Below are 114,079 nucleotides of genomic sequence, written 5' to 3'. Positions count from 1 at the left end.
CCGCGCAGCGTCAACGCGCGGTGCGCGGCCCGTGCCAGCTCGGGGGTGTCGTCCGGGTCGATCTCGTCCAGCGGCCACACGGGGTAGAGGTGGCTGACGTGCCGGTGCTCGTCGTCGCCGTGGTAGCCGGGCCAGGCCCACTCGGCCAGCGCCCCACGCCCGTCGACCCGGTAGGCGGGCAGCCGCGCGAGCAGCCCCGCCCACCGGTCGACGCCGGTCACCTCGGCGGCGGTCCGCAGGGCGTGCCGGGCGGCGGCGATGTCCATGGTGGCGTTCACGGCCACGTGCACCGCCCGCCCCCGCTCGTCGTACGGGCCGGTCTCCGCCGAGTACGACGGCACGACCACCACCTGGCCCGTGTCGTCGGTGACGGTGAGGACGTCCGCGAAGAAGTCCGCCACCTCCGCCAGCCAGCCGACCACCTCGCCCAGCGGTTCCCCGGTGACCAGGTGCTGCTCGTACAGCGGGTGCAGCAGCCAGTGCGCGCCGGGCAGCCACGCCGCGAACGGCCAGTCCTCGTGCAGGTGGAACAGGTGCCCGTGTTCGCCGTCGGTGCGGCTGGGCGCCAGCAGGCCCCGGGCCCCGTAGATCGCCCGCGCGTTGCGCCGCCAGTCGTCGACCTGGCCGCGTACCAGGTTGGCGTGGGCGGCGACGACCTCCGGCAGGGCGCCGACGTTCGCGCCGGCCAGTTGCAGGTTCAGGTTGGCGTCGGTGGTGAAGTCGCCCGCCCAGGCCGCGTCCCACGAGCCGAGCCACAGCCCGGTCAGCCGGGGCGGCAGCACCCCGCTGGAGCTGAGCAGCAGGTACCGCCCGGCGTGGAACAGCCGCTCCAGCAGCGCCGGTTGCAGCGTGCCCGGGTCGGCGTCCTGCGCGGCGATCAGCTCACCCACGGGCAGGTCCCGCTGCGCGTCCGGCACCCGCAGGTCCAGGCTCACCCGCCCGTAGGCGCGCCCGTGCGGCGCGACGTGCCGGGCCAGCAGGGTCTCGTAGTCGACCCCGGCGTGGGCGGCCAGCCGATCCTCCAGCTCGCCGGTGCGCCACGGCGGGGCATCGGGCCGGTCCAGCACCGTGGCCAGCAGCGCCGGGCCGCGTACCACCACCCGGTCGCCGACGACCGCCACGTCGCCGTGCAGCAGGGTGAGCCCCTCGAAGCCGTACGCGCCACCCGCGTCGGGGTAGCGGCCCCGCACCCGCAGGAACACCAGATCACCCCGGCGGTACGCGGCGACGGTGTAGCGCACCGACTCCGGCCGGCCCGGCAGGTCCCCGGTGACGCCCACCGCGCAGGTGCCCGCGTCGACGTGGGTGAGCACCAGCGCGTCGGCGCGGGACACGAACGAGCGTCGGCGTCCGCCCGTCCACTCGACGACGACCTCTCCGGTGCCGAACTCGGTACGCCGCCGGTAGCCGTCGACCGGGCCGGGGTCGACGGCGTCGATGGTGAGGGCGAAGCCGGGGTGGAACGACTGTGTCCAGCGCAGCACCCCGTCGCCGGCGAGCAGCCGGCTGGCCTCCGCCCGTCGGCCGGCGAGGATCAGCTCGCGGATGCGCGGCAGCAGGGCGGCCAGCTCGGGCGGGCGGGCGTCGCGGGTGCCGTTGGGCAGGACGAAGCGGTGGTGGTTGACGACGATGCGTTCGGCGTGCGGCCGGCCGTACACCATGATCCCGGCCTCGCCGTTGCCGGCCAGGAACGCGTCCTCCCAGCGCGCGGCGGGGGCGGTGTCGACGATGCGGTGCGCGGCGGACGTCACCGGCCGGCCCTCGCCGTCGGGGCGGGGGCGGCGGTGCTGTCGCGTACCGTCAACCGGGGCGGCAGCAGGGTGACCTCCGGCGTCGCCTCGCCGTCGAGCCTGCCCATCAGCAGCGACACGGCCCGCGTGCCGATCTCCTCGGCGGGCACCGGCACGGCGGTCAGCATCGGGTGGGCCTGCTCGGCGAAGCGGTCCGGGCAGACGGCGACCACCGACACGTCCCGCGGCACCCGCCGGCCCAGGGCGGGCAGCGTGGCCAGCACCGGATCGACGGCGGCCTCGTTCTGCACGATCAGCCCCGACACGTCGGGGTGGTGTCCCAGCAGGTCGGTGAGGGCCCGGCGGACGGCCACCGCGCCCTCCTCGCAGGGCAGCGTCACCGCGTCGACGCCGTGCGCGGCGGCGGCCTCGCGTACGCCGGCGCGGGTGCGGTGCGCGAAGCCGGTGCCCCGGTCGTAGACGGCGGCGGGCGCGCCGAGCAACGCCACCCGCCGGTGCCCCAGCCCGGCCAGGTGCGCGACGCAGGCCCACCCGGCCCGGTGGAAGTCCAGGTCCACGCAGGTCAGGCCGGTGGTGTCGGCGGGCAGCCCGATGAGCACGCTGGGCCGGGCCAGCCCTCGCAGCAGCGGCACCCGGGGATCGTCCAGCTCCACGTCCATGACCAGCACACCGTCGACCAGGGCGGTGGCGGCGACACGCCGCAGCCCCGCGGGCCCCTCGTCGGAGGTGACCAGCAGGACGTCGTGGTCGAAGCGGCGGGCGGTGGTGACCACGGCCATGGCGAACTGCATCACCACGGGCACCTGCATGCCGGCGCGCAGCGGCAGGACCAGCGCGATCACGTTGGCCCGCCGGCTGGCCAGGGCCCGCGCGCCGGCGTGCGGGTGGTAGCCGAGCAGCCGGACGCTGGCCAGCACCCGGTTGCGGGTGACCTCGGTGATGGCGCGCTTGCCGCTGAGGACGTACGACACGGTGCTCACCGCGACCCCGGCGTGCCGGGCGACGTCGGCGATGGTGGGCTGCACCGGTCGTCCCCGTGCCCCGCTCACCGCGCCCGCCCCGACGCCGGTACGGCCGCCCGCCCGCCGGACGTCTCGTCGCCGCGTACGGCGAGGGCGCCGACCAGCCGCACGTCGCGGGCGGAGCGGCCGACCAGGACGGTGTGGGTGGCGTCCTCCACCACCCGGCGGCCCCGGGTCTCGTCCCACCAGCTCAACTCGGCGGTACGCAGCCGCAGCCGCACCACCTGCCGCTGCCCGGGCGCGAGGCTGATCCGGGCGAAGTCCCGTAGCTGGCGTAGTGGCTGCTTGACGCGGGAGCGGCGCTGGCGCGTGTAGAGCTGCACGACCTCCTCGCCGGGGCGCTCGCCGACGTTGGTGACCTCGACGCTCACCTCGACCTCCTCGCCCACGGTGGCCTCGGCGGCGCTCAACCGCAGGCCGGCGTAGTCGAAGCGGGTGTAGCTGAGCCCGTGGCCGAACGGGTACAGCGGGTCGCCCCGGTGGTACAGGTAGGTGGCGTCGGAGCCGATCACGTCGTAGTCGAGCAGGTCGGGCAGCTCGGCGGCGTCGGCGTACCAGGTCTGGGTGAGCCGGCCGCCGGGCTCGGCGTCGCCCACCAGCACGTCGCCCAGCGCGGTGCCGTGCTCCTGACCGCCGTGCGCGCACCAGAGCACCGCCGGCGGTGGCGTCCCGGCCTGACCGATCGCGTACGGGTAGCTGCTGGTCACCACCAGCACGGTGCGCGGGTTTGCGGCGTGCACGGCCCGCAGCAGCGCCTCCTGCCCGGCGGGCAGGGCCAGGTCGACGCGGTCCTCGGTCTCCCGGCCGTTGACCATCGGGTGGTTGCCCAGCGCCACCACCGCCACGTCGGCGTCGGCGGCCAGGGCGGCGGCCTCGGCGGCCCCGTCGGCCAGCAGGTCCACCGTGAACCGGGTCGCCTCGGCCGGGGTGGGGGCGTCGGCGTGCAGCCGCCCGTGCGCGTCGGCGGCGACGTAGCGGCCGGAGGCGAGGTGGTGCAGCAGGACCGTGCCGCCGGGACCCTCGTGGCAGCGGAAGGTCTCCCGGACCACCCAGCCGCCGGGTCCGGGGCGGTCGTTGGCGAGCGCGCCGGCCTCGTCGGCCCCGACGTGGCGGCCGTTGCCGACGGCGCGCAGCGCCACCACGTCGCGCCCCCAGTCGAAGACGTCGAACGCCGTGGCGGCGTCGCCGAGGGTCAGCGGCCCGCCGTCGGGGGTGTCGGGGCAGCCGACGTGGCGGGCGCCGACGCGCAGCGCGATCCGGTCGGCCCCGGGATGGGTGGCGACGGCGGCGAGCCGCCCGACGAGCCCCTGGTACGCGGTGACCGCGTACGGCGGGGTGCCGCTGTACCAGTCGGTGTGCACGGCGTCGGCCAGCGGGCCGAGCACGGCCACCCGCAGCCCCGGGTCGGCGAGGGGGAGCAGCCCGTCGTTGCGCAGCAGCACGATCGACTGGCGGGCGGCCTCGCGGGCCAGTTCCCGGTGCGCGGGGCGGTCGACGGCGTCCGGCGCGACGCCGGCGAAGGGGTCCACGCCCGGCGGGTCCAGGTCGCCGAGGCGGACGCGGACGGTGAGGATCCGCCGCACCGCCCGGTCCACGTCGGACGCCGTGATCAGCCCCCGGTCGAGCGCCTCGGTCAGCCGCCCGACGGTGGGGGCGCTGTCGGCGTCGTCCTCGGTGAAGCTGTCGATGCCGGCGCGCAGGGCGGCGGCGTAGCCGTCGACGTGGTCGGGCAGGTGGCCCTGCACCCCGGCGATGTTGCTCACCGCGCCGGCGTCGCCGACGACCATCAGCTCCTCGGGCGTCCACCGGCGCAGCTCGTCGGCGATGAGCGGGCTCAGGTGCGCCGGCACCCCGTTGACCAGGTTGTAGGAGGCCATCACGGCGACGGCCGCGCCGGCGGCCAGCGGGGCGCGGAAGGCGGGCAGCTCGTACTCGTGCAGCACCCGTGGGGGCAGGTCGCTGGACGTGGTGGCCCGGTCGGTCTCGTTGTTGTAGCCGAGGAAGTGCTTGACCGTCGGGGCGGTACGCAGCCGCTGCGGGTGGTCGCCGCGCAGCCCCTCGGCGTACGCGGTGGCGAGCCGGCCGGTGAGCCACGGGTCCTCGGACCAGCCCTCCTCGTTGCGTCCCCAGCGAGGGTCGCGCAGGGGGTTGACCACCGGCGCCCAGACGTTGAGGCCGACCCGCTCGGGGTCGGCGTGGTGCTTGGCGCGGACCTCGTCGCCGACGGCCGCGCCGACGGCCCGCAGCAGCTCGGGGTTCCAGCTGGCGGCGAGCCCGACGGCCTGCGGGAAGACGGTGGCCCGGCCGAGCCACGCCACCCCGTGCAGCGCCTCGGTGCCGGTGCGGAACGCGGGCAGGCCGAGGCGGGGCACGGGCGCCTGCCACTGGTGCAGCAGGCCGAGCTTCTCCGGCAGGGTGAGCCGGCCCAGCAGGTCGTCGACGATTGCGTGCGGGGAGGGGGCGGGGTGGTGGGTCATGGGTCGGTCGCCTTCCGTGGGCCTGCACGCGGCCGTGTCGAAGCGCTTCGACGAACGGTGACGCGAGCGGCATCGCGGTGTGAGGGTGGCGGTCGCCGGCCCGGAAGCGGTGAAGCGCTTCGACGACTGCGCGAGACGTGCCGCCCGGGTGCCCAGCCACGAGGCGGCGGTTCGAGGTTGGCACCTGCCGCCGGTCCGGTCAAGGCCCGGCGGCGCGCGGGCTCACGCGGCCGGAAGCCGACCCGACTCGACGGCGGCGAGCGCGGCGGTGGCCCCGCCGAGCGCGGTGGCCGCCGGGTCGAGGGTGGAGGCGTCGAGCTGGCAGCCGCCGGCGGCCGGGGCGTGGGTGCGCGCGGCGAACTCCGTGCGCGCCGCCGGCAGCAGCCAGGGAGCCAGGGCGGCGAAGTGCCCGCCGACGACGACGGCCTGCGGGTTGAGCAGGTTGGCCAGGACGGACGCGGCGTGCCCGAGGTGGCAGCCGACGTCGGCGAGTCCCGCCAGGACGGTGGGGTCGCCCTGGCGGGCGAGTGCCTGGATCCGTTCGATCTCCGGCAGGAAGTCGGTGACCGGCCCGTCCTGCGCGGTGTCGGGCAGGAGGCGACCCACCACCGCCGGCAGTCCGGCGTACGCGACCAGGCAGCCGCGGCGGCCACACGCGCAGCCGGGGCCGGCCGGGTCGAGCATGAGGTGCCCGACCTCGCCGGCGAATCCCCGGTTGCCGCGCAGCAGCCGGCCGCCGGCGACGATGCCCGCGCCGACCGAGGCCCCGCCGGTGAGGTGCACCAGGTGGGCCGCGCCGGCGTACGCGCCGTGGCGGTGCTCGGCCAGGACGGCGAGGTTGGCGTCGGTGTCGACGTCGACGGTGAGGTCGGGCTCGCGCAGCGCCGCGCGCAGGTCGGCGGCGAGGGCGACGTCCCGCCAGCCGAGCGCGGTGGCCCGGGGGACGGCGCCGTCGGGGTCGACGAGGCCGGGCACGCCCACGCTCAGGCCGAGCACGCGGCGGTCCTGCCCCCGTAGCCGGGTGATCGCGCGGCGGGCCAGGGCCGCCAGCGCGCGTACGGTCTCGGCGGGGGTGCACGACGGTGCGGAGAAGGCTCGCCGCCAGGTGAGCAGTCGGGTGCCGGCCAGGTCGGTGGCGAGCACCACCAGCTCGTCGGCGCCGATCTGCATGCCCAGGGCCGCGTACGGGGTGCCGTCGAGGACGAGCATGGTCGCGGGGCGGCCGACCCGGTTCTCGGTCAGCCCGGTCTCGCGCAGCAGCCGCCGCTCGATCAGTTCGCCGACCAGGCTGGACACGGTGGCCTTGTTCAGCCCGGTGTGCGCCGCGATGTCGGCCCGGGAGCAGGGGGCGTGCCGGCGGACGTGGCGCAGCACCAGGGCCCGGTTGGCGGTGCGGACGTCGCCGAGGTCGCTCGGCCGCGCTTCGTTGTGGCTGCTGATCACGATCTGTCCGCTCCCTGGGCGACGGTGCAGGATCCCGGTGGTGCCGCGCGCCCCATCATCGCGTACGCCGCCGGGGTCGTTGTCTTGTGGGACGGATCACCGTCGATTAGTTTGTTCGGCTAGAACCCCAACTAATTCTAGCCGGAACGCGTACGTTCCGCGAAGCCGCCACCGAAGAAGGGAGTGCGCCGTGAAGCCGTCCCCGCCGGGCGCATCCACCGACCGCCGGTCCCTGCTGCGCCTGCTCGGCCTCGGCGCCGCCGCGACGATGGGTGGCGCCACCCTGGCCGGTTGCAGCAAGGAGGCCGGGAGCAGAGGCAGCGCCACCAGGGCCGACGCCATCCGCTCGGTGCTGCCCACCCACAAGCCGGCCGAACTGCTCCCGCCCGACATCGCCGGTGAGGGGCCGATCCCCGACGGCTACCTCAGCTACCCCCGCACCCTCGTCGACGCCGTCACCGAGCAACCCGGCCGGGGCGGCCCACCAATCGGCACCATGAGCCCGTGGTGGGGACCCGCCCCACCGACGGCGGGCCGCAACTCCTACCTCGCGGCGGTCAACGCCAGGCTGGGCGTCGAGGTGCACCCGAGCCTGCAGGACGGCATGACCTACGCCGACAAGCTCAACGCGATGCTCGGCGCCCGCGACGTGCCAGAACTGCTCAGCGTGCCCAACTGGGAGGTCGACAAGGTCGCCCGGTTCTCCGACGCCGTCAAGGCACTGTTCGAGGACCTCACCGACCACCTCAAGGGCGACGCCGCCGCGAAGTACCCCTACCTGGCCGCGCTGCCCACCGGCGCCTGGGAGTACTCGGTCTGGGGCGGGCGGCTGCACGCCGTGCCGTTCCCCACCGACGGACCGTTCGGGTACGCCCTGTTCCACCGCGCCGACCTGCTCGCCCCGGCCGGCCTGGCGGCGCCGACGTCCCCGGAGGAACTGCACGAGTTCGGCCGCAAGGTCACCGACCCCGCCAAGGGGGTGTGGGCCTTCGGCAGCGTCTTCGACATGGTGCAGCAGTTCTTCGGCTGCCAGCAGTACTGGCGCAAGAAGCCCGACGGCGGCCTGGAGCACAAGTTCGAGAACCCCGCCTTCGCCGCCGCCCTGGAGTTCACCGCCAAGCTGTTCGCCGACGGGCTCGTGCACCCCGACACCGTGGCCAGCAAGGGCGCCGACGAGAAGCAGCTGTTCAAGGCCGGCAAGATCCTCATGTACCAGGACGGCCTCGGCGCCTGGCAGGGCATGCAGAGCGAGCGGGTCAAGCAGCTGCCGAGCTTCGACATGCAGCCGCTGCCGGTCTTCGGCGTGGCCGGGGCACAGCCGGTCATCTGGGGCAGCGAGAAGCCCATCTTCTACACCTTCGTCAAGAAGGGCCTGGGCGCCGCGCGCGTCGACGAGCTGCTACGGGTACTGAACTGGTGTGCCGCGCCCTTCGGCAGCCGCGAGTTCGAGCTGCGCGAGTACGGCGTCGAGGGCAAACACTTCACCCGCGCGGCCGACGGCAGCCCCGTCCCGACCGAGCTGGGCCGCAAGGAACTGGGGGCGCAGTACACCCACATCGGTGGCCGGGTCCCGGTCAAGGTACGCAGCGCCGACACCCCCAACTACGTACGCGACTACCTGGCCTACTACCAGAAGAACATCGCCCAGATGGAGAAGGACCTCTTCGCCGGCATCAAGCTGGAACTCCCGGCCAACTGGTCGAAGGTCCTCCAGCCGACCGAGGACAAGATCCGCGACATCCTGCGCGGCCGCCGACCCGTCAGCGACCTGGCGCAGGTCCGCAAGGAGTTCCTCGCCTCCGGCGGTGAGGAGGGGCGCGCGTTCCACGAGAAGGCGCTCGCCGACAACGGCCGATGAGCGCCCCGGCCACCACCGACGCGCCGGCGGCCACCGGCCAGGGCCCACCCGCCGGTCGTACGCGGCGGTCGCGTCCCCGGCACCGTCTACGCGACCGGCTGCGCCGGGACTGGCCGCTGCTGGCCATGACGGCGCCGGCCGCGGCGCTGCTGCTGGTCTTCCACTACCTGCCGACGCTCGGCAACGTCATCGCCTTCCAGGACTACAACCCGTTCGTCGGCGACGACCCCGTCGAGGCGTTCTGGCACAGCGAGTGGATCGGCTTCGGCAACTTCGAGGCACTCTTCGGCGACCCGCTGTTCTGGGACGCGGTCCGCAACACCCTGACCATCACCGCGTTCCAGCTCGTCTTCTTCTTCCCGCTGCCGATCCTGCTGGCCGTCCTGCTCAACAGCCTGGTCTCCGCGCGGCTGCGCGGCTTCGTGCAGAGCGTGGTCTACCTGCCGCACTTCTTCAGCTGGGTGCTCGTGGTGACGTTCTTCGTGCAGATGCTCGGCGGGGCCGGGCTGCTGGCCCAGGAGATGCGCGCGGCCGGCATGCAGCCGTTCGACGTCATGACCGACCCGGACACCTTCATCGTGCTGGTCACCGCCGAGGCGGTGTGGAAGGACCTCGGCTGGGGCGCCATCGTCTTCCTGGCCGCGCTGGCCGCCATCGACCCCAACCTGTACGAGGCGGCGGCGGCCGACGGGGCCGGGCGGTGGCGGCGGCTGTGGCACATCACCCTGCCGGGCCTGCGCCCGGTGATCGTGCTGCTGCTCATCATGCGCCTCGGCGACGCGCTGTCGGTCGGCTTCGAACAGTTCATCCTGCAACGCGAGGCGGTCGGCCGGGAGGCCGCCGAGGTGCTGGACACGTTCGTCTACTACCAGGCCATCAGCACCCAGCAGTGGGGCCTCGGCGCCGCCGCCGGGCTGTTCAAGGCCGTGGTCGGGCTGGTGCTCATCCTCACCGCCAACAAGGTGGCGCACCGCCTCGGCGAGCAGGGGGTGTACGCGAAGTCATGACCACGCAGCTCAGTGGCACCGGCCCGCACCTCGACGCACGGCGGCGACGCTCGCGGCGACCCACCTGGGAGGAGCCGCCCACGGCGGCGGGCACCGTGGCCAAGGCCGCCGTGCTCACGCTGCTCGTCGCGGCCGTGCTCGTACCGTTGTGGGCGGTGCTGGTGACCAGCCTCGCCTCGCGGGACACGATCGACTCCACCGGCGGGATGGTGCTGGTGCCCCGCGAGATCGACCCCTCGGCGTACGTCACCATCTTCAGCGGCGGGCAGATCACCCAGGCGGTGTGGATCAGCACCCTCGTCACGGTGCTCGGCACCACCGTCAGCCTCGTGCTCACCGTGCTGGCCGCGTACGGGCTGTCGCGGCCCGGCTCGGTGGCGCACCGGGGACTGCTCTTCTTCTTCCTGCTGACCTTCCTGATCTTCCCCGGTCTGGTGCCCAGCTACCTCGTGGTCACCGGCCTCGGGCTCAAGGACAGCATCTGGTCGCTGATCCTGCCCAGCGCGATCAGCGTGTTCAACCTGGTGGTGATCCGGGCGTTCTTCATGAACGTCCCCGGTGAACTGCTCGACAGCGCCCGCATCGACGGCGCCGGGGAACTGCACATCCTGGTACGCATCGTGCTGCCGCTGTCCAAGGCGGTGATCGCCGTGGTCGGCCTCTTCTACGCCGTCGGCTACTGGAACGCCTACTTCAACGCGGTGCTCTACATCGACGACAACGACAAGTTCCCGATCCAGCGGGTGTTGCAGAGCTACATCCTCGCCGGGCAGTCGCCGAACGTGTCCGGGGCGGCGGTCAGCCTGCCCGGCGTCACCGCGTACCCGCCGACGCTGGCGGTGAAGATGGCGGTGGTGGTGGTGACCGTGATCCCCGCGGTGATCGTCTACCCGTTCGTGCAGCGGCACTTCACCAAGGGCGTCATCACCGGCGCGGTGAAGGGCTGAGCGGACCCGTGCGGCGCCCGACCCGCGACGGGTCGGGCGCCGCCGCACCTCAGGCGGGGTCGGGCAGCCAGGCGTCGAACGGCGCCGGGGCCACCGCCTCGCCGTTGAGCAGCAGCCGGGCCGGGGCGTGCGCGCCGGCGACGCTGACGTACGCCACCCGCAGCGGCCCGTCGGTGTCCACCCGCAGGGTGTCGCCGTCGCGTACGGCCGTCACGACCGTGTCGCCGTCGACGTCGTGCAGCACCGTACGCGCGTCGACGGCACCCCAGCTGACCAGGGTGACGTCGTGGAACGGCCCGTCGCCCACCGTGTCGCCCGGCGCGACCGTCGGCACGAGCGCGCCGTGGCGGACGTAGAGCGGCAGCCGGTGCGGCCGCACGGCCACCCGCACGTGCCGCCCGCCCGGGTGCCGCTCGCCGGTGGCCGCGTCGATCCAGTCGTCGCCCACCGGCAGGTAGACGTCGCGCCGCCCGGACGGGTCCGTCACGGGCGCGACCAGCAGGTCGGTGCCGAGGCGGTACTGCAGGTCCGTGGTCCAGGCCGTCGGGTCGTCGGGGGTGTCCACCAGCAGCGCGCGCATCATCGGCGTCCCGTCGGCGGCCGAGCGCACCGCCGCCGACCACAGGTACGGCATCAGCCGGTAGCGCAGCCGCAGGGCCGCCACCGCGTCGCGTTCGGTCTCGGCGGGGAAGTCCCACGGCAGGCGGCTGGTGGTGCCGTGCAGGCGCACCAGCGGCGACAGCGCCCCGAACTGGGTCCAGCGCACATAGAGCTGCGGTGTGGGGGTGCCGTGGAAGCCGCCGGTGTCGTGGCTCCAGAACGGCACGCCCGACAGCCCGTGCGACAGCCCGCCGCGCAGGGTGCTGGCCAGCCCCGGCCAGGTGGCGTTGACGTCGCCGCTCCACTGCGCGCTGTGCCGCTGCCCGCCCAGGTACGACGAGCGGGCCCACACGGTACGGTGCCCGGCCACCTCCTCGGTCACCCGGGCGACGACGTCGTTGAACAGCAGCGCGTACACGTTGTGCAGCTCCACGCCGGTCATCCCGTTGTGGGCGACGGCGTCGACGGGCACCCCCTCGGCGAAGTCGGTCTTGAACACCGCCACCCCCTGCTCCAGCAGGGGCCGCAGCAGCCCGGTGAACCACTCGACGGCGGCCGGGTTGGTGAAGTCCACGATGGCGCTGGCCGGGTGGCTGCCGTGCCAGACGTCGGCGACGTACGGGCTGCCGTCGGCGCGGCGCAGGAAGTGGCCGGCCTCGGCCGCGGCGGCGTAGAGCGGGCTGTCGGTCATCAGGTACGGGTTCATCCAGAGGCAGACCCGGAAGCCCTGCCCCGCGAGGGTCCGCAGCATCGCCGTGGGGTCGGGGAACGCCTCGTCGTCCCACCGCAGGTCCGACCAGCGGCCGGCGACCTGCCAGTAGCAGTCCAGGTGCAGCACGTCGCACGGGATGCCCCGCTCGCGCAGCAGGCGGGCGCGCTCGAGCACCCGCTCCTGCGAGTCGGGGAAGAAACCGGAGGAGACCCAGGCGCCGAACGCCCACTTCGGCGGCAGGTACGGCCGGCCGGTGAGCCGGTCCAGCCGGTCGAGCACCTCCGGTGGCGTCGGGCCGGCCAGCACGTAGTAGTCGAGCAGGTCGTCGGGGACCAGGATCTGCACGCTGCTGTGGGTGGACTGGCAGACGTCGAACTGCACCGGCAGCCCGCTGTCGACCAGCACCCCGTAGCCCCGGTCCGACAGGTAGAACGGCACGTTCTTGTGGGAACGGTCGGACTCGCCGCCGAAGGCGTCGAAGTTCCACATCAGCGGCCGCTGCCCCCGCTTGTCGAGCGGGGTGAACTTCTCGCCGAAGCCGACGAAGCGCTCGTCGCCGGGGGCGACGAAGCTCTCGTGCCAGGCGACGCGCGCGCCGTCGACGGTGGAGCGGCCGAACGGCAGGGTGCGCCGCCGGCCGCTGATGTCCCGGGTGCCCGGGTCCTGCGCGAGCAGCAGCCGCCCGTCGGGGCCGAGGAACCGCAGGTGCCACGGGTCGAGCCGGATCTCGGCGACCACGGCGCCGGCGCCGACGCGGACGTGGGTGTCGTCGACGGTGACGGTGGCGGGGTGGGTGCCGGGACGCACCAGCGGCAGCGCCCGGGCGGAGCGGCTGCGGGCCTGCGGGTCGTCGGCCAGGCGTACGCGGATCACCCCCTCGCCGGCGGCGTCGACGCGCAGCGCCATGCTCGCGCCGTCGGAGAGGGTGGCCTTGAACGTCACCCCCTGCTGGTCGGTCGCGACGACCTCGGCCCGGCCGACGACGGCGGCCCCGTCCTCGCCGGGGCCCCGCACCGGCAGGTCGGGTGGGTCGGCCACGAAGCTCTCGTACGGGACCAACGGCGGTCGGTAGGGCATCGGCGTCTCCTCCGGGATGGTTCCGACGGTCCCGCCAGTTTCTTTGGCTTCCCAACTAACTGTCAACGACAACCTTCGTTTCCTCGGTGGAGACTGCCGTTGACATGCTCCTGTGCGCTTCATATTTTGGACGCCTTCCCAACGAACTGGCGGTGGTCGAGATGGCCGACGGTGTACTGCGCTACGGCGGCGACTACAACCCCGAGCAGTGGCCGGCCGAGGTGTGGCGCGAGGACGTCGCCCTCATGCGCCGCGCCCGGGTCAACCTCGTCACCGTCGGCGTCTTCGCCTGGTCGCGACTCGAACCGGAGCCCGGGCGCCACACCTTCGACTGGCTGGACCAGGTGCTGGACCTGCTGCACGACAACGGCATCGACGTCGCCCTGGCCACCCCGACGGCGTCGCCCCCGCCCTGGTTCTCGCTGGCACACCCGGACGCGCTGCCCGTGACCGCCGACGGCGTACGGCTGCACCACGGCAGCCGGGACACCTACTGCGCCGCCGCGCCCGCCTACCGGGCCGCCGCCCGGGGGATCGCCGCCGCCCTCGCCGAGCGCTACGCCCACCACCCGGCCCTCGCGCTGTGGCACGTGCACAACGAGTACGGCACCACCTGCCACTGCGCGCACACCGCACGGGCGTTCCGGCGCTGGCTGGCCGACCGGCACGGCGACCTCGACGCGCTCAACGCCGCGTGGGCCACCAGCTTCTGGAGCCAGCACTACACCGACTGGGCGCAGGTCGACCCGCCCCGCGCCACGCAGTACCTGGCCAACCCGGGGCACCTGCTGGACTTCCGCCGCTTCTGGTCGGACACCCTGCTCGCCGCGTACACCGAGCAGCGCGACGTGCTGCGCGCCGCCAACCCGGCGATCCCCGTCACCACCAACTACGTCCTCGGCGACTGGGTGCCCGTCGACCACGCCCGCTGGGCCGCCGAGGTGGACCTGGTGGCCATCGACCACTACCCGGACGCGGTCGACGGCGGCGCGGAGGAACAGACCGCCCTCGCCGCCGACCTGGCCCGGGGCTGGGCCCGCCACGGCGCCGGCGGCGACCGGACGGCGCCATGGCTGCTGATGGAGAGCGCCCCCAACCAGATCCACGCCGGTGGGCGGATGCACGCCAAGGAACCCGGCCGGATGGCCCGGCACAGCCTCTCCCACGTCGCGCGCGGCTCGCGGGGGGTCATGTTCTTCCAGTGGCGGGCCCCGGCGGGCGGGGCGGAACGCTTCCACTCCGCCCTGGTGCCGCACGCCGGCCCCGACAGCCGCGTGTTCCGGGAGGCCGTCGACCTCGGCGCGACACTTCAGCGGCTCCGCGAGGTCGACGCCGGCACGGTCGACGCCGACGTCGCGATCGCCTGGGACGCCGCCAGCGGCTGGGCCCTGGGCCACCCGGGGATGCCGTCGCCGCACCCGCGCCACCGCGACGAGGTGGCCGCGGCGCACCGGGCGCTGTGGCGGGCCGGGTACGGCTGCGACATGGTGCTGCCCGGCGACCGGATCGACACGTACACGCTGCTGGTGCTGCCCGCCCTCTACCTCGCCTCCGACGACACCGCCGACTGGGTCGGCACGTACGTGCACGGCGGCGGGCACCTGCTGGTGACCTGGCTCAGCGGCGTCGCCGACGAACACGCCCGCGTCCGCCTCGGCGGGCACCCCGGGGCGCTGCGCGACCTGCTGGGCGTACGCGTCGAGGAGTTCCACCCGCTCGCCGCCGGCCAGACGGTGCCCCTGTCGGGCGGCGGCACGGGCCGCCTGTGGACCGAGACGGTACGCCTCGCCGGCGCCCAGCCGACGGCCTCGTACGCCGACGGCGTGCTCGCCGGGCTGCCGGCCGTGACCCGCCACCGCTACGGCGCCGGCACGGCCTGGTACCTGTCCACCCGGCCCGACGAGACCACCTACCAGCGGCTGATGACGCACGCGGCGCGGGCGGCCGGCGCGTCACCCGTCTGCCCGGACGCACCGGCCGGGATCGAGGCGGTCCGCCGGCGCGGCGCCGGGGCGAGCTGGCTGTTCCTGCTCAACCACACCGACCGGCCGCAACGGGTCCCGGCCGCCGGGATCGACCTGCTCACCGGCGCGACGGTCGACACCCAGGTGCACCTGCCCGCCGGGGGCGTCGCCGTGCTGCGCGAGACCGGCACCGCCGGTGTCCGCCCGCCCCCCACCGCCGGCGCGGCCACGGGCACACTGTGCCGATGCTGCGCGCCCCGGCCACCGCGACCCTGCCGGAACTCCTGCTGCGCCCCTGGCGCGACGACGACGCCGAGGCCCTGATCGCCGCGTACCGCGACCCGGTGCTGCGCCGCTGGACCCGGGCGCCGGTGACCACGACCGCCGAGGCACGCCGGTTCCTCGCGTCGGCACACCGGGACTGGGCTGACGGCCGCCGGTTCAGCTTCGCCGTGCTGGAGCCGGATCCGGCCGGCGACATCCTGGTGGCGCAGGTCATCCTCAAGAACGTCACCGCGCGGGGCGAGGACGCCGAGGTCGGCTACTGGACCGCCGCGCCCGCCCGGGGCAGGGGCGTGGCCCCGCACGCCCTGACGGCCGTCACCGACTGGGCGTTCGACCGGTTCGCCGGCCTGCGGCGGCTGGACCTGCTGCACCAGATCGACAACCCGGCATCCTGCCGCGTGGCGGAGAAGGCCGGCTACCGCTTCCAGGAGGTGCTGTCCGCCCGGCCGCCGTTCCCCCGCGACGGCCACCGGCACGCCCGGGAATGCCCGCCCCGGCGGGGGCGCTGACCGCATGCGTCGGCCCCGACACGGTGGCCGCGTTACCGTGGGGTCGGGGGAGGTGCCGGCAGGTGGACAGCTGGGAGGCGACCGTCGAGGCGCGCATCCGCGCCGCGCAGGAGCAGGGCGAGTTCGACAACCTGCCCGGCGCGGGCAAGCCGATCCCCGGCCGAGGGGAGCCCTACGACGAGTCGTGGTGGATCAAGAGCTTCCTGGAGCGGGAGAAACTCCCCACCGACCTGCTGCTGCCGACGCCACTGCAACTGCGCCGCCGCGTCGAGCAGGTGCCCGACGAGGTCCGGGACCTGCCGACCGAGGCGGCCGTGCGCGCGTTCGTGGCCGACCTCAACGCCCAGATCCTCTCCTGGCTGCGTACGCCCACCGGCCCCCGGGTCGCGGTGCGCCCGGTCAACACCGACGACGTGATCCGCCGCTGGCGGGCCGAGCGGGCGGTGACCACGGCAGCCGCGACCCCACCCCCCGCACCGCCGACCCCACCACGCAGGCGGCGCTGGCGAGCGCCCTGGCGCCGTCGGGCGGCGTAGACCCGGTCAGTCCACCGCCGCCCGCCACGACCAGGACGTGCGCCGGGCGCGACCGGGCAGCTTCCCGCGACCGGTCAGCCACCGCAGCACCTGCGGCGCGGGCCCGGCGGGCGCGTCCGGGAAGAGCCGGCGCACCACGGCCGCGCTGAGCTGCTGCGGCGGCTGCCAGGGCACCCCGAGACCACGGGCGATGTCGTCGGTGTGCAGCAGGACCTCCGCCACCCCCATCGCCGCGAAGCCCGCCGGGTCGCAGGGACCGTAGTGCCACGCCCGCGTCTGCGGCGCGGCCGCGTCGACGGCAGCCCGCAGCAGGCCACCGCAGGCGACCACGACGCGCAGCACCTCGGCCGGCCCGGCGGCGGGGGAGACGACCAGGTCGAACGGCAGGTAACCGTCGTCGGGCCGCCCGCTGACCTGGCCGGCGTACGCCAACAGGTCGTGCGCGACGTGCGCGGCGGTGGCCCAGCAGCTCCACTCCAACCCGCCGGCGGGCACACTCCAGTCCCGCACCGTGTGCGGGCCGAGAACGGCGGTCATCTCGCGTACCGCGTGGTGCACGTCGACTCCGGTCAGCGCGGACATCTGCCGACCGTGTCACCGAGGCACGGCTGCCGCAACCGGATTGCGCTTGCCCCGCCACCGTCGTCGCCCCTAGGGTCGGACGCGTGACTGCCGGGTCGGCCATGGGCCACGAGCGGACAGGGCACCCGGCCGTCAGGTGAGCCGGGGGCGGGCGCGCGGCCCGCCGATCCCCGCCACCCACCGGTGCCGCCGCCACGTCCACCGTCGCGCGCGCCGCGCCGCACACTCTTCCGCCGCCCACGCCGCGTCGTACGTCGGCGTATCCGCATCCTCGCCGCCACCGGTCGCCGGGCGGGCGATCCACTGTGGCCGCACCCTCCTGCCCGAGCAGAGAGCAGAGCATTGCCCAACGACTTCAACCAGCAGATCATCGACGAGTTCCGCGCCAACTCCGGCCGGGTCGGCGGCCCCTTCGCGGGAGCCCGCCTGATCCTGCTGACCACCACCGGGGCCCGCTCCGGCAGCCCGCACACCACCCCCGTCGGCTACCTGCCCGACGAGGGACGCATCCTCGTCATCGCCTCGGCCGGCGGCAGCCCGAAGCACCCCGACTGGTACCACAATCTCCTCGCCGACCCGCACGTCACCGTCGAGGACGGGGTCTTCACCTACCAGGCCCGCGCGGTCGTGCTGACCGGCGCCGAACGCGACGAGATCTTCGCCCGTGCCGTGGAGGCCGACCCGGGCTGGGCCGCGTACCAGGCGAAGACCTCGCGGGTGATCCCCGTGGTGGCGTTGCACCAGGGGGCCGGCGGCCCACCGGAGGCGGCCTCCTGGGGCGCGGCGCTCAAGCTGGTCCACGACGCGTTCCGTCGGGAGCTGGCGCTGATCCGCGACGAGGTCGCCCGCTGCGGCCCGGGCCTGGGCACGCAGCTGCGGGTCAACTGCCTGACCTTCTGTCACGGCCTGCACCACCATCACCGCAACGAGGACGACGGCATGTTCGCCGGCCTGGAGAGCCAGCGGCCCGACCTCGGCCCGGCGCTGGCGCGGCTGCGCGAGGAACACCGCCGCATCGCGGCACTCGTCGAACGCCTGCGGCAGGTCGTCGGCGACCCCGACGCCGACCCCGCCGAGGCCCGCCGGGAGGTCGAGCAGCTCACCACCGAGCTGGAGGCCCACCTGACGTACGAGGAGGAGCAGCTGATCCCCGTCCTCGACGGCACCGCCTGACGGCAGGCGGCTCCGCCCGTGACCCTGTTCGGGCTGCGGGCGGAGCCGTGCCCGGCGCCGTGGCGTGCCGGTGCGGGCTGAATCCGTGCCGGCACCCGGCGTCGGACGACGTGCCGGGCGCAGGACCGCGGACGGCTGCACCCCGACTTGAGGGTTCACCGGGCAAGAAAGCGACAAAATGGTCACAAGTCTCAGGAAGCACTTCAATGAAAAACTTGAGGCATGGACATCGAGGACATGAAGCACTACATCCGCGACACCTTCGACGGGGTGGAGACCCTCGAAGCGAACGGAGACCTGTTCTACATCTACGACCCGGACCGGGACCTGCCGGCCGAACGGCAGCTGCCGTTCGCGACGATCGTCACCGGCGACCACTACGACGACGCCTCCGCGCTGGACAGGCCGGATGTGTGGCGGCTCAACATCGGGTTGACCCGTGCGGCGTACGCGGCGCTGTTTGCGCAGGGGTCCGACGGCGACGTCGACCACACGGTGACGGACAGCGTGCTGCCGCACCCGGTCTACGCGCCGCAGCACTGGGTGTGCGTGGTGAACCCCGGCGAGGCGACCCGGGACACGGTGCGGCACCTGCTGGCCGAGGCGTACGCCTTCGCGGCCCGCAAGCACGCCAACCACCGGTCGCGGCAGGCCGCGTCCTGAGCCTCGCGCGCCCGGCCGGCCGTGCGGTGCTGAACAACCCGGCACTAGACCGGATCGTGACCCGCTGGCCGGACATCCTGCGGGTGGCCGGCTCCCTGAGTCCGCGCCTACGACCTGCTGCGGATGCCCGCCCGCGACGGGCATCCCACCCCGCTCGGCCAAGCCCTGGCCGCGTATGGCCGGATCGCCGAGACCCTGCACCTGCTGACCATGGTCGACCCGGTCGAAGACCAGCTCGGCGCGCTCGGCCTCGTCCTCAACTCGGGTCATACGAGGGTGACCGCGGTGTCGCCCGTTACCGTGAGTCGGGGCGCGGTGACCCGGTCAGTGCGGTCGCCGGTCTCGATCGAGGCGTGCAGGTGGTAGTGCCCGCGCGGCACGCCGGTCATCGCCCGTGACGAACGTCACCCTCGCCTTAGTCGCAGGTGGTCGGCTACGGTCCAATTATTGTAGCGACCACTACAAAATTGGAGTTGTCATGAGTCCGCTCGCGGGGAAGGTCGCGCTGGTCACCGGTGGTAGCCGCGGAATCGGGGCGGCGGTCGCGCGTCGGCTGGCGGCGGAAGGTGCCGACGTCGCCGTCACCTATCTGCGCGCGGCGGACCGCGCGCAGCAGACGGTCCGGCACATCACGGGCCTCGGGCGCCGCGGCCTCGCGCTCGCGGTCGACAGTGCCGACGCCGCCGCGGTCCGTGCGGCGGTGGATCACGTGGCGGCGACGCTCGGCGGCCTCGACATCCTGGTGAACAACGCCGGTGTCTTCCCGAGCGGACCGATCGACGCCGTGTCCGGCACCGACCTCGACCACGCGCTCGCGGTGAACGTCCGCGCGCCGTTCGTGGCCGCCCAGTCCGCCGCGCGGCACATGCGACACGGTGGACGCATCATCAACATCGGAAGCTGTTTCGCCGACCGGGTTCCGTACGAGGGCGTGACCCTGTACAGCATGACCAAGACCGCGCTTGTGGGCCTCACCAAAGGCCTGGCGCGGGATCTGGGGCCGCGCGGGATCGCCGTCACAACCGTCCATCCCGGGTCCACCGACACCGAGATGAACCCGGCGGACGCCGACGGCGCCGACGCCGAGCGGACCTTCATCGCGCTCGGCCGGTACGCCGACGCCGACGAGATCGCCCGCACCGTCACCCACCTGGCCGGACCCGGGGGCAGCTACATCACCGGGGCCGCGCTCGCCGTCGACGGCGGGTTCGCGGCATGAGCGAGCGTCAGCGAGTGAATCATCAGCTCAGTGCCCGCGAACGCATCGCGCCGCGAAGCGGGGCGATCGCATGAGCTGGGTGGTGCTCGTCATCGCGGGGTTACTCGAGATCGTGTGGGCGACAGCGCTCAAGCACACCAATGGTTTCACCCGGCTCTGGCCGACGCTGCTCGCCTGCTCGACCGCGCTGGTGAGCTTCGTGCTGCTGTCGATCGCGTTGCGGGACCTGCCGGTCGGCACCGCGTACGCCGTCTGGGTGGGGATCGGCGCGGTCGGGGTGGCGAGCGTCGGTATCGTCGGCTTCGGTGAGAGTCTCACGGCGCCGCGGCTGGTGTTCATCGCGCTGATCGCCGTCGGGATCGCGGGGCTCAAAGCCGTCGAAGGCTGAAGCGATCGGACGGTGAGGATGGCGGCCAATCCACGCGGCAGACCCCGCGCGTTCGACCGGGCCACCGCCCTGCGACGGGCGATGGAGGTCTTCTGGCGGCACGGGTACGAAGGCGCCAGCATGGCCGACCTCACCGCCGCGATGGGCATCCGCCCGCCGAGCCTCTACGCCACGTTCGGCAGCAAGGCGGCGCTGTTCCGGGAAGCCGTGGCGCTGTACAACGAGATCGAGGGCGCCGGCCCGCAGGCCGCGTTGTGGGACGCGCCCACCGCCCGCGCCGGGGTGGCGGCGCTGCTGCGGCACCATGCCCGCGCCTACGTCGATGCCGACCGGCCGACCGGATGCCTGGTGGCGCTCGGTGGTACCACCCTCGGCGCCGGGCACGACGACATCGGCGCGTTCCTGGCCGAGACCCGGCGCTCCGATGTGGACGACATCGCCCGGCGGCTCGACCGCGGCATCCGTGACGGCGACGTGCCGCCCGGTACCGACACCGCCGCGGTCGCCGAGTACGTCTACGCGGTGTCGCTCGGCATGGCCGTGCGGGCCCGCGACGGCGCGACCGGTGAAACGCTGACCGCCATCGCCGAGGCCGCGATCGCCGCCTGGGATGCGGTCGTGCCGCCGCTAGGTCGCGAGTAGGTGCTGCAGCTCACGGATGGCCTTGTAGAGGGTCAGGCCGGCGCAGCCGCTTGTGGGTCGTGTCGCAGCAGGGTGATGAACAGGTGTGCGGCGGTGACCCTCGATCGTCTTCACTGAGGCGGCGTTGTCAACGGCGCAGACTGCCAGCACCCGATTCATGCCTGTTCCACGCGCCTCGTAGGACCGGCCAACGGCCCGGATAGCTCGCCATCGACGGCAGGATCGTTGCCCGCCGACGGATTCTCAACCCCCGGATCCCACGGATGTCACGTCCGCAGCAGGCGTACCGCAGTCGACGACACCGAGGCCAGTTCGGGCTGCGCAGGCAGAAGTACCGTGGGGACACCCAGCGACTGGTTCATCGCGGCGAGCTGGTTCTCGGCCTCAAGGTCGGTGGCGTTACGCACGCCGCGGACGATCACTCCGACTTCGTGGCGGCGGCAGTAGGTGGAGGTCAACTCGCTCCAGGCCGCAACGGTGACGGAGGTCCACTCGACCGGCAGGACGGCCCGGACAGCGGCCGCCCGCTCCTCTGCGTCGGCGCCCGGATGCTTGACGCTGTTGACCGCGACGAGCACGATCACCTCGTCGAAGAGGTCGCGTGCCCGGCTCACCACATTCAGGTGCCCGGCAGTGAAGGGATCGAAGCTGCCGGGGTAGAGGGCGCGTACGCGTACGCGACCGGAGGTGCGTGCTGTCGGCCGTGGCTCTGCCACTGGTTCTGGTGTCACGGCCGCAGGACCCGCAGCGCACCGGGGATGAGAGTCCGTGATGCAGCGGTCTGCCCGGCTCCATGCCTGCGGAGCCAGACCCGCACGCCGTTGTCGTTACCCATGACCCGACTGTAGGTATCGGCTACCGGATTCCGCTGACCCCGAGCATGGGCGACACGTCACAGCGGAGCGCCCAAGCGTCCAAGCCGCCTCTCGCCGATTATCGGATTACCGGTAATGGCAATCCATCAACTAGCCTGGACGAAAGGTGCGAATCGTGCGGACACCATAATGACTGTTATGGGCTTCGTGCAGCGATCGCGACAGCGGGGTGGCTCGTCCGTCCGTTCTCAACGCTTCTCGGTGATCCGGCGCCGAGGGTGATCGAGGTTGACCTGACGACGGTCTGGCCGTGGGGCAGGGATGGGCGTCGGAGTGTGTCTGCCGCGATAGCGTCCGCACGTAAAGGCGTTCATCTATCGTGAGGAACCTCGGTGACCGACACCCATTCGACGACCGTCCCCGTCCGCGTCTTCGGCGGCCCCACCGCCCTCATCGAGTACGGCGGCCTCCGGTTCCTGACCGACCCGACCTTCGACGCCCCGGGCGACTACCCCCTCGGTCCCGGCATGGTCCTCACCAAGACGGCGCCCGCCGCCGCCAGCCCAGCCGACCTCGGTGCCGTCGACGCGGTGCTGCTGTCACACGACCAGCACCCCGACAATCTCGACCACGCCGGCCGAGCCCTGCTCGCCGAGGTCGCCCTCACCATCACGACTCCCAGCGGCGCGGGCCGCCTCGGCGGCAGCGCCCGGGGCCTGGCGCCCTGGGAGTCCGTCGAGCTGGAGCGTCCCGGCGGCGGCACCGTCACGGTGACGGCTGTGCCCGCGCGGCACGGCCCGCAGGGCTGCGAGCCGTTCACCGGCGAGGTCGTCGGGTTCGTCCTGTCCGCCGGGGACCTGCCGACGGTCTACGTCAGCGGCGACAACGCCTCGCTGGAACTGGTCGGGCAGATCGCCGAGCGCTTCGGACCGGTCGACACCGCCGTGCTGTTCGCCGGGGCCGTGCGTACCCCCATGTTCGACGGCGCGTTGCTCACCCTCGACAGCGCCCAGGCCGTCGAGGCGGCCCGCATCCTGGGCGCGCGGCGGGTCGTGCCGGTGCACGTGGACAGTTGGTCCCACTTCACCGAGGGACGCGACGAGGTGGTCGACGCCTTCACCCGAGCCGGCCTGGCCGACCGGCTCCAGCTGGGCTGAGCGTCCCCAGACGGGCGCGGGGGCGGAGCGGGTCAGCTCCGCGCGCCGCCGAGACCGAGCAGGACGGCGAGGCCCAGGGCGCTGCGCGGGGCGTACGGCACCCGCCACAGTCCGCCGTGCGCGGCGCCGTACGCCTCGTCTTGCCACGGGTGCGCCAGCGTCGGGCCGCCCGTACGCAGGTGGTGCACCAGCAGCGCGGCCATCAGCGTGTTGCTGGTCGCCGGGTCGAACACCTCGATGCCGAAGCGGTGCGCACCGGCGTACGCGGCGGCCAGTGCCCGGTTGCGCAGCACCGAGCGGGTCCGGGTGGGCGGGGCGACGGTGAACGACACGGTCGCCCCCGCGTCGCGGGCCACGGTCGCCCGCCACCGTTGCAGCCGTTTCGCCAGCGCGTAGTTGGGGCCCTGCTGGGGCACGAGGCTGTCGTTGACGCCCGGGTCGACGCCCGGCGGGTAGTTGCGGTGCAGGAGCCTGCCGCCGGAGGCGACCCGCAGCGACCGGCGGACGACGCCACGCGCCGCGTAGCCCCGCTCGGCGTGGCGCACCGCGTCGCCGGGTACGGCGAACACGTCGGTGGGGGTGGCCAGGAACGCGAGTGCCACGTCGTCGCGGCGCTGCTGCAACCGGAGGGTGAGCGCGTCGACCGCCGTGGCGACCCGGACGTTGGTCGCGCCGTCGGCGTAGACGTAGTTGCCGAGCACGAGCCGGCCGTCGAGGCCGAGCAGCCAGTCGGCGACCTGCGGAAGGTTGTGCAGCAGGTCGGCGCCGGCGCGGGCGACCAACGCGTCGTCGTCGGGGCGGGTACCGGCGGGGACGGGCAGGTGCAGCCGGCCGCCGTGGCGGCGCGTGGTGTGCAGCAGGCGCCGCCAGATCTCCGGGCGGGGCAGGTCGACGGCGACGACGTCGCCGCCCCAGCGCAGCACCGACGGCAGCGGGCCCATCTCCGCGCCCGCGCCGAGCACCACGATGCGCTGGTCGCGCAGGTCGAGCCAGTCCGGGTTGGCCATGACGGTGCCTACCGCCTCGGCGCAGGACGGCTCGATGACGCCGGCGGACACCCAGGCGTCGAGCCGGCGGCGCAGGTCGTCGCCGCGCAGTCGCTGCCCCCGGTACGGCAGGGAGAACTCGCGGTCGACCTCGCCGGTGCCGTCGATGGTCGCCGTGTGCAGCGGCTCGGTCCCGGTGGGCGTGTCGAACACGTCGCCGAGCGCGATCTCGGTGCCGTCCGCGCCGAGCACGGTCATCCGGCGGTGCAGCGAGGCGAGCCCGTCGCGGGCGATCGTCACCGCGGCGTCGTGGGAGAGCAGCCCGGCCTCGACGAGGCGGCGGAAGTGTCCGAGGTATCCGTGCCGCCAGTTCGTCTCGTGTTCCGCCGAGCGCGCCCCGACCGGATCGACGGCGCGCAGGGCGTCGGCGACGACCGCCCGCCCGAGCGCGGACGTACTGCGCCCCGCGCCGGTCGTGGGGAACACCACCCCGGTCGGACCCTCCACGCGCACCGCCCTCCCTCGGCCTGCCCTCGACGGTGTCACTCTGCCGTACCGGGTGGCGTCGTGCGCAGGCCGGGTCCGTGCACGCAGTCGGGAGGGGCGGTCAGCCCCGGTGGCGTACCTCGGTGTCCCAGATCTGGGACCACGGACGTCGCAGGCCGCGGCAGAGCCAGATCGGGCCACCGTTCTCGTCGTTGTCGACGGTGACGCGTTGGTCCACCCGTCCGGCGAGGGTGACCTCGGTGAACCAGCCCCGTAGCCGGTCCGGCCGCGCGAACCCGACCGCGATCACCACGTCGGCGTCCTGCGGGGGCCGGCCGAAGTCGGCCATGCTGTTGTGGCCGGAGTACGCGCGCGGCAGTCCACGTGCGGGCCCGTACCGTGCCACGGCGCCGGCCTCGCCGTAGTTGCCGGTGAGGATCACGGCGCGTTGCCGCTGGTCGGGGGGCAGCGCGCGGTGGACGGCGGCGAGCGAGTCGGCGAAGGCGGGCCAGCCGATGGTCTCGCCGGCGTCGTAGTTGGCGGCGACGACGAAGCCGGGGAGCCGGTCGGGCGGCACCACGGGCAGGAGCAGCACCGTGTTGCTGGCGGCGGTGAGCACGGCGCCGACCAGCAGCAGTCCCCGGCGGGCGTCCGCGCGACCGCGCGACGCCCAGCCTGCGGCGATGACGGCTCCGGCGGCGGTGAGCACCAGCAGCAGCGGGGCGTCGTAGTAGCCCTTGCCGCCGGTGAGCAGCACGATGCCGAGCACCACCAGCCAGGCCCATCCGAGGGGCCGCCAGGCGCGCCATGCCGGCCGCCGCAGCAGCGCCACCAGCCCCGCGACCCAGATCGGGACGGTGAAGGGGCTGATGATGACGAACTGGAGGACGAGCGCGTCGAGCCGACCGCTGTAGGAGCTGTCGCCGTCGGCGATCGCGGCGGCCACCGACAGTTGCGGGAAGTCGTGTGTCGCCTGCCAGATCAGGCTCGGCGCGGCGAGCAGCAGGAAGACCGCGGCGGCCACGAGCACCCACCGGTCGCGCAGCAGTCGTCGCGGTCCGGCGATGGTGATGCCGGCCAGCAGGCCCACGGCGAGCAGTGCCGGCAGCAGCTTGTTGAGCATCCCGACGCCGAGCGCGAGCCCGACGCCGAGGGCCCACCTGCTGTCGGCGGTGCGCAGCAGCCGCACCGCGCAGAACGCGGCCGTCAGCCAGACCAGCAGGTCGACGGTGGTGGTGCTGAGCAGGTGCCCGCCGGCGAGCACGATGCCGGCGGTGGCGGCGAGGACGGCGGCCCAGGTCTGCGTGCCGCGCCTGGCGCCGAACTCGCGGGCGATCGCGGCGACCAGCAGGACCGCCGCGCCGCCGAGCACCGCCGACGGGGTACGCAGCGCCACCAGGCTGCCCGGGGCGATCGTGTCGGCCAGCCGGGCCAGCGCCGGCACCAGGGGGCCCTGGTCGACGTAGCCCCAGTCGAGGTGCCGGCCGCAGAGCAGGAAGTACAGCTCGTCGCGGTGGTGGCCGTAGCGGCCGGCGAACAGGAGCAGCACGGCCGTCGTCGTGGCGGCCACCATCCACGGGCCGGTGGCTCGGGGACCGGGAGCGGCGGGGGCCGTGGGCGTCGCAGGCCGCTGCTCCGGCGCGGCGCGTTCGGCGACGGGTTCTGCCACCTGCCCATCATCGCCCGCGCCGACGGGCCACACTGTCCCGTCGTGCGGTGGTTGTCCGGCACCGGACACGCGTCCGGCGGGCGCGCGGGCGTGTCCGGTGCCGGGGCGGGGAAATGGCGTGCGGCCCGCGTACCCACGCTGGCAGGGTGGGCCGCATGACGGCACAGGCTCTGGCGGGTGCGCTCGCCGACGACGTACGGCGGAAGGTCTTCGCGGCGATCGTGCTGGGCGGCACCGACGCCCCGGCGGTGGCCGCTCGGGCGGGCCTGCCGACGCGGCAGGTGGTCACCGCGCTGCGTCGGCTCGTCGACGCGGGCCTGGTGACCGGTGGCGATGGTGACCTGCGGGTGGACACCGACCACCTGCGCGAGGCGGCCCGTACGCCGTCCGCGCCCCACCCGGCCGGGGACGCCACGGACCGCGTGCTGCGTACCTTCGTGCGTGCCGACAGGCTGGTCGGCCTGCCGGCGCAGCGCGGCCGGCGGCGGGTGGTGCTGGCGCACGTGGCGCGGTCTTTCGAGCCGGGGGTGCGCTATCCGGAGCGGGCGGTCGACGAGGTGTTGCGGCGGTGGTGCGAGGACGGCGGCACCGATCACGTGGCGCTGCGCCGGTATCTGGTCGACGAGCAGTTGATGGCCCGGGAGCAGGGCGTCTACTGGCGCATCGGCGGCTGAGGGTCCATACCGGATCCGGCGTACGACGCCGGGCGCCGGCCCGAGTTGACGACGCGGCCGGAACGCGCTAAATACTGAAGAGGAAGTTGAGTCGCCTCGACTCAACTAGAGGGACCTTCGGCCAGGAGAACCGAGGAGGCAGAGCCATGCTGATGCGTACCGACCCGTTCCGTGAGATCGACCGGATCACCGAGCAGTTCTTCGGCACCGCCGCGCGCCCCGCGGTGATGCCCCTGGACGCCTACCGCGACGGCGACTGGTTCTACGCGGCGTTCGACCTGCCCGGCGTCGACCCGGACAGCATCGACTGCACGGTCGAGCGCAACGTGCTGACCGTACGCGCCGAGCGGCGCCGGCCGGTCGGTGACAACGTCGAGATCGTCGCCGCCGAACGCCCGATGGGCACCTTCACCCGGCGACTGTTCCTCGGCGACACCCTCGACACCGACAAGCTCGAGGCCGGCTACGACAACGGGGTGCTGACCCTGCGGATCCCCGTCGCGGAGCGGGCCAAGCCCCGCCGGGTCACCATCACGGCCACCGGCAACGGCCGCAAGGAGATCAACGCCTGATCCGTCGTGGGCGGGGGGGGGGCGGGCGGGGGGGGCCCCCCCCCCCCCCCCCCCCGGGGCGGGGGGGGCCCCCCCCCCCCGGGCCCCCCGGGGGGGGGGGGGGCCCCCCCCCCCGGCCCCCCCCCCCCGCCCCCCCCCCCCCCCCCCCCCCCCCCCCCCCCCCCCCGGGGGGGGGGGGGGGGGGGGCGGGCGGGGGCGCCCCCCCCCCCCCCCCCACGTCTGGACGGTGGCGGCACCCCGGCAGCGGCCACGATCGCGTAGGGCGCGCCTCCGCCCGTTCCCGAGCCCAAGCTGAGAACCTTTTTCACATGTTCTCCCCGAACGCTCCGGCGCGGCCAAGCCGACCCACCCCGCTGGCCCTGCCCGGGGGGCCCGTCGACTTCACCGAGGCGTGGCTGCGCAACCGGCGACTGTCCGAGCACACCCGCGACGCGTACCGGCGTGACGTCGCCGGCTGGCTCGCCTGGTGCGCCGCGCGCGAACTGGACCCGTTGCAGGCGAACTTCCTGCACGTCAACGAGTACGCCCGCGAACTGGAGGCCACGCTCGCCGCGCGTACCGGCAAGCCACTCACCCCGGCCACCGTCGCCCGCCGGCTCTCCGCCCTGTCCAGCTGGTACGACTTCCTCGTCAAGCTGCGGGCGGTCGACGCCAACCCGGTGGCCGGCGCCGACCGCCCCCGCATCGACCGGGACCACTCGGCGACGGTGGGGCTCACCCCCGAGGAGGTCGACGCCCTGCTCGCCGCCGCCGAGGCCGACACCGGGCCGACCGCCGCCCGCAACCGGGCCGCGATCGCCCTGCTGGCCGACCTCGGGCTGCGCGTGGGGGAGCTGGTCTCACTCGACATGGCCGACCTCGGCGCCGAGCGGGGCCACCGCAGTGTGCGGTTCGTCGGCAAGGGTGGCAAGCACCGCCGCCGCGCCATGACCCCCGGCACCGCGTACGCGGTCGACGCCTACCTCGCCCAGCGGGCCGCCGCGCAGGGCGTGGCGGTGCACGAGCTGACCGGCCCGCTGCTGGTCACCGCCAGCGGGGCCCGGCTCGACCGGCACGCGATGTTCCGGCTGGTGCGCCGGCTGGCCCGGACGGCCGGCATCCCCGCCTGGGCGAGGTTGTCGCCGCACTCGCTGCGGCACGCGTTCGCCACCACCGCCCGCGCCGAGGGCGTGCCCCTGGAGGACGTGCAGGACGCGATGGGCCACGCCGACCCGCGCACCACCCGCCGCTACGACCGCGACCGGCACAACCTCGACCGCGACCCCGCGTACGTCATCTGGGCGGCCCGGGCCCGCCGCCGCGGCTGACGCCGCGCGCGGTGGGTGCCGGGGCGTGGCCTACGGGTCGGTGTGGACCAGGGCGTTGCTCAGCTCGCCGATGCCCGGCTGGTCCCCGGCGACGATCAGGACGTCGCCGTGGGCGAGGACGTGGTCGAGCCCCGGTGCGCTGAGCGTCCGCCCGTCCCGGACGACGGCGATGACACTGACCCCCCGGGCACGCGCGACGGCCTCGGCCAGGGGCCGACCGTCGTACGGCGACGCGGCCGGGACCGGCAGTTCGGCGACGCTGATCGCCTCCCGGTGCCGCTCGAGGTGCGTGACGTGGTCGATGGTCGCGATGGGGTGCAGCAGCTCGGCCATCTCCTGCGCCTCGGCCGGGCTGAGGGTCACCGACCGCTCCACGGTGTCCGGGTCCCCGGGCGCGTAGACGACGATGTCGCGTCGGCCGCCACGGTGGCAGACGACCCCGATCACCTGTCCCTCGCCGGTGTGCAGGGTGTAGCCGACGCCGATGCCGGGCAGCGGCACTCGTTCTATCTGCATCATTGCCTCCTGTCGTGTGGTGATGCGGCCCGGCCGGCCAGGCCGGGCCAGGTGCTCGGGGCGGCGGTCCACGGGCGCCGCCGCGGCGGACCGGGGCGGGCGACCACGCGCCGCCCACCCGGGCGGCGACCCCGTCGTGCCCCGCGGGCGGCTAGGCGAAGTAGCGCAGCCACACGTACACCCAGGCGATCAGCGTGGTCATGACCGTGGTGACGATGCCGTAGCGGGTGAACTGCCAGAAGCTGATGGGCTCCTTGGCGCGGGCGGCGATACCGAGCACGACGATGTTGGCGCTGGCCGCCACGGCCGTGCCGTTTCCACTCAGGTCGGCGCCCAGCGCGAACGACCACCACAACGCCTGGCCGGTGGTCGGGTCCGGGGCCCCCGCCACCAGGCCCTCCACGATCGGCGCCATGGTCGCCGCGTAGGGGATGTTGTCGAAGAACGCGCCGAGCACCGCCGAGCCGAAGACCAGGCCCGTCGCCGCCGCGAAGTAGTCGTCGCCGACCGCGTCGCTGGCCCACTCGCCGATCCGGTTGATCACCCCGGTCTCGGTCAGGCCGGCCACCATCACGAACAGACCGGTGAAGAACACCAGCGTCGGCCACTCCACCTCGCCCAGATAGGCCGACCTGTCCGCCCGGGTCACCAGGACCATCAGCCCGGCGCCGAGCAGCGCGACGACGGCCACGTCGATGTGGATCACCGTGTGGAGCGTGAAGGCGACGATCACCAGGCCGAGCACGACCAGGCAGCGAATCAGCATCGCCGGGTCGGTGACGGCGGCACGGGCGTCCATGTCGCGTACGGCCTCGAACCGCTCCGGACTGTGCACGAACGCGCGGCGGAACATGACCCGCGCCAGCACCAGGAACGCCAGGAACATCAGCACCGTGATCGGGGCCATGTGCCACAGGAAGTCGTTGAAACTCAGGCCGGCCCGGCTACCGATGATGATGTTGGGCGGGTCGCCGATGAGGGTGGCCGCGCCGCCGATGTTGGCGGCGAGCACCTCGGCGATCAGGTACGGCGCGGCGGGGATGCCCAGCCGGCGGCACACCGAGATGGTGATCGGCGCGACCAGCATGACCGTGGTGACGTTGTCCAGGACCGGCGAGGCGATACCGGTGATCGCGACCAGCAGCACCATCAGCCGGTACGGCCGTCCCCGCGAGCGCTGCGCGGCCCAGATCGCCATGGCCTCGAACAGGCCGGTCTGCTTGATCACCCCGACGATGACCATCATGCCGAGGAGCAGGAAGATAACGTCCCAGTCGATGCCGGCGTGGTGCGAGTAGAACACGTCCGATCCGGGCACCAGCCCGAGCGCGGCCATCAGCCCGGCGGCGCCCAGCACCACCGCCACCCGGTTGATCTTCTCGGTGGCGATGAAGATGAAGGCGACCGTGAAGATGACGATCGCCGCGAGGGGGGACCACGCGCTCACGGGCATCCGCCCGGCGGGCCGTGCTCCGCCCCGGCGGGCCGCTGCGCGCGGGAGTCCGTGACGACCTCCGGTGGCGTGGGTTCGATCGCCAACAGATGACGGTGCACGGGGTCCTCCCGGGTTCGGCACGATGGGGCGGGCGACGGCCGCACGAGGGCGGCGGCAGGTGGAGCCGGGCACGACGCAGCGGAGCCCGCGGCGGCTCCGGCCCGGGCTCGCGTTCATGGTCATCCGTGTGGTGCGGGTCGACATCGGGGCTGACACCCATTTGCCGCCGCTGCCGTCGCGAACCGCTCGCCGGCCCCGCCGACCACCACGGATAATGGGTGCGAGCACGCATTTACAGCACGCGTCCCGGCCGACAGGCTGACCATGATGAGGGTGATCACCGCCGCGGGGCGTGCGAGCCCGCCGCGTTCCAACCCGCCGGCGAGCGCCGGCGCCGGGCGGCGTCGGAGACGGTTCGGGAGGGGAGGCGCCGCCGTGTCGCTGTTCTGGCGGATCTTCCTGCTCAACGCCGCCGTGCTCGTCGCCGCCACGCTGCTGCTGCTCGGTCCGGTCACGGTCTCCACCCCCGTGCTGCTGACCGAGGCCGTCGTCCTGACCGTGGGCCTCGCCGCGATGCTGGTCGCCAACGCCGCCCTGCTGCGGGTGGGCCTCGCCCCGCTGCACCGGCTGACCCGGGCCATGACCACGATCGACCTGCTCCAGCCCGAACCCCGCCCCGTCCCGGCCGGGCAGGCCGGCATCGCCGACCTGATCCGCGCCTTCAACGCCATGATCGACCGGCTGGAGGCGGAACGGGCCGCCAGCGCCGCCAGCGCCCTGTCCGCCCAGGAGGCCGAGCGTCGACGGGTGGCCCAGGAACTGCACGACGAGGTCGGCCAGACCCTGACCGCGGTCCTGCTCGAACTCAAACAGGTCGCCCGGCACGCGCCCGAACCGGTGCGCGCCCAACTCGCCCAGGTGCAGGAGACCACCCGCGACAGCCTCGACGAGATCCGCCGTATCGCGCGGCGGCTGCGCCCCGGCGTGCTGGAGGAACTCGGCCTGACCAGCGCCCTGAAGGCGCTCGTCACGGAGGTCACGGGGCACACGGACCTGACCGTGCGCCAGCACCTCGACGCGGACCTACCGGCCCTCGACGGCGAAGCCGAACTGGTGCTCTACCGGGTGGCGCAGGAGGCGCTCACCAACACCGTCCGGCACGCCCGCGCCACCACCGTCGAGCTGTCCCTGGCCCGCCAGCCGGGCCACGTGCAACTGCGCATCCGGGACGACGGCCGGGGCATCGGCGACGCCGCCGAGGGCGCCGGCGTACGCGGCATGCGCGAACGGGCCCTGCTCATCGGCGCCCAGCTCAGCGTGGCGCCCGGCCCGGGCGGCGGCACCGAGGTGCGGCTGCGGGTGCCGCTCGGCAACCGGGAGGCCCGACCGTGACCACCCGCATCCTGCTCGCCGACGACCACGCCCTGGTGCGCCGGGGCGTGCGCCTCATCCTCGACAGCGAACCGGACCTCAGCGTCGTGGCCGAGGCCGGCGACGGCGCGGAGGCCATCGCCCTGGCCGAGACCGAGCGCCCCGACCTGGCCATCCTCGACATCGCCATGCCGCGACTGACCGGCCTGCAGGCCGCGCGGGAGCTGTCCCGGCAGCAACCGGGTCTGCGCATCCTCATCCTGACGATGTACGACAACGAGCAGTACTTCTTCGAGGCGCTCAAGGCCGGCGCCAACGGCTACGTGCTCAAGTCCGTCGCCGACCGTGACCTGGTGGAGGCCTGCCGCGCCGCCGTACGCGACGAGCCGTTCCTCTATCCCGGTGCCATCAACGCCCTCATCCGCACCTACCTGGAACGCAGCGCCCGCGGCGAGAGCCTGCCCGCGCGGGCCATCACCGAACGGGAGGAGGAGATCCTCAAGCTCGTCGCCGAGGGCCACTCCTCCAAGGAGATCGCCCGGCTGCTGTTCATCAGCGTCAAGACCGTCGAGCGGCACCGGGCCAACCTGCTGCAGAAGCTCGGCCTCAAGGACCGGCTGGAGCTGACCCGCTACGCCATCCGGGCCGGGCTCATCGAGCCGTGACCGCACGCCGCGGGCGTACGCGACACGGCGGCGGGGCCGACTTTCCTGCGGGCGGGCCCACCGGTTCTCTACGGTCGACGGATGGGTGCTGAGCAGCCGTGGAGCCGGCCGGCCCGACGGGGCCGCCCGGTGCGTACCGGGTTGGTGTTCGCGGGCGTGGCCGTGCTGCTGTGCTGCGTGGGGGTGGCCGGGCTGGGCGCGTGGAACGTGCAGGTGGTCACGCAGGCCAGCGGCCCGGTGCGGGAGACCGCCGACGGGTTCCTGCGGTCGGTGGCGGCCGGCGACACCGACGGCGCGTACGACCGGCTCTGCGCCGACACGCGCAGCCGGTGGAGCCCGATCGGGTTCACCAGTTGGCTGCGCACCCCGCCGGTGGTCGACGGTTACGAGATCGTCGACGTGTCGGTGGCGACCCGGGGTGGCCGCCCGCGCGGGACGGTGACGGTGCGGCTGACCCGCGACAGTGGCCTCACCGAGGAACGCACACTGTCGGTCGTCCGCGAGGACGGCGACTGGCGGGTGTGCGGCGACCCGTACTGACTCCTCAGCGGCGGGGGCCGAGTTCGCCCGCGCGGTAGTGGCGGCGGCAGAGCACCTGGTAGCGCACCTCGGCGTTGTCCACGGTGTCGCCGATGACGACCTGCAGTCCTTCGCGGACCACCCGACCGTCGACGACCCGGGCGTTGAGCAGTCCTTCCCGGCCGCACCAGCAGAGCACCTCGACCTGGATGCGCGCCACCTCGTCGGCCAGCTCGAACAGCCGCTGCGCGGCCGGGAACAGGCACGAGCGGAAGTCGGTGGCCAGCCCGAACGCGTACACGTCGACGTCGTAGCTGTCGACCAGCTCGGCCATCTGTTCGATGTGCTCCAGGTTGTAGAACGACGCCTCGTCGCAGATCAGGTAGTCGACCCGGTCGCCCTCGGCCCACGTGTCGCGCACCAGCGTACGCAGGTCCAGCTCGTCGGTGACCTCGACGGCCTCGTGCGCCAGGCCGATGCGGGTGGTGACCTGCGGGCCGAGCGAACGGTCGATGCGGGTGGTGACCAGGCCGCGGCGGCCCTGCCGGGCGTGGTTGTGGTTCATCTGCAACGCCATCGTGGACTTGCCGCAGTCCATCGGTCCCCAGAAGAACTTCAACGCCGCCGCGTGCAGTGGCCGCCCGTCCACCCCGCGCGCCGCGGCGCACCCGGTGGGGGAGTCGTCGGGGCCCAGCGGCGGGCGCGCCAGACAGGTCGGGGTGGCGGCGTGGTCGGTCACGGACGGGCAGCCTAGCCGATCGACGCCGCCCGATCTGGCGGGTGCGGACGCGCGCGCCTCAGAGCACCCGTGGTGGGGTGTTGCCGGCGGCGACGATCGCCCGGCGCATCGGCACGGCCAGCAGCAGCAGGAACCCGACGACGAAGAAGATCAGCAGGGAGACCAGACCCACCCGGTAGGAGTTGGTGAGCTGGAACACGATGCCGAAGGCCAGCGGGCCGAGCCAGCTGGTGCCCTTGTCACTGATCTCGTAGAAGCCGTAGTACTCGCCCTCCTTGCCGGCGGGGATGAGCTGGCTGAACAGCGACCGGCTCAGCGCCTGGCTGCCGCCGAGCACGAGGCCGATGGCGGCGCCGAGGACCATGAACGGCAGCGGAGCCTCGGCGGGCAGCCGGAACGCGCCGAGGATCACCCCGGTCCACAGCACCAGGCTGATCAGCACGGTCTTCCAGGCGCCGATGCGCTTGGCGAGGGCACCGAGCAGCAGGGCGCCGCCGAAGGCGAGGAACTGCACCAGCAGGATGGTGACGATCAGGGTGCTCTGCCCGAGCTTCAGCTCCTCGGTGCCGTACTGGCTGGCCAGGGCGATGACGGTCTGGATGCCGTCGTTGTAGACCAGGAACGCGAGCAGAAAGAACAGCGTCAGCGGGTACGCCTTGATCTCGCGCAGGGTGCGGCCGAGCTGCCGGAAGCCGTCGGTGACCGGGTTGCCGCCGGACAGCGCGGCGGCGGTGGGGTGCTCGCGCAGCCAGCGCAGCGGGATCAGGGTGAACACGGCCCACCACACGCCGGCGGACACGATCGACCAGCGGGCCAGGTCGAGGGTGCGCTGGTGGTTGCCCTCCTCGCCGAGCATGCTGACGGCGACGAGGTTGAGCGCCAGCAGCAGGCCGCCGCCCAGGTAGCCCAGCGCCCAGCCGCGGCTGGAGATGCCGTCGCGGTCGTCGGGGCCGCCGAGCTGCGGCAGGAACGAGTTGTAGACCACGACGCCGGCGCCGAAGGCGATGTTGGCGACCATGAACAGCGCCCCGCCGAGCAGGTACCGGTCGCCGGTGACGAAGAGCATGCCGACGGTCGCGCCGGCGCCGACGAAGGCGGCGGCGGCGAGCAGCCGCTTCTTGTGCGCCGACCGGTCGGCGATCGCGCCGACGACCGGCAACGCGAACACGGTGAGGAACACCGACAGCGACACCAGGTACGGGAAGTACGAGCCGGCGGCGACCTTGATGCCCAGCGGGTAGACGTAGCCGTTGCAGGTGTCGGCACCCAGTTCGCAGCCGGCGGCGAGTTCCGTGACGGTGGTCAGGAACGGGCCGAGGAACACCGTGATGACGGTGGTGGAGAAGGCGGACATCGCCCAGTCGTAGAAGTACCAGCCGCTGCGTTCGCGGCGGGTGCTCGCCGGGGCGGGGGCGTCGTCCACCGCGGGGGTGACGGTCTCGGCCATCGGGGTCCTTCGAACGGTTCAGGCGGCCCAGTGGCCGCGGCTGTGATACACGTCGCGCAACACGCCGACGTGATCGGTCATGATGCCATCCACCCCGAGGTCGAGTAACTCGTGCATCTCGGCAGGTTCGTCGATCGTCCAGACATGCACGTGCAGGCCGAGTCGGTGGGCGTGGCGCAGGAACCGCCGGTCCACCACGGGCACCCGCCCGTAGCGCACCGGCACCTGCGCGGCGACCACCGACGGCGGCAGCCGCAACGCCCGGCCGGTCAGCGACGCCATCCGCAGCCGGGCCACCCCGCGCATGCCGAGGCCGGTGGCGACGCGCCCCTGCGTGAGGGCCCGCAGCCGGGTGAGCCGGGCGTCGCTGAACGAGGCCAGCAGCACCCGGTCGCCGGCCCTGACGCGCGCGACGGTGGCCACGGTCGGCTCGACGCCGCCGTCGGCCTTGACGTCGATGTTGAACCGCACGTGCGGCCAGGCGTCGAGGACCTCGTCGAGGCGGGGGACGACGGCGGCGCCGCCGACGCGTACCGAGGCCAGGTCGGCCCAGCGCAGGTCGGCGATGCGCCCCGGCTCGCCCGTGACCCGGGTCAGCGTGGCGTCGTGGAAGACCACCGCGATCCCGTCGGCGGTGCCGTGCACGTCGGTCTCGACGTACCGGTAGCCGAGGCTGATCGCACGGGCGAACGCCGCCGCGGTGTTCTCGTCGCCCTCGGCGGCGCCGCCCCGGTGGGCGAACGCCAGCGGTGCGGGCCCGTCGAGGTAGGCGTGGGTCACGCGGGGAGTATGCCGGTGCCCGGTGGCCGGCGGGTGACCGGCCGGCTGCCGGACCGGGTCAGCTCCAGTCCGTCTGGTAGCCGGGTCTGCGCAGCAGGGCGAGCAGCTCGTCGTCGGAGGGGTGGTGGGTGCGAGTGAGCGGAGCACGCAGGTCGTCGACGGTCACCGGATCCGGACCCTGCACGCTGACGCTGAGCACCTGGTCAGCGCCGAAGAGGTACAGCGCGGTGGCGGGGTCGCTGTTGTCGGTGTCCCGGGTCACGACGAGGGTGAGACCGTCGCCGGCGTCGGTGCAGACGTAGATCGTCCGGACGTCGCAGTCGACCCCGTCGGCCAGGGACCCGTCGGGGGCTGGGTGGTGCTGCTGCCACACCACGGGCACCGTACGGCCGTCGCGGGTGCGCAGGCCGTAGGCGATGTCGAGACCGAGCCGGTCCAGCCAGCCGAGGGTGCCGGAGCGGGGCAGGTCGTCGGGGACCAGCAGGTCGTCGGGAGGCCAGGGGGAGGAGCGGGTCAGGTCGCTGAGATCCCGGCGGTCCTTCTCGTCGTGGTACGCCGAGCGCAGGACGGCGTACCCGCCTGCGCAGACGAGGACGAGCAGGGCGAGGACGAGCAGCGGCAGGCGCAGGCGGAGCACCTCGCCATTGTGCCCACGCCGGGATCAGGTCCTTCCGGAGCGCTGGGAGCGGCTGGTGTCGATCGGGCGACCCGGGTCGACGTGGCGGGGCCTGTCGGGCTCGTCGGGCCGCAACGGCACCAGCGAATCGGTGATGGCGTCGATGATCCGGTCGGTGGCGCGCAGGGCGGCGCCCGGGGCTGCCGGCGTCAGGTCGGCGAGGTCCACGGGGTCGCCGAAGTGCACCCGCACGACAGGACGGCGCACCAGGGAACGGGCGATCCCGCGCAGCAGGCCCTTCGGGGCGCGGTAGGGCAGCACCTCGTGGGAGCCCCACTGGGCCACCGGGATCACCGGCGCGCCGCAGGCCAGGGCGAGGCGGGCGGTGCCGGTCTTGCCGCGTTCGGGCCACATGCCGGGGTCCAGGCCGATGCGGCCCTCCGGGTAGACCAGGACCACGGATCCGCCGGCGACCGCCGCGGCGGCGTCGTCGAGGGCGCGGCCGACGGCGGCGGTGCCCCGGTCGACGCGCAGGTGCCCGGCGCGGCGCATCGCGGCGCCGATGACGGGGGCGCGGAACAGCCCGCCGGTGGCCATGAACCGGGGAGCGACGCCCCGGGCGCGGCAGGCGGCGGCGAGCACGACGGGGTCGAAGGGGCTGATGTGGTTGGCGGCCAGGATCAGCGGGCCCCGGCGTAGCGCCTCGGGCACGTCGCCGCTGACCTCGAGGCGGGCCAGGAGCGCGACGATGCCGCGGGCGAGCAGTTGCGCGGCACGCCAGATCAGCGGCGGCTGCCAGGTCGGGCGAGTGGTGTCCATCAGCGCGCATGGTCGCACGCGCGGGCCACCCCGCGTGGCGCGGGGCGCGCAGCGCCGGGGCCCTCCGGCAGAGGTGATCAGGGTCATTGGTCCCGGGTCGCTTCGGGACCCCCGCCCCTGCCGATTCGTCTACGACGCGAAGTAGTATCTACTACGTCTCGTAGTATGCACAGCCTGGGGGTTACTGGTGGACGCGTTGGACGTCGCCCGCTGGCAGTTCGGTGTCACCACCGTCTACCACTTTCTCTTCGTGCCGCTGACCATCGGCCTGTCCGTGCTGGTGGCGATCCTCCAGACGATGTGGCACCGCACCGGCGACGAGAAGTACCTCAAGCTCACCAAGTTCTACGGCAAGCTCTTCCTCATCAACTTCGCCATGGGCGTGGTGACCGGCATCGTGCAGGAGTTCCAGTTCGGCATGAACTGGAGCGACTACTCCCGCTTCGTCGGCGACATCTTCGGCGCCCCCCTCGCGATCGAGGCGCTCGTCGCGTTCTTCCTGGAGTCGACCTTCATCGGCCTGTGGATCTTCGGCTGGGACCGGCTGCCCAAGCGGCTGCACCTGGCCAGCATCTGGGCCGCCGCGATCGGCACCAACCTCAGCGCGTACTTCATCCTCGCGGCGAACTCGTTCATGCAGAACCCGGTCGGCTACCGGATCAACCCCGAGACCGGCCGCGCCGAACTCACCGACTTCGTGGCCGTCCTGACCAACAAGGTCGCCATGATCACATTCCCGCACACCATCGCCGGCGCGTTCCTCGTCGCCGGCTCCCTCCTGGTCGCCGTCGCCATGTGGCACCTGGTACGCAACCGCGACTCCGCCGACACCCCCGCATACCGCTTCGCCGCCAAGTTCGGCTCCTGGGTCACCCTCGTCTCCGCCGCCGCCGTCGCCTTCACCGGCGACATCCAGGGCAAGATCATGACCGAGGTGCAGCCCATGAAGATGGCCGCCGCCGAGGGCCTCTACACCACCGAGAGCCCCGCCTCGTTCTCCGTACTGACCGTCGGCAGCCTCGACGGCAGCCGCGAGGTGTTCGCCCTCAAGATCCCGTACCTGCTGTCCTGGCTGGGCACCGGCGACCCCAACGGCACCGTGCACGGCATCAACGACCTCCAGGCCCAGTACGCCGCCCAGTACGGCGCCGGCAGCTACACCCCGATCATCCCGGTCACCTACTGGAGCTTCCGCTTCATGATCGGCTTCGGAATGGCCGCCGCCGCCATCGCCCTGCTCGTGCTCTGGAGCCAGCGCAAGGGCCGCACCCCCACCAGCAAGTGGCTGCTGCGCGCCGGACTGATCATGCCCCTGCTGCCCCTCGCGGCGAACTCCTTCGGCTGGATCTTCACCGAGATGGGCCGCCAACCATGGATCGTCTTCGGCGAGATGCTCACCCGCGACGGCGTGTCCCGCAGCGTCTCACTGACCGAGGTCCTCACCTCGTTCACCGCCTTCACCCTCATCTACGCCGCCCTCGCCGTCGTCGAGGTCAAACTGCTGCTGCGCTACGCCAAGGCCGGCGTACCCGACCTCACCCCCGACCCCGACATCGACGACACCCACGACGACGCCGAACGCCCGCTCGCGTTCGCCTACTGAACACCGGAGACACACCGTGGAACTCACCACCATCTGGTTCCTGCTCGTCGCGGTCCTGTTCACCGGGTACTTCATCCTCGAGGGCTTCGACTTCGGCGTCGGCATGCTGCTGCCCGTACTCGGCCGCGACGACCGGGAACGCCGCGTCCTGATCAACACCATCGGACCCGTCTGGGACGGCAACGAGGTCTGGCTCATCACCGCCGGCGGCGCCATGTTCGCCGCGTTCCCCGAGTGGTACGCCACCCTGTTCTCCGGCTTCTACCTGCCGCTGCTGCTGATCCTGCTCGCCCTGATCATCCGCGGCGTCGCCTTCGAATACCGCCACAAGCGCCCCGAGGCCTCCTGGAAACGCCGCTGGGACACCGCCATCTTCGTCGGCTCGCTCGTGCCGGCGGTGCTGTGGGGCGTCGCGTTCGCCAACATCCTGCGCGGCGTGCCGCTCGACGCCGAACACGAGTACGTCGGCGGCCTGCTCGACCTGCTCAACCCGTACGCCCTGCTCGGCGGCGCGACCACCGCCGCCCTGTTCCTCACCCACGGCGCCGTGTTCATCGCCCTCAAGACCGTCGGCGACGTCCGCGAGCGCGCCGGCGCGCTCGCGGTGCGCCTGGGCGTCGCCGCCGCCGTCCTCGCGGTGGCGTTCCTGACCTGGACGCTGACCATCCGCTCCAGCACCGCGGCCGTCGTGTTCGCCGTCGGCGCGGCCCTCGCCCTGCTCGGCGGTCTCGCCGCCGCCCGGGTACGCCGGGAAGGCTGGGCGTTCACCGGCACCGCCGTGGCGATCGCGCTGGCCGTGGCGACGCTGTTCGCCGCGCTGTTCCCGAACGTGCTGCCCTCCACGCTCGACGCGGCCGGCACCCTGACCGCCACCAACGCCGCCTCCACCCCCTACACCCTGAAGATCATGACCTGGGTGGCGGTGGTGTTCACCCCGATCGTGCTGGCCTACCAGGGCTGGACGTACTGGGTGTTCCGCAAGCGCATCGGGGTGGCCCACATCCCGCGCCACTGACCCGCTCCCGCCGGGTGGCCGCGGGCCCCGCCGCCGCCATCCGCCCGAGCCACGGGGCGGACGCGCACTCCCTTCCGCGTCCGCCCCGTGGCTCTCCTGTCACCGGCGCTCGCAGCCGAGGGGAGCACGCACGATCGCGCCGGCCACGGCGAGCACGGTAGGGGCGTACCGGTGCCTCGGTGAGCAGCCGGCAGGCGACGCGTACCCGATGACATGGTGCAGGGCTCAGCGGGCTGCGCATCAGGGCGTATGCGAGCTCCACACGCGCACCTAGGCTCCTCACGTGTATGTCGTGGAGCGGTCGCGCGTGAATTCTCCGTTCAGCAAGCTGGTTTTCCACCTGCCAGAAAAGACGGTGCTCGGCTGGTTCCAGCGCGCCTGGCAGCACGAGAATCCCGAAGCGCTTCTCCACGCCGAGATCGGCGGTGGCGCCTACGGTTTCGACTCGATCTTCGAGGCGGTCGAGGAACACCGCCTGCCCTGCCCACAGACCCTCGACGAGCTGCGCGAACTCCTGGACGAACACCTATGGATCGAATCTGACGACCCGATACGCCTCGACGAGCGAGGGCTGCGGGTGCGTACCAACGACGACGAGGTGGATCTGGCCTACTACTTCCTCGAGGACGGGGCGATCGCCGCCCACCCCGACCGGCTCGCGTACCTCGTCAACGACACCTGGCCACTGCCGTCCGGCGCCGCCGCGCCCGGCGCAACCTTCACCCCTGACGTGGCGCTCCGCGTTGTCGGCCCACCCGGCCCCGTGCCGGATTCCGTCTACGCGGTCCGCATCACCTGGCAGCACACCCACCACAACAGCACGAACCTGGACCAGCGGGAAACGACCGTCTTCCCCGGCGTCAACCTGCCCCAACTCGCCAACCACCTACGCGGTATCGACGATCCCATGTCCCCGGAACGCTTCGACGCCGATTTGCTGCGCTCTCTCGTCGGACCCGACGACGACAGCATCGGCCCTGCCATCGCCCGTTACGCCTGCCTCGAACGACGCGACTTGTCGATCTTCGGAAAGTGGACCGCACCCAGCCACGAGCAGATCCTGCAATGGAAACTGCCGGAGCCACCACCGCAGGCCCACGTCGCGGTGGATGAGCACCTCGCCCAGGCCGCCCGCTACATCGACGACTTCTTCGGCTACGAGCAACTGTTCCTCTTCGACACGCAGTGGGCAGCCGCGCACCCCGACCTGGCACTGTCCCTGCTCCGCTATGCCACCCACTGGGACCCGTTTGCGCCATGACGGATGCGCGAACACGCAGCTGCGCCACGGGCTTCTGACCGCCCAACCACGAACGGCAGGTTAGCGGGGGTGCGTTCGCGCCCGACCGGCTGATCCACAGCGGCGACAACAGCCCGGCCAGGAGACCCGACGGTCGGCGCGGCGGATGGCATCTCGCCACCCGCCGCGCCGACCGTCGGTGTCAGTGCGCCTCGCGCAGCTCCGCCAGGCGCGCCTCGATCTCCGCCAGCTCGGCGCGCAGCTTCTCCGCCTGCTGCTCCGCCTCGGCCCGCTCCGCGGCCATGATCTGCTCCACCGCCTCGTGCACGCCCGGCACGTCCACCAGCGCCACCATCCGCAGCGCCTCCGCCGGCTTCACCACGTACGGCTTCGCCAACGACTTGCTGCCCTGCTGCGCCGCCACCGTCCACTCGCCGTCGGCGTACGACAGCGTCACCGTCAGCCCCGCCGGGCCCTTCGCCTTCACCGCCTTCACCGCCTTGCGCGCCGGCGCGGCCGCCGGCTTCACGTCCGCCGTCTCCACCTTCGACTCCTCCCGTGGCGCCGGCACCCGCGGCCGGTCCAACACGAACTCCGGCTCCGCCGACGCCACCTCCACCTGCGGCTCGGGATCCGGCTCCGGCTCGGCCGCCTTGCGCCCCGCACCCCGCGGCGCCACCGCCACGTCGGCGGGGGAGAAGGGCAACTCGTCGCGCCCGAACCGAACCACCACGAACTCGTCGGAGACCGCCGGGTCGGTCAGCTCCACCACCTGACCCGTCTGCCCGGCGATCTGACCGGCCGAGGCGGTGAACACCACCTTCGGCTTGCGGCCCGCCGCCAGCGCCTCCCGGATGCTCTGCACCTCTTCAGTGGACAAACCCTGGCCAGCCGCACCCATCAGCAACCTCTTCCCCTCGAACACCTGTTCAGCTGCCTGCCTTGATACCAGCCCGGCCCGACAACCGGAAGATCAACCCCCCAGCGCCCGCAACGCCGCGTCCGCGTGGTCGTTCATGTTCAGCTCACTGTGGACCACCTCGATGATCCGCCGGTCGGTGCCGATCACGAACGTCATCCGCCGCGTGCTCAACGCGCCCAACGGCAGCCGCCGCCGCACCCCGAACTGCTCCGCCACCGCACCGTCGACGTCCGACAGCAGCGGATAGTCGAACCCGTGCCGCCGGGAGAACTCCGCCTGCTTCGCCACCGGGTCCCGGCTGACGCCCACCCGCACCGCACCCACCGCCGCGAACTCCGCCGCCAGATCCCGGAAGTGGCAACTCTCCGCCGTACAGCCCCGGGTCATCGCCGCCGGGTAGAAGAACAACACCACCGGCCCGGTGGCCAGGAACTCCGACAGCCGCCGCGGCGTACCCGTCTCGTCGGGCAACTCGAAATCCTGCACCACGTCCCCGACACCCACACCCGCCACCCTGCACCTCCGCCGTCGACCACCAGTGGGGCGAAGCGTATGCGATTCCCGCCCCGGTAACGTCAGCCCGTCACGCAGCAGGAAGGCCGACACCATGAACCCGGTCACCGTCATCACCGGCGGCAGTCGCGGCATCGGCGCCGCCACCGCCCGCCGCCTCGCCCACGCCGGACACCACGTCGCCTTCAGCTACCGACGCGACCGCACCGCCGCCACCGCCGTGCTCGCCGACATCCACGCCACCGGCGTACGCGGCCTCGCCGTCCCCGCCGACACCCGCGACCCCGACCAGGTCACCGCCCTGTTCGACGCCGCCACCGACCTCGGCCCCATCACCGGCCTGGTCAACAACGCCGGCGTCACCAGCCCCATCGGCGCCTTCGTCGACCTCGACCCGGCCGACCTGCGCCACGTCGTCGACGTCAACCTCATCGGCTACGTCCTCTGCGCCCAGCAGGCCGCCCGCCGCATGAGCCACGGCGGCGCCATCGTCAACGTCTCCTCCGTCGCCGCCACCCTCGGCAGCCCCGGCGAATACATCCACTACGCCGCCGTGAAAGCCGCCACCGACACCCTCACCACCGGCCTGGCCAAGGAACTCGCCCCCCGCGGCATCCGCGTCAACGCCGTCGCCCCCGGCATCATCCGCACCGACATCCACGCCCTCTCCGGCCAACCCGACCGACCCGACCGGGCCGCCGGCCGCATCCCACTGGGCCGCCCCGGCGAACCCGACGAGGTCGCCGGCGCCATCGCCTGGCTCCTCGGCCCCGACGCCACCTACACCACCGGCACCGTCCTCCGCGTCGCCGGCGGCCTCTGACCAACCAGCAGCCAGGACACCCCGCCACCCCCACCCACGCCAACGGCACCCTCGACCCGCTCACCCTGCTGGAACGCCTCACCGCGCTCGGCGACCACACACCCTGGCACTGGGACCTCACCCAGGCACTGCTGCGCCTGCCTCACGACACCGACGACACCGTGGCCGACAAGGCCGCCGCACTCGGCACCCCGGCAGGAGAGCGGCTCGCCACCTGGCTACGCACCGGCGGACTACCGCAACCACTCACGCGGGTCACCACCGTCACCCGACGGCCCCGCAAGAACGGCTACGACTGGGAGCACGACCAACTGCCCGCCAAGCGCGTCATGGTCGAGCTGCGCCCACCCGACGGACACGCCGACCCGTACGGGCTGCTGACCGCCGACCCCGCACCCATCAGCACGGAACAGTCCAACTGGATGAACCTGTGGCCGTCGATCCTGCCCGGGCACCGGGCCGTCGTCGCCGCGTACGCCCTGCCGACCGTGGCCGCCACCGCCGACATGGACCAACGCGACGGCGCGACCATCCTGCCCCTGCTCGCCGACAGCACCGGCCCCGGCGGGGCCGCCCTCGACCTCGCCCTGGCCTACGGCCTCGGCGCCCGCCACGGCACCGACCGCGTCGCCACCCTCGACGCCCTGCTCGCGCTCGCCGCAGCCGGGCAGCTCGACGCCACCGCGACGGGCCACCACCTGGGCCACCTGGTCGCCGCCCAACTGGTCAAGCTGCCCAGAGCACTCGAACCGCTGCGCGACGCCGCCCTCGCCGGCGCCCCGCTGACCGTGTGGCAACTGACCGCCGCCGCGCTACCGGCGCTCCTCGCCGCACCCCAACCCCCACGCGGCCTGCCCGACCTGCTGAGCCTGGCCGCCGAGACGGCCACCACCACCGGCATCCGCATCGACGTGCCCGGCCTGGCCGACGTCGCCCGCCGAGGCGGATCGAGCCGCCTCGTCACCGAGGCCCGACGCCTGCACCGCGCCCTCAACCCGGCATGACCCCCATCCGCCCGGGGGAGCGGCACCCGACCCGAGCCCGCCGCAGCCCGACAATCGCCGCAACAGAACTACCGACACCCCCGGGCACCACCCGACAGACGCCCGCCCGCACCCGCCACACCAACCGCGCCGACAGACCGCGAACCTCCTGGGCAACACCGGCACGGCATGGCACGATCCTGCACGTGACCAGCACCTCCGCCGCAGCCCAGCACCTGCGCGACCTCGCGCGGCTGCGCCGCGTACGCGACCGCATCGACCGCGAGTACGCCAAACCCCTCGACGTCGAGGCCCTCGCCCGGGGCGCGAACATGTCCGCCGGACACCTCAGCCGCCAGTTCCGCCTCGCCTACGGCGAATCACCGTACGCCTATCTCATGACCCGACGCATCGAACGCGCCATGGCCCTGCTGCGCCGCGGCGACCTCACCGTCACCGAAGTCTGCTTCGCGGTCGGCTGCTCCTCCCTGGGCACCTTCAGCACCCGCTTCACCGAACTCGTCGGAGTCCCACCGAGCACCTACCGCGCCCGCACCGCCCACGCCACCGGGGAGATGCCCTCGTGCATCACCAGACAGGTGACCAGACCGATCAGGAATCGAGAAGCACGGCCCACCCAGCCGCAACTAGCCTCGTCAGCATGAACCTCACCATCCACAACGCCTTCCTCCCGCACACCGACGCCGACGCCGCCCTGACCTTCTACCGCGACACCCTCGGCTTCGAGGTCCGCAACGACGTCGGATACGACGGCATGCGCTGGCTCACCGTCGGCCCGCCCAACCAGCCCGGCACCGCCATCGTCCTGCACCCGCCGGCCGCCGACCCCGGCATCACCGACGCCGAGCGCCAGACCATCCTCGAACTCATCGCCAAGGGCAGCTACGGCGCCATCACCCTGGCCACCGACGACCTCGACGGCCTCTTCGACCGGCTCCAGGCCAGCGGCGCCGACGTCGTCCAGGAACCGACCGAGCAGCCGTACGGCGTGCGCGACTGCGCCTTCCGCGACCCCACGGGCAACCTGATCCGCATCAACGAACTGCGCTGAGCCGCCCACGACAGACACCAGCCAGGAAGACGCCCGACGGAGACCGCCAAGACGGCCCCCGCGCAACAGATGGAGACCCCATGAGCACGGCCACGAGGACACACACCCAGGCATCCGCCCCACACGTCGCCGACAGCCACGACCTGATCCGCGTACAGGGCGCCCGCGTGAACAACCTCAAGGACGTCAGCGTCGAGATCCCCAAGCGCCGACTCACCGTCTTCACCGGCGTCTCCGGCTCAGGCAAGAGCTCACTGGTGTTCGGCACCATCGCCGCCGAGTCACAACGAATGATCAACGAAACCTACAGCGCCTTCCTGCAGGGCTTCATGCCATCCCTCACCCGACCCGAAGTCGACCTGCTCGAAGGACTGACCACGGCGATCATCGTCGACCAGGAACGGATGGGCGCCAACCCACGCTCCACCGTCGGCACCGCCACCGACGCCAACGCCATGCTGCGCATCCTGTTCAGCCGACTCGGCCACCCCCACATCGGCTCACCCAACGCGTACTCCTTTAACATCCCCACCGTGACAGCCACCGGCGCGATCACCGTCGAACGCGGCGACAAGACCAAGGCCGAGAAGGCCACCTTCCACCGCCTCGGCGGCATGTGCCCCCGCTGCGAGGGCATGGGCACCGTCAACGACATCGACCTGACCGCCCTCTACGACGCCACCAAGTCACTCAACGAGGGCGCACTCACCATCCCCGGCTACAGCATGGACGGCTGGTACGGCCGCATCTTCCGCGGCTGCGGCTACTTCGACCCCGACAAGCCCATCAACAAGTTCACCAAGAAGGAACTGCACGACCTGCTCCACCGGGAACCCACCAAAATCAAGATCGACGGCATCAACCTGACGTACGCCGGCCTCATCCCGCAGATCCAGAAGTCCTTCCTCGCCAAGGACATCGACGCCCTACAGCCCCACATCCGGGCCTTCGTCGAGCGCGCCGTCACCTTCCAGACCTGCCCCGACTGCGACGGCACCCGCCTCAGCCCCGAAGCACGCTCGTCGAAGATCAAGGGCAAGAGCATCGCCGACCTCTGCGCCATGCAGATCAGCGACCTGGCCGCCTGGGTACGCGACCTCGACGAACCGTCCGTCGCGCCCCTGCTCAAGGGGCTGCGACACCTTTTCGACAGCTTCGAGGAGATCGGCCTCGGCTACCTCTCACTCGACCGCCCGTCAGGCACCCTCTCCGGGGGAGAGGCACAACGCACCAAGATGATCCGCCACCTCGGCTCGTCCCTCACCGACGTCACCTACGTCTTCGACGAGCCCACCATCGGCCTGCACCCACACGACATCGCACGAATGAACAACCTGCTCCTGCAACTGCGTGACAAGGGCAACACCGTCCTCGTCGTCGAACACAAACCCGAGACGATCACCATCGCCGACCACGTCGTCGACCTCGGCCCCGCAGCCGGCACCCAGGGCGGCACCGTCTGCTTCGAAGGCACCGTCGAGCAACTGCGGGGGAGCGGCACCGTCACCGGCCGACACCTCGACGACCGCGCCACCCTCAAGAAGACCGTACGCACACCCACCGACGCCCTGCAGGTCCGCGGCGCCAGCAAACACAACCTGCGCGACGTCGACGTCGACATCCCACTCGGCGTGCTCTGCGTCATCACCGGCGTCGCCGGCTCCGGCAAGAGTTCACTGATCCACGGCTCCGTCGCCGGCCGCGACGGCGTGGTCGTGATCGACCAGGGCGCCATCCGCGGCTCACGACGCAGCAACCCCGCGACGTACACCGGCCTGCTCGACCCGATCCGCAAGGCCTTCGCGAAGGCCAACGGCGTCAAACCCGCACTGTTCAGCGCCAACTCCGAGGGCGCCTGCCCCACCTGCAACGGCGCCGGCGTCATCTACACCGACCTGGGCGTCATGGCGACCGTCGAGACCACCTGCGAGGAGTGCGGAGGCAAACGGTTCCAGGCAGCCGTACTCGAATACACGCTGGGCGGCCGCAACATCGCCGAGGTCCTCGCCATGTCCGTCGCCGAGGCGGAGGAGTTCTTCGGCTCCGGCGAGGCACGCATCCCGGCGGCCCACACGATCCTGTCCCGCCTCGCCGACGTGGGCCTGGGCTACCTCAGCCTCGGCCAGCCGCTCACCACGCTCTCCGGCGGCGAACGGCAGCGCCTCAAGTTGGCCACCCACATGGCCGAGAAGGGCGGCGTCTACGTCCTCGACGAGCCGACCACCGGCCTGCACCTCGCCGACGTCGAGCAGCTGCTCGCCCTGCTCGACCGCCTCGTCGACGCCGGCAAGTCGGTCATCGTCATCGAGCACCACCAGGCGGTCATGGCGCACGCCGACTGGATCATCGACCTCGGCCCCGGCGCGGGCCACGACGGCGGCCGGATCGTCTTCGAGGGCACCCCCGCCGACCTCGTCGCCAAGCGGTCCACCCTCACCGGCGAGCACCTCGCCACCTACGTGGGCGCCTGACCCGACGCGACCAAGTCGGGCCATGGCGGGATTGGTCGGCATCCGCCGGTCCCGCCATGGCCCCGACTGGTCCTGACGTTCCAGCGGTGCAGTCCAGGGGAGTGCTCGTGGTGCCCCCGACAGCCGCGACCTGCAAGTCTGGGGGACCGCAGAGCACTCCGGGAACGTCCGATGTGACCACGTCACGGGCACCGTCGTCGGGGAGCAGCTCACGCTCACGATCGAATGGGACAACAACACCAAGGGCATCTACGTCTCTGACCCTCATCTGCACGACGGCATGGCCACCAGCTTCGGGGAGGGAATCATGAAAGGCCGAACCCACGACGAGCGGAACGAATCATCGGCGGCCACCTGGGAGGTGCATGATCGGGTGTTCAGGCGCCTGGACCACATGTAGCGACGCGGAAGCGGCCGACCCCGGCGCCGCCACGACCTTCGTCGTCAGGGCCGAGTATCCAGCCGAGCCCTCAGGCCCTGACGATCTCGTCATCGGTCAGCCCAGCCGCCTTGCGGGTCGACCGTCGCCAGCGCCCAGCCCTGTGAGCGGGCATTACAAGCAGTTCGATAATGCACATTATGTCAAGTAGATCGGATCGGGCACTCCCTCGGCCGGGTCGGACGGCAGGCCGACGAAGCGGCGCAGGTGCGCCTCCACCAGTGCCACCCGCGTACGCACCGGCGCGGGCGGCACCACGACCAGACGGTGACCGTGCGCGCGGTAGACCTCCTCGTGCACGCGGGCGAACGCCAGCGACTCGGCGTAGCCGATCCGGCGGGCCGCGGTGGCCGTGACGAAGCCCAGCGGCTGGACCAGGAACACCTCGCGCTGGTAGGTGCCGTCCCGCAGCACCCGCTCCACCTCCTCGACGAGCACGCGCCCCGCCAGGCGGCCCTGATACCGCGCGAGGGCCAACGTGCACAGGGGCGACCGGTCGTGGACCTGCACCGAGGCGTACGCCCCGGGCGCCTCGCGGCGCTCCCGCTGGAGCCGCGCCACCGCGTCGACGAAGCCCGCTTCCTGCCACGGCGCGGCGACGCCCCGCGCCTGCTGTGCGGTGATGATGTCGGTGGCCGCTTCGGCGACGACGGCCCACCCGCGCCGGCGCAGTTCGTCGACGATCGTCGTCTTCCCGGCCCCCGGTGCACCGGTCAGTACGAAGCGCCGCACGCCCTCCCCCTCTCCCGCCGTTGCCGGCGAACCCGAAATTCATGCATAATATCCCTTATGCATGACAAACAGGACGAATCGGTACAGCGCTGGATCGAAGAGTTCCTGACCGCCCGCGCCACCCGCAAGCCCTCCCCCCACACGTTGCAGGCGTACCGACGGGACCTGCACGCCGTCGCCGCGCTGGCGGGCGAGGTGAGCACCCCTCCCCTCCCCCTCGACGCGCTGCCCGTCGCCGCCCTCACTGCCCGTGTCATGCGTGCCGCGTTCGCCCGGTTCGCCGCGCCCCGGGCGGCGGCGTCGGTGCACCGCGCCTGGTCCACCTGGAACAACTTCTTCTCCTTCCTGGTCGCCGACGGGGTGGTCGCCGGCAACCCGATGCCGGCGGTCGGCCGGCCCCGGGCGCCGCTCCCCCAGCCCAAGCCGCTGCGGGGCGCCGACACCCCCGAGCGGCTGCTCGCCTCCGTGGCCCGCGACGACGGCCGGCAACGCGATCCGTGGCCGGAGCGCGACCTGGCGGTGCTGGCGTTGGCGCTCTGCGCGGGGCTGCGGCTGTCGGAGCTGCTGGCGCTACGGGTGGGATCGCTGGCGGGTCGCCCGGGTGAGCGGCGGGTCGACGTCGCGGGCAAGGGCGGCCGGCCCCGGGTGGTGCCGATCGAGCCGGAGCTTGACCGGGTGCTGGTGGGCTATCTGGACAGCCGGGTGCGCCGGTTCGGGTCGCGTACGGTGCGGCCGGACGCGCCGCTGCTGGTGGACCGTCGGGGCGAGCCGCTGCGCCGGGGCGGGTTGCAGTACCTGGTGGAGTCCTGCTATCGGCGGGCGGGCATCGGCGACCGGGTGCCGCGCGGAGCGCGGTTGCATGCGCTGCGGCACACCTTCGCGACGCGGTTGGCGGAGGACGGGGCGAGTGCGGCGGAGATCATGCGGCTGTTGGGGCACGCGTCGTTGGCGTCGTCGCAGACGTACATCGAGGTGACTGCGGGGCAGCAGCGCGAGGCGGTGCGGTCCAACCGTACCAATCGGGCGTTGGCGGGGTTGGTGCCGGCGGAGCGTGTCGCGCGGTCGTGAGGCCGCAGGTCGGCGGTTGCGGCGGCGTCGAGGGGCGCGGCACGGGACGTTCTGCGGGCGCGGTCGGCGTGTGTCGGCCTGCTCCGCCGCCGGGGTGCGGGCGGCGGAGCAGGCGAGGGCCGGCGGGGTGACCCGGCGTCGGGCCGGGATGGTCAGGGGTGGCCGGTGGCGCGGCGGGCGGCGTCGAGTGCGTTGCGGAAGAGCATGGCGACGGTGGTGGGGCCGACTCCGCCGACGCGGGGGGTGATGGCGCCGGCGACGTCGGCGCAGGATTCGTCGACGTCGGGTAGGAGGCGGCGGCCTTCGTAGCGGACTCCGCCGCCGATGACGACGGCGCCGGGGCGGATGTGTTCGGGTCGGATGATGCCGGGGACGCCGGCGGCGGCGATGAGGATGTCGGCGCGTCGGGTGTGGGTGGCCCAGTCGGGGACGCCGGTGTGTACGACGGTGACGGCGGCGTTGGCGGTGGGTCGTTTCTGGGTGAGCAGCAGGGCGAGGGGGCGGCCGAGGGTGGCGCCGCGGCCGAGGATGACGACGTCGCGGCCGGCTACGGGGATGTCGTGGTGGGCGAGCAGGGCTTCGATGCCGGCGGGTGTGCACGGCAGGGGTCCGGGCAGGCCGAGGGCGAGGCGTCCCATGTTGAGCGGGTGCATGCCGTCGACGTCGAGGTCGGGGTCCATGGTTTGCAGGGCCCGGTCGTAGTCGAGGTGCGCGGGGATGGGGTGTTGGATGAGCAGGCCGTGGACGTCGGGTGCGGTGTTGAAGTCGGCGATGGCGTGGTGCAGGTCGGCCTGGGTGGCGGTGGCGGGCAGGTGTACGTGGGGTGAGGTGAAGCCGAGTTCGGTGGCCTGGCGTTGTTTGATGCGGATGTAGCCGGCGCTGGCGTCGTCGTCGCCGACGAGGATGGTGGCGAGGCCGGGGGTGGTGCCGGCGGCGCGTAGTGCGCTGACGCCGGCGGCGACGTCGGTGAGGATGCGTTCGGCGACGGGGGTGCCGGGCAGGAGTCGGGCGGTGGGCATGGTGCTCCTCTGCCGGCGGGGCCCAGGCGGTCGACCTCCGCGCGTGGAGCTCCCCGATGGTTTGGTGTCCATCCTCTGGCCGCCAGTCGCGTCTGGGGTCAGCTTGCCACAGGTGTGGGTGGGTGTGGTGTCCGCGGTTGCGTGTGACGGGTTGACTGTGGGTGTCCCGTTGGTCACTGGTCCGGGCTACCCTGTCGGCCTGTTCGTGTCGAGGCGTGGTGCGGGTGTCGTGAGTGGAGGTCGTGGTGCCGGTGCAGGGTGGTGGGGATGGTGTGGTGTCGGTTCCCCGGTTGGGGGTGGAGGAGGAGTTTCTGCTGGTTGATCCGGTGAGTCGGGGTGTGGTGGCGGGGGCGGACGCGGTGGTGGGTCGGGCGGTGCAGCGGTTGGGTTCGCGGGTGTCGGGTGAGATCACGACGTTGCATGTGGAGACCAGGACGGATCCGACGTCGTCGGTGCGGGGGTTGTTGGCGCAGTTGGTCGAGGCTCGTCGGGTGGTGGCGGAGTGTGCGGCGGCGGAGGGGTTGCGGATCGTGGCGACCGGTACGCCGGTGTTGGCGGGGGCGGTGTCGCCGCCGGTGCGGCGGGGGCCGCGGCCGGATCGGGGTACGGCGACGTTTCGGGGATTGCACGACGAGTTGGCGATCTGTGCGGTGCACGTGCATGTGGAGTTGCCGGATCGGGAGCGGGCGTTGCTGGTGAGCAATCATCTGCGGGCGCATCTGCCGTTGTTGATCGCGTTGACGGCGAATTCGCCGTTCTGGGAGGGGCGGGATTCGGGTTATGCGAGTTGGCGGTCGATGATCTGGCCGAGGTGGCCGGTGGCGGGGCCGCCGCCTCGGTTCACGTCGGTGGGGCACTACGAGCGGGTGGTGGAGATGTTGTCGGCGGCGGGGGCGATCGTGGATGCGGGGACGTTGTTCTGGGACATCCGGCCGTCGGTGACGCATCCGACGTTGGAGGTGCGGGTGGCGGATGTGCCGGTGTCGGCGCAGGAGTCGGCGTTGGTGGCGGCGGTGGTGCGGGCGTTGGTGGTGCGGGCGTTGGAGGCGGTGGATCGGGGTGATCATGGTCCGGAGGTTGCCGGGGAGTGGTTGCGGGCGGCGTACTGGCGGGCGGCGCGGGATGGTGTGGAGGGGTCGTTGCTGGAGGCGGGTTCGGGGCGGTTGCGTCCGGCGCGGGAGGTGCTGGGTGAGTTGGTGCAGTGGTTGGGGCCGGTGTTGCGGGCGTGTGGGGACGAGGAGTTGGTGCGGGGTTGGTCGCAGCGGTTGCTGGTGGCGGGTAGCGGTGCGGTGCGGCAGCGGGCGGCGGCGGGTCGGCGGGGTCGGTTGACGGATGTGGTGGATTTTCTGGTGGCGCAGACGGTGGTGGATGAGCGGCAGCCGGCGTAGGTGGGTGGGGGCTGTCGCTGGTCGGGTCAGCGGTCGCGGTGCAGTTCCCGGGTGAAGAAGTCGCGCAGGGGTGTCACGTGGCGTTCGGGGCGGCGCCATTCGGCGAGCAGGTCTTCGAGCAGGTGCAGTTCCTCGACGAGGGTGTCGCCGTGGTAGCGGCGGATGACGGGGTGGATGAAGGCGCTTTCGGCGGCGCGGTCGGGTTGGGGGTGGCGTTCGATGGCGAAGACGTCGCCGTGGTCGTCGCGGCCCCAGCGCAGGCCGACGGTGTAGTAGTGCGGGTGGTCGCGGAAGCGGGCGCGGATGTGGTCCTCGGGCAGGTCGATGTAGTGGCGTAGCTGCCCGTGTGGGTCGACGACGAGGGCGTCGCAGAGGAATTCGAACTGGGTCCACAGTGCGGAGCTCCAGTTGACGCGGTCGAGGACGAGGGTGGTGAGGGTGTCGGCGTCGGGGGCGACGAGGGTGTGTGGCAGGGGTACGCCGTCGTAGCGTTCGCGTAGCAGGGCGGTGAGGGTCCGCAGGTTGTAGCGGAAGCCGTCGATGAAGGCGGAGGAGGCCTTCTTGAAGTCGCGGTCCTGGGCGAGGGTGCCGGCGAAGTAGAGGCCGTCGATGTTGGTGGACTGCCAGTCGCTGGTGGTGGCGGGCATGCGGCCGCTGGGGACCATGTCGGGTCGGCAGGTGGGGTCGAACGGTGTGGTGTCCATGGTGAAGCCGGTGCAGCGGAGGACGGTTTCGTATTCCATGACGGCGGTTTCGCCGTCGGCGTGGGTGTAGGTGAGGTGTACCTGGTAGCGGTTGTCGAGGGGGCGGATGTCGTCGATGACGCAGTCGAGTACGGAGTGCAGGGTCTTGAACTGGTAGCTGTCGAGGACGGCGCCGTGGTGGCCGCGGACGTCGCCGGGGTGTTTGGTGTTCCACGCGAGGCGTAGTGGGCGGGGGCTGGCGAGGTGGATCATGGCGGCGTGGTCGAGCAGCGCTGAGGCGGTTTCGAAGGCGGAGTTGCCCTTGCCGAGGATGAGGATGCGTTGCCCGGCGTAGGTGGCGGGGTCGGTGTGCATGTCCTCGTAGCCGGTGGCGTGTTCGATGCCGCGGATGTCGGGGATGTTGGGGCGGCCCCAGCCGGTGGCGACGATGAGGCAGTGGCAGTGCAGGACGTGTTCGGGGGTGTGGATGAGGAAGCCGTCGTCGAGGCGTTCGATGCGCTGGGCGGGGGTGTCGAAGCGTACGGCGAGTTGGTGGTAGCGCTGGAAGTCGGTGAGGTAGCGCACCATGTCGTCGGCGTGGGGGAAGTATTCGCTGCTGTATTTGGCGAAGGGCAGGTCGGCGGGTTCGTGCAGCAGGGAGTTCCAGTCCCAGCGCAGCCGGATCTCGGGGTCGGTGCTGGTGGTGTGGACCTTGTTGAGGGAGATGAGCCGGCGGTGTCGGGGGAAGTGGCGGAAGAACTGGGCTGGCGCGGGGGCGCGTTCGAGGGTGACGTAGTCGCAGCCGGCCTGTTGGAGGTAGTAGCTGAGTTGGAGGCCGGCTGGTCCGGCTCCGATGATGACGTACCGGTGGTGTTCGGTGGCGTGGTGGTGGCTCGTCGGGCCTGGGGTGGATGCCGTCACGCCAGAGACCTTTGCCGATGCGGGCGGGCGGTGTCAACGCTGGGTGGGGTGACGGTGACGCGACGGCTGGTGAGGGGTGTCCTGTCCCCTGCCACTGGGGTGGGTCAGCCGAGGTCGACCAGGAGGGGGCGGTGGTCGGAGATGGTGGACAGGGGGGTGTGCACGGCGGTGACGGGTGGCAGCTGGTCGATGCCGTGGCGGTCGGCGAGGATGTGGTCGAGTTGGACGCGGGGTTGTCCTGCGGGGTAGGTGGGGCGGCGGCCGAGGGGGCGCCAGCCGGTGAGGAGTCGGGCGGGGCCGGCGGGCAGGTTGAGGTCGCCGAGGAGGATGCGTGGGGCGGGTAGGGTGCGGAGGGCGCGGACGGTCTGGCGGAGTTGGTGGGCGTTCCAGCCGGGGACGAAGGACAGGTGGGTGGCGGCGACGGTGAGTCGGCCGTGTGGGGTGTCGAGGACGGCGGCGAGGACGACGCGGGGTTCGTCGTGCAGGAGGATGAGGCCGCCGCGGGGGCCGGGGACGTAGACGGGTGAGCGTACGGGGGCGGGGCGCAGTCGGGTGACCTGCCAGGTGTGGACGCGGTGGCGGGTGACGAGGCCGACGCCGTAGCAGGGTTCGCCGTGTCCGTCGTCGTCGTGGGTCAGGGGGCGGAACTGTTCGCCGGGGGTGCCGACGACGGCGGCGGCGAAGCGGTGCTCGGCGGCGCCGAGGGCCTGGGCGGCGATGGCGGTGAGGTCGAGGTTGCCGCTGCGGCTCTGGTCGCGGTCGACTTCCTGGAGGGCGAGGATGTCGGCGTCGAGGGCGGTGACGGCGGCGGTGAGCCGGGCGGGGTCGACGAGCCCGTCGGTGAGGGATCGACCGTGCAGCAGGTTGAAGGTGGCCAGGCGCACGTTTGCACCCTACGTGCCGGTGGGTGGGTTGCCGGGTGTTGTGCTGCTGTGCCGGGGCGGAGCGTCGGATTCCGCGCGCCGTGCCTACACTCGCCGGCATGGATGCATCCGGACAGCCCGCGCCGGCCGGTTCGCCGGTGGTTCGCCCGCTCTGGTCGTTTGTCGGCCCTGCGTTCGGCGCGATGGTCGCTGCCGGGATGCTCGCCGCGCCGATCGGGCCGTTGGGTGCCGCGATCAGGAATGACCTTGGACTGTCCACCGCGGCGATGACGGTGACCGTGGTGGTGCCGTACGTGGTGGTGGCGGTTCTGCTCGTGCCCGGGTACCTGCTCGGTCGGCGGTGGCCCACGGCGACCGGGGTGCCGGCGCTGGTGTTCCTGCTGCTGGGGAGCGTGGTGTGCGCGTTCGCGCCGGGGGCGGTGCTGATGGGGGCCGGGCTGGTGGTCGTGGGACTGGGTGCCGGAACCGCGATCGGGGTCGCCGTCGCCCTGTCCGGTCAGCTGGGCCGCCGGCGGTCCGGGGCGCGGCTGGTGCTCGGCCTCGCGCTCGGCACCGCTCTGCTGCTCGCACCGGTCGTGAGCGGTGTGCTGGCGCAGAGGTTGGGTTGGCGGCCGGCGTTTCTGTTCGGTGTGCCGGTGGTCGTGCTCGCGGTGGTCGGCACCGGTGCGACTGGCATCGCGATGTGGGTGGCGCGGGGGTCCCGGTCGGGTCGGCCGGCCGTCTCCGCCCCGGCGACGCCGCTCGCCGAGGGGGCCCGGCCGGGTGGCCCGGCGCGCTGACGCGCGGCAGACCGGCAGGACCTCCGGCTGACACCGGCGGGCCGGCCGCGCATTTCGCTGTGGGCGCGAGGCCGGCTGCGGCCGTGTCGGCACGTCGTTTCGGCGCGGGCCACACCGTCTGCGGTCGTGCCGGCGGCGCGCGGCTCGACCACGACATCGGCATCACCGAGGACGTGCGGGGTCGGTGCTGGTGAGGCTGGCCACAGGGGGCGTCGTCGGGCGGGTGCGGGTGGGAAGAATGGCGGCCCGTGGATGTGGATCCCCTGTCTCTGAGCACTCTGCTCGCCGCGGCCGCGATCGCCGGTTGGATCGACGCGGTGGTGGGTGGTGGTGGGTTGCTGTTGTTGCCGGCGTTGTTGGTGGCGGCGCCGGGGATGCCGGTGGCGTCGGCGTTGGGCACGAACAAGTTGACGGCGATCGCGGGTACGGCGACGGCGGCGGTGACGTACGCGCGGCGTACGAAGATCGATTGGGCGGTGGCGGGGCCGGCGGCGGGGTTGGCGATGTGTTGCGCGGGGGTGGGCGCGGCGTTGGCGGGGGCGGTGCCGGCGTCGGCGTACCGGCCGGTGGTGTTGGTGGTGTTGCTGGCGGTGGCGGCGTTCGTGTTGTTGCGGCCGCGGTTGGGGGTGGTGGCGCAGCCGCACCGGCGTACGCGGGTGCGGGTGGGTGTGGCGGTGGTGGTGGCGGGGGTGGTTATCGCCCTGTATGACGGGTTGGTGGGGCCGGGTACGGGGACGTTTCTGGTGGTGGCGTTCACGGCGTTGGTGGGGGCGGATTTCGTGCACGGCTCGGCGATGGCGAAGGTCGTGAACGTGGGTACGAACCTGGGGGCGTTGGCGGTGTTCGCGGCGACGGGGCACGTGTGGTGGCTGTTGGGGGCGGCGATGGCGGTGTGCAACATCGCCGGGGCGGCGTTGGGGGCGCGGATGGCGTTGCGGCGTGGTTCGGGTTTCGTGCGGGTCGTGTTGTTGGTGGTGGTGGTCGCGTTGGTCGGCAAGTTGGGGTTCGACCAGTGGGTGGCGGCCTGACGGGGGCGCGCCACCCACTGGGTGTGCGGGTCGTTCAGGCGTGCCGGACGACGTCGGTGTAGTCGAGGCGGGGCAGGCGCGGGAACCAGGCGTTCTCGCCGGGGCGGCCGATGTTGACCACGAGCAGGGTCTTCCAGGTGCTGTCGGCGAAGAACTCGCGGTCGATGGCGGCGGCGTCGAAGCCGGCCATGGGGCCGGCGGCGAGGCCGGCGGCGCGTACGGCGAGCAGGTAGTAGCCGATCTGGAGGGTGGCGTTGAAGCGGGCCATGCGCTCGCGGGCGTCGGGGTTGGGGGCGAGGTCGTCGCGCATCTGGGGCCGGACGGGGAACACGTGCGGGATGTGTTCGTGGAAGTCGGTGTCGGCGGCGAGGACGGCGACCATGGGTGCGGTGGCGGTCTTGGCGCGGTTGCCTTCGTTCATGTGGGTGACGAGGCGGGTGCGTCCCTCGCCGGGGCGGACGTAGAGGATGCGCAGGGGTTGGGTGTTGGCGGCGGTGGGCGGGTACTTGGCGAGTTCGTAGATGGCGTGCAGGTGTTCGTCGGTGACGGGTTCGTCGGTGAAGGTGTTGGCGGTGCGGGCGTCGGTGAACAGCAGCGCCTGGGCGTGGGGGTCGAGGTTGATCAGGGGCGTGTGGGTGTCGGTCATCGGGTGTCTCCAGGGTGATCGGCTCACATGACTTCGATAACGGTAGCAGCTAGCTTTTTAGTAGCTCAAAGGTTTCGGCGATCTCCCCCGTATCCTGGGGTCATGACGGTCAGGCCGCAGGTGGGCGCCACGCCCCGCACGTGTGACGGGGGCGTCGCCCGGGCCTTCGCGTTGCTCGGCAAGCGGTGGAACGGCATGCTCCTGAGCACCCTCGCCGACGGGCCGGCCGGGTTCGCGGAGTTGACCCGCGCCCTGCCCGGGATCAGCGAGTCGGTGCTCTCCGACCGGCTGGGCGAGCTCGCCCGCCTCGGGCTGGTCAACCGGACGGTCCGGCAGGGGCCCCCGGTGGGGGTGAGCTACGAGCTCACCGAGCCGGGCGCGGCACTGCTGCCGGTGCTGCACGCGTTGGGCCGGTGGGCGCACGACAACCTCCCCGCCGAGGACGCGGCCCCCGCGTCGGGCTGCTGAGGAGCACGCACACTGGTGTGTGATCATCGGCGGATGCCGGTGCGCGCCGAACACGACCGGGCCGTCCTCGCCGCTCTGCTCGGGCGGGACCCGGTGCTGCACGCGTACCAGTTGGGTGACCTGGACGACTTCTTCTGGCCGTACACCTGCTGGTTTCGTCAGGGCGAGGAGGTGGCGCTGCTCTACCACGGCGCCGAGACGCCCACGTTGCTGGCGTTCGCGGCCCCGTCCCGGGCCGACCGGCTGGCGGCGCTGCTGCGCCAGCTGGCGCCGGTGCTGCCGGCCCGCCTGTGGGCGCACCTCTCCCCCGGCGTGGAGTCGGCCCTGGCCCCGGCGTTCCGGATGGACGCCGCCGGCCCGCACCACCGGATGGCACTGACCGATCCGGCGCGGCTGGCGGCCGTGGACCCGGCCGGCACGGTCCTGGACGCCGGTGACCTGCCGACCCTGCGCCGGCTGTACGACGTGGCGTACCCGGGCAACTGGTTCGACCCGCGGATGCTCGACACCGGCCAGTACGTGGGTCTGCGCCTCGGCGGTGAGCTGGTGGCGGTCGCCGGGGTGCACGTGTTCTCCCCCGCGTACCGGGTGGCGGCGCTGGGCAACGTGACCACCCATCCCGGGTGGCGCGGGCGGGGCCTGGCCGCCGCGGTGGTGGCCACGCTGTGCCGGCGGCTGCGCGAGCACGTCACGCACGTGACGCTCAACGTGAAGGCGGACAACGCGGCGGCGGTGCGGCTCTACGGACGGCTGGGCTTCACCCGGGTGGCCGACTACGGCGAGTACGCGCTGCGCGCCCACGCCGCCGGGTGAGCCGGGGCACGACCCCCGCCGCCGGGTCGGTCGGCGCCGGGGGGGGGGCGTGGGCGAGCGGGGTGCGGGCGGGTCAGGCGCGGCGGCGGGGCGAGTCGAAGCGGCCGGCGCGGATCTCCCGCAGCGCCTTGCGGCGGGTGTCGCCGCGCAGGGTGTCGACGTAGAGGCGCCCGGCGAGGTGGTCGGTCTCGTGTTGCAGGGCCCGGGCGAGGAAGCCGCTGCCCGAGATGCTCAGCGGCTCGCCGTGCTGGTCGAAGCCGTGGGCGGTGGCGTGCAGGGCGCGCGTGGTCGGGAAGTAGAGCCCGGGGATCGACAGGCAGCCCTCGTCGTCGTCCTGGAGTTCCTCCGACAGCTCCAGCGTCGGGTTGACCAGGTGCCCGCGGTGACCGTCGGCGTCGTAGACGAACACCTGCACGTTGACGCCGATCTGGGGGGCGGCGACGCCGGCGCGTCCGGGCGCGCCGAGCAGGGTGTCCATCAGGTCGGTGACCAGGGCGCGCAGTTCGGCGTCGAAGCTGGTGACCGGCTCGCTGGGGGTACGCAGCACGGGGTCACCGATGATCCTGATGGGGCGCATCGTCATGCCGGCAAGGTTATCGGTCGCCCGTGGACCCGGCGGCGTGCGGGCGGGCGGCGACGAGCACCTCGATGCCGTCGAGGATGCGGGCCAGGCCGAACTCGAACGCCCCGTGGGGGTCGGCGGCGGCCTGGTGTTCCTGGCCGGCGGCGGTGCCGACGCGCGCGGCGAGGGGGTAGCGGCGCGGGTCGAGGGCCTTCTCCAGGTAGGGGGCGTGGGCGTGCCACCACTGCTGCTCGGTCATGCCGGTGCGCGCGGCGGCCTGGGCGGTCTCCACGGCGCTGCGTACGGCACCGTGGACGTAGCCGGAGACGAGGGTGACGACGGCGTCCATCTCGAGGTCGGTCAGGCCGATGCCGTCGACGGCGCGCAGTTCGTACTCGTAGCGGGCGATGACGTTGGGGCCCAGCGGGGGGCGGGTGGTGGCGACCTGGAGCAGCCAGGGGTGGCGCAGGTAGAGCGCCCAGGTGTCGCGGGCGATGTGGGTGAGCCGGCCGCGCCAGCCGCCGGGCACGTCGTCGGGGCGGGTGGTCTCGCCGTAGACGGTGTCGAGCATGACGTCGAGCAGTTCGCCCTTGCCGGGCACGTGGGTGTAGAGGGACATGGTGCCCACGCCGAGGCGTTCGGCGACGCGGCGCATGGACAGGGCGGCGAGGCCCTCGGTGTCGGCCACCTCGACGGCGGCGCGCACGATCCGGTCCACGGACAGGTCGGGTCGGCCCTTGCGGCTGGTGCGTTCGCGGGTGCGCCAGAGCAGGGCGAGGCTGCGCGCGGGGTCGCCGGTGCCGCTGTACTCGGTCGTCATGCCGGCACTGTAGCGTGCGCCGTACCGTATGCCGTACGGTCCGCGCGGACCGGGGGCCGGTCGGTGGGTGCGGCGGCTGCGGGGTGTGGCGGTCAGGTCGGCGGTGGCAGGCCCGCGTCGGCGATGCGTTGCCGCAGTGGCCGTCGGCGCACCGCGGCGAGGACCTCCTGGAGCAGGTCGGCCAGGGGGACCGACAGTTCCGCGTCGAGGTCACGAATCGCGGCGGTCGTGGCCGCCCACTCCGCCTCGATCAGCGGCAGCAGCTCGTGGGCCCGCTCGGCCAGGTGCACGATGCGTTGCCGGGCGTCCGCCCCCGCGGTCAGCTCGACCAGGCCGGCGCGGGCCATCTGCGCGACGGTCTGGCTGGCCGCCGAGTGGGTGACCCCGACCCGGCGGGCCAGGTCGCGGATGGGCAGTGGCCCGTCGGCGCGCAGCACCCGCAGCGGCACCGAGAACCGGGGCCGGTAGTCGGCCAGGCCCCGTTCGGCGTAGACGGTGGCCACGTCGCCGTCGAGCACCTCGAGTACGTGCCGCAGCAGGGTGCCCAGGGCCTCACGTTCCGGTACGTCCACCACGCCGCTAATGTAACAGCGCTGTTGTATCGGGGATGAGGAGGACACGACGATGGCGCAGCGCTACCAGGCGGTGGAGCCGTACGCGCAGGGAATGCTCGACGTCGGCGACGGGCAGCGCGTCTACTGGGAGACCTGCGGCAATCCGGACGGCAAGCCGGCCGTGGTGCTGCACGGCGGGCCCGGCTCCGGCTGCACGCCCGGCTGGCGGACCTTCTTCGACCCGGCCCGCTACCGGGTGACCCTGTTCGACCAGCGCGGCTGCGGCCGCAGCACCCCGCACGCCGCCGACCCGGCCGTGGACCTGTCCACCAACACCACCGACCATCTGATCGCCGACATCGAGCTGCTGCGCGAGCACCTCGGCGTGCGGCGGTGGCTGGTGCTCGGCGCGTCGTGGGGCGCCTCCCTCGCCCTGGCGTACGCGCAGCGGCACCCGCGGCGGGTCAGCGAGATGGTGCTGTTCAGCGTCACCGCCGGCACCCGCCGGGAGATCGGGTGGCTCACCCGGGAGATGGGGCGGATCTTCCCCGCCGAGTGGGCGCGCTTCCGTGACGGTGTGCCGCCGGCCGACCGCGACGGCGACCTGGCCGACGCGTACGCCCGGCTGCTGGCCGACCCGGACCCGGCGGTACGCGAGCGGGCCGCGCGGCAGTGGTGCGACTGGGAGGACACCCACGTCGCCACCGCCCCCGGGCACCGGCCCGACCCCCGCTACGACGACCCGGTGTTCCGGATGTTGCAGGCGCGGCTGGTCACCCACTACTGGCGCAACGGGTGTTTCCTGCCGGAGGGGCAACTGCTGCGCGAGGCGGGGCGGCTGGCCGGCATCCCCGGCGTGCTCCTGCACGGCAGGCTCGACATCAGCAGCCCACCGGAGGTGGCGTGGCAGCTGGCGCAGGCCTGGCCCGACGCCCGGCTGGAGCTGCTGGAGGCCGCCGGACACGGCTCCGCCAACGGCATGGCGGAGCGGGTCGTGGCGGCGCTGGACGACTTCGCCGACCGCCGCTGACAGGCTCGCGCGAGCGTTGGCGGTACCGTTCAGCGGCCGCCGAGCGCCGCGCGCACCGGGGCGGCCTTCGCGGCAGCCTCGGCGACCTCGGCGTCGGGGTCGCTGCCCCACGTGATGCCCCCGCCCGCCCAGACGTGCACCCGCTCGGCGTCCACGGCGGCGGTGCGGATGGTCAGGCCCAGGTCGAGGCGTCCCGGGGCGACCCAGCCGAGGGCGCCCATGCTGGCGCCGCGACCGACCGGCTCCAGCGCGGCGACGTGCTCCAGGGCGGCGAGCTTCGGGGCGCCGGTGACCGAGCCGCCGGGGCAGACCGCACGCAGCAGGTCCGCCAGGCCGAGCCCGTCGGCGACCGCCGCCGACACCGTCGACTCCGCCTGCCACAGGTCGCACCAGCGGCGTACGGCGAACAGTTCGTCGACGCGCACGCTGCCGGTGCGCGCGACGCGGGCCAGGTCGTTGCGTTCCAGGTCGACGATCATCACGTGCTCGGCGCGTTCCTTGGCCGAGGCGAGCAGTTCGGCGCGTCCGGCGGTGGTGGCGGGCCGGGTGCCCTTGATGGGCCTGGTGATCAGCCGGCCGTCGGTCAGCTCCACGAGGGTCTCGGGGCTGGCGCAGCCGATCGCCCAGCCCGCCCCGGTGAGGGTGCCGCCGTAGCTGGCGCCGGGCAGCGCGGCCAGCCGGCTCAGGGCCGGCAGGGGGTCGCCGGTGTAGCGGGCGGCGGCGTGCCCGACGAGGTTGACCTGGTAGACGTCGCCGCGGCCGATGGCCGCGCGCACGGCGCGCACGGCCTCGGCGTGCTGGCGTGGCGACCAGCTCTCCACGAAGGTGCCGCGCCACCACCGCGCCGCGGGTGGCGTGGCAGGGGGCGGCGCGGTCGGGCCGTGGCCGTAGACGACCACGGCGAGCTCCGGCAGCGTGGCCACGGGGTTGGGCGCGCCGCTCGGCCCGCCGGTCAGGGCGGCGCCGGCGGCGGCGGAGACGTAGAGGGCGGCCCCGCACACTCCGGCCGGGTCGTGGCGGGGGGCGGGGCGGGCCAGGTCGTGCAGCGGCAGGCCGTGCGCGGCGAGGAACTGCTCGGCCTGCGCCGCCGGGTCCCCGCCGTCGGCGGGCCGCCACTGCCAGCGGGCCCGCTCGACGAGCGTACGGCGGCAGGCGGCCGGCGCGCCCGGCACGTCGACCCCTACCCGTGGGAGCGTTTCCACGCCGTCCGGCCCATGAGCCCTCATCCGTTCAGTGGATTTCGGTGAAACGACGCGCATACCTGCTCGATGCGGGCCGCTTTCGCTTGGTACTGTGCGTCACTGGTCATGTGAACCATGACACAGTGCCCCCACAGTCCGGAGATCCCGATGTGCCAGCACCAACCCACCTGCCCCTCCGCCGAAGCGACCGACCGGGACGCCGCCCGGGTCCTCGCCTGCTTCCCTGAGCAGGGCTGGAGCCTGCTCTGCAACGGTGTCATCGTCTTCGAGGACACCGGCGAACTCCTCCCCGACGGCAGCAGCATCGCCCCCCACCGCGGCCCGGCCCGACACGCCCTCGTCGCCTGACTCCGTCACCCTGCGTCACGCATCTCAGACGCGCCGATCCAGGCTAGTCCCCCGGTCGGGACACCCCCCGCCCAGGTCGGCACACCCGCCGGGGCGGCACCACGCCCGCCCCGGCGTCACGCGACGTCAGCTCTCGAACGCCTCCGGCGCCGGGCAGGAACACACCAGGTTCCGGTCGCCGTACGCGCCGTCGATGCGCCGCACCGGCGGCCAGTACTTCCCGGCCCGCTGCACCCCGCCCGGGTACGCGCCCACCGACCGCGGGTACGGATGCGGCCACTCGTCCCCGGACACCATCGCCGCGGTGTGCGGCGCGTTCGCAAGAGGGTTGCCGCCGGCCGGCCACTCCCCCGCACCCACCCTGTCGATCTCCCCACGGATGGCGATCATCGCGTCGCAGAACCGGTCCAGCTCCGCCAGATCCTCACTCTCAGTGGGCTCCACCATCAGCGTCCCCGCCACCGGGAACGACATCGTCGGCGCGTGGAACCCGTAGTCGATCAGCCGCTTCGCCACGTCGTCCACGCTCACGCCCGTCGCCTTCGTCAGCGGCCGCAGGTCCAGGATGCACTCGTGCGCCACCAGGCCCTTGTTGCCCGCGTACAGCACCGGGAAGTGCCCGCGCAGCCGCGCCGCCACGTAGTTCGCCGCCAGCACCGCCACCCCGGTGGCCCGCACCAGCCCCGCCGCGCCCATCATCCGCAGATACGCCCACGGGATCGGCAGGATCCCCGCCGACCCGTGCCGGGCCGCCGAGATCGCCGGCCGGCCGTCGACGCGCACACCCAGCGGATCACCCGGCAGGAACGGCGCCAGGTGCGCCCGCACCCCCACCGGACCCACCCCCGGCCCACCACCGCCGTGCGGAATGCAGAACGTCTTGTGCAGGTTCAGGTGCGACACGTCCGCCCCGAACCTGCCGGGCCGGGCGAACCCGACCAGCGCGTTGAGGTTCGCCCCGTCGACGTACACCTGCCCGCCGGCGTCGTGGACCTTCGCGCACAGCGACGCGATGCCCGTCTCGTACACCCCGTGCGTCGACGGGTACGTCACCATGATCGCCGCGAGGGCGTCCCGATGCTTGTCGATCTTCGCGTCGAGGTCCACCAGGTCGATGTTGCCCCCGTCGTCGCAGCCCACCACCACGACCCGCATGCCGGCCATCACCGCGCTCGCCGCGTTGGTGCCGTGCGCCGACGACGGGATCAGACACACGTCCCGGTGCCCCTCACCCCGGTCCCGGTGGTAGGCGCGGATCGCCAGCAGACCCGCCAACTCACCCTGCGACCCGGCGTTGGGCTGCACGCTCACCGCGTCGTAGCCCGTCACCTCCGCCAGCCACCCCTCCAACTGGGAGATCATCTCCCGGTAGCCGGACGTCTGCGCGTCCGGCGCCAACGGGTGGATGTGGGCGAACTCCGGCCAACTCACCGGCTCCATCTCGGTGGTGGCGTTGAGCTTCATCGTGCACGACCCGAGCGGGATCATCCCCCGGTCCAGGGCGTAGTCGAAGTCCGACAACCGCCGCAGGTAACGCAGCATCGCCGTCTCGGAATGGTGGCTGCGGAACACCGTGTGGGTGAGGAAGTCCGACGTACGGGCCAACGCCGCCGGCAACGCCTGCCCGACCGGCCCGTCCACCACCGGCACCGCCCGACCGCCCCGCGTCGCCCCGAACGCCGCACACACCGTACGCAGGTGCGCCACCGTGGTCGTCTCGTCGCACGACACCCCCACGTGGTCGGCGTCGACCAGCCGCACGTTCACACCTCGGGCCGCGGCGTCGGCGACGACCGCCTCCGCGTCGCCGGGCACCCGCACCAGCACCGTGTCGAAGAACGCCTCGTGCACCACCTCGACGCCGTCGAGGTGGTGCAGCGTCGCCGCCAACCGCACCGCCATGTCATGCGTACGCCGGGCGATCCCCCGCAGCCCGTCCGGACCGTGGTAGACGGCGTACATGCCGGCCATCACCGCCAGCAGCACCTGCGCCGTGCAGATGTTGCTCGTCGCCTTCTCCCGCCGGATGTGCTGCTCCCGGGTCTGCAACGCCAGCCGGTACGCCGGATTGCCGTCCGCGTCACGCGACACCCCCACCAGCCGGCCCGGCAGCATCCGCTCCAACCCCGCCCGCACCGCCAGATAGCCGGCGTGCGGCCCACCGAAACCCATCGGCACCCCGAACCGCTGCGTGGTGCCGGCGACGATGTCGGCGCCGATCTCCCCCGGCGCGCGCAGCAGCGTCAGCGCCAGCAGGTCCGCCGCCACGGTCACCAACGCCCCGACCTCGTGGGCGGCCCCGACGAGCCGGGCGTCATCGCGCACCGCCCCCGACGCCCCCGGGTACTGCAGGTGCAGGCCGAAGAACTCCGCCGGCAACTCGTCGCGCCCCGTGTCGACGACCCGCACGTCGATGCCGAGCGGCTCGGCCCGACTGGTGATCACCGCGATGGTCTGCGGCAGCGTGTCGGCGTCGACCACGTACACCGCGCTCCTGCTCTTCGACGCCCGCCGCGCCAGCGTCATCGCCTCGGCCGCGGCCGTGGCCTCGTCGAGCATCGACGCGTTCGCCGTCGCCAACCCGGTCAGATCGCAGACCATGGTCTGGAAGTTCAGCAACGCCTCCAGCCGCCCCTGACTGATCTCCGGCTGATACGGCGTGTACGCCGTGTACCAGGCCGGGGACTCCAGCACGTTACGGCGGATCACCGCCGGGGTGTGCGTGCCGTGGTACCCCAACCCGATCATCGACACCGCCACCGTGTTGCGGGCCGCCAACGCCCGCAGCTCGGCCAGCGCGTCGTGCTCGCTGGCCGGCTCCGGCAGATCCAGCGTCCCGTGCCAACGGATCACCTCGGGAATCGCCGCGTCCATCAGCTCCTCGACCGAGCCGTAGCCGACGGCCTCCAACATCCGGCGCTCGTCGTCCGGGTCCGGGCCGATGTGGCGGTCGGCGAACTGCTCTACGGTCATGGGCGGCGCTCCCGGGGGGCGAGGTCGACAGGTCGGCCTCCCCCTCTGTCGCGCCCGCGAGGCGCTCCACAGTGCCTGCCCACGAGGTCCTTTTGCCTGAGAGGTTCCGGGGAGGATTTGCCCCTTCGGCGCCGCCCGCAATGCCGTCGGGCGGTCTCTCCCACGTGGGTGCTACCGGCATGGTCAACGCTACCAGCGCCCCCCGACCCACACCCCGACAGGCCGCCACCGACCCACGCCCGTCAACCCACCGGCAACACCCCGCCGGCCACCCGCTGCGCCACCGCCGGCAACAGCCGACCCAACGGCGCGTCGACGGTCAACGCCGCGTACCCGTCACCCCGCGTCGGCCCCTGGTTGACGATCACCACCGGAACACCCAGCTTCGCCGCCCGCACCACGAACCGGCGACCCGACATCACCGTCAACGACGACCCCAGCACCAACAACAACCGCGCCCGCGCCACCAGGTCGAAACAGCGGGCCACCCGCGCCGCCGGCACCGTCTCACCGAAGAACACCACATCCGGCTTCAACACACCGACCCGACAGAACGCGCAGTCGACCGTACGGAACGCGGCCACCTCGTCGTCGGCGAGATCCACGTCACCGTCCGGATTCACCGCCGCGACCCGCGCCCCGAAACCCGGATTCGCCTCCCGCAGCCGCCGGTCCAACTCCTCCCGCGACGTCCGGTTGCCGCAGCCCAGACACACCACCTCGTCGAGGCGGCCGTGCAACTCCACCACCCCCGAACTACCCGCGGCGGTGTGCAATCCGTCCACGTTCTGCGTGATGATCCCCTCGACCAACCCGGCACGTTCCAGACGCGCCACCGCCCGATGCCCCTCGTTCGGGGCCGCCCGCGCGATCACCCGCCACCCCAGATGACTACGCGCCCAGTAGCGCCGCCGCGCCGCGACGTCACCCGTGAACACCTGATACGTCATCGGGGTGTGCCGCCGCGCCGTACCGCTGGGCCCCCGGTAGTCCGGGATGCCCGACTCGGTGGACAGGCCCGCCCCACTCAACACCACGACACCACCACCGGCCACCAGGGCCGCCAGCGCGTCGACCGTCTCCGTCACCCGTCCATGCTGCCTCAGACTCCGGCCACCGGCGAACGGCGTCCGCGGGTGCCGGGCGGGTGTGGCGGTGACTGGTGCGCCGGGACGGTGGCGGCCGGCGCGGCCCACGCCGTCCGCAGGCGCCGCAGCCGGACGGCGGCTAGGTTGACGGTATGCGCGTCGTCATCGCCGGAGGACACGGCAAGATCGCCCAACTGGCCCACCGCGAACTCGCCGGCCGCGGCGACACCGCCGTCGGCCTGATCCGCAACCCCGACCACGCCGCCGCACTCCGCGCCGCCGGCGCCCACCCCGTCGTCGCCGACCTCGAACACACCGGCGTCGACGAACTCGCCGAACACCTGCACGACGCCGACGCCGTCTGCTTCGCCGCCGGCGCCGGCCCCGGCAGCGGCGCCGCCCGCAAGGACACCGTCGACCGCGCCGGCGCTGTCCTGCTCGCCGACGCCGCGCAACGCGCCAACGTCCGCCGCTACCTGCTGCTGTCCGCCATGGGCGTCGAACACGAACCACCCGCCGGCACCGACGAGGTGTTCACCGCGTACCTACGGGCGAAGAAGGCCGCCGAGGACGACCTCACCGGCCGCGACCTCGACTGGACGATCCTGCGTCCCGGCCGCCTCACCGACGACCCACCCACCGGACGGATCACCCTCGCCCGGCACGTACCCGCAGGCGCCGTCACCCGCACCGACGTCGCCCGGCTGCTGGTCGCACTGCTCTACCACCCGCACAGCGCCGGCACGATCCTCGAAGTCGTCGGCGGCGACACCCCCATCGCCGACGCCGTCGCCGCCGTCGACCGGCACTGACCCCGCCGCCGACGGGACCGGACGCCGCTACTCGCCGAGCACGGCCCGCAGTTGCGCGCTGACCTCCCCGGCAGCAGCCGCGTCGGTGCGCAACTGCTCCGACTGCTGCGACAGGTGCGCCTGCCACCGGCTCAGGTGCTGCTGCGCCGCCGCCAACGCCGCCGCCAACGCCGCCTGCCGGCCCTCCAACTCCCGCACCCGCCGCGGCAACCCCTCGTCCCCCGCCAGGCCGGCAACATCCCCGGCCACCACGTGCGCCTCCGCGATGATCTCCTGGGCCTGACGCCGCGCGTCGGCGATGATCTCCGCGCCCTCCGCGCTGGCCTCACTGATCGTCCGGTTCGCCTCGTCCTGCGCCCGCACCGCCAACTCGATCACCATCGGGTCCGGGCCCTGCGGGGCGGTGCTCGGCAACGCGCCGTGGCGCAACATCTCCACCTGCCGCGCCAGGGCCTCGTTCTCCCGCCGCAGCCGGTTCACCTCACCACCCAGCAACGCCACCCGCTCGTCCGCCGACCGGGCCAAGCCGGCGACCTCGTCGGCCGACAGCCACCGGCCGCCCCGAAACCGGCGCGCCTCCAACGCGGCCACCGACCGGGTCAGCTCACCGTGCGGATCGGCGACCACCCGGTCACCGTGATCGATGCTCATCGCGCACCTGTCCAACTCAAGTCGCGCGGTGCGGCGGGAGCCGCGCTCGCCAGTGGTGGGTAGAGGGAGTGATCGTAACTTTCGGTCAGGATCCGCTCCGGCGTCACCCCCGACGAGACCAGGGCGCTGACCGTCTCCCGGGTCATCTCCGGACTGCCGCACACGAGCACGTCGGTGTCCCGCCACGGACCCAACCGCGCCGCGGTGTGAGCGGCCGTACCGATCGCACCCTGCCACTGCCAGCCGCTCTCCACCGTCGGCACGTAACGGAGCCAGCCACCGACCTCACCGGAGCGCCACGACCCCGCCGGCGGCATCGCCGCCAATTCCCGCAACACCCGGTCGTCATACAGGTCGTCGGGCGTCTTGCCGCCCACCACCAGAGTCGTCGGACGCCCCGGTCCCCGCTGCAACGCCTCCACCACCGCCCGCAACGGCGCCAGCCCGGTGCCCCCGGCCACCAGCAGCAGCGGCAGGTGCGGTGACCGGTCGTACGACGACAACGCCTCACCCACCGGCAACCCCAACAACAATCGGTCGCCCTCGCGCACCTTGCGCACCAGATGGGTGGAGAACCGTCCCGTGGCGCGGACGTGGAACTCGATCGTCCCGTCCGGTCGTGGCGCGTTCGCCGGCGACAGATAGCGCCACGTCCGCAACTGCGGCACCTGCACCGGCAACGACTGCCCCGGCAGGTACTCGCACAGATAGTTCGGGCGGACCGTGAACACACACACGTCGGACCGCCGCCGCTGCACCCTCACCACCTCCGCCTCCCAGTACGGCGGCGACGACCGCACCGCCTCCGCGGCCCCGGCCAGCATCAACCGCGACACCAACTCGTACGCCGCGGCCCACTCCGTACGCAGCTCCGGCGTCCACCGCGGCCCCAGGAACCGCTCCAACGTCAACAGCAGCGCCTGCCCGACCTGGCTGTAGTGCCACTCCGCCATCGGCACCGGCCGACCCTGCCGGTCCTGCCCCTGGAACCGGCGGTGGTCGGCCCCCAACCGCTGCGCGAACGACATCACCACCGCCTCGTCGTCGATGTGGGTGATGACATGCCCCAACGCCGCGAGCAACTTGTCCTGCTGGTACTCCATGTTGGTGGGGAACATCGTGCGGACCTCGGGCGCGATCACGAACAACGTCGCGTAGAAGTGCTTCGCCGCCTCCGGACCGGCCACGCAGAGCTGGGCCCAACTCTGACGTAACGCCGCGATATCCATGCCTCAGCCCTCCTGCCGACGAGCGACGTCATGACGCTGCCGCAGGGTCGGCTGCGACACACCCGCCGCCCCGTACGCACGCTCCGCCTGCCACAGGTTCGGGTTCGGGATCCTCTCGTCGTAGTAGCGGTGGTGCACGGCATGCAACGCCGCCCACCCCACACTGCCGTTGAGCCACGACCAGTCACCATGCACCGGCCGACCCGCCCGCTCCTCGAACTCACAGAACCTCATGAACTGCTCCGACTCGGTGTGCGGATCCGACACCCGCACACCGGCCAGCCGGAACGAGTGCAACACCGCCTGGTTGATCACCAACACGGCGTGCTCGCGCCACAGATTGTCCGTGCGGGAGGTGTCCAACCCCAGCCCGCGGGCCACCGGCAGCAACTGGTCGTAGCGGTCCCGGTCACCCATGTTGCGGGTACCGATCTCATCACTCAGATAGTGACCGTTGAAGGGAGCGCAGCTGTAGTCCACCCCACCGATCCGCAAGCGCATGTTGCTGATCACCGGCAGAGCATGCCAGCGCAGCCGCAGATCCTCGAACCACGGATACTCCGGATGCACCAGGGCGACCTCCCGAACGAGGTCCCGGGACACCTCCACCACCGTCGGATCCTCGTACGCCGTCTCGATCACCCATGGCAACAGGTCGAACCGACCCGGTACCGCCGGCGGACGCCACCCCAGGCGCCGCACCGCATCGGTCATCGCCACCTGCGCCGGATCACCCCGCACCGACCCGTCGTCCGTCCGATGCCCGCAGTACCGGATCAACTGGTCGTTCCAGATCCGCGCCCGCGGCCCCACCCCTGGCCGGTCGGGCGCGAACACCGTCATCACCGACTGGATCCGCCCACCGTTGTCCGCCACCGCCAGGTGCCGCGCCAACTCCTGCGAGATGCCCGCCACCGTCGTCACCTCACGCCGGTCCCGGACCTTCAACCCCGCCCACCGGACCCGCCCCACGCAACGCACCGACTGCCGCCAGGCCACCTTGGCCCCGTACGCCAACTCCTCCGTGGTGTGCCGGTACGTGCCGGTCAGCGCGATCTCCTCCCGGACCTGCGCGATCCGCCCGATCAGCCCCGGCAGCCGTCGCTCCGCGTGGTAAAGCTGCAAGAACTCGACGGCCTCCGCCGCGACGTCCTCCACCAGGGGTTCCTGCGGCCAGGAGGCGTGAGCCACCGGACAGCCCGACGCGCCGCCGTCCGCGACACGCTCCCTGGCATCCAAGACCATTGCGTCGACGTGATAGTCAGTCTGCACTCTCGTTCAAATCCGATCGTCGGGCAGGCGTCGCCATCGCCTTCTACGTCGTCCGTACAGGTTCGCCGAACCGCTCCGGCACATCACCGGGAGTGATATGCACGTAGAAGATCGTGAACGCCGCACAACAGGATTCACGGTGACGCAATGACTGTCAACAAGGCGACTCGTGCCCAAGGCGTCCACTGTCGACAATTGCCTCCGAGCAGGGCCAGATTGGACATCACCGCAACGGCTGTCCCTCAGGGCGCCAACGAGGCAAACCCCGGCCTGCCTCCGGCGATCAACCAGCCCGACGACGCGCCCGACGCGCCGCCAACTCGTCACCCACCGGATCAGCCGCCACCTGCGGCTCCACCGACGTCGCCGGCTCCGACGGCAGGTGCGACAACGAACCCTGGATCTCCTTGAACGCCCCACCGATCGCGATGCCGAACACGCCCTGGCCACCCTGCAACAGGTCGACCACCTCCTCCGGCGACCGGCACTCGTACACGGTCGTACCATCGGAGATCAACGTGATGCCCGCCAGGTCCGCCACCCCACGCGACCGCAACGCCTCGATCGCCTTCCGGATGTTCTGCAACGACACCCCGGCGTCCAGCAGGCGCTTCACCACCTTCAGGACCACCAGGTCCCGGAACGAATACAACCGCTGCGTGCCCGAACCCGAAGCGTCGCGCACACCCGGCACCACCAACCCGGTGCGGGCCCAGTAATCCAACTGGCGGTAACTGATCCCCACGGCGTGGCAGGCCGTCACACCCCGGTACCCCACGGCACCGTCACCCTCGGTCGCCCAACCCGGCGGCGCCACACCCGGCTCGTCCAGCTCCGTACCCGGATCGAAATCTCGCGGCTCGTGCATCCGGACAACCTCCCCGCCAGTGCGGTGACACGCCGCTTCCGCAACGTGTGCACCCCTCGACACGGCAACCCTATAGCCGCCTTGAAAGATTGCCCCGCAGGAAACGTCGCGACACGCCGCACCACGACAAACGAAGATCACCCACCGCACCGGAACGTCACCGAAAGTGACGCCCCGCAGAAGGCCGCGATCAGCCGGCGAAATCCTCCGGACGCACCTGGTCCAGGAACTCGCGGAACTTCTCCACCTCGTCCTCCTGCTCGTCCGGAATGACGATCCCCGCCTCGCTGAGGACCTCCTCCGCACAACGAATCGGCGCACCGACCCGCAACGCCAACGCGATGGAATCACTCGGCCGCGCGGAGACCCGCACCCCGTCACCGAGCAACAGATCGGCGTAGAAGACGTTCTCCTTCAACTCGGTGATCTCCACCGCCTGCAACGGCGCCTTCAACGCCGCCAACACGTCCCGCAGAAGATCATGGGTCAGCGGCCGGGCCGGCTTGACCCCCTGCTGCTCATAGGCGATCGCCGTCGCCTCGACCGCGCCGATCCAGATCGGCAGATAACGGTCACCCTCGACCTCCCTGAGCAGGACGATCGGCTGGTTGCTGGGCAGCTCCACCCGAACTCCGACCACGCTCAGCTCGCGCACCGACGCCTCCGTGTCGTTGTCACCTACGCCGCACCGCGCCCTTCCCTGCACGGTACACGGACCGCGACACGGCCGTCCCATGCGCTACCCGCACCACGCCCGCGCCAGAAAGGGGTTACCCCGGCAAGCCTACGACACGCTTCCCGGGGAAGATCTTTCCGCACGGCCCCCGCCGGATCACCGACCCAACGTCGAACGCAACCCCACCCGCACCAACGCCGCATGCAACTGCTGCGACAACGCCACCAACTCCCGCGCCGTCTCCGCCGCACGCGCCCGCGCCGCCGGATCACTCTGCCGCGCCAACGGCGTCACCAACTGCGCGAACAGACCGGCCTCCCGATCCGCCGCCGTCCGGAACGCCCGCAGATGCCGCGGCTCCAACCCGTACGCCGCCAGACCCGCCACCGCCCGCGCGATGATCAACGCATCGTCGTCGTACCAACCCGGCGGATCCGACACCACCACACCGAGACGCTCCAACTCGCCCAGCGTCGACTCGTCGATCCCGCTCCGCGCCACCAGATCCAACCGGCCGAGCCGCACCTGCGGCGACCCGGCCGGCTCCTCCGGCACCCGCCCCGGAACCTCACCGTCCGGACCCACCGCCACCAACGTCGGCCGCTGCCGACCCGGCGACTCCCCGGACGCGTCCCACTGCGCCAACTGATCACGGATCACCCGCAACGGCAGATACTGGTCCCGCTGCGCGGTCAACACGAACCGCAACCGCGCCACATCGTCCCAGCTGTACTTCCGGTAACCCGCCGCCGTCCGCTGCGGCTCCACCAGACCCTCGGCCTCGAGGAACCGCAACTTCGAAATGGTCACGTCCGGGAAATCAACCCGCAGCTGACCCAGCACCTCACCGATACTCATCAGCGGGCGCGCACGGGCCGCCTCGGGCGGCGTGGAAGCCGCAGGCTCGTTCACCCCCGGCCGGCCCCCTCCTCGGGACGCGGACCGGCGATGAACACCACCCGGAACTTGCCGATCTGCACCTCGTCACCATTGCTCAACGTGGCCGCCTCGACCCGCTCCCGGTTCACGTACGTGCCGTTCAGGCTCCCCACGTCCCGCACCGTGAACGTCCCACCGTCACGGTGGAACTCGGCGTGCCGCCGCGACACCGTCACGTCATCGAGGAAGATGTCACTGTCCGGGTGACGACCACTCGTCGTCACATCGTGATCCAACAGGAACCGGGCACCCGCGTTCGGACCCCGGCGAACCACCAGCAGCGCCATACCCGGCGGCAACGAACCGGACATCCGGCTCGGCACCACATCGGTGTCCGGCCCCTCCAGCACTTCGTCGAGCGAACCGAGATTGAGCGTCGAAGTGACGTCGAGTGGGGGGAACTCGTCGTCTGGGCGCGTCATGGGACCACCTCACGGATCTGTTCGGTCGGCGTCGGGTAATGGCGGGTCTGGCCGCCGGGCACTCCAACACCCGGCGGCTGGCTCCCCGTGCCCGGAAAGGCAATTCCGCAACGCTGAACTATTGGGTTCTCGGTCGACTGGGCGAGCCTAGCCAGCGCCGAAATGCAGGGCAACCGGACGCGCGGAACACCCGCCACGCCCGAAGGGGACACACTCAGCTCTCGGTGAGCTCACGATACGCGTCCGCGGACAGCAGACCATCGACCGCCGCCGGATCATCCAGAGCGATCTCCAACAACCAACCCGCACCGTACGGCTCAGTGTTGATCAGCTCAGGAGTGTCGCCAAGCGCCTCGTTGCGCGCCGACACCGTACCGCTCAGCGGGGCGTAGATCTCCGACACGCTCTTCGTCGACTCGATCTCACCCAGCGACTCACCGGCCGCCACCACCGCACCCGGATCAGGCAGCTGGACATACACGATGTCGCCCAGGGCGTCCTGCGCGAAGTGCGTGATGCCGACCCGGACAGTGCCGCCGCCGGCACCCGCCACCCACTCGTGCTCCGCGGTATACCGCAGATCCTCAGGTATCACCAGACGCGTCCTTCATCCATCGGCGCACCGGAAACCCGGCGCGAGCCGCGCCGGTCAGGAGACCGGACGGGCGTGTTCCAGCTTGATCGGCGCGTGCAGCGCCGAAACCTCGGCAGCCTCACGATCCTCGACGATCAACTTACCGCCGTCACCCGCCACCGACGCCACCACCCCGCCAGGAATGTTCAGCGCCGTACGCATCGTCGCCGGATCACCGATCACCGTGATCGTGTACGGACCCGTCAACCGACGCCCGTCCACCACCAACGACCCGCCCTCCCCGTCCAGGAAGAACGTCGACGCGATGATCCGCACCGTCGCCCGGTCACCAGCGGAGATCTGCATCGCCTCCGCGCCCGCACCCCGCAACTCCTGCACCGCGTCCAACACCCGCGACGCCGAGATCGGCTTCTCACCCGCCTCGAACCGCACCGACAGACCCGGCCCCGTCGCCGGCAACGTCCCCGCCAGGATGCCCAACTCGTCGGCCCGCCGCGTCGCCTCCTCCAACGCCGCCTGCCGCCCCTGCTGACCCGACCGCAACTGCCGCTGGCTCTCCTCCAGCGTCGCGATGTCCTGCCGCAGCCGGACCTCCCGCGAATTCAGGTCGTACAGGATCCGCACCAGGTCCTCCTGCCGCGTCGCCCCCACCGTCGGATCCGTCGACGTCGACTTGAACTGCACCACCAGCGTGAACCCCAGCAACGCCAGCAACGCCGCGATCATCACCCCGGCCGAACTCACCCGCCGCCACGGTGCCCCCACAGCCACCGCCTGCCCGGCGGCACCCGCACCGGCGGCACCACTCAGATCCACCGTCGAGCCGTCCTCGGGCTCCCGCACCGGCGGCTCCACCGACGGCGCGGACCGCTCCGGCGCCAACGGGCTCAACTCGTCCGGATCCGGCGCGTCCGGCCGCGGATCAGGCTCCCCGGCCGGCCGCCCCGGACCCGCCGGCTGCGGCCAACCCGTACCCGTCTCGGTGTGCTCCTCGCTACTCATCGCCACCAACCTACGCCCGAAACAGGTGCCGACGGATCGCCGCCACGTTTCCGAAGATCCGCACCCCGAGAACCACCACCACGCCCGTGGACAGCTGACCGCCCACACCCAACTGGTCACCCAGGTACACGATCAGCGCCGCCACCAGCACGTTCGAGATGAACGACACCACGAACTGCTTGTCGTCGAAGATCCGGTCGAGCTTCGCCCGCACCCCACCGAACACCGCGTCCAACGCGGCCACCACCGCGATCGGCAGGTACGGCTGCAGCGCCGTGGGCACCGTGGGGTCGAGCCACACCCCGAGGACCACACCGGCGAGCAACGCCAGCACCGCGATCATCGACCACCTCCGGAGGGGCTGGGAGACGTCCTCGAACCGGTCGGCCCGGGACTGACGGAACGCTCGGCCCCCGACGGCGACGGCGTCGGACTCACCGAGGGCTGCGCGTAGCGTAGCCGCGGGTCCGGAGCAGCCGGCAGGGTGAGGTCCTCGGCCTCCCGCACCCCGAACGACAACCCGGTCTCCTCCGCCACCTTCCGCATCGTCAACGCGCTGCGGCTGTCCTCGTACCGGTCCCGCATCGACCCCGGACCGATCGCCGACACCTCGTACGGCCCCGTCACCGGTCGGTAGTCCACCAGGATCGCCTGCCCCGCCGACCGGATCGTCGACATCGCCGTCAACCGCTGACCGTTGATCGCGATCGCCTCCGCCCCCGCCGCCCACAGGTCGTTGGCCACACCCTGCAGATCGCTGTAGATCACCCGGGACGGACCCACGTCCGCGCCCGTCACCGCGTCCGGATTCTGCGGCGCGTCCGCGAGGCGCACCACGACACCGTCACCGCGCACCCGCCCGAGGCCGGTGCCCGCCTCCAGGTTGCGCAACCGCGCCGCCTCCGAACCGCCCAGCGCCGCCTCCCGCTGCCGCGCCACCTCCGCCCGCAGCTCGTCGGCCCGCACCGACAACCGGTCGGTCTCGGTCTCCCGCTGCTTGATCTGCTCGACCAGGCCGGAACGCGCCTGACTACGCCCCGGCTCGGCCTCCAGCGTCTGCCGGTACGCCACCGCGAACAGGAAACCCAGCAGCAGCACCACCACCAGGCTCACCGAGCGCGCCGACCGGCGCCGCCACCCCGGCGGCTCGGGCCGCCCCCGACGCCGGGCCGCCGCGTCGGCGTACCCCGGATCCAAGGGGTTGCGGAACAGTTCGGTGAGGAAGTCCGGAGCGTACACCCGGTCGGGGCGCCCCGGACCGTCGCCCGGCGCGGCCGTCATGCCGGCGCTCCCCCGGCGGCCCGTACCGCCCTGACCAACCGGCCCGCCTGCGCCACGTAGAGCGCGCCGGCCGCCCAGTAGAGCACCAGCCCCCACCACGCCAGGCCCCAACCGATCGCCCCCGCCACGGTCGCCGTGGCGGGCACCGCGGCGGCGAGCAGCAGGACCGGGAAGGCGGCCAGCAACAGGAACGTCGCGGTCTTGCCCACGTAGTGCACCGGCGGCGGGCCGTACCCGTGCCGACGCAGCACCCCCAGCGAGACGAGCAGGAGCAGTTCCCGGGCCAACAGCGCCGCCGTGAACTGCCAGGGCACCACGTCCCGCGCGGTGAAGCCCAGCAGGGTGGCGAGGATGTAGAGCCGGTCGGCGAGCGGGTCGAGCAGCTCGCCCAGCCGGCTGACCTGGCGCATCCGGCGCGCCACCCAGCCGTCGACCCAGTCCGTGGTGCCGCCGATGGCGAGCACCACGACCGCGGCGACGTCGGCCCGCGCGACGAGCAGCAGGTAGAGGAAGAGCGGCACGCCGAGCAGCCGGACGAAGCTGATGACGTTCGGCAACGTGACGATCCGGTCGCCCACGGGCGGACCACTCGTGCCGGCGCTGACACCCGGGTGCTCTCCCCCGGCCGGCGGACGCGACACCGAACCTCCTCCACGACACGCGCTCCGCCGCCCGGTCGAGGACGGGGCGGCGCGGAGAACGGGTGCGCTGTCGGGCCGGCTCCCGCCGGCGTCCCCTGCGGTCCCCGTACGGGACCTTCGCCTGACACGGCCCGTGATCGTGATGATCACGGGCCGGCTGATTGCGCTGCCACTATATCGGGCCCTCGGTGAGCACTCCCGGCTCCGGCGTCGTGCCGCCGTCGGCGGCTGGTGCCGTTGTGCGGTAGGTCACTACCGCTGGGGCGTCCTAGGACACTGGTGGACGATCGGAGGTCTCAGCGGGCCGGGCGGGAACGACGCGTCAGGCCGTGCGGACCGAGGAATCGGCGGGTGCCTCGGCGGTCACCGCGTGCTCGAAGGCCAGCAGCGCCAGCAGCAACTCGTGCTGCGCCCGCGCGGGCATCCGGTCCAGCACGGCCTGCACCGCCCGGTGCCGGCGCTCCTGGAGCTCGCGCAGCAGCGACTCGGCGGCGGCGGTCGGCACCAGCCGCACCTCCCGCCGGTCCCGGGGGTCGGGCACCCGGCGCAGCAGCCCCGTGGCCTCCAGCCGGTCGCAGAGCCGGCTCGCCGAGGACGGCACGACGTCCAGCAGCTCGGCCAGGCCGTTGACGTTGGTCTCCGGCCGCCCGCTGATCAACGACAGCACGCGCAGTTGCGTCGGGGAGACGGCCATCTGGTGCCGGGGCACCGCCGAGTCGAGCACACCGACGAGCGCCTCCGCGGCGGCGTCGATGGCCGCGGCGAGATTCGGAGGTCGCTCCACCCGCTGTCCCCTGCGATCGTCCCGCTCGTGTACCGCCGTGGCGACGACGGTTCTCACCCGTCGCCCCGACCGACGGAACCACGCCAGTCCAGGCAGACGACGACGGCATCGTCGCGCAGGTCGACGTCCGCGTGCCAGGCGTGTAGTTCGCGCATCACCGTACCAACTGCCTCCGCCGGCGGTTGCAACCGCGTGGACCGCATCGCCCGCGCCATGGTCCGCTCGCCGTACGCCCCGCGGTCGCCCGGGTCGGCGGCCCACACCCCGTCGCTGACCACGAAGAGCCGGTCCCCCGGCTCCAGGTCGAACTCCTGGATGTCGTAGCGGGCCTCGGCGAACATGCCCAACGGCAGCTGCTGTTCGAGATGGATGGGCGTCACCGTGCCGCCGCGCAGCCGCAGCAGGTGCGGGGAGCCGGCGTCCACCGCCCGCACCCGGCCGGTGACGGTGTCCAGTTCGAGCAGCAGCGTGGCCACGTACCGGTGGCCGCGGTGCTGGTAGAAGACCGTGTCCGAGGCCAGCTCGGCCTGTTCCACGAGGCTGCCTCCGGACCGCCGCGCGTTACGCAGGGCGTTGACGGTGACGGCGGTCAGCAGCGCCGCCGCCAGCCCGATGCCGGCGCCGTTGAGCACCGTGACGGCGAGCCGGTCGTCGTCCACGGACCAGTCGAAGTGGTCCCCGCCGACCGTGTACGCCGGTTCCAGCTGGCCCGCCAGCTCGAACGCCGCGTGACTCACGCCGCGCCCCGGCAGCAGCTCCCACTGCATCTCGGCGGCCATGCTGAGCCGCTCCCGCCGGCGGAGGCGCCGGTAGCGGTCGGTCTCCCGGTCGGCCGCGCGCAGCACGACGGCAAGCTCGCCGGCGATGTCCGCGGCCCGCTCGACGACGTCCGGGGCGAGCGGGCCGGGCAGCTCGACCAGGAGCACGCCCAGCCGCTCCCCCCACACCGACAGCGGCAGGTAGAGCCGGCACCGGCCCTCGTCGTCGGTGTCGGTGACCGGCTGCTGGCTGCTGAAGCAGCGCTGCGCCATGTCGCGGCAGTCGAGCAGGCCGCTGTCGGCGAGGTCCAGCACCGGCCAGAGCCCGATGATCCGGTAGTCGGCGATGAACACGTTCGTCCGGGCGGCCCCCAGAGCGGACCGGATGGCCTGGTCCGCCGCCTCCACCACACGGTCTGGCGGGGCCGCACGAAGCGCACGCGAGACCTGCCCCGGTGCCTGCAACATGATCATCCTCCGGAAAGCTTGCCGTAGGGCAAGCATCATACGGAGGCCGCTCCCCCGCCCTCGGGGCGGGCGTACCTGGCGGCGCGGAGCCGGGCGGACCGTCTGCCGGCGCGCCCGGTACGCAGGCACGGCACGCCGACGTCGCCGCTTGCGGCGGTCGCCGACGGGTGCGCGGTGGCGGCCGGTCAGCCCGGCTAGCGGACGGCGATCCCGCCGTGGAAGGCGTCAGGCACCTGCGCCGGTGGGCCGTCCGGGCGCCACCGGGTGATCGGGACGATGCCGTCGGCGGTGGGCGCCCAGCGGCCCAGCAACGGCGGGAACGCGACCGGCGGGCGCATCCGGAACGCCGGGCCCATCATCGCCAGCGCCTCCGGGTGAGCGGCCAACTCCTCGGTGTCGAAGTCGACGGCGAGCAGGCTGCCCGGCGCCGCCGCCTCGTAGAGCTCGTCGAGGGAGCGGGCGAGCGTCTCGTCGTCCAGGAACGCGGCCAGACCGAGGAACACCACGCCGACCGGCCTGCGTCCCCAGCCCGGCACGAACCGGTGCAGCTGCGCGCGGTCGACGGTGCCGACGTCGGTGGCGTCGCCGTAGCCGTAGCCGACCCGGTCACTGCCGGCCAGCAGGCGCTGCCCGAGGCGGATGGTGACCGGATCGACGTCGGTGTAGAGCACCGTGGCCTCCGGGGCGACCTCGTGCACGTTGCCCATGGTGGGCACGCCGGCGCCGAAGACGAGGAAGCCGTCCACCCCCTGCGCGACCATCGCCCGGACCGTACGGCCGAGGAACGCGCGCAGCTCGCGGAAGACCGGCGCGCACGGCCCGTACGCCTGCTCGAAGGCGCGGGCGGCCGCCACGTCGACCGGGAAGTGGTGCTCCCCGCCGAGCCAGAAATCGATCATTCGCGCGGTGCTCGGCTGGTCCGGCTCAACCATCGACGACGCTCCCTCCCCGGTGGGCGTGCACAGCGTACCCAGCGCCCGGCCTGCCCGGTATCGGCCCGCCGACAGGCGCTCCGCCGCGATACTGGCCGGGAACCGGCGGGAGGTGGATCGGTGAACTCGGCGAACGGCGCGGCGGTGCTCGTCGGCGTGGACGGCTCGGAATCGGCGCTGCGCGCGGTGCGGCTCGCCGCCGCCGAGGCGGCCCGCCGGCACCGGCCACTGCGGATCGTGCACGGCTTCATCTGGCCGCTGCTGCGCGTACCCGTGGACACCCCCGCCGGCGGCCCACCCGGCGCCGGACTACGCAGGCAGGCCGAACAGGTCGTCACCGCCGCGACGTACGAGGCCGAGGCCACGGTGCCCGGGCTACGGATCTCCGGCGAGATCATCGACGGCGAGGCCGCCGCGGTGCTGCTCGGCGAGTCGCCGGCCGCCGCGATGATCGTGCTGGGCGACCGCGGGCTCGGCGGCTTCTCCGCCCTGGTGGTCGGATCGGTCGCGGTGCAGGTCGCCGCGCACGCCGACTGTCCGGTGCTGGTCGTCCGGGGCACCGACCGTCCCGACGGACCCGTCGTCGTCGGGGTGGACAGCTCCGAGACGGCCCGGCTCGCCGCGGAGTTCGCGTTCGAGGCGGCGTCGCTGCGCGGCGCGTCCCTGGTCGCCCTGCACGCCTACCGGCATCCGACGTCCACCGGCCCGGGAGACATGCGGCCGCTGGTGTACGAGGACACCGAGCTGCGTTCCGAGGAGGAACGGGTGGTCGCCGAGACCCTGGCCGGGTTGTCGGGGCGGTGGCCGGACGTGCCGGTCAGCCGGGAGACCACGCGGGGCCGCCCTACCACCGTGCTGGCCGAGGCGGCCCACCGGGCCCAGCTGCTGGTGGTCGGCCGCCAGGGGCGGGGCGAGCTGACCGGCCTGCTGCTGGGCTCGGTGAGCCAGTCGCTGCTGCACCACGCCGACTGCCCGGTCGCGGTGGTCCACGGGCCGCGCTGAACCCGCCGCGGGGTTGGTCCCGGCGCAGACGGGTAGACGAGCGGCGTACGCCATCGGGCGACGACGACCGGAGGAGGCAGTGATGCCAGGACCACGGCCGGGCAGCAACGCGTACGACAAGCAGCGGGCACGCATCCGCAACGCGATCGACGATTCGGGACGGCGCGTGCCGGACGACAAGGCCAACGACGTGGCCAACCGGCTCCTGCAGTCCGACCGTGGACAGCGGGGGATCGCCCGCGGCGACCGGGTCTACGGCCCCAAGGGCGAGCGCGAAGCGGGCGACCCGAAGTGAGGGCGAGCGGCGCGGCCGACGGGGCGATCGCCGGCGCGGTCGGCAGCACCGCCCTGAACGTGGTCAGCTACCTGGACATGGTCCTGCGGGCACGCCCGGCGAGCAGCACGCCGGAGGAGAGCGCCCGGCGGCTGGCCGAGGTCGCGCACGTGGACCTGGGGTCCGGGGACCGGGCGGCCAACCGCCGCTCGGGCCTCGGGCCCCTGCTCGGCTACGGCATCGGCGTCGCGGCGGGAATCGGCTACGCGCTGCTCGCCCGGGGCCGCCGGATGCCGTTGCCGCTGGCCACCGGCGTGCTCGGCGGCGCCGTGATGACGATGTCCGACGGGTCGATGACCGTGCTCGGCGTCACCGACCCGCGCACCTGGCGCCGCTCGGACTGGTTGGCCGACCTCGTCCCGCACCTCGCGTACGGCGTGGCGGCCGCAGCCACCTGGAACCGGCTGCGGCCGCACACCTCGCGTCGGGGCGGCTAGCCCCGGGCGCTCTCGTCGTCGGCGACCGGCTCCGTGGCCGGGCCGTACGGCGACACCTGCCCCCGGGGCACCGGCCGACCCTCGTCGCCGCGCGACGAGCCACGGTTGCGCGGGTGCCCGCCGGGGTTGGGGCCCTTGCTGTCCTGGCTGGTGGCGCCCTTGTCGTTGCGGCGGAACTCCTCCTGCTGCGGGTTCACCACGGTGCTCTCCTTCCCGGGATCCGACCGTGTCCGGCGTCGGTTACCCGCCCGCCCCGACGGCATACCCGCCCCGACGGACGGTCGCAGGGGTGGCCGGGCGCAGGGCGGGTACACCCGGAGGATGGGCGACGACCGGAGGGTGGCGCGGGTCCTGCTGGAGCGGCGGGGCCGCACGTACGCCGAGGAGGCGGGCATCACCCTCGCCGACCGACCCGCCCCGCTCTACCAGCTGCTGGTGCTGGCCACGCTGCTGAGCACTCGGATCCGGGCGGGGGTGGCCGTGGCGGCCGCCCGCGAGCTGTTCGCCGCCGGCTACCGGACCCCGCAGCGGATGGAGGCGGCCAGTTGGCAGGATCGGGTCGACGCGCTGGGCCGGGGCCACTACCGCCGCTACGACGAGCGGACCTCGACGATGCTCGGCACCGGGGCCCGGCTGTGCCTGGACCGTTGGCGCGGCGACCTGCGCCGGCTGCACCACGACGCCGACGGCGAGCCGGCCGGGCTGCGCCGGCTGCTGACGGAGTTCCCCGGCATCGGCCCCACCGGCGCGGACATCTTCCTGCGCGAGGCGCAGGTGGTCTGGCCGGACCTGCGCCCCTTCGCCGACCGGCGGGCCCTGGCCGGCGCGGAACGCCTCGGCCTGCCCCGCTCCGCGGAGCGGCTCGCCGGGCTGGTCGACCCCGCCGACTTCGGCCGGCTCGCCTCGGCGCTGGTCCGGGTGGCCCTCGGCGAGGAGTCCGCCGGTGAGATCACCCGCGCCGCCGCCGCGTGAGCGTGCCTACTTGACCGTTCCGTCGCCCGGCTTCGTCAGGTGCCACACCAGCAGCGCCGCCAGCAGCGCGAGCACGACGAGGCCCCCGGAGACGCCGCGGCCTTCCTCCTCGCTGCGGCCGGTGGTGCCGAAGTAGATCACCGCGAGCCCGGCCAGGACGGTGACGAACGTCCGCATCCCTCGGTCCTTCACGCACCGGACGGTACGACCCGGCCCGCCCCGGACGCAGCCGTTTCGCCCACTTTCATCCGGTTGATGGGCGGGGGCGGCTCGCCGGCTCAGGAGCCGGTGGAGAAGCCCCGCAGCCGCACCCGGCGGATCACCCGGCCGGAGACCTCCACCACCTCGACGGTCAGCCCCGGCAGGTGCACGCTCTCCCCCGCTCCGGTCGGCAGGTGCCCCAGCCGGGCCAACACCAGCCCGGCCACCGTCGTGTACTCCCGCGACGGCCGGAAGTGCAGGCGTACGCCGACGTCGGCCAGGTCGTGCAGCGGGAAGTCCCCGGGCACCAGCAGCGAGCCGTCCGGTTCCCGGACCACCCCGGTCACGTCCCGGTCGGTCTCGTCGTACAGCTCCCCGACGACCTCCTCCAGCAGGTCCTCCAAGGTGACGATGCCGTCGACGCCGCCGTGCTCGTCGACGACGACGGCGAGCTGCTGGTGGCACTGCCGCAGCTCGCGCAGCGCGTCGGAGACGGGCAGGGTGCCGGGCAGCAGCACCGGTGGACGGGACCGGTCGACCACCGTCGCCGCGTCCGCGCCGACGAGTTCGCGGATGTGCACCACACCGCGTACCTCGTCGAGGCCGCCCGGCCCGACGACCGGGGCCCGGGAGCGGCCGGCGGCGGCGAGCCGGCGCAGCCCGTCCCCGGCGGGCAGCGTCGCGGGCAGCACCGTCACCTCCAGCCGGGGCACCAGGATCTCCCGCAGCGTCCGGCCGGCGATGTCGAACGCGCCGGTGAGGATCTCCCGCTGCTGCGGGGACAGACCCCGCTGGCTGACCAGCATCTCCCGCAGCTCGTCCTCGGTCATCTCCGTACGGCTCGCCCGCGGGTCGCCGCCCGCGAGCCGGACCACCACGTCGGTGGCCCGGCTGAGCAGCCAGACCGCCGGTCGGGACAGCCTGGCCAGCAGGTCCAGCGGGCCGGCACTGAGCAGCCCCCAACGCTCCGCGCGCTGCATCGCCAGCCGCTTGGGGGCCAGCTCGCCCACCACCAGCGTGACGAACGTCAGCAGCACCGTGACCAGGACGATCGCGACGCCGCGCGCGGCGTCGCCCAGGAAGCTCAGCGGTCCGACCAGCGGCTGCGCCAGGGATACCGCGGCGGCGGCGGAGGCGAGGAACCCGGCCAGGGTGATGCCGAGCTGGATGGTCGCCAGATACCGGTTGGGATCGCGCACCAGCCGGACCAGCCGCTCCCCCGACCGGCTGCGCCGGCCCAACTGCCGCACCTGCCCCTCGCGCAGCGTCACCAGCGCCATCTCGCTGCCCGACAGGGCGGCGTTGATCAGCACCAGCACCGCCACCAGCGCGAGCTGACCGAACTGCGCCCCCATGTCAGTCGACCTCCAGGTCGTCGAGGGAGATCTTGTGCGACATCAGCCACCGGGCCAGCGCCGACATCCCGAACAGCCACAGCGGCGCCGACTCGGTGGTGCCGTTGGTGGCGAAGATCGCGAAGCGCAGGTCCGGCGCCCGGTACGCCTCGATCCGCCATTTGTGCTGCCTGTCCCGCCAGACCGCGGAAGGGTCCATGGCGCCACGCTAGGCGACCGCCGGCCCCGCCGGGGCGGCTTCAGGACCCGGCCGTGACCACGACCCGCGCGTCGTCGGGCAGTCGCCGGGTGGCGCCGCGACGATCCAGCAGCTCCAGCAGCGGCACCGCCACCCGGCGGGTGGTGTCCAGCGCCTGCCGGGCGGCGCTGAGCGTGAACGGCTGGGGCAGCCCGGCCAACACCCGTACGGCGTCGTCGACCGCCCCGGGCAGCAGCACCACGTTCTCGGCGAGACGCAACAGCGCCCCCGCGCGGACGGCCGCGCCGATCTCCCGGGGACCCAGCCCCAGGTCGGCGAGGCGGTCGGCCTCGGGGGCCCGGAACGGGCGGTCGGCGTACTCGGCGCGGACCCGGGCCACGGCCCGCGCCACCGGTTCCGGCAACGCGTCGGCCGCCGACGCGGTGACCCGGCCGGCGCGCAGCCGCAGCGGCGGCCGGACCAGCGCCTCGACCAGCGCCCGCTCGGGCAGGTCGAGGCGCTGGCGCAGCACCTCCACCGGCGCGCCCGGCTCCAGCGGGTGCTCCCGGGCGTGCCGGGCGACCTCCTCGACCAGCCGGACGCCGAGGGCCCGCCAGTGCTCCGGGTCGGCCAGCCAGTCGCCGGCGACCGGCCGGGCCGTGACCTCGACGCCGGTGCGCAGCAGGTCGGCGGCCCGCGCCAGCCGCCGCCGACGCAGCTCGCCGGCCAGGTCCGGGCGGCCGTCCACCGTCGCCAGCACCCGCGCGCGGGCGGCGGCCGCGCCCCGGCGGGTCAGCGGCGGCGGCGCGACGTCCAGCACGGTCACCCCGCCCGCGACGTGGTGGCGGCCAGGGTCACGCAGCAACGCCCGGTCCCCCACCAGCAGCGGCAGCGGCCGGGCCAGCCGCAGCCGGGCGGTGTCCGGGCCGAGTGGCCGCACCCGCGCCGGCACCGCCGCCGCGCCGATGTGCAGGGTGAGCGTGGCCGGCAGTTCCGCGGCCGGGTCACCGGCCAGCCGGACGTCCAGCAGGTCCGTGCGGTGGAACCGGCCGGGAGTGAGCAGCGCGTCGCCGCGCCCCAGCCGCTCGCGGGGCGTGCCGCGCAGGTTCACCGCCACCCGGGCGACGGCGGCGACCTCGGCACGCCCCGCGCCGAGGGACTGCAGGCCGCGTACCCGCACCGGCTCCGCACTCGCGGCGAGCTCCAGCTCGTCGCCCACCCGCAGCCGACCGGCGCCGAGGGTGCCGGTCACCACGGTGCCGGCGCCCCGGACGGTGAAGGCGCGGTCCACCCACAGCCGCACCGGCACGTCGGCGCGCGGGACGGGCAGCCGGGCGGCGAGCCGGTCCAGCGCCACGCGCAGCTGCGGCAGGCCGGCGCCGGTCACCGCGCTGACGGCGACCGCGTCGACGGCGCCGAGGGAGGTGGCGGCCAGCTCCGCCCGCGCCCGGGCCGTCGCCGGCCCCGGGTCCGCCAGGTCCGCGCGGGTCACCACCAGCAGGCCGTACGTCACCCCGAGCGCGTCCAGTGCCGCCAGGTGCTCGGCCGACTGCGGCATCCAGCCCTCGTCGGCGGCGACCACGACCAGCGCGGCGGGCACCGGGCCGGCGCCGGCGAGCATGTTCGGGACGAACCGCTCATGGCCGGGCACGTCGACGAACGCGACCGTCCCGCCCGAGGGCAGCGTGGTCCACGCGAAGCCGAGGTCGATGGTCATGCCCCGGCGGCGTTCCTCGGCCCACCGGTCGGGTTCCATCCCGGTCAGCGCCCGGACCAGGGTCGACTTGCCGTGGTCGACATGCCCGGCGGTGGCCACCACCAGCACGGCTCAGTCCTCGCCGGGCACGCGCAGCACGGCGGCACGCAGCGCCGCGTCGGCGTCGGCGGGCACGCAGCGCAGGTCCAGCAGCAGCCGGCCGCGCACCACCCGGCCGAGCACCGGCGGGTCGCCCACGCGCAGCGGCTGCGCGTACCGCTCGGGCAGGGCGAGCGCCCACGACGCCAGCTCTACGCCCGGTGCCCCGCCGCCGCCGACGACCGCCCCGGCCGGCACCACCTCCGCCGTACGACCGGCGGCGGCGAGGGCGTCACGCAGCCGCTCCGTGCGGGCCCGCAGCGCCGCTGGGTCGGCGTGCAGCGCCGCCCGCGTGGGGGTGGCCGGGTCGCCGAGGGTGGCGGCCAGCGCGGCGAGGGTCAGCTTGTCCACCCGCAACGCCCGCGCGAGGGGGTGCCGGCGCAGCCGCTCGACCAGGTCGGCCGCGCCGAGCAGCAGACCGGCCTGCGGACCGCCGAGCAGCTTGTCGCCGCTGGCGGTGACCAGCGCCGCGCCGGCCCGCAGGGTGGAGGCGGCGTCCGGCTCGGCCGGCAGCAGCGGGTCCGGCGCGAGCAGCCCGGAACCGATGTCGGCGACGACCGGGACGCCGAGCGTGGCCAGCGCCCGTACGGGCACGGCGGAGGTGAAGCCGGTGACCTGGAAGTTCGACGGGTGCACCTTGAGCACGAAGCCGGTACGGGGACCGATCGCGGCGGCGTAGTCGTCGAGCGTGGTGCGGTTGGTGGTGCCGACCTCCCGCAGCCGGGCGCCGGTGCTCTCCAGCAGGTCGGGCAGGCGGAACCCGTCGCCGATCTCCACCAGCTCGCCCCGGCTCACGACGATCTCGGCGCCGGCGGCCAGCACGGTGGCGGCCAGCACCAGCGCGGCGGCGCCGTTGTTGACCACGTGCACCGCGCCCGCGTCGGGCACCGCCGCCGCGAGGGCGTCGAGGGCGTCGCGTCCACGCCGGGCCCGCCGCCCGGTACGCAGGTCCAACTCGACGTCGGTGTGCCCGGCGGCGGCGACGACCGCCGCGACGGCGGCCGGCGACAGCGCGGCGCGACCCAGGTTCGTGTGCAGCACCACCCCGGTGGCGTTGAGCACCGCCCGGGGCGCCGACGCCGGCAGGCCGGCCAGCGCGGCGTCGCGTACCGCCCCGGGGGCGATCTCGCCCCGGCGGGCCCGCTCCTGGGCGCCGTGGACGGCGGCCTTGACCCGGGCCCGGCCCAGGGCGCCCACGGCGGCGGCCAGCCGGGGGTCGGCGAGCAGCGCGTCGGTGCGCGGCACCCGCCGGCGCGCATCGGCCGCGACGTCGCCCATGGTCCCCTCTTCCGCAGCGTGGCGGAGACGGACGGGAATCGAACCCGCCTGGCCCGGATCCCGGACCACACCGGTTTTGAAGACCGGGAGGGGCACCAGCCGCCTGAACGCCTCCACGCAGCAGTGAACCACAGGCCCGGCGGGCGGGCGCGGGCAGCTCAGCCCTCGGCGGCGCGCCGCCGCTGGACGCGCTCACGCTGCGGCACCACCGTGTACTTCGGATCCTTCGCCGAGGCGACGCCGCCGTGGAAGATGCCGAAGCGGGTCGCCACCGAGGCACCCAGCAGGGCCGCCCCGGACAGCGCGGAGAGCGCCCGGCTGCGCCGGCCCAGCAGCGCCCCGGCCACCCCGAGGGCGGTCAGGGCCCGCCCGGCGCGCAGCAGCCGACCGGCGGACCCGGTGCGGTAGGGCTCGCTGAGCAGCCCCAGCCGGGTCTCGACGCGGTGCGCGCCGTACAACTCCAGGGCCGCGCCCGCCACCGCCATGCGGCGGGCGGGCCCGGCCTGCGCGACCGGCGCGGCGATCAGACCGACGCCGGCGCCGCTGGCCAGGGCGCTGCCCGCGAAGATGGTCGGCAGCTCCGGGTACGCCTCGTGCCACGACGGCACCGCCGTGTCGGCCAGCAGCACCCCCGTGTACGTGGCCAGCGCCGGCGCGGTCGCCGCGGCGGCCAGCCCGGCGGCGTGCCCCACGGGCGGCAGCAGCCGACGGGCGAGCCCGAACGGGCCCCGCTCGGGCAGCCACGCCGCGCCCTCGGCGACCGCCGCGACGCCGGCGGCCGGGCCGAACGCGCCGAGGATCCAGGTGCCCACGGACATGGGCGAGGTGGGCTTGGCCACCCGCAGCATGTGGTGGAACCGGGCGGGCCGCCCCAGGTCCCTGATCAGGAAGACGGTGCTGGCCGTGACCGCCGCCAGCGAGGTGACCCGGCCGGCGCGGCGCAGCGCGGGCCGACCGGTGAGCTGCCCGCCCGCCGCCAGCAGCGACGAGCCGGCGGCCAGCCCACCGGTGAACAGGTACGCGGCGATGTCCCACTTCCAGACGGGCGGCTTGAGGATGGGCCGGCCGTAGTAGGAGGTGAACTCGGCCTCCGGCACCCGGAGTTCCTCGCCGCCGCGCCGCCTGCGCCCGCCACGCTCCTGAGTCACGAGGAACCTCCCACGAACGCGGCCACGGCCGCCGCCGCCATCGCCAGGGCGGCCAGGCCGGCCCGCTTCCACATCTTCGGCAGGTCCCGGGTGGTGACCACCGGGTCCGGCGGCAGCCCGTACACCTCCGGCTCGTCGAGCAGCAAAAAGAACGCGCCGTCGCCGCCGACCCCGTCGTCCGGGTCGTGCCCGTAGAGCCGCGCCTCGGGCACGCCCCGCTCGTGCAGCGTCGCCACCCGGGCCGCGGCCCGCTCCCGCAACTCGTCGAGAGGGCCGTACTGGATGGACTCGGTGGGGCACGCCTGCGCGCAGGCGGGCGTCTTCCCCGCCCCGATCCGGTCGTAGCACAGCGTGCACTTCCACGCCCGGCCGTCGCCCTTGCGCTGGTCGATGACCCCGTACGGGCAGGCGGAGATGCAGTAGCCGCAGCCGTTGCAGATGTCCTCCTGCACCACCACCGTGCCGAACTCGGTGCGGAACAGCGAGCCGGTGGGGCAGACGTCGAGGCAGGCCGCGTGGGTGCAGTGCTTGCAGACGTCGGACATCATCAGCCACCGGAAGTCGGAACGGCCCTCCGCGCCCCCGGCGCGCCCCGGCGGCTGCGCCCCGGGCATCCCCAGGAACTCCGGCTCGGCAGTCCGCCCCGGCGGGCGCCCGGCAGGGCGGGGCTGCTCGACGAACGCCACGTGCCGCCACGAGTTCGCGGTCAGCGCGCCGGTGTTGTCGTACGACATGCCGAGCAGGTCCAGCCCCGAGCCGGGGACGTCGTTCCACTCCTTGCAGGCCACCTCGCACGCCTTACAGCCGATGCAGACGCTGGTGTCGGTGAAGAAACCCATCCGGGGCGGGGCGTCGGTCCAGCCCGCCTCCGGGGCCGGATCGAGCGGTCCGGACAGGCTGTTCGGGTCAGGAAGCATCGCGGCCCTCCCCGGCGCCGTCGGCGGGGGCAGGCGGGGCGGACACCCCCGGGGTGAGCGTCGGGGGCGGGTGGCCGGCGACGATCCCCGCCCGCCGCTGGTAGTCGGCCACCAGCTCCAGCAGGGCCGCTCCGGTGGGCCGCCGCCCCGGACGCACGTCACAGGTACCGATCTTGCTCTCCTGGATCAGCACGTTCGGGTCCAGGGTGATCCCGAACAGGTCGTTGGCCGAGTCGCCGGTCACCAGGCCCTCGAACCCGAAGTGGTACGGCAGCCACACCTGGTGGATGACGCGCCCGTCCACCCGCAGCGGGCGCAGCCGGTCGGTGACCAGCACCTTCGCCTCGATCACCGCCCGGCCGCTGACCAGGTGCGCCCAGCCCAGGTGCGCCAACCCCACCTCCGCGGCCAACTGCGGGGACACCTCGACGAACATCTCCGGTTGCAGCTCCGCCAGCGGCCGCACCGTACGGCTCATCCCGCCCGCCGTGTGGTGCTCGGTGAGCCGGCTGACCGTGAACACGTACGGGAAGACCTGACTGTGCTCCTGCGGCGGGCTCGGGTTCACCGAGTTCACCGGGTGCACGTACACCCTGCGGGTGGGGTTGGCCTGCTGCCGGTAGAGCGGGTTGCGCACCGGCGACTCCGCCGGCTCGTAGTGCGTCGGCAGCGGGCCGTCCAGCACACCGCTGGGCGCGTACAACCAGCCCTTGCCGTCGCCCTGCATGACGAACGGGTCGTCGCCGGCGATCCCCTCCGGGCCGGACGCGCCCCGCGGCGGCCGGTACGTCGGCGGCTTCGTCCGCTCGAAGTCCGGCACGTCGTAACCGGTCCACTGCCCGGCGTCCGGGTCCCACCAGACGTAACGCTTGCGTTCGCTCCACGGCCGGCCCTGCGGGTCGGCGGAGGCGCGGTTGTAGAGCATGCGCCGGTTCGCCGGCCACGCCCAGCCCCACTCGGCGGCCACCCAGTCCTGCTCGTGGCGGGACCTGCGCCGCGCCGCCTGGTTGACGCCGTCGGCGTACACCCCGGAGTAGATCCAGCAGCCGAGGGCGGTCGAGCCGTCGTCGCGGGCCTCGGCGAACCCGGACAGCGGCCGGCCGGTCGCCACCTCGTACCCGTTGATCTCGCGCAGCACCGCCTCGGCGCTCGGCTCCGCGTGCGGACCGTGCGTGGGGTAGTCCCAGGCCAGGTCGAGCAGCGCCCGGTCGCGCGGCAGGTCGGAGCCGGCCAGCTTCTCCCGCAGCCGCAGCCCGAGGTGGTAGAAGAACCACAGCTCGGAGCGCGCGTCGCCCGGCGGGTCGACGGCCTTCTCGCGCCACTGCAACAGCCGCTGGGTCTGGGTGAACGTGCCCTCCTTCTCCACGTGCGAGGCGGCCGGCAGGAAGAACACCTCCGTCCGGCACTGCTCCGGCACGATCTCGCCCGTGGCGACCTCCGGGCTGTTACGCCAGAACGTGGCGCTCTCGATCATGAACAGGTCGCGGACCACCAGCCAGTCGAGGTTGGCCATGCCGAGGCGCTGCGCCCGACCGTGCGCCGAACCCACCGCCGGGTTCTGGCCGAGCAGGAAGTAGCCCCGCACCTTCCCGTCGATCATGTTCAGCACCTGCTGGTACGTCCCGTGGTCGCCGGTCATCCGGGGCAGGTGGCCGTAGCAGAAGTCGTTCTCCGGCGTCGCCGCGTCCCCCCAGTACGCCTTCAGCAGGCTCGCCGCGTAGGCGCGGGCGTTGCCCCAGAAGCCCTTCTGCCCGGGGTGACGGATGCTGTCCACCCACTCGTCGAAGGTGGGGTGGTCGGCGTGGTGCGGCATCGGCAGGTAGCCCGGCAGCAGGTTGAACAGCGTCGGGATGTCGGTGGAGCCCTGGATGCTGGCGTGCCCGCGCAGCGCCAGGATCCCCCCGCCGGGGCGGCCCATGTTGCCCAGCAGCAACTGGATGATCGCGCCGGTACGGATGTACTGCACGCCGACGCTGTGCTGCGTCCACCCCACCGAGTAGATCAGCACGCCGGTACGCTCCCGGCCGGAGTTCTCCGTCCAGGCCCGCGCGAACTCCAGGAACTTCTCGCGCGGGATGCCACAGACCCGCTCCACCATCTCCGGGGTGTAGCGGGCGAAGTGCCGCTTCAGGATCTGGTAGACGCAGCGCGGATGCTGCAACGTCTCGTCCCGTTCCACGCTGCCACCCACCTCGGCGCCGTGCGACTCGTGGCGCAGCCCGGCGGCCGTGTCCCGCTCCTTCGCCGTGTGCCCGCTGCCGGAGTCGGACTCGTGGCCCGCGTACTGCCACGAGTCCTGCACGTAGCTGCCCGTCTCCGGGTCGAAGCCGGAGAAGAAGCCGTCGCCGTCCTCGGTGTCGACGAACCGCTCGCTGACGATCGTCGCGGCATTCGTGTACGCCAGCACGTACTCCCGGAAGTCCAGTTCGTTCTCCAGGATGTGGCGCACCACGCCACCGAGCAACGCGATGTCGGAGCCCGCGCGGATCGGCAGGTAGGAGTCGGCCAGGGCGCTCGTGCGGGTGAACCGCGGGTCGACGTGGAAGACCTTGGCGCCGCGCCGCTTGGCCTCCATCACCCACTGGAAGCCCACCGGGTGGGCTTCGGCCATGTTCGAGCCCTGGATGACGATGACGTCAGCGTTGGCGACGTCCTGCTGGAAGTCCGTCGCGCCACCGCGACCGAAGCTGGCCCCCAGACCGGGGACGGTGGCGGAGTGTCAAATGCGCGCCTGGTTCTCGATCTGGAGCGCCCCCATCGCCGTGAACAGCTTCTTGATGAGGTAGTTCTCCTCGTTGTCCAGCGTCGCCCCGCCCAGGCTGGAGATGCCCAGCGTGCGGTTCAGCGGCCGGCCCTCGGTGTCGACGTCCTCCCAGGTCTCGGCACGGGCGGCGAGGATCCGGTCGGCGATCATGTCGAGCGCGACGTCGAGCTCCAGATCCTCCCACTCGGTGGCGTACGGCCGCCGGTAGCGGACCTTCGTCTGCCGCAGCGGGCTGGTGACGAGGCTCTTGCTGGCGGACCCCTTCGGGCAGAGCCGCCCCCGGGAGATCGGGCTGTCCGGGTCGCCCTCGATCTGGGTGACCTCGCCGTCGGTGACGTAGACGCGCTGGCCGCAGCCGACCGCGCAGTAGGGGCAGACCGAGCGCGCCACACTGTCGGCGGTTTCGGTGCGGGCGGTCAGCTCCGCCGAGCGGCCGGACTGCGCCGCGGCGCCCCGGCCCAGCGGATCGGTGCCGGTGAGCTGCCGGTAGACCGGCCACCCCTGGATGAAGGTCCGCAGACCCATCCCGCGACACCCCCTCCCGCGGCCCCGACGCCGTCGACCCCTCGAACACTAGGGCAGCCCGCGGGCGCCCGCGACCCGAGCCCCGGTTCTCCCCCGGGACCTGCACGCGACCGCGCAAAAAACGAGGGTCCTTTCAGTCGGAGAGCCGACAGCGCCGGACTCCACGGTGGTCGATGCTCAGCGGGATCTTCGGCCGACAGGAAGGGCTTCGATGGCAACCGAGCTGATGCGCGTCCGCACCGAGGACGGCGCCGAGGTCGTCTTCGAGGTCGACCAGCGGGAGGCCGGCTTCGGCGAGGCCGGGGTCGGCGACGAGATGATCGAGGCGCGCAAGCGGTTCGAGTCCGGCCTCCGGGAGATCAACCTGGCGGCGCAGAAGGCGCTGGCCACCTTCCGCGACAGCGTCCACCGGCCGAACGACATCGAGATCGAGTTCGGGGTCAACTTCACCGCGCAGGCCGGCGCCGTCTTCGCCAAGACCGGCGTGGACGCGCACCTCACCGTCAAGCTCTCCTGGTCCGGCAACCCGGATGGCGAGGTCGCCGGACGGTGAGCGCGAGCCCGCGCTGGCACGTCCGCATCGACGTCACCGACGCGTCCGGGCGCGGTGGCAGCGGATTCCTCATCGACGCCGAGCACGTACTGACCTGCGCGCACGTGGTGGGTGACGCGGGCCGGGCCGAGGTGTTGTTCCCGCGTGCGGGCCAACTGAAGTTGGACGGCAAGGTGGTGTTCCGGGGTCCCTGGAGGCGGGGCGAGAACGACAAGGGCGACGTCGCGGTGATCCGCCTGACCCAGCCCGTCGAGGAGGTGGAACCAGCCCAGCTCGGGCCCTGGAACGGGGTGGAGGTCCACGCCGGCAGGGAGCTCGGCGCGATCGGCTTCCCCAACGCCTACCGCGAGACGGGCCAGATCGCCCACTTCACGGCGGTGGCCCACCCCCGGCTCGCCAACGGCTCCTGCCAGACCAACGCCAACGGGTCGAGTGGGCCCCGGCTCCTCCCCGGCTACAGCGGCTCGGCGGCCTACGTGCCGGGCAGCTACGAGGTGGTCGGCATGGTCATCGCCGCCGACCGCGATCCGACGATGCGCACCGGCGTGCTGCTGCCGCTGGACGAGATCGGCCGCTACTGGCCGGACATCCTCGAACGCATCGCCCTCGGCCCGTTCGACGCGACCGCGTACCAGGAGCTGCACGCGATCCTCGACGACCTGCCGCTTCCGGACGCGCGCCAACTGCTCCTGGAGGTGCTGCGCCCTCGCGTGCACTTCCCCGACCCGCCCGCCGGGCTGAGCAGCGCCCTCGCCGCCGTGGAGTGGCTCGCGGTCAACACCACATTTCCCACGCACGAAGTGGTCGACCTCGTGATCGCGCTGCTGCGGCGGATCGGCCGGGAGGTCCCGGAGTGCGCCGCCGCCCTGCGCGAATGGATCCGCGAGCACGGTGTGGACGCCGGCACCGTTGCCGAGCAGCCCGCACCAGCGGATGCGGCTGCCCGGCCGGGATGGGTGGTCGTCCGCATCGCGCCGACGGCGGATCCGTCGCGGTCACACCAGGTCACCATCTGGACCGCCACCGACCCGGACGGCGCTCTGGACCGGCGGATACTCGAGGAGACTGTCGCCGAGGACGCCGTCCAGGCCACCGTCGAGCGCGGGCTGCCGTTGGCCTACCGGGAGATCCCGGAGGCGACGTACGACTCGATCACCGTGGAGTTCGTCCTGCCCCGCGGCCGGCTGGCCTGGCCCGTCGACACTTGGCGCGCCCTCGACGACCTCGACCAGGTGCCGCTGGGTTGGAACCGCCCCGTGGTGGTGCGCGCGCTGGAGTGGTTCGACGGCGCCATCGACTCGGGAAAGCTCAAGGACCGGGCCAACCGGTTGCGGACAGGCGCCAAGCGCCTCGACGAGACGCTGGAGTGGCTCGACTGCTCCAGCAAGGAGCAGAAGCCGACGCAGTTCCAGGCGTGGCTGCGCGACAGCGGCCGCCGCAACGTCCTCGGCCTGGCAGGCCCCTGGGCCACGCCGGAGCGGATCGGCTCGGCCGTCGCCAGCGGACTGCCCGTGCTGCTGTGGCGCCGGTCCGGGTGCCCCGATCATCCGCAGGCCGACGAGAACTGCGCGGGGACGCGGTTCCGCCACGCCATGACCGCCCGGCTCTGCGACATCCACAGCAACGAGCTGCCCCTGCGCATCCGTGATCTGCGGGTCGAGGCCGGTGCGGTCGACGACGAGCACGACCACTGCGGCCGGGACGTCACCCTGCTGTGGGACGGCCCGCAGCGGCGGCCGGTCCAGTTGAGCTTCGCCAAGTGAGGAGCGGACGTGTCCGAGACGCCGGGCTGGTGGATCTACAAGGGGACGGGCGACCCGCACGACGGCATCGAACATCTGCCCGCGCCACCGCCGTGGCGGTCGTTCGACGAGGCCGCCACGCCCACCGCGCCGCTGGTCGCCGAGACCGACGCCGACGTGCGGCGCGGCGAGCGGTACCGGCCGGACCAGGACACCGTCGAGCTGGTCAACGCCGCCCTCTACCTGCGCCGCCCGCTGCTGGTGACCGGCCGACCCGGCACCGGCAAGTCGACCCTGGCGGCGGCGATAGCCCACGAACTCAGGCTCGGCCGCCCGCTGCGGTGGAACATCACCAGCCGGGTGACCGTCAAGGACGGCCTCTACCAGTACGACCCCTTGGCGCGGCTCTACCACAACAGCCGGAGCGCGGCGGGCGACGACAGCGAGGACGTCGGCCGTTTCATCCGCCTCGGCCCGCTCGGCACCGCCCTGCTGCCCGCGCAGAAGCCCCGCGTGCTGCTGATCGACGAGATCGACAAGGGCGACCTCGACCTGCCCAACGACCTGCTCACGATCTTCGAGGACGGCGCGTACGAGATCCCCGAGCTGGTCCGGCAGGCCGACCACTCCCCCGACGCGCTGGTGATGGCCGCCGACAGCACCGAACGGGTCCCCATCCACGCGGGCCGGGTGCGCTGCCGGGCGTTCCCCGTCATCGTCATGACCAGCAACGACGAACGGGAGTTCCCGCCAGCGTTTCTGCGCCGGTGTGTCCAGGTCACGCTGCTGCAGCCCGACGGCGACAAGCTGGCCCGCATCGTCGACGCGCACCTCGACGGCCTCGCCGACGACAGCGCCGACCTGATCGACAGCTTCCTCACCCGCCGGGAACCACGCGACCTCGCCACCGACCAACTACTCAACGCCATCTACCTGACCGACCAGGCCGGCCGGTCCGGCGGCGTCGACCGGCTGCAACTCGCCGACAAGGTGATGGCCAGCCTGTCCCGCCAGTCCGATGACGGTTGACCGGCTCCACGCGGCGGTCGTGGCCGCCGGGGGCGATCCCACGCCCCGGGAGTTGGCGGAGGCGCTCTGGCTGGCCCACCACCTGCGGGCCCGGGCACCGACCGCCCGACCGCAGCCGGACGCGCGGGCTCCCATCACGCCCGCACCAGCAGACCATCCGGTGCCCGACGGGTCGCCGCCCGCCGACGAACCCGAGCCCCCGGCCGGATCGCTGCCGCCACCAGCGCCGACGCCCACCAGCCTGTACGTGCCGCCCGCCGAGCCGGGCAGGGTGACAGCGGCGGAGGTGGCTGTGCCCCGCTCGGCCGCGCTGCCCAACCGGCTGGGCTTCCAGCGGGCGCTGCGTCCGCTGCTGCGGCGGGTGCCCTGCCCTCGGGTCGACGTCCTCGACGAGGACGCCACGGTACGCGCCGTCGCCGAACACATGCTGGTCGACCGGCCGTGGCCGGCGGTGACGACGCCCTCGCTGGAGCGGTGGCTGGACGTCGCCGTGGTGGTGGACTGGACGGCGTCGATGACGCTGTGGCGCGACCTCGCGACCGGCGTCGTCGAGACACTGACCGCGTCCGGCATCTTCCGGCAGGTCAGCCGGTGGCGGCTGCACCGCGGCGAGGGTGACGACACCGCCGCCCTGTCGAGTTGGCGGGGCGAGGCGCGTCGCCCGGCGGAGCTGATCGACCCGAGCGGCCGGCGGGTGGTGATCGTGGTCAGCGACTGCGTGGACCCGATCTGGCACACCGGCGCCGCCGGCGCCCTCCTGCGCCGCTGGGCACGACACGGGCCGGTGTCCATCCTCCAGCCCCTGCCCGAGCGGATGTGGTCGCGTACCGGCGGGCGGACCGTGGCGGGACTGCTCAGCGCACCGAGGCCGGGCGCGCCGAACACCGACCTGCGGTTCACCGCCTTCGACGGCATGCGCGTCCAGGACGGCACCGTCGTGCCGGTGCTGGAGGTGTCGCCGCGCTGGATCGGCCGCTGGGCCCGGTTGCTCGCCGGCGCGCCCGCCGTGATCAGCGCGGTCACGGTGGTCACCGGGGACCGGTCGAGGACCGCGCCCGGGCGCGAGGGTGTGGCGCCCAGCCCTGGGCAGCGGATCCGGCACTTCCGCTCGTCGGCGTCGCCCGAGGCGTTCCGGCTGGCCGGGTACGTCGCGATGACCGAGCCGGTGCTGCCGGTGATCCGCTACATCCAGCACGCCATGTTCCGCCCGGCCCCGCCGTCGCAGCTGGCGGAGGTGCTGCTCAGCGGGCTGCTGCGGGTGGTCGACGCCCGGGCCGGGCGCTACCGGTTCGTCGACGGGGTCCAACCGCTGCTGCTCGACACGCTGGCCCGCCCCGACCTGTTCCGGGCCGGGGAACTGCTGGAACAGCTGTCCCGGTCCGTGCAGGCGCGGGTGGGTGTCGCGCGCGAGCACTTCACGGCGCTCACCCCGAGCCCGGGCCGGCCCGGGCTCGGTCCTGACAGCACGCCCTTCGCGGTGATCAACACCATCGGACGGTCCAGGCTCGACCGGGTCACGGCCCGCCCGGCGCGGCACGTCGAACCGGCGACGCCCGGTCCCGGTGACGTGCCGCTGCCGGACGACCCCGCGCCCGCCGTACCGGACGGTTCGTCTCCCCCCGTGCCGGACTCCCCCCCGGACGACTCCTCGCCTCTCGTGCGCGAACCCCGGGCCGGGTCCCCGGGCGACGAGGCGGCGGCCCTGCCGGGCGTCGGTGCCGACCTGCTCTCCCCGCACCGCCGGGTGGTGCCCTTCACCGGCCGCGCGGCAGAGCTGGCCGAGCTGCAACGGTGGTGCGCGGCGAGCGGCGCGGCGGTGCGGGTGCTCGTCGGCGGCCCCGGCCAGGGCAAGACCCGCCTGGCCCGCGAGTTGGTCACCGGTCGTCGCGCGCGCTGGCGGGACGCGCCGCCGCAGCCGGGCCCTGACCCGGGGCCGGACGGCGGTGGGCTGGTGGTGGTGGACCGCGCCGACACCCGCCCCCACGAGGTGCGGGAGGAACTGGACCGGGCCAGCCGCGGCGGCGCCCCGGTGCGCCTGCTCCTGCTCGCCCGCTCCGCCGGCGACTGGTGGCAGGAGCTGCGCCGCACCGACCCGGCGGGGCTGGTCGGCGAGGCCACCGTCCAGCGGCTGCGGGCCCCATGGCCGGCCGGACGCGAGCGGCAGGAGGCGCTGCGCGACGCCGTGGCCGGCTTCGCCGCGGCGCTGGACGCCGGCACCGGCGACGATCGCTGGCAGCGCCGCGCCCGGTCGACGCGCCTGCCCGACGTCGGCCACGAACGATTCGCCAGGCCCGTCGCGCTGCACCTGGCGGCGCTGCGGATCCTGCTCCGGGGTGCGCCGGGGCCGCCCCCGCCCGTCTCCGTGCCGGACGTCGTGGCGGCGCTCCTCGCCCGGGAACGCCGGTACGGGGAGGCCACGGCGGTGGCCGCGCGGATCTCGTACGCCCGGGCGGGCCAACTCGACGAATACCTGGCGGCGGCCGCCCTGTACGGCGCGGGCACCGCCGCCGACGCCCAGGAGGTGGTACGCCGGATCCGCCACCGGGAGGCGCCCGACCGGACCATCCTGCACCGCCTGGCGAACTGGCTGCACGAGCTCTATCCGGGCGACGACGGCGAGTACTGGGGGCCCGTCGAGCCGGACGAACTCCGACTCGCCCTCGGCACCGCCGCCGCGCTCGACAATCCGGCGCTGGTCACGGACGTCCTGCCGTACTGCACACCCGAGCAGGCGCTACGGGCCGTGACGGTGCTCGGGCCGGCCTGCCACCGGCAGCCCGCCCTGGCCGCCCCGCTTTGGCAGGTGGTCCAGCACCAGCCGGCGCTGCTGCTCACCCTGCTGCGGCAGACGCGCTCCCGCACGTCGGCCCTGCCACCCGCCCTGGTGGACCGCCTGCGCCTGCTGGTGCAGGACCCACGGACCGCCCTGCCGGCGCTCAGGGCCGTCGCCAACGGGCTCGCCGACCCCGGGATCCTCTTCGCCGACCAGCCGGCGGCCCTCTCGGCCCGGCTCGTCGAGGGCATCCGCCGGCTCGGGGAGGCGGACCAGTACCTACCGTGGCTGGCGGAAGCCCTGACCCAGCACCGGCGGCGGCTGACCGACGGCGGGTCGGACGGCGACGTGCTCGCCGCGTTGGCTGAGGAGGTCGACCTGCGGGTACGGGCGCTCGACCGCGCCGGCGCCCCGGCCACCCCCCGGGCCATGGCACGCCTGACGTCGGCCCTGGACGCCCACGCCGTCGCCCTGCACCGGGCCGGCCTGACCGTGCAGGCGCTCAGCGCGGCGAACCGGGCCGTGGCGTACCACGAGCAACTTCACGCCGGCGTGCCCGGCGGCCGTCTCGCGCCGCTCTGCGACGCCGAGATTCGGCGGGCGCGGCTCCTGGGCGAACTGGGCCGCTGCGTCGAGGGACTGGCCGCCGCGACGACGGCCGTGGCCCACGCCCGCGCCCTGGCCGACGCCGGCCGCGCTGCGGCCGACCCGCCGGGCGCCGGGTCCGATGGCGGGCTTGCGAACCTCGCCCGGCTGATCGACGCGCTCGACGCGCTGGCCGCGCTGCACCGCCTCGAACGCCACGGCACCGCCGCCCTGGCCGCGCAGGACGAGAGCGTCCGGTTGCGCCGCCGGCTCGCCGCCGCCGACCCGGCGCACGCACCGGCGTTGGCCTGGGCGCTGCTGCGCCAGGCCATGGACCTCGACGAGGTCGGCTCGCCCCGACTCGCCCTGTCGGTCGGCAACGAGGCCGTACGCCTGCACCGCGAACTGGCGGCCGGGAGCAGCCTCGACGCCCTCGCCGGCCTGGCGACCGCGCTGCACTGCCAGGCGGTGCACCTGCACGACCTCGAACGGCACGCCGAGGCCGCCGCGGCGCTGAGCGAGGTGGTCGTCCTGCACCGGCAGCTCGCCACCGCCGATCCGGCCCGGTACGCCGCCGACCTGGCCGCCGTGCTGGGCCACCAGGCCGGGCTGCTCGTCGAGACAGACGACGTCGGCGCGGCGATCGAGGCGCTCACCGAGAGCTGCGCCGTGCTGAGCCGGGTGTTCCGCGACGACACCGGCGACGCCACGGTACGCGCCCGGTTGGCACGCACCCACGAGGATCTCGCCGGGCTGTGGGAACGCGCCGGCGACGAGACGGCCGCGAACGGGCACCGGGTGCAGGCACGGCTGCTGACCGCGGGCGGCGCGGCCCGACGCGCTGAGGACTAGCCGAACAGCGTCCACACGCTCCAGGAGTCGCGCAGCACCTCCGCGGCCCAGCCGGCCACCGCCTGCGGAACGCCGTCGTGCAGCGCCCACGCCACCAGGGCCGCCACGGCCAGCAGCGTCGAGGCGAGGACGACCAGCCGGGACGCCCGGTAGGAGTCGGGCAGGTCAGCGGAGCGCACCGGCCACCTCCCGACGCAGGACGCGCTCGCCGCGCAGCAGCCACAGCAGCGGATCCGACGGCGGCGGGTCAGCCCTGCCGTGCAGGAAGAAGCGCACCTCGGCGAAGTCCCGGCCGACGGCCGTCAGGAGGTGGTCGAGCCCGTGCCCGGCCAGCCAGCGCCGCACGGCCGCCGAGTCGTCCGCCGGCGCGACGACGCCGGGGAGCAGGCCGATCAGGTCCGCCTTGGACACCACGAAGGCCAGCCGGCACCGCTCCGTGGCGACACCCCGGTGCCGCAGGCCGACGACCACGGCCTCGTACGAGTCCGCCACGTCGTGCCGAGCGACCCGGACGGCGGGGACGAGGTGGGCGGGCGCCTCCGCCACCCGCCGACGTAGCGCCGGCAGCGACAGCGGGTCCAGGACGAACACGAAGTTGCGCGCCTCGTCCAGGAAGCCGTACGACGCGCAGACCTCGCGGTCCACGAGGCCACGCCCGGGGGCGTCGAACACCTGCACCCGCTGGGGCGCGCGCTGCGCCCGCAGGGCGACGCCGACCACCCGCGTCCTGCCCCGACCGCCGGGAGCGGGCCGGTCTACCGCGCACCGGTCCGGCGGGAAGCGCGCAGCCAGCCGTTGCACCACCGTGTCGACGAGCGTCGTCTTGCCGGCGTCGGGAGCCCCGAACACCGCCACCCGGATCTCCGTGGCCCGCCCGGTGCCGTCGGCGAGCGGGCTGTCACACTTCGGGCACCTCGCGCTCAGCCGCGCCCCTGCCGACGACTGTCGAGCCGGCAGGGACACCCCGCACCCGCACCGTCGCCGCCACAGGCCCTGGCTGTCGGGCCGCAGCAGCCGGTGCCGCCACGACCCGAGCGGGGCCGGCGCCATGTCGGCGTGGTCGCCCGGACAGGCGTACACCGGCAGCTCGATTAGGAAGTAGCAGCGGGGACAGCAGGTGTCCGTCCGCCAGGCGGCACGCCACCGCCGATCGGCGGCCCGCAGCGCTCCGGCCGCCACCACGCCGAGGAGCCAGGACGTCGCGGTCACCAGGGCGACGACCACGGCCAGCAGCACCAGCACGGCCACCGTGCCCACGGTCACCCCGACGAGCGCCGCGCCGGGCACGGCGAGCAGCGGCCAGCCCAGCGCCACCGTCCAGGCCCGGCTGGGACTCGTCTCCGTCTCGGCGACGTCGTCGGACGCCCCGCGCACCCGCACGTGGTAGCGGGGCAGCCGGGGCAGGACCCGCCAACCGGCCCGCCACCAGCCGGTGACGCGCGCGTAGCAGCGCTCGACGACGTGCCGCAGGTCGTAGCCGGCCTGCCGCACGGCGTAGTGGGGCCAGGCGTAGTCGCGCCGGTGCGACCGGAGCGGACCCGCCGGACGGGCGCCGAACTCGTCGTGCGGCGTGCGCACCCGTGGGGTGTCCACCAGACCGCCGAGCACCCGCGTCGCCTCCGCCAACCCGAGGACGACACCGGCCAGCAGACCCGCCAGCAGGCAGTAGACGGCGACCGGCACGACCGTCACCGCGGCCAGGGTGTACGCGATCAGCACGAGGCAGCCGAGCACCACCAGCACGACAGCGGCCGGGGCGGACACCGGTCACCCCCGCCGGCCGGGTCGTAGGCGGCGCAGCAGGCCCCGGCGGTTGGCGCCCACCAGCGTCCGCCACCGCGCCAGCCACATCGGCCCCACCGCCTCCACCTGCGCCGTCATCTCGTCGAGCCGCTTCTGCGAACAGCGGGTCACCGCGGTGCGCACCATCCGGTCGAGGTCCGCGTGGGTGCCCGGCTGGACCATGGCGGCCATGGTCGCCGACTGCCGTTCGATGTGCACCAGCACGAAGGCGAGGGCGACGTGCGCCGGGTTCGAGTTGCGCATCAGCTCACCGCGGATCTTCCGGGAGCAGGGCTCGGTGAGCTGCGGCGCGTGGACGAGCACTGTGAAGGCCGCGGCCGCCGGCGCTGCCGCCAGCGCGTCGCACAACTCCCGCACCCGGGCGGCGACCAGCCGAGCCGGCACGTGGCGCAGCGCCAGGGTCAGCTCGCCGACGTCGGGTCGGGGGGACGCCAACTGCTCGAGCGCCACGCTCAGCGCGCGGTGCCCGTGGATGGCGCGGGCCACCTCCGGCGGCGGTGACCACAGGCCGTGCGCCATCAGCACCAGCGCCGCCTCCAGGTACTCCGGGTGCGGCGTGTAGCCGACGAGCACCGCCCCCAGCTCGGCGAAGATCCGCGGATCCAGGGGCGCGTTGCGGGGCAGCAGCCGCCGCAGCAGGTGTGCCTCCGCCAGATCCACCGGGCGGTGCGTCCAGATCACGGCGGCGGTACGGTTCACCGGCGCGGCGGGCCGCTCGGCGTCCACGGCGGTGCGGAGGCACTGCTCGATCAGGTCCAGCTGCTGCGCCGGCGGCAGGTGCCGCAGCGCGGCCTCCACCACCGCCGCGTCCAACGGCTCGTCGAGCCGCATCGGCTCCCGCAGCAGTACGTCCCACCACTGGTCGCCGAGCTCGTAGGCGATGTCCGGTTCGGCGGCCAGACGCTGGCCGAGCTCCCGGCGCAGCAGTCGCTCGACGCCTTCGGCGCAGGCCCACGCCTCGGTCCGGTACGCCCGGTCGGGATGGTCGGCCCAGTCGAGGACGAACCGCTCCAGGCCCGGCTGCAGCCCGCCGAGCGGCGGCTCGAGCCCGAATCGCCCGCACAACCGCAGCAGCGTCTCGAACCGGAGCGGCTCGGCGGCGCGTAGCGCCTCGGTGATCGGGCCGAGCGCCCTCGCCTCGTCCGCCCGCGTCCACCCGTCGGTCGACGGCACGGCCCGCTCGTGGCGGACCGTGCCGGAGGCCAGCGCCTCGCGCAGCTCCGCGTCGATCAGCGCCAGGCGCACGTCCGCGCCCCGGTGCGGGAAGGTCGCCGACCGGCTGACGTCGTCGAGGCCGCGCAGGACGTCGACGGGCCACCGCGGCGCGGCCTCCACTAGCAGGTCGACGATGCCTGCGCCGTAGCGCCGCACCAGCGGTGGCGGACCCTTCCTCAGCCAGCGCACCAGCCCGGCCACCTGCTCTCGCGGGGGAAGACGCCGCAGGATGGCGGCGAGGGCCACGTCGGCCGCCCCCTCGCCGTCCACGCCGGACGCGGCGGCGACCTCCACCGCGTCCACCACGTCCAACGGGTCCTCGGTGAGGAACAGCTCGGTCCACCGCCGCGCCGTCCGGGTCTCCACCACCCGGCTCCAGGCGTGCCGGACCAGGTCGAACACGACGTAGCCCTGATCGTTGTCGAGGGTGGCGCCGGCGCCACCCCAGTCGGGGTGCACGGCGAGGATCCGCTGGGGCGCGTACGCGGGGTTGAGGGTGAAGACCTTGAACCCGATCCGCAGGGCCTCGCGCTGCGGCAGCAGCAGCGTCGCCGCGGTCACCCAGCGCAGCACCTCCGCGGGCTCGCGGGCGACGAAGAGCACCCGGCGGCCCGGCTCGTCCGCCGGCGGGCGCAACGTCGACAGCAACGCCGCCAGCAGGTCGGCGCCGTCGGGGGTGGCGTGCACGAACGCCCGGGCCTGCGCCGCGCCGAACGAACCCGGCTGCCAGCCCGGCTCCAACGGCGGGCACCGCGTGTCGGGCGCCGGCTCGACGGTCCAGAACGGCGCCCCGAAGAGCTGGGCCGGGCGCACCAGCCCGTACGCGGCGGGGTCGTCGGTCACGATGGCGTGGGTGAGCTGGTTGCCCTCCCGACCGCCCACGCTCTCGCGGCCCAGGTAGACCCCGGAGGCCGTGGCGAGCAGCCCGTCGCAGACGTGGGCGAACGACACCGGGTACTCGCTCACCGGGCGGCGCTCCCGCATCCACCGGGGTGGGGGCTCGTAGAGCAGGTTGCGCTGCACGACCGCCTCGGCGCTGCGGTCCGCGCCCGCCGAACGCGCCTGGAACTGCAGCCCCGGCGTGCCGCGCAGCCCCTGACCCTCGCGGCAGTCGGTGTAGATGAGGCTCTCGAACCGGCCCGTCATTCAGCCCTGCCTGGGTACGACGCCGAAGCGCGGCAGGCTGAGCAGCCAGAGCAGCGGCTCGTCGACACGGTAGGGGCGCACCCCGCCCGGCTCCACCAGCGCGTTGTCGTAGTCGGGCGGGGCGCCCAGCGCGGAGACGAAGAAGTAGCGGAAGGTCTTGTAGTTCATCCGCAGGTGCTGCTCGATGTCGTCGCCCTGCCAGTCGCGCAGCAGCGCGGCGACCTGCTCGTGGGTGGCCCGTCCCAACTGTTCGTCGTACGCCGACCCGCGCGGGGGTTCCTGGCGCAGCGGATGGTCCTGGCCCAGCTTGTCGTAGAAGGCGTCCATCTTGGCGAACGCGACGGCCACCGGCTTGCTGATCCGCTCGCTGCCACGCACCCCGTTGCTGGCGCGCAGACTCTGGGTGAGCCGGTCGACCACCGCGATGGTGTCCTCCGTCGAGCGGATCGCCGACGGCGGAAGCCGGAGTTTCTCGCGGGCCCCGGGCAGCATGAACGGGTCGAGCAGCAGGATCAGCCCGTCCGCGGCGCCGACGTACTCCAGGTCGTTGGCGCCGCTGAGGGTCCCGACGTCCTCGCCCGCCGTGTCGTGGAAGGACAGGTAGCTGGTCCGGTAGACCGGGGCTCGGCCCCATCGCCGATGCTCGCCCCGCCACTCGAAGACCAGGGGATTCTGCCGGCCGTTCACCGCCGCGGCCGTCGCCTCGAAGAGCTTGTGCTCGGTAAACATCCGGTCCACGTTCTGTTCGAGCCACTCCAGCGGGGACTTGAAACCGCCCTGCCCGTCCCCGGTCATCCGGATGTCTGCGGCGAACCGTCGGCGCAGGTCCGAGGAACGCAGCTCGTGGGCCAGGACGGTCAGGTAGACCGTCTTGCCGGTGCCCTTGCCGCCGAACATGGCGATCATCGGGCTCGCCGTCTCCCCGAAGTTCGGTGGCACCGGGGTGTGGCAGGAGGGGCAGGCGCGGATGCCCGTGCGGCCGCCGCAGGCCGGGCACCACGCCACCCGTACCGGCCGCAGCCGCTGGTGGCGTGGCGGCGGGAAGACGGGCCGCATCGTCTCCGTGAACCCGGTCATGTTGCGGCGGGCGGTGTCGGGGCCCGGCTCGCACCCCCGACGGTCGGCGTCGCCCTTGCCCAGGCACTGGAACCACAGCGCCGAGCCGTCGATGCGCTGGTAGCAGAACGGACACGCGACCTCGGCCACTTACGACACCCTCATCGACTCGACGGGAGGAACGGAGACCACGATCGGCACGGCGCCGCGCACGAAACACCGGATCCAGTAGGGGTGGTGGCGCCGAGGCAGCTGGGGCACCTCTACGGTGAGCTCCCAGGCCTCTTCCGGGCCCAGCTCGACGCCCGCGGCCTCGGCGAGGACCGTGCCGGCCTCGGGCGAGGGCGGCATCGTGGGCTCCGCGCCGAGCACCACGATGACGGCCAGGTCCGCGACGTCGGTCTCCGCCCGCAGACGGACACCGATCTCCCGGCGGCCGAGGTGCCAGCGCCAGTGCCGGGCCAGGGTGTACGAGACGCGCACCGGCCGGGGCGGCAGTGCCACCTCGCGGACCGGCGATCGCACCTCGTCGGCTACGACGGAGGCGAGCATCGCGACTCGTACCACGCACGGGTCCGGGGCCGCGGGGATTCGGAAGCCGTTCGAGCTGGCGTACCGGGTGCGGCTGATCTGGCCGCGTTCGGTACCCGTCGGCGAGGTCCACTCCACCAGCGCCAGCAGCGACCCCTCCGGCCAGATCCACGACACGACGGCGTCGTCGCCCCGGCGCTCGGCCCGCAGCCGCCGCACCGGTTCGGCCACCCCGAGGGCGACCAGTCGACCCACGGTGGCCTGGGCGCCCTCGACCAGGAACGGCACATAGAGGTGGTAGCCGACCGGGATCTCGGCGACGAGGCTGACCTCGCCGTCGCGTTCCTGCCGTACGCCTGCCACCTCGGCGCCGAAGGCGGACAGCGCGGAAACGGGCAGGACGGCTCCGGCCCGCCACGGCGGAGGCGTCGCCGCCCAGCGGATCCGTACCCGGTCGCCGGCGGGCCACGACAGCCGCACCCGGCACCGGTCGCCCGACGCGCCGAGCACCGCGACGGTGAGGTTTACCGCTGCGGCGGCCGTCCCCGGGTGGGCGGCCTGGCCGGGGCGGTGCTGGGCGGGCACGCCGCCGGCCACCTCGCCCAGCGGGTCGTGCCGCCGCTCGCCGACGCCGCCGTTGGCCGTCGGCACGTGGCCACCGCCGACCGGGGTGTCGAGCCGGCCCTGGATGAAGTCGCGCGCCTCTGTCCGCCACGACCGGACATGTCCCGCGCTGGAAGGCGGCCCGGCCGCCTGGACGGGCTGGACGGGCACTCCCCGTTGCGCAGCGGAGGTGGCCGGCGCGCTCCGCGGCGCGTCCCCGGTCACACCCGCCTGCTCCCGCCACCAGGTGGGATCGCCCATCAGGTCGCCGGTCTCGCGCCGGAGCTTGTCGTCCGCCGCGATCAGCAGCCGGCACACCTCGGCCCGGCTGTCCGGGCCGGTGGCCCGTTCGCGCCAGAACTCGCGCAGCTCCGCGAGGTGGGCGACGAGCTGTTGCGGGGTCCACCCGGGCTGCACCGCGTAGCGGGCGGCGAGGTCGCCAGCGGGCAGGCGTCCGTGCCGGCCCCGCAGTGGCTTGATTACCTCGCGGTCGTAGCGCTCGGCGTCGAACGCCATGGGATCAGACGCCGAGACGCAACGGACAACGGCAACCGGACGTGCGGCCACAGTTCACATCGACCCCCACCGCGATTCACTCACGTCATCGCGCTGAGATCACCACAAGCATGAAGGTGATCACAAGTATCTGTCGCTCGACGGACAGTAGACCTTCCACGAGCACGCCGACGGCCCGGCAGGCACACCCGCGCGCGGGTGTGCCTGCCGGGCCGTCGAGGTGGACGTGCCGCTGGCCGGCACCGTGTGGACGGTGCCGGCCAGCGATCCCCCTTGTGGTGGAAGGTCCGTGTCAGTTGTTCCAGTGCTCGGCGACCAGGTCGGCGGCCATCTGCTCCCACTGGGCGTAGTGGTCCGGGTACGCCGACACCTGCACGGTCTGCGCGGCCTTGGTCAGCGGCATGTCCTGCCACCCGTCGACCTGCTTGAGGCCCTTCAGGAAGGCCGTCGTCGAGTACTCGGGGTTGGTGATCTGCTCGACCGTGCCCCACCCGCTGGACGGGCGCTGCTGGAACAGGCCCTGCGAGTCGTGGTCGTTGCGGTCACCCAGGTGACCCAGGTTCTCCAGCTTCGACTCCTGCAACGCGGTCGCGATCGACACCACGGCCGCGCGCTCGTCCATCCCGGCCTTCTTCGTCGCCGCGATGATCGCCTTCACGTTCGCGACCTGCTCGTCCGACAGGTCGACGCGCGACTGGGCGCCCTGCACGCCGTGCGGGATCAGCTTGGCCTTGTCCACGGCCGGCTTGTCGGCCTGCACGGCGGCGACGGGCGTGGTGTCCACGGTCGCGCGGTGCGTGGTGTCGGTCAGCGGGCCAGCGGCCACGCCACCGGCGAACGCGAGACCGGCGATACCCAGAACGCTGTTACGGATGATCGTGTTCATCGCGGATGCTCCATTCGGGGGTTGGCACCCTCACCGACAGGGGATCGGCAAGGCGGGTGCAAGCACCGTCCGGCGCTCTGGAACAGGGGGATCTCCGGCATCCCGGTCCGAAGGGGAAGCTCGGAATCGGCCGTCGGTGGCGGGGCGGGGGGATGCCCTCACGTCGACCGTGACCATGTGTAACGACCGCCGACCCGCCGACATTCCGGGGCCGGCGCGGCCACCTGCCGGGCTGTCGCCACCGCCCACCACCGGGGAGGCGGGTGTCGCCCTCACTCGGCCGTACTCATGGTGTAACGACCCCGGGCCCGCCACGATTCCGCACCCACGATGCCCCCGGTCACACCCACGAACCGGACACCAGCCCCACACGTCAGCGGCTCCGACCGTTTGCGGCCTCGCCATGCGCGGGTTGGCCCGGCGGCGACGGCCAGCGAACCGGACAGTCACCACCCTCGCCGGCGATCCGGACCGGCGCCGTACTGCCGTCGTCGCGGGCAGCCGATCCGCAGGTCGGCCCGGAGGCGGCCAGGTCGGGCACGGGTGACCAACCGCGATATTGGCACAAAGGGCCCTGGCGGGCGGATTCTCGCGGGGTTCTCGACAGTCGCACCGGTCCCGCAGCGTCGGCGCGGCGCGACACCGGGCGAAACCGCGAGCCCACCCGGGCCGACCTGGGGTTACCCTGACAGCATGCAGGCCCTCTCCCCGGCTCCGACCCGCGCGGCCCACCTGGCCCGTCCGGGCCGGCCCGCCGTGGTGACCCGCACCCTCGTCGAGTTGACCGGCCCCACCCGTGGCGTCGTCGAGCTGCCGGTACGGCTGATGTGGAACGCCGACCGCACCTTCGACCTGAGCGATCCGGACGAGCTGCTCTGGATGTACGAGAACGTGTTGCGGGAGACCACCCGCACGGAGGATCTCCGGCTGCTCATCAACGGGCGCATCCTGCGTCGGGTGTGGCGGCTGCTCAACCTGCCCCGGGGCGTACGCCAGGCGTGGGAGAGCCGCCACCGGGGCCTGCGTACGGCGTGAACACCCCGCACCCGCACGAGTTCTACCGAGAGGTGGCCCGGGTGGCGCTGTCCGCCGCGGGGCCGTACCGGTTCGTGCTCGGGGGCGGGGTTGCCTGGGCCGCGCACGGGCTGGTGACCCGCCCGACGGAGGACGTGGACCTGTTCGCGGACGTGGAGGGGGCCGCCGCCGCGGCGGCGGACGGGGTACGGAAGGCCCTGGAAGAGGCCGGGTTCGAGGTGACCGACGCCGATCCCGACAGCGAGCTGGCCGAGCTGTTCGACGGCTTCGACCGGGACCTGAGGGACTTCGTGGTCAGCCGGGACGGGCGGCTCATCCGGCTCAGCCTGGCCCGCCTCGACCGGCACCGCAGCCCGGTGGTGATGGACCTCGGCCCCGTGATGGACGTACGGGACCTGATGGCCAACAAGACCGCTGCCCTGGTCAACCGGCGGGAGGTCCGGGACTACATCGACGTCGCCGCTGCCCTCGAGCACCACGACGTGGCGGAGCTGCTGGAACTGGCCCGGCAGCTCGACCCGGCCCTGGACGAGGAGGACGTGCGGGCCGCCGGCCGCTACCTGGACCGGCTGCCGGACCGCCGCTTCGCCCGCTACGGCCTGGACCCCGCCGCCGTGGCCCAGGTCCGCACCCGCCTCACCCCCTGGCCCCGCTAACCCGCCCGCGACCCACCGTGGCCGCACCCAGCCGGGCCGATCATGCACTTGTGGTGCCTCACGAAAGCCGCAACTCCCCACCCTCCGCCCACCAGAACTCCATGATCGACCCAGAAGTGCATGATCGACGCGAAGCGGCGGCGCGGGGGCAGGGGCGGCGCGGGGCACGGGCTCGGCAGCGCGGAGGACGGGCGCGAGGGCAGCGGCGCGGGTGGGCTACTTTGTGGGGCGGCCGCCCGTGACGCCGAGGATCTCGCCCGTGACGTAGCTGGACTCCTGGGAGGCGAAGAAGGCGTACGCCGGGGCCAACTCGGCCGGCTGACCGGGGCGTCCCTCCGGGGTGTCCTGGCCGAACTTCTCGACCTTCTCCTCCGGCATGGTGGCCGGGATCAGCGGCGTCCAGATCGGACCCGGCGCCACCGCGTTCACCCGGATGCCCCGCTCCGCCAGGTCGGCGGCGAGGGCCTTGGTGAAGTTGGCGATCCCCGCCTTGGTCGTGGCGTAGTCCAGCAACTGCGGCGAGGGATCGAACGCCTGGATCGACGACGTGTTGATGATCGCCGAGCCCTCGGCCATGTGCGGCACCGCCGCCCGGCAGAGCCAGAACATCGCGTACAGGTTGGTCTTCAGCACCCGGTCGAACTGCTCGTCGCTGATCCCGAGGATGCCCTCGCCCTGCGCCATCTGGTAGGCCGCGTTGTTGACCAGGATGTCGATGCCGCCGAGGTCCCGCACGGCCCGCTCGATCAACTCCTGGCACTGTCGCTGGTCGGTGATGTCGCCGCGTACGGCGAAGCCCCTGCGGCCGGCCTCCTCGACGAGCCGGACGGTCTCCCGGGCGTCGGCGTCCTCCTCCTCGCCCAGGTAGGAGATGAGCACGTCGGCGCCCTCCCGGGCGTACGCGATGGCGATCGCGCGGCCGATGCCCGAGTCACCGCCGGTGATCAACGCCCGCCGGCCCTCGAGTTTGCCGCTGCCGCGGTACGACTCCTCGCCGTGGTCCGGCTTCGGGGCCATCTCCCGCGTCGAGCCGGGCGGCGTCTGCTGCTGCTTCGGTTGGCCCTCCTGCTGGCCGTACTGGCTCGTGGGGTCCTGCTGGGTGTGCTGGTCCTCGGTCACCGACGTCTCCTCGCGCACCGGTCGGGTCTGGGTCTTCCACCGCCCTACCCCGCGGCGGCAGGCGGAAACAGCGGGCCAGGTGTTACACGGACAGGCCCGTGCGCGCCGGTGTGCTGAAACACCTCGTGCTGCTGTGACAGGAGTGCCGACGGCTCGTTAAGGTGCGCTCGGCGCTCACCGGGCGTCCCGAACCCCCACGGAAGGGCACCTTCATGACCTCTCCCTCCGGCCCGTCGCGTCGCACGGTGCTCGCCGCCGCGGCCGTGGCGGCGAGCGTTCCGCTGATCGCCGCCACCCCCGCCCAGGCGGCCGGCGCGGCCCGGTCGCGGACCTGGGACCTGACGATCCTCGGCACCTCGGACACCCACGGCAACGTCTACAACTGGGACTACTACTCCGACGCCGAGTACGACGACAGCAAGCACAACGACGTCGGCGTCGCCAAGCTGGCCGCCCTGGTCACGCAGATCCGCGCCGAGCGGCGCGGCAAGGCGACGCTGGTGCTCGACGCCGGCGACACCATCCAGGGCACCCCACTGGCCACCTTCTACGCCAAGCAGGAGCCGATCACCACCACCGGTGAGACGCACCCGATGGCCAACGCCATGAACGTGCTCGGCTACGACGCCGTCACGTTGGGCAACCACGAGTTCAACTACGGCCTGCCGCTGCTGGCCAAGTGGATCTCGCAACTGGGCTTCCCGGCGCTGGCCGCCAACGCCGTCAACGTCGCCACCGGCAAGCCGGCCTTTCTGCCGTACGTCATCAAGAAGGTTTCCGTCGGCTTCGCCGCGCCGCCGCTGCGCGTCGGCATCCTCGGCCTGACCAACCCCGGCAGCGCGATCTGGGACCGGGCCAACGTCGAGGGCAGGCTGCGGTTCGACGACATGATCGCCACCGCCGCGAGGTACGTGCCGATCATGCGGGCGCGCGGCGCCGACATCGTGTTGATCTCCGCCCACGGCGGCGACAGCGGCACCTCCAGCTACGGCCCGGAGCTGCCGATCGAGAACCCGACGGCGCTGATCGCCCAGCAGGTCCCCGGCATCGACGCGATCCTGTTCGGCCACGCCCACGCGGAGGTCGCCGAGAAGTTCGTGACCAACGAGCGCACCGGCGAGCAGGTGCTGCTCACCGAGCCGTCGAAGTGGGGACAGCGGCTGAGCCGGATGGACTTCACGCTGACCCGCGAGCGGGGCCGCTGGAAGATCACCAAGAAGACCGCCGCGCTGCTCAACACCAACACCGTGACCGAGGACCCGAAGGTCCTCGCGGCCGTACGGGCGCAGCACCAGAAGACCGTGGCGTACGTGAACCAGGTCGTGGCCCGCTCCGTGGAACTCTCGGCGGCCGAGAGCCGGTACAAGGACACCCCGATCCTGGACTTCATCAACCACGTCCAGACCGAGGTCGTCGGGCAGGCGCTGGCCGGCACGTCGTACGCGGACCTGCCGGTGCTGTCGATCGCGGCGCCGTTCAGCCGCACGGCGGTCTTCCCCGCCGGCGACGTGAAGATCCGCGACGTGGCCGGGCTGTACGTCTTCGACAACACCCTCGAAGCGGTCGTGCTCAGCGGCGCCGAGGTGCGCACCTACCTGGAGTACTCGGCGAAGTACTTCCGGACCCTCGCCCCCGGTGCCCCGGTCGACCCGACGACGATCAGCGACCCGGCCGTGCCGGACTACAACTACGACGTCGTCTCCGGCCTCGACTACGACATCGACATCTCCCGGCCGGTGGGCCAGCGCATCACCCGCCTGGTGCTGCCCGGCACCGACACGCCCGTGGCCGACAATGCGCAGTTCGTGGTGGCGGTCAACAACTACCGGCGCAGCGGCGGCGGCAACTTCCCCGGCATCGTGAAGACCCAGGTCTACAACGAGCAGCAGGAGATCCGTCAGCTGCTCATCGACTGGGCGCAGGCCAGGGGCACCATCGACCCCGCCGACTTCTACCGGCCGAACTGGCGGCTGGTACGCGAGGGCGTCGCGGTCTTCTGATCGGGTGCGCCGGGGGGGGGGGGGGGGGGGGCCCCGGGGGGGGGGGGGGGGGGGGGGGGGGGGGGGGGGGGGGGGGGAGCCACGGAGGGGGGGGGGGCCCGCGGGGCC

The 114,079-nt window shown here is 73.3% G+C and carries 105 protein-coding genes, 1 tRNA gene, 2 pseudogenes and 1 riboswitch (1 of these 109 running past the window's edge); of the genes and pseudogenes, 47 read left to right on the top strand and 61 right to left on the bottom strand.

The genetic code is table 11. The features are described 5' to 3' along the window. The 4 genes and pseudogenes from ACGFIG_RS27750 to ACGFIG_RS27735 form a co-directional block, all read right to left on the bottom strand. Positions 1–1,751, bottom strand: a pseudogene (locus tag ACGFIG_RS27750) (glycoside hydrolase N-terminal domain-containing protein) (its annotated part extends 196 nt beyond the left edge of the window); the annotation flags it as partial. After that, positions 1,748–2,776, bottom strand: coding sequence for a LacI family DNA-binding transcriptional regulator (locus tag ACGFIG_RS27745; protein WP_393007790.1), 1,029 nt, complete (start codon positions 2,774–2,776; stop codon positions 1,748–1,750). The gene ACGFIG_RS27745 and the pseudogene ACGFIG_RS27750, both read right to left, overlap by 4 nt. A 20-nt stretch (positions 2,777–2,796) precedes the next feature. Continuing rightward, on the bottom strand, positions 2,797–5,250 hold the full coding sequence (locus tag ACGFIG_RS27740) for a glycoside hydrolase family 3 C-terminal domain-containing protein (RefSeq protein ID WP_393007788.1): 2,454 nt from the start codon (positions 5,248–5,250) through the stop codon (positions 2,797–2,799). Between the two features lie 222 nt (positions 5,251–5,472). After that, entirely contained in the window at positions 5,473–6,693 is a 1,221-nt protein-coding gene (locus ACGFIG_RS27735; protein WP_393007786.1) for an ROK family protein, read from the bottom strand. 190 nt (positions 6,694–6,883) lie between these two features. Here ACGFIG_RS27735 and ACGFIG_RS27730 point away from each other — a divergent pair, with 190 nt between their 5' ends. Genes ACGFIG_RS27730 through ACGFIG_RS27720 form a run of 3 tightly spaced genes read left to right on the top strand, consistent with a single transcriptional unit; the run spans position 6,884 to position 10,505 of the window. After that, positions 6,884–8,551 carry an extracellular solute-binding protein gene (locus tag ACGFIG_RS27730; protein WP_393007784.1) on the top strand — a complete coding sequence of 556 codons (1,668 nt, stop codon included), beginning with the start codon at positions 6,884–6,886 and terminating at the stop codon, positions 8,549–8,551. After that, complete coding sequence (locus tag ACGFIG_RS27725) at positions 8,548–9,558, top strand: ABC transporter permease (protein ID WP_393007782.1); 1,011 nt, start codon at positions 8,548–8,550, stop codon at positions 9,556–9,558. Before ACGFIG_RS27730 ends, ACGFIG_RS27725 begins: the two co-directional genes overlap by 4 nt. Beyond that, entirely contained in the window at positions 9,555–10,505 is a 951-nt protein-coding gene (locus tag ACGFIG_RS27720) for a carbohydrate ABC transporter permease (protein WP_393007780.1), read from the top strand. The genes ACGFIG_RS27725 and ACGFIG_RS27720 overlap by 4 nt, the downstream gene beginning before the upstream one ends. A gap of 49 nt (positions 10,506–10,554) precedes the next feature. On the opposite strand, the gene ACGFIG_RS27715 is transcribed toward ACGFIG_RS27720, so the two are convergent. After that, the gene (locus tag ACGFIG_RS27715; RefSeq protein ID WP_393007778.1) at positions 10,555–12,894 is read right to left on the bottom strand and encodes a TIM-barrel domain-containing protein; all 2,340 of its coding nucleotides are present in this window, start codon (positions 12,892–12,894) and stop codon (positions 10,555–10,557) included. Between the two features lie 161 nt (positions 12,895–13,055). Here ACGFIG_RS27715 and ACGFIG_RS27710 point away from each other — a divergent pair, with 161 nt between their 5' ends. The 3 genes from ACGFIG_RS27710 to ACGFIG_RS27700 all read left to right on the top strand — a co-directional run bounded on the left by ACGFIG_RS27710 (position 13,056) and on the right by ACGFIG_RS27700 (position 16,188). Further along, positions 13,056–15,182, top strand: coding sequence for a beta-galactosidase (locus ACGFIG_RS27710; RefSeq protein ID WP_393007776.1), 2,127 nt, complete (start codon positions 13,056–13,058; stop codon positions 15,180–15,182). Then, positions 15,104–15,652, top strand: a complete 549-nt coding sequence (locus ACGFIG_RS27705; protein ID WP_393007774.1) for a GNAT family N-acetyltransferase — start codon at positions 15,104–15,106, stop codon at positions 15,650–15,652. Before ACGFIG_RS27710 ends, ACGFIG_RS27705 begins: the two co-directional genes overlap by 79 nt. Before the next feature lie 62 nt (positions 15,653–15,714). Continuing rightward, positions 15,715–16,188, top strand: coding sequence for a DUF1992 domain-containing protein (locus ACGFIG_RS27700; RefSeq protein WP_393007772.1), 474 nt, complete (start codon positions 15,715–15,717; stop codon positions 16,186–16,188). A 6-nt stretch (positions 16,189–16,194) separates the two neighbouring features. Here ACGFIG_RS27700 and ACGFIG_RS27695 read toward each other — a convergent pair whose 3' ends face one another. Continuing rightward, the gene (locus tag ACGFIG_RS27695) at positions 16,195–16,770 is read right to left on the bottom strand and encodes a hypothetical protein (RefSeq protein ID WP_393007770.1); all 576 of its coding nucleotides are present in this window, start codon (positions 16,768–16,770) and stop codon (positions 16,195–16,197) included. Positions 16,771–17,112: 342 nt separating this feature from the next. Here ACGFIG_RS27695 and ACGFIG_RS27690 point away from each other — a divergent pair, with 342 nt between their 5' ends. From ACGFIG_RS27690 to ACGFIG_RS27665, 6 genes and pseudogenes are all read left to right on the top strand, one after another. Then, positions 17,113–17,943, top strand: coding sequence for a nitroreductase/quinone reductase family protein (locus tag ACGFIG_RS27690; RefSeq protein WP_393007768.1), 831 nt, complete (start codon positions 17,113–17,115; stop codon positions 17,941–17,943). A gap of 222 nt (positions 17,944–18,165) precedes the next feature. Next, positions 18,166–18,606 carry a DUF6194 family protein gene (locus ACGFIG_RS27685; protein ID WP_393007766.1) on the top strand — a complete coding sequence of 147 codons (441 nt, stop codon included), beginning with the start codon at positions 18,166–18,168 and terminating at the stop codon, positions 18,604–18,606. A gap of 32 nt (positions 18,607–18,638) precedes the next feature. Further along, positions 18,639–18,921, top strand: a pseudogene (locus ACGFIG_RS27680) (Tn3 family transposase); the annotation flags it as partial. Positions 18,922–19,084: 163 nt separating this feature from the next. Further along, a complete protein-coding gene (locus ACGFIG_RS27675; protein ID WP_393007968.1) occupies positions 19,085–19,825 on the top strand; it encodes an SDR family NAD(P)-dependent oxidoreductase in 741 nt (246 codons plus the stop codon). Positions 19,826–19,895: 70 nt separating this feature from the next. Then, positions 19,896–20,213, top strand: a complete 318-nt coding sequence (locus ACGFIG_RS27670; RefSeq protein WP_393007764.1) for a DMT family transporter — start codon at positions 19,896–19,898, stop codon at positions 20,211–20,213. Positions 20,214–20,231: 18 nt separating this feature from the next. Then, positions 20,232–20,855: a TetR/AcrR family transcriptional regulator gene (locus tag ACGFIG_RS27665; RefSeq protein WP_393007762.1), complete on the top strand. Its 624-nt coding sequence runs from the start codon at positions 20,232–20,234 to the stop codon at positions 20,853–20,855. 266 nt (positions 20,856–21,121) lie between these two features. On the opposite strand, the gene coaD is transcribed toward ACGFIG_RS27665, so the two are convergent. After that, positions 21,122–21,571: a pantetheine-phosphate adenylyltransferase gene (gene coaD / locus ACGFIG_RS27660; protein ID WP_393007760.1), complete on the bottom strand. Its 450-nt coding sequence runs from the start codon at positions 21,569–21,571 to the stop codon at positions 21,122–21,124. 491 nt (positions 21,572–22,062) lie between these two features. Here coaD and ACGFIG_RS27655 point away from each other — a divergent pair, with 491 nt between their 5' ends. Next, positions 22,063–22,827 (top strand): MBL fold metallo-hydrolase, encoded by a 765-nt coding sequence (locus ACGFIG_RS27655; protein WP_393007758.1) that lies wholly within the window; start codon positions 22,063–22,065, stop codon positions 22,825–22,827. A 32-nt stretch (positions 22,828–22,859) separates the two neighbouring features. On the opposite strand, the gene ACGFIG_RS27650 is transcribed toward ACGFIG_RS27655, so the two are convergent. Further along, positions 22,860–24,320 carry a hypothetical protein gene (locus tag ACGFIG_RS27650; protein ID WP_393007756.1) on the bottom strand — a complete coding sequence of 487 codons (1,461 nt, stop codon included), beginning with the start codon at positions 24,318–24,320 and terminating at the stop codon, positions 22,860–22,862. A gap of 100 nt (positions 24,321–24,420) precedes the next feature. Beyond that, positions 24,421–25,968: an ArnT family glycosyltransferase gene (locus ACGFIG_RS27645; protein ID WP_393007754.1), complete on the bottom strand. Its 1,548-nt coding sequence runs from the start codon at positions 25,966–25,968 to the stop codon at positions 24,421–24,423. A gap of 155 nt (positions 25,969–26,123) precedes the next feature. Here ACGFIG_RS27645 and ACGFIG_RS27640 point away from each other — a divergent pair, with 155 nt between their 5' ends. The 3 genes from ACGFIG_RS27640 (at position 26,124) to ACGFIG_RS27630 (ending at position 28,521) form a co-directional block, all read left to right on the top strand. Further along, a complete protein-coding gene (locus ACGFIG_RS27640) occupies positions 26,124–26,642 on the top strand; it encodes a DUF2087 domain-containing protein (protein WP_393007752.1) in 519 nt (172 codons plus the stop codon). Positions 26,643–26,788: 146 nt separating this feature from the next. After that, the gene (locus ACGFIG_RS27635) at positions 26,789–27,214 is read left to right on the top strand and encodes an Hsp20/alpha crystallin family protein (RefSeq protein ID WP_393007750.1); all 426 of its coding nucleotides are present in this window, start codon (positions 26,789–26,791) and stop codon (positions 27,212–27,214) included. A 308-nt stretch (positions 27,215–27,522) separates the two neighbouring features. Then, on the top strand, positions 27,523–28,521 hold the full coding sequence (locus ACGFIG_RS27630) for a tyrosine-type recombinase/integrase (protein ID WP_393007748.1): 999 nt from the start codon (positions 27,523–27,525) through the stop codon (positions 28,519–28,521). Between the two features lie 30 nt (positions 28,522–28,551). Here the strand turns inward: ACGFIG_RS27630 and ACGFIG_RS27625 are convergent, their stop codons facing one another. Together ACGFIG_RS27625 and ACGFIG_RS27620 are read right to left on the bottom strand one after the other, a co-directional pair. Continuing rightward, positions 28,552–29,037 (bottom strand): cation:proton antiporter regulatory subunit, encoded by a 486-nt coding sequence (locus ACGFIG_RS27625; protein ID WP_393007746.1) that lies wholly within the window; start codon positions 29,035–29,037, stop codon positions 28,552–28,554. A 151-nt stretch (positions 29,038–29,188) separates the two neighbouring features. Continuing rightward, positions 29,189–30,490 carry an SLC13 family permease gene (locus ACGFIG_RS27620; RefSeq protein WP_393007744.1) on the bottom strand — a complete coding sequence of 434 codons (1,302 nt, stop codon included), beginning with the start codon at positions 30,488–30,490 and terminating at the stop codon, positions 29,189–29,191. A gap of 477 nt (positions 30,491–30,967) precedes the next feature. Here ACGFIG_RS27620 and ACGFIG_RS27615 point away from each other — a divergent pair, with 477 nt between their 5' ends. From ACGFIG_RS27615 to ACGFIG_RS27605, 3 genes are all read left to right on the top strand, one after another. Beyond that, a complete protein-coding gene (locus ACGFIG_RS27615; RefSeq protein ID WP_393007742.1) occupies positions 30,968–31,924 on the top strand; it encodes a HAMP domain-containing sensor histidine kinase in 957 nt (318 codons plus the stop codon). Continuing rightward, on the top strand, positions 31,921–32,568 hold the full coding sequence (locus tag ACGFIG_RS27610) for a response regulator (RefSeq protein ID WP_393007740.1): 648 nt from the start codon (positions 31,921–31,923) through the stop codon (positions 32,566–32,568). The genes ACGFIG_RS27615 and ACGFIG_RS27610 overlap by 4 nt, the downstream gene beginning before the upstream one ends. Before the next feature lie 81 nt (positions 32,569–32,649). After that, on the top strand, positions 32,650–33,108 hold the full coding sequence (locus ACGFIG_RS27605; RefSeq protein ID WP_393007738.1) for a hypothetical protein: 459 nt from the start codon (positions 32,650–32,652) through the stop codon (positions 33,106–33,108). Between the two features lie 4 nt (positions 33,109–33,112). Here ACGFIG_RS27605 and ACGFIG_RS27600 read toward each other — a convergent pair whose 3' ends face one another. Genes ACGFIG_RS27600 through ACGFIG_RS27580 form a run of 5 tightly spaced genes read right to left on the bottom strand, consistent with a single transcriptional unit; the run spans position 33,113 to position 37,488 of the window. Continuing rightward, positions 33,113–33,826 (bottom strand): thymidine kinase, encoded by a 714-nt coding sequence (locus ACGFIG_RS27600; RefSeq protein ID WP_393007736.1) that lies wholly within the window; start codon positions 33,824–33,826, stop codon positions 33,113–33,115. 58 nt (positions 33,827–33,884) lie between these two features. Further along, positions 33,885–35,273 (bottom strand): MFS transporter, encoded by a 1,389-nt coding sequence (locus ACGFIG_RS27595; RefSeq protein WP_393007734.1) that lies wholly within the window; start codon positions 35,271–35,273, stop codon positions 33,885–33,887. A gap of 18 nt (positions 35,274–35,291) precedes the next feature. Beyond that, a complete protein-coding gene (locus tag ACGFIG_RS27590) occupies positions 35,292–36,053 on the bottom strand; it encodes a glycerophosphodiester phosphodiesterase (RefSeq protein WP_393007732.1) in 762 nt (253 codons plus the stop codon). Between the two features lie 58 nt (positions 36,054–36,111). Further along, positions 36,112–36,690, bottom strand: coding sequence for a hypothetical protein (locus tag ACGFIG_RS27585; protein WP_393007731.1), 579 nt, complete (start codon positions 36,688–36,690; stop codon positions 36,112–36,114). 24 nt (positions 36,691–36,714) lie between these two features. Beyond that, positions 36,715–37,488 (bottom strand): lysophospholipid acyltransferase family protein, encoded by a 774-nt coding sequence (locus ACGFIG_RS27580; RefSeq protein ID WP_393007729.1) that lies wholly within the window; start codon positions 37,486–37,488, stop codon positions 36,715–36,717. Between the two features lie 187 nt (positions 37,489–37,675). On the opposite strand from ACGFIG_RS27580, the gene ACGFIG_RS27575 reads away from it, so the two are divergent. From ACGFIG_RS27575 to ACGFIG_RS27565, 3 genes are all read left to right on the top strand, one after another. Further along, positions 37,676–39,091 carry a cytochrome ubiquinol oxidase subunit I gene (locus tag ACGFIG_RS27575; protein ID WP_393007727.1) on the top strand — a complete coding sequence of 472 codons (1,416 nt, stop codon included), beginning with the start codon at positions 37,676–37,678 and terminating at the stop codon, positions 39,089–39,091. A gap of 16 nt (positions 39,092–39,107) precedes the next feature. Beyond that, the gene (gene cydB, locus ACGFIG_RS27570; protein WP_393007725.1) at positions 39,108–40,106 is read left to right on the top strand and encodes a cytochrome d ubiquinol oxidase subunit II; all 999 of its coding nucleotides are present in this window, start codon (positions 39,108–39,110) and stop codon (positions 40,104–40,106) included. 283 nt (positions 40,107–40,389) lie between these two features. Next, positions 40,390–41,367 (top strand): hypothetical protein, encoded by a 978-nt coding sequence (locus tag ACGFIG_RS27565; RefSeq protein WP_393007723.1) that lies wholly within the window; start codon positions 40,390–40,392, stop codon positions 41,365–41,367. 181 nt (positions 41,368–41,548) lie between these two features. Here the strand turns inward: ACGFIG_RS27565 and ACGFIG_RS27560 are convergent, their stop codons facing one another. Then, positions 41,549–42,247: a hypothetical protein gene (locus ACGFIG_RS27560; RefSeq protein WP_393007721.1), complete on the bottom strand. Its 699-nt coding sequence runs from the start codon at positions 42,245–42,247 to the stop codon at positions 41,549–41,551. A 72-nt stretch (positions 42,248–42,319) separates the two neighbouring features. Next, positions 42,320–42,781, bottom strand: a complete 462-nt coding sequence (locus ACGFIG_RS27555; protein WP_393007719.1) for a peroxiredoxin — start codon at positions 42,779–42,781, stop codon at positions 42,320–42,322. Positions 42,782–42,875: 94 nt separating this feature from the next. Between ACGFIG_RS27555 and ACGFIG_RS27550 the strand changes: the two genes are divergently transcribed. The 5 genes from ACGFIG_RS27550 to ACGFIG_RS27530 all read left to right on the top strand — a co-directional run bounded on the left by ACGFIG_RS27550 (position 42,876) and on the right by ACGFIG_RS27530 (position 48,130). Then, on the top strand, positions 42,876–43,604 hold the full coding sequence (locus ACGFIG_RS27550; RefSeq protein ID WP_393007717.1) for an SDR family oxidoreductase: 729 nt from the start codon (positions 42,876–42,878) through the stop codon (positions 43,602–43,604). A gap of 161 nt (positions 43,605–43,765) precedes the next feature. After that, a complete protein-coding gene (locus ACGFIG_RS27545; RefSeq protein ID WP_393007715.1) occupies positions 43,766–44,608 on the top strand; it encodes a hypothetical protein in 843 nt (280 codons plus the stop codon). A 185-nt stretch (positions 44,609–44,793) separates the two neighbouring features. Next, positions 44,794–45,252 (top strand): helix-turn-helix transcriptional regulator, encoded by a 459-nt coding sequence (locus ACGFIG_RS27540; protein ID WP_393007713.1) that lies wholly within the window; start codon positions 44,794–44,796, stop codon positions 45,250–45,252. Continuing rightward, the gene (locus tag ACGFIG_RS27535; RefSeq protein WP_393007711.1) at positions 45,249–45,659 is read left to right on the top strand and encodes a VOC family protein; all 411 of its coding nucleotides are present in this window, start codon (positions 45,249–45,251) and stop codon (positions 45,657–45,659) included. The genes ACGFIG_RS27540 and ACGFIG_RS27535 overlap by 4 nt, the downstream gene beginning before the upstream one ends. Before the next feature lie 80 nt (positions 45,660–45,739). Continuing rightward, on the top strand, positions 45,740–48,130 hold the full coding sequence (locus ACGFIG_RS27530; RefSeq protein WP_393007709.1) for an ATP-binding cassette domain-containing protein: 2,391 nt from the start codon (positions 45,740–45,742) through the stop codon (positions 48,128–48,130). 577 nt (positions 48,131–48,707) lie between these two features. Here ACGFIG_RS27530 and ACGFIG_RS27525 read toward each other — a convergent pair. Beyond that, positions 48,708–49,301: an AAA family ATPase gene (locus ACGFIG_RS27525; RefSeq protein ID WP_393007707.1), complete on the bottom strand. Its 594-nt coding sequence runs from the start codon at positions 49,299–49,301 to the stop codon at positions 48,708–48,710. A 57-nt stretch (positions 49,302–49,358) separates the two neighbouring features. On the opposite strand from ACGFIG_RS27525, the gene ACGFIG_RS27520 reads away from it, so the two are divergent. Further along, positions 49,359–50,369, top strand: coding sequence for a tyrosine-type recombinase/integrase (locus ACGFIG_RS27520; RefSeq protein ID WP_393007705.1), 1,011 nt, complete (start codon positions 49,359–49,361; stop codon positions 50,367–50,369). Positions 50,370–50,521: 152 nt separating this feature from the next. On the opposite strand, the gene ACGFIG_RS27515 is transcribed toward ACGFIG_RS27520, so the two are convergent. Next, positions 50,522–51,388 carry a bifunctional 5,10-methylenetetrahydrofolate dehydrogenase/5,10-methenyltetrahydrofolate cyclohydrolase gene (locus tag ACGFIG_RS27515; protein WP_393007703.1) on the bottom strand — a complete coding sequence of 289 codons (867 nt, stop codon included), beginning with the start codon at positions 51,386–51,388 and terminating at the stop codon, positions 50,522–50,524. 233 nt (positions 51,389–51,621) lie between these two features. On the opposite strand from ACGFIG_RS27515, the gene ACGFIG_RS27510 reads away from it, so the two are divergent. Further along, complete coding sequence (locus ACGFIG_RS27510) at positions 51,622–52,776, top strand: glutamate--cysteine ligase (RefSeq protein ID WP_393007701.1); 1,155 nt, start codon at positions 51,622–51,624, stop codon at positions 52,774–52,776. Between the two features lie 26 nt (positions 52,777–52,802). Here the strand turns inward: ACGFIG_RS27510 and ACGFIG_RS27505 are convergent, their stop codons facing one another. Continuing rightward, positions 52,803–54,380 (bottom strand): NAD(P)-binding domain-containing protein, encoded by a 1,578-nt coding sequence (locus tag ACGFIG_RS27505; protein WP_393007699.1) that lies wholly within the window; start codon positions 54,378–54,380, stop codon positions 52,803–52,805. A gap of 104 nt (positions 54,381–54,484) precedes the next feature. Further along, on the bottom strand, positions 54,485–55,264 hold the full coding sequence (locus tag ACGFIG_RS27500) for an endonuclease/exonuclease/phosphatase family protein (RefSeq protein WP_393007697.1): 780 nt from the start codon (positions 55,262–55,264) through the stop codon (positions 54,485–54,487). A 98-nt stretch (positions 55,265–55,362) separates the two neighbouring features. On the opposite strand from ACGFIG_RS27500, the gene ACGFIG_RS27495 reads away from it, so the two are divergent. Together ACGFIG_RS27495 and ACGFIG_RS27490 are read left to right on the top strand one after the other, a co-directional pair. Then, positions 55,363–56,043: an MFS transporter gene (locus tag ACGFIG_RS27495; protein ID WP_393007695.1), complete on the top strand. Its 681-nt coding sequence runs from the start codon at positions 55,363–55,365 to the stop codon at positions 56,041–56,043. Positions 56,044–56,297: 254 nt separating this feature from the next. Next, positions 56,298–57,071, top strand: coding sequence for a sulfite exporter TauE/SafE family protein (locus ACGFIG_RS27490; protein ID WP_393007966.1), 774 nt, complete (start codon positions 56,298–56,300; stop codon positions 57,069–57,071). Between the two features lie 34 nt (positions 57,072–57,105). On the opposite strand, the gene ACGFIG_RS27485 is transcribed toward ACGFIG_RS27490, so the two are convergent. Continuing rightward, positions 57,106–57,717 carry a malonic semialdehyde reductase gene (locus ACGFIG_RS27485; protein ID WP_393007693.1) on the bottom strand — a complete coding sequence of 204 codons (612 nt, stop codon included), beginning with the start codon at positions 57,715–57,717 and terminating at the stop codon, positions 57,106–57,108. Between the two features lie 102 nt (positions 57,718–57,819). Here ACGFIG_RS27485 and ACGFIG_RS27480 point away from each other — a divergent pair, with 102 nt between their 5' ends. Then, positions 57,820–58,185, top strand: coding sequence for a winged helix-turn-helix transcriptional regulator (locus ACGFIG_RS27480; RefSeq protein WP_393007691.1), 366 nt, complete (start codon positions 57,820–57,822; stop codon positions 58,183–58,185). A 33-nt stretch (positions 58,186–58,218) separates the two neighbouring features. Beyond that, the gene (locus ACGFIG_RS27475) at positions 58,219–58,998 is read left to right on the top strand and encodes a GNAT family N-acetyltransferase (RefSeq protein WP_393007689.1); all 780 of its coding nucleotides are present in this window, start codon (positions 58,219–58,221) and stop codon (positions 58,996–58,998) included. A gap of 73 nt (positions 58,999–59,071) precedes the next feature. On the opposite strand, the gene def is transcribed toward ACGFIG_RS27475, so the two are convergent. The 3 genes from def to ACGFIG_RS27460 all read right to left on the bottom strand — a co-directional run bounded on the left by def (position 59,072) and on the right by ACGFIG_RS27460 (position 60,955). Next, entirely contained in the window at positions 59,072–59,581 is a 510-nt protein-coding gene (gene def / locus ACGFIG_RS27470) for a peptide deformylase (protein ID WP_393007687.1), read from the bottom strand. A 10-nt stretch (positions 59,582–59,591) separates the two neighbouring features. Then, a complete protein-coding gene (locus tag ACGFIG_RS27465) occupies positions 59,592–60,380 on the bottom strand; it encodes a TetR/AcrR family transcriptional regulator (protein ID WP_393007685.1) in 789 nt (262 codons plus the stop codon). A 92-nt stretch (positions 60,381–60,472) separates the two neighbouring features. Further along, on the bottom strand, positions 60,473–60,955 hold the full coding sequence (locus ACGFIG_RS27460; RefSeq protein ID WP_393007683.1) for a MarR family winged helix-turn-helix transcriptional regulator: 483 nt from the start codon (positions 60,953–60,955) through the stop codon (positions 60,473–60,475). Positions 60,956–61,004: 49 nt separating this feature from the next. Here ACGFIG_RS27460 and pip point away from each other — a divergent pair, with 49 nt between their 5' ends. Next, a complete protein-coding gene (gene pip, locus ACGFIG_RS27455; RefSeq protein WP_393007681.1) occupies positions 61,005–61,964 on the top strand; it encodes a prolyl aminopeptidase in 960 nt (319 codons plus the stop codon). 29 nt (positions 61,965–61,993) lie between these two features. Here the strand turns inward: pip and ACGFIG_RS27450 are convergent, their stop codons facing one another. Further along, a complete protein-coding gene (locus ACGFIG_RS27450) occupies positions 61,994–63,190 on the bottom strand; it encodes a chorismate-binding protein (protein ID WP_393007679.1) in 1,197 nt (398 codons plus the stop codon). Between the two features lie 123 nt (positions 63,191–63,313). On the opposite strand from ACGFIG_RS27450, the gene ACGFIG_RS27445 reads away from it, so the two are divergent. Continuing rightward, entirely contained in the window at positions 63,314–63,514 is a 201-nt protein-coding gene (locus ACGFIG_RS27445; protein ID WP_151456036.1) for a DUF5999 family protein, read from the top strand. A gap of 126 nt (positions 63,515–63,640) precedes the next feature. Here the strand turns inward: ACGFIG_RS27445 and gcvP are convergent, their stop codons facing one another. Then, a complete protein-coding gene (gene gcvP / locus ACGFIG_RS27440) occupies positions 63,641–66,487 on the bottom strand; it encodes an aminomethyl-transferring glycine dehydrogenase (protein WP_393007677.1) in 2,847 nt (948 codons plus the stop codon). Between the two features lie 74 nt (positions 66,488–66,561). After that, a riboswitch (glycine riboswitch) is annotated at positions 66,562–66,660 on the bottom strand. 69 nt (positions 66,661–66,729) lie between these two features. Continuing rightward, on the bottom strand, positions 66,730–67,575 hold the full coding sequence (locus ACGFIG_RS27435; protein ID WP_393007675.1) for an NAD-dependent protein deacetylase: 846 nt from the start codon (positions 67,573–67,575) through the stop codon (positions 66,730–66,732). 152 nt (positions 67,576–67,727) lie between these two features. On the opposite strand from ACGFIG_RS27435, the gene ACGFIG_RS27430 reads away from it, so the two are divergent. Continuing rightward, positions 67,728–68,387 carry an NAD(P)H-binding protein gene (locus ACGFIG_RS27430; RefSeq protein WP_393007673.1) on the top strand — a complete coding sequence of 220 codons (660 nt, stop codon included), beginning with the start codon at positions 67,728–67,730 and terminating at the stop codon, positions 68,385–68,387. A gap of 27 nt (positions 68,388–68,414) precedes the next feature. Here the strand turns inward: ACGFIG_RS27430 and ACGFIG_RS27425 are convergent, their stop codons facing one another. The 15 genes from ACGFIG_RS27425 to ACGFIG_RS27355 all read right to left on the bottom strand — a co-directional run bounded on the left by ACGFIG_RS27425 (position 68,415) and on the right by ACGFIG_RS27355 (position 80,905). After that, positions 68,415–69,038 (bottom strand): hypothetical protein, encoded by a 624-nt coding sequence (locus ACGFIG_RS27425; protein WP_393007671.1) that lies wholly within the window; start codon positions 69,036–69,038, stop codon positions 68,415–68,417. Continuing rightward, positions 69,035–70,267 (bottom strand): globin domain-containing protein, encoded by a 1,233-nt coding sequence (locus tag ACGFIG_RS27420; protein ID WP_393007669.1) that lies wholly within the window; start codon positions 70,265–70,267, stop codon positions 69,035–69,037. The genes ACGFIG_RS27425 and ACGFIG_RS27420 overlap by 4 nt, the downstream gene beginning before the upstream one ends. A 3-nt stretch (positions 70,268–70,270) precedes the next feature. Beyond that, positions 70,271–71,512: a nitric oxide synthase oxygenase gene (locus tag ACGFIG_RS27415; RefSeq protein ID WP_393007667.1), complete on the bottom strand. Its 1,242-nt coding sequence runs from the start codon at positions 71,510–71,512 to the stop codon at positions 70,271–70,273. Between the two features lie 310 nt (positions 71,513–71,822). After that, positions 71,823–72,407 (bottom strand): MerR family transcriptional regulator, encoded by a 585-nt coding sequence (locus tag ACGFIG_RS27410; protein ID WP_393007665.1) that lies wholly within the window; start codon positions 72,405–72,407, stop codon positions 71,823–71,825. A gap of 190 nt (positions 72,408–72,597) precedes the next feature. Beyond that, complete coding sequence (locus tag ACGFIG_RS27405) at positions 72,598–73,062, bottom strand: bifunctional nuclease family protein (RefSeq protein WP_132237713.1); 465 nt, start codon at positions 73,060–73,062, stop codon at positions 72,598–72,600. A 177-nt stretch (positions 73,063–73,239) separates the two neighbouring features. Further along, positions 73,240–73,941: a MerR family transcriptional regulator gene (locus tag ACGFIG_RS27400; protein ID WP_393007663.1), complete on the bottom strand. Its 702-nt coding sequence runs from the start codon at positions 73,939–73,941 to the stop codon at positions 73,240–73,242. Positions 73,942–73,991: 50 nt separating this feature from the next. Then, positions 73,992–74,444: an FHA domain-containing protein gene (locus ACGFIG_RS27395; RefSeq protein ID WP_089000305.1), complete on the bottom strand. Its 453-nt coding sequence runs from the start codon at positions 74,442–74,444 to the stop codon at positions 73,992–73,994. 214 nt (positions 74,445–74,658) lie between these two features. Continuing rightward, positions 74,659–75,039 (bottom strand): glycine cleavage system protein GcvH, encoded by a 381-nt coding sequence (gene gcvH, locus ACGFIG_RS27390; RefSeq protein ID WP_393007661.1) that lies wholly within the window; start codon positions 75,037–75,039, stop codon positions 74,659–74,661. Positions 75,040–75,093: 54 nt separating this feature from the next. After that, entirely contained in the window at positions 75,094–76,041 is a 948-nt protein-coding gene (locus ACGFIG_RS27385) for a DUF881 domain-containing protein (RefSeq protein WP_393007659.1), read from the bottom strand. A gap of 10 nt (positions 76,042–76,051) precedes the next feature. After that, positions 76,052–76,384 carry a small basic family protein gene (locus tag ACGFIG_RS27380; protein WP_334608167.1) on the bottom strand — a complete coding sequence of 111 codons (333 nt, stop codon included), beginning with the start codon at positions 76,382–76,384 and terminating at the stop codon, positions 76,052–76,054. Further along, positions 76,381–77,322, bottom strand: a complete 942-nt coding sequence (locus ACGFIG_RS27375; RefSeq protein ID WP_393007657.1) for a DUF881 domain-containing protein — start codon at positions 77,320–77,322, stop codon at positions 76,381–76,383. The genes ACGFIG_RS27380 and ACGFIG_RS27375 overlap by 4 nt, the downstream gene beginning before the upstream one ends. Further along, positions 77,319–77,900 (bottom strand): CDP-alcohol phosphatidyltransferase family protein, encoded by a 582-nt coding sequence (locus ACGFIG_RS27370; RefSeq protein ID WP_393007964.1) that lies wholly within the window; start codon positions 77,898–77,900, stop codon positions 77,319–77,321. The genes ACGFIG_RS27375 and ACGFIG_RS27370 overlap by 4 nt, the downstream gene beginning before the upstream one ends. A gap of 385 nt (positions 77,901–78,285) precedes the next feature. Beyond that, complete coding sequence (locus tag ACGFIG_RS27365; RefSeq protein ID WP_393007655.1) at positions 78,286–78,747, bottom strand: MarR family transcriptional regulator; 462 nt, start codon at positions 78,745–78,747, stop codon at positions 78,286–78,288. A 53-nt stretch (positions 78,748–78,800) separates the two neighbouring features. Next, positions 78,801–79,973, bottom strand: coding sequence for a PP2C family protein-serine/threonine phosphatase (locus tag ACGFIG_RS27360; RefSeq protein WP_393007653.1), 1,173 nt, complete (start codon positions 79,971–79,973; stop codon positions 78,801–78,803). 194 nt (positions 79,974–80,167) lie between these two features. After that, positions 80,168–80,905, bottom strand: coding sequence for an SAM-dependent methyltransferase (locus tag ACGFIG_RS27355; protein WP_393007651.1), 738 nt, complete (start codon positions 80,903–80,905; stop codon positions 80,168–80,170). A 120-nt stretch (positions 80,906–81,025) separates the two neighbouring features. Between ACGFIG_RS27355 and ACGFIG_RS27350 the strand changes: the two genes are divergently transcribed. The 3 genes from ACGFIG_RS27350 to ACGFIG_RS27340 all read left to right on the top strand — a co-directional run bounded on the left by ACGFIG_RS27350 (position 81,026) and on the right by ACGFIG_RS27340 (position 82,678). Then, positions 81,026–81,907 (top strand): universal stress protein, encoded by an 882-nt coding sequence (locus ACGFIG_RS27350; RefSeq protein WP_393007649.1) that lies wholly within the window; start codon positions 81,026–81,028, stop codon positions 81,905–81,907. An 82-nt stretch (positions 81,908–81,989) separates the two neighbouring features. Then, entirely contained in the window at positions 81,990–82,202 is a 213-nt protein-coding gene (locus ACGFIG_RS27345) for a phosphatidylethanolamine-binding protein (RefSeq protein ID WP_393007647.1), read from the top strand. Next, a complete protein-coding gene (locus tag ACGFIG_RS27340) occupies positions 82,199–82,678 on the top strand; it encodes a hypothetical protein (protein WP_393007645.1) in 480 nt (159 codons plus the stop codon). Before ACGFIG_RS27345 ends, ACGFIG_RS27340 begins: the two co-directional genes overlap by 4 nt. Here ACGFIG_RS27340 and ACGFIG_RS27335 read toward each other — a convergent pair. Next, positions 82,675–82,878, bottom strand: a complete 204-nt coding sequence (locus ACGFIG_RS27335; RefSeq protein ID WP_393007643.1) for a hypothetical protein — start codon at positions 82,876–82,878, stop codon at positions 82,675–82,677. The two genes, ACGFIG_RS27340 and ACGFIG_RS27335, sit on opposite strands and share 4 nt — an antisense overlap. Before the next feature lie 121 nt (positions 82,879–82,999). Between ACGFIG_RS27335 and ACGFIG_RS27330 the strand changes: the two genes are divergently transcribed. After that, positions 83,000–83,650: a hypothetical protein gene (locus tag ACGFIG_RS27330; RefSeq protein ID WP_393007641.1), complete on the top strand. Its 651-nt coding sequence runs from the start codon at positions 83,000–83,002 to the stop codon at positions 83,648–83,650. 6 nt (positions 83,651–83,656) lie between these two features. Here ACGFIG_RS27330 and ACGFIG_RS27325 read toward each other — a convergent pair whose 3' ends face one another. The 9 genes from ACGFIG_RS27325 to fdh all read right to left on the bottom strand — a co-directional run bounded on the left by ACGFIG_RS27325 (position 83,657) and on the right by fdh (position 93,871). Then, a complete protein-coding gene (locus ACGFIG_RS27325; RefSeq protein ID WP_393007976.1) occupies positions 83,657–83,842 on the bottom strand; it encodes a hypothetical protein in 186 nt (61 codons plus the stop codon). Positions 83,843–83,928: 86 nt separating this feature from the next. Further along, positions 83,929–85,206 (bottom strand): hemolysin family protein, encoded by a 1,278-nt coding sequence (locus ACGFIG_RS27320; protein WP_393007640.1) that lies wholly within the window; start codon positions 85,204–85,206, stop codon positions 83,929–83,931. A gap of 1 nt (position 85,207) precedes the next feature. Further along, positions 85,208–85,405, bottom strand: a complete 198-nt coding sequence (locus ACGFIG_RS27315; RefSeq protein ID WP_393007638.1) for a hypothetical protein — start codon at positions 85,403–85,405, stop codon at positions 85,208–85,210. Between the two features lie 40 nt (positions 85,406–85,445). Next, positions 85,446–87,209, bottom strand: coding sequence for a selenocysteine-specific translation elongation factor (gene selB / locus ACGFIG_RS27310; protein WP_393007636.1), 1,764 nt, complete (start codon positions 87,207–87,209; stop codon positions 85,446–85,448). 3 nt (positions 87,210–87,212) lie between these two features. Beyond that, on the bottom strand, positions 87,213–88,517 hold the full coding sequence (gene selA / locus ACGFIG_RS27305; RefSeq protein WP_393007634.1) for an L-seryl-tRNA(Sec) selenium transferase: 1,305 nt from the start codon (positions 88,515–88,517) through the stop codon (positions 87,213–87,215). Positions 88,518–88,536: 19 nt separating this feature from the next. Then, positions 88,537–88,632, bottom strand: a tRNA-Sec gene (locus tag ACGFIG_RS27300). A 43-nt stretch (positions 88,633–88,675) separates the two neighbouring features. Further along, a complete protein-coding gene (nrfD, locus tag ACGFIG_RS27295) occupies positions 88,676–89,665 on the bottom strand; it encodes an NrfD/PsrC family molybdoenzyme membrane anchor subunit (RefSeq protein WP_393007632.1) in 990 nt (329 codons plus the stop codon). Continuing rightward, the gene (locus ACGFIG_RS27290; RefSeq protein ID WP_393007630.1) at positions 89,662–90,582 is read right to left on the bottom strand and encodes a 4Fe-4S dicluster domain-containing protein; all 921 of its coding nucleotides are present in this window, start codon (positions 90,580–90,582) and stop codon (positions 89,662–89,664) included. Before ACGFIG_RS27290 ends, nrfD begins: the two co-directional genes overlap by 4 nt. After that, a complete protein-coding gene (gene fdh / locus ACGFIG_RS27285) occupies positions 90,572–93,871 on the bottom strand; it encodes a formate dehydrogenase (RefSeq protein WP_393007628.1) in 3,300 nt (1,099 codons plus the stop codon). Before fdh ends, ACGFIG_RS27290 begins: the two co-directional genes overlap by 11 nt. Positions 93,872–94,082: 211 nt before the next feature. Here fdh and ACGFIG_RS27280 point away from each other — a divergent pair, with 211 nt between their 5' ends. The 4 genes from ACGFIG_RS27280 to ACGFIG_RS27265 are packed head-to-tail and all read left to right on the top strand — an operon-like array spanning position 94,083 to position 101,405. Beyond that, the gene (locus ACGFIG_RS27280; RefSeq protein ID WP_393007626.1) at positions 94,083–94,424 is read left to right on the top strand and encodes a CU044_2847 family protein; all 342 of its coding nucleotides are present in this window, start codon (positions 94,083–94,085) and stop codon (positions 94,422–94,424) included. Beyond that, positions 94,421–96,187, top strand: a complete 1,767-nt coding sequence (locus ACGFIG_RS27275; protein ID WP_393007624.1) for a trypsin-like peptidase domain-containing protein — start codon at positions 94,421–94,423, stop codon at positions 96,185–96,187. The genes ACGFIG_RS27280 and ACGFIG_RS27275 overlap by 4 nt, the downstream gene beginning before the upstream one ends. A gap of 9 nt (positions 96,188–96,196) precedes the next feature. Further along, positions 96,197–97,195 carry an AAA family ATPase gene (locus ACGFIG_RS27270; RefSeq protein ID WP_393007622.1) on the top strand — a complete coding sequence of 333 codons (999 nt, stop codon included), beginning with the start codon at positions 96,197–96,199 and terminating at the stop codon, positions 97,193–97,195. Beyond that, entirely contained in the window at positions 97,185–101,405 is a 4,221-nt protein-coding gene (locus ACGFIG_RS27265; protein WP_393007620.1) for an SAV_2336 N-terminal domain-related protein, read from the top strand. The genes ACGFIG_RS27270 and ACGFIG_RS27265 overlap by 11 nt, the downstream gene beginning before the upstream one ends. Here the strand turns inward: ACGFIG_RS27265 and ACGFIG_RS27260 are convergent. From ACGFIG_RS27260 to ACGFIG_RS27235, 6 genes are all read right to left on the bottom strand, one after another. Then, positions 101,402–101,584 carry a hypothetical protein gene (locus ACGFIG_RS27260; RefSeq protein WP_393007618.1) on the bottom strand — a complete coding sequence of 61 codons (183 nt, stop codon included), beginning with the start codon at positions 101,582–101,584 and terminating at the stop codon, positions 101,402–101,404. The genes ACGFIG_RS27265 and ACGFIG_RS27260 overlap by 4 nt on opposite strands. Continuing rightward, positions 101,571–103,169: a hypothetical protein gene (locus tag ACGFIG_RS27255; RefSeq protein ID WP_393007616.1), complete on the bottom strand. Its 1,599-nt coding sequence runs from the start codon at positions 103,167–103,169 to the stop codon at positions 101,571–101,573. The genes ACGFIG_RS27260 and ACGFIG_RS27255 overlap by 14 nt, the downstream gene beginning before the upstream one ends. 3 nt (positions 103,170–103,172) lie before the next feature. Next, on the bottom strand, positions 103,173–105,569 hold the full coding sequence (locus ACGFIG_RS27250; protein ID WP_393007614.1) for a GTPase-associated protein 1-related protein: 2,397 nt from the start codon (positions 105,567–105,569) through the stop codon (positions 103,173–103,175). Continuing rightward, entirely contained in the window at positions 105,570–106,775 is a 1,206-nt protein-coding gene (locus ACGFIG_RS27245) for a hypothetical protein (protein ID WP_393007612.1), read from the bottom strand. Then, entirely contained in the window at positions 106,776–108,275 is a 1,500-nt protein-coding gene (locus ACGFIG_RS27240; RefSeq protein ID WP_393007610.1) for a hypothetical protein, read from the bottom strand. Between the two features lie 292 nt (positions 108,276–108,567). Continuing rightward, positions 108,568–109,161, bottom strand: coding sequence for a hypothetical protein (locus tag ACGFIG_RS27235; protein WP_393007609.1), 594 nt, complete (start codon positions 109,159–109,161; stop codon positions 108,568–108,570). 693 nt (positions 109,162–109,854) lie between these two features. On the opposite strand from ACGFIG_RS27235, the gene ACGFIG_RS27230 reads away from it, so the two are divergent. Both ACGFIG_RS27230 and ACGFIG_RS27225 read left to right on the top strand, forming a co-directional pair. Then, positions 109,855–110,196: a hypothetical protein gene (locus ACGFIG_RS27230; RefSeq protein WP_393007607.1), complete on the top strand. Its 342-nt coding sequence runs from the start codon at positions 109,855–109,857 to the stop codon at positions 110,194–110,196. Continuing rightward, on the top strand, positions 110,193–110,852 hold the full coding sequence (locus ACGFIG_RS27225; protein ID WP_393007605.1) for a nucleotidyl transferase AbiEii/AbiGii toxin family protein: 660 nt from the start codon (positions 110,193–110,195) through the stop codon (positions 110,850–110,852). The genes ACGFIG_RS27230 and ACGFIG_RS27225 overlap by 4 nt, the downstream gene beginning before the upstream one ends. A gap of 216 nt (positions 110,853–111,068) precedes the next feature. On the opposite strand, the gene ACGFIG_RS27220 is transcribed toward ACGFIG_RS27225, so the two are convergent. Beyond that, entirely contained in the window at positions 111,069–111,971 is a 903-nt protein-coding gene (locus ACGFIG_RS27220; RefSeq protein WP_393007603.1) for an SDR family oxidoreductase, read from the bottom strand. 212 nt (positions 111,972–112,183) lie between these two features. Between ACGFIG_RS27220 and ACGFIG_RS27215 the strand changes: the two genes are divergently transcribed. Beyond that, entirely contained in the window at positions 112,184–113,971 is a 1,788-nt protein-coding gene (locus ACGFIG_RS27215) for a bifunctional metallophosphatase/5'-nucleotidase (RefSeq protein ID WP_393007601.1), read from the top strand. Positions 113,972–114,079: the final 108 nt, after the last annotated feature.

It is taken from the genome of Micromonospora sp. NPDC049048 (assembly GCF_043197615.1).
GTDB lineage: Bacteria > Actinomycetota > Actinomycetes > Mycobacteriales > Micromonosporaceae > Micromonospora.
This window is presented reverse-complemented; position numbering and strand designations above follow the sequence as displayed.

Excerpts from the sequence above, each read along its gene's own strand:
- ACGFIG_RS27740 (WP_393007788.1), bottom strand. The coding sequence starts at position 5,250 with ATGACCCACCACCCCGCCCCCTCCCCGCACGCAATCGTCGACGACCTG.
- ACGFIG_RS27725 (WP_393007782.1), top strand. The coding sequence starts at position 8,548 with ATGAGCGCCCCGGCCACCACCGACGCGCCGGCGGCCACCGGCCAGGGC.
- ACGFIG_RS27720 (WP_393007780.1), top strand. The coding sequence starts at position 9,555 with ATGACCACGCAGCTCAGTGGCACCGGCCCGCACCTCGACGCACGGCGG.
- ACGFIG_RS27715 (WP_393007778.1), bottom strand. The coding sequence starts at position 12,894 with ATGCCCTACCGACCGCCGTTGGTCCCGTACGAGAGCTTCGTGGCCGAC.
- ACGFIG_RS27710 (WP_393007776.1), top strand. The coding sequence starts at position 13,056 with ATGGCCGACGGTGTACTGCGCTACGGCGGCGACTACAACCCCGAGCAG.
- ACGFIG_RS27705 (WP_393007774.1), top strand. The coding sequence starts at position 15,104 with ATGCTGCGCGCCCCGGCCACCGCGACCCTGCCGGAACTCCTGCTGCGC.
- ACGFIG_RS27695 (WP_393007770.1), bottom strand. The coding sequence starts at position 16,770 with ATGTCCGCGCTGACCGGAGTCGACGTGCACCACGCGGTACGCGAGATG.
- ACGFIG_RS27685 (WP_393007766.1), top strand. The coding sequence starts at position 18,166 with ATGGACATCGAGGACATGAAGCACTACATCCGCGACACCTTCGACGGG.
- ACGFIG_RS27675 (WP_393007968.1), top strand. The coding sequence starts at position 19,085 with ATGAGTCCGCTCGCGGGGAAGGTCGCGCTGGTCACCGGTGGTAGCCGC.
- ACGFIG_RS27670 (WP_393007764.1), top strand. The coding sequence starts at position 19,896 with ATGAGCTGGGTGGTGCTCGTCATCGCGGGGTTACTCGAGATCGTGTGG.
- ACGFIG_RS27665 (WP_393007762.1), top strand. The coding sequence starts at position 20,232 with ATGGCGGCCAATCCACGCGGCAGACCCCGCGCGTTCGACCGGGCCACC.
- ACGFIG_RS27640 (WP_393007752.1), top strand. The coding sequence starts at position 26,124 with ATGACGGCACAGGCTCTGGCGGGTGCGCTCGCCGACGACGTACGGCGG.
- ACGFIG_RS27635 (WP_393007750.1), top strand. The coding sequence starts at position 26,789 with ATGCTGATGCGTACCGACCCGTTCCGTGAGATCGACCGGATCACCGAG.
- ACGFIG_RS27630 (WP_393007748.1), top strand. The coding sequence starts at position 27,523 with ATGTTCTCCCCGAACGCTCCGGCGCGGCCAAGCCGACCCACCCCGCTG.
- ACGFIG_RS27625 (WP_393007746.1), bottom strand. The coding sequence starts at position 29,037 with ATGCAGATAGAACGAGTGCCGCTGCCCGGCATCGGCGTCGGCTACACC.
- ACGFIG_RS27620 (WP_393007744.1), bottom strand. The coding sequence starts at position 30,490 with ATGCCCGTGAGCGCGTGGTCCCCCCTCGCGGCGATCGTCATCTTCACG.
- ACGFIG_RS27605 (WP_393007738.1), top strand. The coding sequence starts at position 32,650 with ATGGGTGCTGAGCAGCCGTGGAGCCGGCCGGCCCGACGGGGCCGCCCG.
- ACGFIG_RS27595 (WP_393007734.1), bottom strand. The coding sequence starts at position 35,273 with ATGGCCGAGACCGTCACCCCCGCGGTGGACGACGCCCCCGCCCCGGCG.
- ACGFIG_RS27580 (WP_393007729.1), bottom strand. The coding sequence starts at position 37,488 with ATGGACACCACTCGCCCGACCTGGCAGCCGCCGCTGATCTGGCGTGCC.
- ACGFIG_RS27560 (WP_393007721.1), bottom strand. The coding sequence starts at position 42,247 with ATGGGTGCGGCTGGCCAGGGTTTGTCCACTGAAGAGGTGCAGAGCATC.
- ACGFIG_RS27550 (WP_393007717.1), top strand. The coding sequence starts at position 42,876 with ATGAACCCGGTCACCGTCATCACCGGCGGCAGTCGCGGCATCGGCGCC.
- ACGFIG_RS27535 (WP_393007711.1), top strand. The coding sequence starts at position 45,249 with ATGAACCTCACCATCCACAACGCCTTCCTCCCGCACACCGACGCCGAC.
- ACGFIG_RS27530 (WP_393007709.1), top strand. The coding sequence starts at position 45,740 with ATGAGCACGGCCACGAGGACACACACCCAGGCATCCGCCCCACACGTC.
- ACGFIG_RS27520 (WP_393007705.1), top strand. The coding sequence starts at position 49,359 with ATGCATGACAAACAGGACGAATCGGTACAGCGCTGGATCGAAGAGTTC.
- ACGFIG_RS27515 (WP_393007703.1), bottom strand. The coding sequence starts at position 51,388 with ATGCCCACCGCCCGACTCCTGCCCGGCACCCCCGTCGCCGAACGCATC.
- ACGFIG_RS27495 (WP_393007695.1), top strand. The coding sequence starts at position 55,363 with ATGGATGCATCCGGACAGCCCGCGCCGGCCGGTTCGCCGGTGGTTCGC.
- ACGFIG_RS27485 (WP_393007693.1), bottom strand. The coding sequence starts at position 57,717 with ATGACCGACACCCACACGCCCCTGATCAACCTCGACCCCCACGCCCAG.
- ACGFIG_RS27480 (WP_393007691.1), top strand. The coding sequence starts at position 57,820 with ATGACGGTCAGGCCGCAGGTGGGCGCCACGCCCCGCACGTGTGACGGG.
- ACGFIG_RS27475 (WP_393007689.1), top strand. The coding sequence starts at position 58,219 with ATGCCGGTGCGCGCCGAACACGACCGGGCCGTCCTCGCCGCTCTGCTC.
- def (WP_393007687.1), bottom strand. The coding sequence starts at position 59,581 with ATGACGATGCGCCCCATCAGGATCATCGGTGACCCCGTGCTGCGTACC.
- ACGFIG_RS27465 (WP_393007685.1), bottom strand. The coding sequence starts at position 60,380 with ATGACGACCGAGTACAGCGGCACCGGCGACCCCGCGCGCAGCCTCGCC.
- pip (WP_393007681.1), top strand. The coding sequence starts at position 61,005 with ATGGCGCAGCGCTACCAGGCGGTGGAGCCGTACGCGCAGGGAATGCTC.
- ACGFIG_RS27450 (WP_393007679.1), bottom strand. The coding sequence starts at position 63,190 with ATGAGGGCTCATGGGCCGGACGGCGTGGAAACGCTCCCACGGGTAGGG.
- ACGFIG_RS27445 (WP_151456036.1), top strand. The coding sequence starts at position 63,314 with ATGTGCCAGCACCAACCCACCTGCCCCTCCGCCGAAGCGACCGACCGG.
- gcvP (WP_393007677.1), bottom strand. The coding sequence starts at position 66,487 with ATGACCGTAGAGCAGTTCGCCGACCGCCACATCGGCCCGGACCCGGAC.
- ACGFIG_RS27430 (WP_393007673.1), top strand. The coding sequence starts at position 67,728 with ATGCGCGTCGTCATCGCCGGAGGACACGGCAAGATCGCCCAACTGGCC.
- ACGFIG_RS27425 (WP_393007671.1), bottom strand. The coding sequence starts at position 69,038 with ATGAGCATCGATCACGGTGACCGGGTGGTCGCCGATCCGCACGGTGAG.
- ACGFIG_RS27420 (WP_393007669.1), bottom strand. The coding sequence starts at position 70,267 with ATGGATATCGCGGCGTTACGTCAGAGTTGGGCCCAGCTCTGCGTGGCC.
- ACGFIG_RS27415 (WP_393007667.1), bottom strand. The coding sequence starts at position 71,512 with ATGGTCTTGGATGCCAGGGAGCGTGTCGCGGACGGCGGCGCGTCGGGC.
- ACGFIG_RS27410 (WP_393007665.1), bottom strand. The coding sequence starts at position 72,407 with ATGCACGAGCCGCGAGATTTCGATCCGGGTACGGAGCTGGACGAGCCG.
- ACGFIG_RS27400 (WP_393007663.1), bottom strand. The coding sequence starts at position 73,941 with ATGAGTATCGGTGAGGTGCTGGGTCAGCTGCGGGTTGATTTCCCGGAC.
- ACGFIG_RS27395 (WP_089000305.1), bottom strand. The coding sequence starts at position 74,444 with ATGACGCGCCCAGACGACGAGTTCCCCCCACTCGACGTCACTTCGACG.
- ACGFIG_RS27385 (WP_393007659.1), bottom strand. The coding sequence starts at position 76,041 with ATGAGTAGCGAGGAGCACACCGAGACGGGTACGGGTTGGCCGCAGCCG.
- ACGFIG_RS27380 (WP_334608167.1), bottom strand. The coding sequence starts at position 76,384 with ATGATCGCGGTGCTGGCGTTGCTCGCCGGTGTGGTCCTCGGGGTGTGG.
- ACGFIG_RS27375 (WP_393007657.1), bottom strand. The coding sequence starts at position 77,322 with ATGACGGCCGCGCCGGGCGACGGTCCGGGGCGCCCCGACCGGGTGTAC.
- ACGFIG_RS27360 (WP_393007653.1), bottom strand. The coding sequence starts at position 79,973 with ATGTTGCAGGCACCGGGGCAGGTCTCGCGTGCGCTTCGTGCGGCCCCG.
- ACGFIG_RS27355 (WP_393007651.1), bottom strand. The coding sequence starts at position 80,905 with ATGGTTGAGCCGGACCAGCCGAGCACCGCGCGAATGATCGATTTCTGG.
- ACGFIG_RS27345 (WP_393007647.1), top strand. The coding sequence starts at position 81,990 with ATGCCAGGACCACGGCCGGGCAGCAACGCGTACGACAAGCAGCGGGCA.
- ACGFIG_RS27330 (WP_393007641.1), top strand. The coding sequence starts at position 83,000 with ATGGGCGACGACCGGAGGGTGGCGCGGGTCCTGCTGGAGCGGCGGGGC.
- ACGFIG_RS27320 (WP_393007640.1), bottom strand. The coding sequence starts at position 85,206 with ATGGGGGCGCAGTTCGGTCAGCTCGCGCTGGTGGCGGTGCTGGTGCTG.
- ACGFIG_RS27315 (WP_393007638.1), bottom strand. The coding sequence starts at position 85,405 with ATGGACCCTTCCGCGGTCTGGCGGGACAGGCAGCACAAATGGCGGATC.
- selA (WP_393007634.1), bottom strand. The coding sequence starts at position 88,517 with ATGGGCGACGTCGCGGCCGATGCGCGCCGGCGGGTGCCGCGCACCGAC.
- ACGFIG_RS27290 (WP_393007630.1), bottom strand. The coding sequence starts at position 90,582 with ATGCTTCCTGACCCGAACAGCCTGTCCGGACCGCTCGATCCGGCCCCG.
- ACGFIG_RS27280 (WP_393007626.1), top strand. The coding sequence starts at position 94,083 with ATGGCAACCGAGCTGATGCGCGTCCGCACCGAGGACGGCGCCGAGGTC.
- ACGFIG_RS27265 (WP_393007620.1), top strand. The coding sequence starts at position 97,185 with ATGACGGTTGACCGGCTCCACGCGGCGGTCGTGGCCGCCGGGGGCGAT.
- ACGFIG_RS27250 (WP_393007614.1), bottom strand. The coding sequence starts at position 105,569 with ATGACGGGCCGGTTCGAGAGCCTCATCTACACCGACTGCCGCGAGGGT.
- ACGFIG_RS27240 (WP_393007610.1), bottom strand. The coding sequence starts at position 108,275 with ATGGCGTTCGACGCCGAGCGCTACGACCGCGAGGTAATCAAGCCACTG.
- ACGFIG_RS27235 (WP_393007609.1), bottom strand. The coding sequence starts at position 109,161 with ATGAACACGATCATCCGTAACAGCGTTCTGGGTATCGCCGGTCTCGCG.
- ACGFIG_RS27230 (WP_393007607.1), top strand. The coding sequence starts at position 109,855 with ATGCAGGCCCTCTCCCCGGCTCCGACCCGCGCGGCCCACCTGGCCCGT.
- ACGFIG_RS27215 (WP_393007601.1), top strand. The coding sequence starts at position 112,184 with ATGACCTCTCCCTCCGGCCCGTCGCGTCGCACGGTGCTCGCCGCCGCG.